This is a genomic window from Candidatus Binatia bacterium, from assembly GCA_036563615.1.
Taxonomy (GTDB): domain Bacteria; phylum Desulfobacterota; class Binatia; order UBA12015; family UBA12015; genus DATCMB01.
This window is the reverse complement of sequence record DATCMB010000004.1, coordinates 285,639-400,981: the sequence shown is the minus strand read 5'-3', so window position 1 is coordinate 400,981 and position 115,343 is coordinate 285,639. Positions and strand designations below refer to the sequence as shown.

Annotated in this window: 93 protein-coding genes and 1 riboswitch (2 of these 94 cut by a window edge); of the genes, 57 read left to right on the top strand and 36 right to left on the bottom strand. The window is 71.7% G+C overall.

Annotated elements, in window-relative coordinates; genetic code table 11:
- The 9 genes from murG to VIS07_01705 all read left to right on the top strand — a co-directional run.
- A protein-coding gene (murG, locus tag VIS07_01745) for an undecaprenyldiphospho-muramoylpentapeptide beta-N-acetylglucosaminyltransferase (GenBank protein HEY8514219.1) crosses the window boundary here: on the top strand, window positions 1-168 show its final stretch. Its footprint begins 1,005 nt before the window's first position; 168 of the gene's 1,173 nt are visible here — the last part of the coding sequence; its start codon lies off the left edge, out of view; it ends in the stop codon at window positions 166-168.
- Window positions 169-190: 22 nt separating this feature from the next.
- A complete protein-coding gene (gene murC / locus VIS07_01740; GenBank protein ID HEY8514218.1) occupies window positions 191-1,594 on the top strand; it encodes a UDP-N-acetylmuramate--L-alanine ligase in 1,404 nt (467 codons plus the stop codon).
- Window positions 1,595-1,628: 34 nt separating this feature from the next.
- Window positions 1,629-2,558 carry a UDP-N-acetylmuramate dehydrogenase gene (gene murB, locus VIS07_01735; protein ID HEY8514217.1) on the top strand — a complete coding sequence of 310 codons (930 nt, stop codon included), beginning with the start codon at window positions 1,629-1,631 and terminating at the stop codon, window positions 2,556-2,558.
- Window positions 2,559-2,580: 22 nt separating this feature from the next.
- Window positions 2,581-3,537: a D-alanine--D-alanine ligase gene (locus VIS07_01730; GenBank protein ID HEY8514216.1), complete on the top strand. Its 957-nt coding sequence runs from the start codon at window positions 2,581-2,583 to the stop codon at window positions 3,535-3,537.
- Entirely contained in the window at window positions 3,534-4,460 is a 927-nt protein-coding gene (locus VIS07_01725) for an FtsQ-type POTRA domain-containing protein (protein ID HEY8514215.1), read from the top strand. Before VIS07_01730 ends, VIS07_01725 begins: the two co-directional genes overlap by 4 nt.
- A 4-nt stretch (window positions 4,461-4,464) precedes the next feature.
- On the top strand, window positions 4,465-5,700 hold the full coding sequence (ftsA, locus tag VIS07_01720) for a cell division protein FtsA (GenBank protein HEY8514214.1): 1,236 nt from the start codon (window positions 4,465-4,467) through the stop codon (window positions 5,698-5,700).
- A gap of 181 nt (window positions 5,701-5,881) precedes the next feature.
- A complete protein-coding gene (gene ftsZ, locus VIS07_01715; GenBank protein HEY8514213.1) occupies window positions 5,882-7,159 on the top strand; it encodes a cell division protein FtsZ in 1,278 nt (425 codons plus the stop codon).
- A gap of 74 nt (window positions 7,160-7,233) precedes the next feature.
- Window positions 7,234-8,940 (top strand): radical SAM protein, encoded by a 1,707-nt coding sequence (locus VIS07_01710; GenBank protein HEY8514212.1) that lies wholly within the window; start codon window positions 7,234-7,236, stop codon window positions 8,938-8,940.
- Window positions 8,941-8,953: 13 nt separating this feature from the next.
- The gene (locus VIS07_01705) at window positions 8,954-9,349 is read left to right on the top strand and encodes a holo-ACP synthase (protein HEY8514211.1); all 396 of its coding nucleotides are present in this window, start codon (window positions 8,954-8,956) and stop codon (window positions 9,347-9,349) included.
- Between the two features lie 3 nt (window positions 9,350-9,352).
- Here VIS07_01705 and VIS07_01700 read toward each other — a convergent pair whose 3' ends face one another.
- Window positions 9,353-9,613, bottom strand: a complete 261-nt coding sequence (locus VIS07_01700; protein HEY8514210.1) for a hypothetical protein — start codon at window positions 9,611-9,613, stop codon at window positions 9,353-9,355.
- Window positions 9,614-9,702: 89 nt separating this feature from the next.
- Here VIS07_01700 and VIS07_01695 point away from each other — a divergent pair, with 89 nt between their 5' ends.
- Window positions 9,703-10,101: a hypothetical protein gene (locus VIS07_01695; protein HEY8514209.1), complete on the top strand. Its 399-nt coding sequence runs from the start codon at window positions 9,703-9,705 to the stop codon at window positions 10,099-10,101.
- 96 nt (window positions 10,102-10,197) lie between these two features.
- On the opposite strand, the gene VIS07_01690 is transcribed toward VIS07_01695, so the two are convergent.
- Window positions 10,198-11,421 (bottom strand): ArsA-related P-loop ATPase, encoded by a 1,224-nt coding sequence (locus VIS07_01690; GenBank protein HEY8514208.1) that lies wholly within the window; start codon window positions 11,419-11,421, stop codon window positions 10,198-10,200.
- Between the two features lie 8 nt (window positions 11,422-11,429).
- Complete coding sequence (locus VIS07_01685; protein ID HEY8514207.1) at window positions 11,430-12,347, bottom strand: ArsA-related P-loop ATPase; 918 nt, start codon at window positions 12,345-12,347, stop codon at window positions 11,430-11,432.
- Window positions 12,348-12,435: 88 nt separating this feature from the next.
- Between VIS07_01685 and VIS07_01680 the strand changes: the two genes are divergently transcribed.
- From VIS07_01680 to VIS07_01660, 5 genes are read left to right on the top strand one after another with little or no spacing between them, the layout of a single operon-like run.
- Window positions 12,436-13,410, top strand: coding sequence for an LLM class flavin-dependent oxidoreductase (locus VIS07_01680; GenBank protein ID HEY8514206.1), 975 nt, complete (start codon window positions 12,436-12,438; stop codon window positions 13,408-13,410).
- A 45-nt stretch (window positions 13,411-13,455) separates the two neighbouring features.
- Window positions 13,456-14,628: an acyl-CoA dehydrogenase family protein gene (locus VIS07_01675; GenBank protein ID HEY8514205.1), complete on the top strand. Its 1,173-nt coding sequence runs from the start codon at window positions 13,456-13,458 to the stop codon at window positions 14,626-14,628.
- 17 nt (window positions 14,629-14,645) lie between these two features.
- Complete coding sequence (locus VIS07_01670) at window positions 14,646-15,743, top strand: acyl-CoA dehydrogenase family protein (protein ID HEY8514204.1); 1,098 nt, start codon at window positions 14,646-14,648, stop codon at window positions 15,741-15,743.
- A 56-nt stretch (window positions 15,744-15,799) separates the two neighbouring features.
- The gene (locus VIS07_01665) at window positions 15,800-16,957 is read left to right on the top strand and encodes a lysophospholipid acyltransferase family protein (protein ID HEY8514203.1); all 1,158 of its coding nucleotides are present in this window, start codon (window positions 15,800-15,802) and stop codon (window positions 16,955-16,957) included.
- Window positions 16,958-16,965: 8 nt separating this feature from the next.
- Window positions 16,966-17,337, top strand: coding sequence for a DUF6694 family lipoprotein (locus tag VIS07_01660; GenBank protein HEY8514202.1), 372 nt, complete (start codon window positions 16,966-16,968; stop codon window positions 17,335-17,337).
- Between the two features lie 84 nt (window positions 17,338-17,421).
- Here VIS07_01660 and VIS07_01655 read toward each other — a convergent pair whose 3' ends face one another.
- The 3 genes from VIS07_01655 to VIS07_01645 form a co-directional block, all read right to left on the bottom strand.
- Complete coding sequence (locus VIS07_01655; GenBank protein ID HEY8514201.1) at window positions 17,422-18,150, bottom strand: DUF4215 domain-containing protein; 729 nt, start codon at window positions 18,148-18,150, stop codon at window positions 17,422-17,424.
- A gap of 163 nt (window positions 18,151-18,313) precedes the next feature.
- Window positions 18,314-20,503, bottom strand: a complete 2,190-nt coding sequence (locus tag VIS07_01650) for a hypothetical protein (GenBank protein ID HEY8514200.1) — start codon at window positions 20,501-20,503, stop codon at window positions 18,314-18,316.
- 247 nt (window positions 20,504-20,750) lie between these two features.
- Window positions 20,751-22,034: a porin gene (locus VIS07_01645; protein HEY8514199.1), complete on the bottom strand. Its 1,284-nt coding sequence runs from the start codon at window positions 22,032-22,034 to the stop codon at window positions 20,751-20,753.
- Between the two features lie 274 nt (window positions 22,035-22,308).
- Here VIS07_01645 and VIS07_01640 point away from each other — a divergent pair, with 274 nt between their 5' ends.
- The 22 genes from VIS07_01640 to VIS07_01535 all read left to right on the top strand — a co-directional run bounded on the left by VIS07_01640 (window position 22,309) and on the right by VIS07_01535 (window position 45,133).
- A complete protein-coding gene (locus tag VIS07_01640; protein ID HEY8514198.1) occupies window positions 22,309-22,995 on the top strand; it encodes an adenosylcobinamide amidohydrolase in 687 nt (228 codons plus the stop codon).
- Window positions 22,995-23,543, top strand: coding sequence for a bifunctional adenosylcobinamide kinase/adenosylcobinamide-phosphate guanylyltransferase (gene cobU, locus VIS07_01635; protein ID HEY8514197.1), 549 nt, complete (start codon window positions 22,995-22,997; stop codon window positions 23,541-23,543). Before VIS07_01640 ends, cobU begins: the two co-directional genes overlap by 1 nt.
- Window positions 23,540-24,601: a nicotinate-nucleotide--dimethylbenzimidazole phosphoribosyltransferase gene (cobT, locus tag VIS07_01630; protein HEY8514196.1), complete on the top strand. Its 1,062-nt coding sequence runs from the start codon at window positions 23,540-23,542 to the stop codon at window positions 24,599-24,601. The genes cobU and cobT overlap by 4 nt, the downstream gene beginning before the upstream one ends.
- 3 nt (window positions 24,602-24,604) lie before the next feature.
- Window positions 24,605-25,549 (top strand): adenosylcobinamide-phosphate synthase CbiB, encoded by a 945-nt coding sequence (gene cbiB, locus VIS07_01625; protein ID HEY8514195.1) that lies wholly within the window; start codon window positions 24,605-24,607, stop codon window positions 25,547-25,549.
- Window positions 25,533-26,648 (top strand): aminotransferase class I/II-fold pyridoxal phosphate-dependent enzyme, encoded by a 1,116-nt coding sequence (locus tag VIS07_01620; GenBank protein HEY8514194.1) that lies wholly within the window; start codon window positions 25,533-25,535, stop codon window positions 26,646-26,648. The genes cbiB and VIS07_01620 overlap by 17 nt, the downstream gene beginning before the upstream one ends.
- Complete coding sequence (gene cobS / locus VIS07_01615; GenBank protein ID HEY8514193.1) at window positions 26,645-27,385, top strand: adenosylcobinamide-GDP ribazoletransferase; 741 nt, start codon at window positions 26,645-26,647, stop codon at window positions 27,383-27,385. The genes VIS07_01620 and cobS overlap by 4 nt, the downstream gene beginning before the upstream one ends.
- Before the next feature lie 28 nt (window positions 27,386-27,413).
- A riboswitch (cobalamin riboswitch) is annotated at window positions 27,414-27,615 on the top strand.
- A gap of 249 nt (window positions 27,616-27,864) precedes the next feature.
- Window positions 27,865-29,988: a TonB-dependent receptor gene (locus VIS07_01610; GenBank protein HEY8514192.1), complete on the top strand. Its 2,124-nt coding sequence runs from the start codon at window positions 27,865-27,867 to the stop codon at window positions 29,986-29,988.
- A 38-nt stretch (window positions 29,989-30,026) separates the two neighbouring features.
- Window positions 30,027-31,538 (top strand): cobyrinate a,c-diamide synthase, encoded by a 1,512-nt coding sequence (locus VIS07_01605; protein ID HEY8514191.1) that lies wholly within the window; start codon window positions 30,027-30,029, stop codon window positions 31,536-31,538.
- Entirely contained in the window at window positions 31,528-32,604 is a 1,077-nt protein-coding gene (locus VIS07_01600; protein ID HEY8514190.1) for a cobalamin-binding protein, read from the top strand. The genes VIS07_01605 and VIS07_01600 overlap by 11 nt, the downstream gene beginning before the upstream one ends.
- Window positions 32,605-32,615: 11 nt before the next feature.
- Window positions 32,616-33,689 (top strand): iron ABC transporter permease, encoded by a 1,074-nt coding sequence (locus VIS07_01595; GenBank protein HEY8514189.1) that lies wholly within the window; start codon window positions 32,616-32,618, stop codon window positions 33,687-33,689.
- Window positions 33,686-34,531, top strand: a complete 846-nt coding sequence (locus tag VIS07_01590; protein ID HEY8514188.1) for an ABC transporter ATP-binding protein — start codon at window positions 33,686-33,688, stop codon at window positions 34,529-34,531. Before VIS07_01595 ends, VIS07_01590 begins: the two co-directional genes overlap by 4 nt.
- A gap of 100 nt (window positions 34,532-34,631) precedes the next feature.
- Window positions 34,632-35,018 (top strand): NADH-quinone oxidoreductase subunit A, encoded by a 387-nt coding sequence (locus tag VIS07_01585; protein HEY8514187.1) that lies wholly within the window; start codon window positions 34,632-34,634, stop codon window positions 35,016-35,018.
- Window positions 35,019-35,072: 54 nt separating this feature from the next.
- Entirely contained in the window at window positions 35,073-35,585 is a 513-nt protein-coding gene (gene nuoB, locus VIS07_01580) for an NADH-quinone oxidoreductase subunit NuoB (GenBank protein ID HEY8514186.1), read from the top strand.
- On the top strand, window positions 35,582-36,094 hold the full coding sequence (locus VIS07_01575; protein ID HEY8514185.1) for an NADH-quinone oxidoreductase subunit C: 513 nt from the start codon (window positions 35,582-35,584) through the stop codon (window positions 36,092-36,094). Before nuoB ends, VIS07_01575 begins: the two co-directional genes overlap by 4 nt.
- Before the next feature lie 2 nt (window positions 36,095-36,096).
- The gene (locus VIS07_01570) at window positions 36,097-37,251 is read left to right on the top strand and encodes an NADH-quinone oxidoreductase subunit D (GenBank protein HEY8514184.1); all 1,155 of its coding nucleotides are present in this window, start codon (window positions 36,097-36,099) and stop codon (window positions 37,249-37,251) included.
- Window positions 37,251-38,435 (top strand): NADH-quinone oxidoreductase subunit NuoH, encoded by a 1,185-nt coding sequence (gene nuoH / locus VIS07_01565; protein ID HEY8514183.1) that lies wholly within the window; start codon window positions 37,251-37,253, stop codon window positions 38,433-38,435. Before VIS07_01570 ends, nuoH begins: the two co-directional genes overlap by 1 nt.
- 7 nt (window positions 38,436-38,442) lie before the next feature.
- Window positions 38,443-39,048 (top strand): NADH-quinone oxidoreductase subunit I, encoded by a 606-nt coding sequence (locus VIS07_01560; GenBank protein HEY8514182.1) that lies wholly within the window; start codon window positions 38,443-38,445, stop codon window positions 39,046-39,048.
- A 39-nt stretch (window positions 39,049-39,087) separates the two neighbouring features.
- Window positions 39,088-39,585, top strand: coding sequence for an NADH-quinone oxidoreductase subunit J (locus VIS07_01555; protein ID HEY8514181.1), 498 nt, complete (start codon window positions 39,088-39,090; stop codon window positions 39,583-39,585).
- The gene (gene nuoK, locus VIS07_01550; protein ID HEY8514180.1) at window positions 39,582-39,893 is read left to right on the top strand and encodes an NADH-quinone oxidoreductase subunit NuoK; all 312 of its coding nucleotides are present in this window, start codon (window positions 39,582-39,584) and stop codon (window positions 39,891-39,893) included. Before VIS07_01555 ends, nuoK begins: the two co-directional genes overlap by 4 nt.
- Before the next feature lie 39 nt (window positions 39,894-39,932).
- Window positions 39,933-42,092, top strand: a complete 2,160-nt coding sequence (gene nuoL, locus VIS07_01545; GenBank protein HEY8514179.1) for an NADH-quinone oxidoreductase subunit L — start codon at window positions 39,933-39,935, stop codon at window positions 42,090-42,092.
- Window positions 42,093-42,105: 13 nt separating this feature from the next.
- Window positions 42,106-43,620, top strand: a complete 1,515-nt coding sequence (locus VIS07_01540) for an NADH-quinone oxidoreductase subunit M (GenBank protein ID HEY8514178.1) — start codon at window positions 42,106-42,108, stop codon at window positions 43,618-43,620.
- A gap of 25 nt (window positions 43,621-43,645) precedes the next feature.
- Window positions 43,646-45,133 (top strand): NADH-quinone oxidoreductase subunit N, encoded by a 1,488-nt coding sequence (locus VIS07_01535; protein HEY8514177.1) that lies wholly within the window; start codon window positions 43,646-43,648, stop codon window positions 45,131-45,133.
- A gap of 52 nt (window positions 45,134-45,185) precedes the next feature.
- Here the strand turns inward: VIS07_01535 and VIS07_01530 are convergent, their stop codons facing one another.
- Window positions 45,186-45,524 carry a hypothetical protein gene (locus tag VIS07_01530; GenBank protein HEY8514176.1) on the bottom strand — a complete coding sequence of 113 codons (339 nt, stop codon included), beginning with the start codon at window positions 45,522-45,524 and terminating at the stop codon, window positions 45,186-45,188.
- A gap of 732 nt (window positions 45,525-46,256) precedes the next feature.
- On the opposite strand from VIS07_01530, the gene rsmI reads away from it, so the two are divergent.
- Window positions 46,257-47,276 carry a 16S rRNA (cytidine(1402)-2'-O)-methyltransferase gene (gene rsmI / locus VIS07_01525; protein ID HEY8514175.1) on the top strand — a complete coding sequence of 340 codons (1,020 nt, stop codon included), beginning with the start codon at window positions 46,257-46,259 and terminating at the stop codon, window positions 47,274-47,276.
- Between the two features lie 306 nt (window positions 47,277-47,582).
- Window positions 47,583-48,260: a hypothetical protein gene (locus tag VIS07_01520; protein HEY8514174.1), complete on the top strand. Its 678-nt coding sequence runs from the start codon at window positions 47,583-47,585 to the stop codon at window positions 48,258-48,260.
- A 75-nt stretch (window positions 48,261-48,335) separates the two neighbouring features.
- Here the strand turns inward: VIS07_01520 and VIS07_01515 are convergent, their stop codons facing one another.
- From VIS07_01515 to VIS07_01475, 9 genes are all read right to left on the bottom strand, one after another.
- Window positions 48,336-51,029 (bottom strand): DUF748 domain-containing protein, encoded by a 2,694-nt coding sequence (locus VIS07_01515; protein ID HEY8514173.1) that lies wholly within the window; start codon window positions 51,027-51,029, stop codon window positions 48,336-48,338.
- A 25-nt stretch (window positions 51,030-51,054) separates the two neighbouring features.
- Window positions 51,055-52,236 (bottom strand): acyl-CoA dehydrogenase family protein, encoded by a 1,182-nt coding sequence (locus VIS07_01510; GenBank protein ID HEY8514172.1) that lies wholly within the window; start codon window positions 52,234-52,236, stop codon window positions 51,055-51,057.
- Between the two features lie 4 nt (window positions 52,237-52,240).
- A complete protein-coding gene (locus VIS07_01505) occupies window positions 52,241-52,573 on the bottom strand; it encodes a dodecin (GenBank protein HEY8514171.1) in 333 nt (110 codons plus the stop codon).
- Window positions 52,574-52,598: 25 nt separating this feature from the next.
- Window positions 52,599-52,847: an acylphosphatase gene (locus VIS07_01500; protein HEY8514170.1), complete on the bottom strand. Its 249-nt coding sequence runs from the start codon at window positions 52,845-52,847 to the stop codon at window positions 52,599-52,601.
- 71 nt (window positions 52,848-52,918) lie between these two features.
- A complete protein-coding gene (locus VIS07_01495) occupies window positions 52,919-53,122 on the bottom strand; it encodes a cold-shock protein (protein ID HEY8514169.1) in 204 nt (67 codons plus the stop codon).
- 126 nt (window positions 53,123-53,248) lie between these two features.
- The gene (locus tag VIS07_01490; GenBank protein HEY8514168.1) at window positions 53,249-54,616 is read right to left on the bottom strand and encodes a trypsin-like peptidase domain-containing protein; all 1,368 of its coding nucleotides are present in this window, start codon (window positions 54,614-54,616) and stop codon (window positions 53,249-53,251) included.
- A 59-nt stretch (window positions 54,617-54,675) separates the two neighbouring features.
- Window positions 54,676-56,622, bottom strand: coding sequence for a biosynthetic arginine decarboxylase (gene speA / locus VIS07_01485; GenBank protein HEY8514167.1), 1,947 nt, complete (start codon window positions 56,620-56,622; stop codon window positions 54,676-54,678).
- Between the two features lie 240 nt (window positions 56,623-56,862).
- Window positions 56,863-58,476 carry an ATP-binding protein gene (locus VIS07_01480; protein ID HEY8514166.1) on the bottom strand — a complete coding sequence of 538 codons (1,614 nt, stop codon included), beginning with the start codon at window positions 58,474-58,476 and terminating at the stop codon, window positions 56,863-56,865.
- Between the two features lie 374 nt (window positions 58,477-58,850).
- A complete protein-coding gene (locus tag VIS07_01475) occupies window positions 58,851-60,521 on the bottom strand; it encodes a methylmalonyl-CoA mutase family protein (GenBank protein ID HEY8514165.1) in 1,671 nt (556 codons plus the stop codon).
- A 371-nt stretch (window positions 60,522-60,892) separates the two neighbouring features.
- Here VIS07_01475 and VIS07_01470 point away from each other — a divergent pair, with 371 nt between their 5' ends.
- The 4 genes from VIS07_01470 (at window position 60,893) to VIS07_01455 (ending at window position 68,193) form a co-directional block, all read left to right on the top strand.
- Window positions 60,893-63,889, top strand: coding sequence for a DUF2339 domain-containing protein (locus VIS07_01470; protein ID HEY8514164.1), 2,997 nt, complete (start codon window positions 60,893-60,895; stop codon window positions 63,887-63,889).
- Entirely contained in the window at window positions 63,886-65,949 is a 2,064-nt protein-coding gene (locus tag VIS07_01465; GenBank protein ID HEY8514163.1) for a hypothetical protein, read from the top strand. Before VIS07_01470 ends, VIS07_01465 begins: the two co-directional genes overlap by 4 nt.
- Window positions 65,950-66,047: 98 nt before the next feature.
- Window positions 66,048-66,446: a response regulator gene (locus VIS07_01460; protein ID HEY8514162.1), complete on the top strand. Its 399-nt coding sequence runs from the start codon at window positions 66,048-66,050 to the stop codon at window positions 66,444-66,446.
- 247 nt (window positions 66,447-66,693) lie between these two features.
- On the top strand, window positions 66,694-68,193 hold the full coding sequence (locus VIS07_01455; GenBank protein HEY8514161.1) for a carboxylesterase/lipase family protein: 1,500 nt from the start codon (window positions 66,694-66,696) through the stop codon (window positions 68,191-68,193).
- Window positions 68,194-68,280: 87 nt separating this feature from the next.
- Here the strand turns inward: VIS07_01455 and VIS07_01450 are convergent, their stop codons facing one another.
- From VIS07_01450 to VIS07_01430, 5 genes are all read right to left on the bottom strand, one after another.
- Window positions 68,281-68,808, bottom strand: a complete 528-nt coding sequence (locus tag VIS07_01450) for a biotin/lipoyl-containing protein (GenBank protein ID HEY8514160.1) — start codon at window positions 68,806-68,808, stop codon at window positions 68,281-68,283.
- Complete coding sequence (accC, locus tag VIS07_01445) at window positions 68,801-70,345, bottom strand: acetyl-CoA carboxylase biotin carboxylase subunit (GenBank protein ID HEY8514159.1); 1,545 nt, start codon at window positions 70,343-70,345, stop codon at window positions 68,801-68,803. Before accC ends, VIS07_01450 begins: the two co-directional genes overlap by 8 nt.
- Window positions 70,346-70,353: 8 nt before the next feature.
- A complete protein-coding gene (locus VIS07_01440) occupies window positions 70,354-71,904 on the bottom strand; it encodes an acyl-CoA carboxylase subunit beta (protein HEY8514158.1) in 1,551 nt (516 codons plus the stop codon).
- Between the two features lie 239 nt (window positions 71,905-72,143).
- Window positions 72,144-75,770 carry a hypothetical protein gene (locus VIS07_01435; GenBank protein HEY8514157.1) on the bottom strand — a complete coding sequence of 1,209 codons (3,627 nt, stop codon included), beginning with the start codon at window positions 75,768-75,770 and terminating at the stop codon, window positions 72,144-72,146.
- 43 nt (window positions 75,771-75,813) lie between these two features.
- Window positions 75,814-76,989, bottom strand: a complete 1,176-nt coding sequence (locus VIS07_01430) for an acyl-CoA dehydrogenase family protein (protein HEY8514156.1) — start codon at window positions 76,987-76,989, stop codon at window positions 75,814-75,816.
- A 94-nt stretch (window positions 76,990-77,083) separates the two neighbouring features.
- Here VIS07_01430 and VIS07_01425 point away from each other — a divergent pair, with 94 nt between their 5' ends.
- The 4 genes from VIS07_01425 (at window position 77,084) to VIS07_01410 (ending at window position 82,492) form a co-directional block, all read left to right on the top strand.
- Window positions 77,084-77,857 (top strand): enoyl-CoA hydratase/isomerase family protein, encoded by a 774-nt coding sequence (locus VIS07_01425; GenBank protein HEY8514155.1) that lies wholly within the window; start codon window positions 77,084-77,086, stop codon window positions 77,855-77,857.
- A gap of 123 nt (window positions 77,858-77,980) precedes the next feature.
- Window positions 77,981-79,210 carry a DNA polymerase IV gene (gene dinB, locus VIS07_01420; protein ID HEY8514154.1) on the top strand — a complete coding sequence of 410 codons (1,230 nt, stop codon included), beginning with the start codon at window positions 77,981-77,983 and terminating at the stop codon, window positions 79,208-79,210.
- Window positions 79,207-80,811 carry a bifunctional glycosyltransferase/class I SAM-dependent methyltransferase gene (locus tag VIS07_01415; protein ID HEY8514153.1) on the top strand — a complete coding sequence of 535 codons (1,605 nt, stop codon included), beginning with the start codon at window positions 79,207-79,209 and terminating at the stop codon, window positions 80,809-80,811. Before dinB ends, VIS07_01415 begins: the two co-directional genes overlap by 4 nt.
- A 31-nt stretch (window positions 80,812-80,842) precedes the next feature.
- Window positions 80,843-82,492, top strand: a complete 1,650-nt coding sequence (locus VIS07_01410) for a glycosyltransferase family 39 protein (GenBank protein ID HEY8514152.1) — start codon at window positions 80,843-80,845, stop codon at window positions 82,490-82,492.
- Window positions 82,493-82,505: 13 nt separating this feature from the next.
- Here VIS07_01410 and VIS07_01405 read toward each other — a convergent pair whose 3' ends face one another.
- Window positions 82,506-83,597 carry a PA0069 family radical SAM protein gene (locus VIS07_01405; GenBank protein ID HEY8514151.1) on the bottom strand — a complete coding sequence of 364 codons (1,092 nt, stop codon included), beginning with the start codon at window positions 83,595-83,597 and terminating at the stop codon, window positions 82,506-82,508.
- Window positions 83,598-83,742: 145 nt separating this feature from the next.
- Between VIS07_01405 and VIS07_01400 the strand changes: the two genes are divergently transcribed.
- The 4 genes from VIS07_01400 (at window position 83,743) to VIS07_01385 (ending at window position 88,760) form a co-directional block, all read left to right on the top strand.
- Window positions 83,743-84,654 (top strand): sulfotransferase, encoded by a 912-nt coding sequence (locus tag VIS07_01400; protein ID HEY8514150.1) that lies wholly within the window; start codon window positions 83,743-83,745, stop codon window positions 84,652-84,654.
- A 190-nt stretch (window positions 84,655-84,844) separates the two neighbouring features.
- Window positions 84,845-86,182, top strand: coding sequence for a hypothetical protein (locus VIS07_01395; GenBank protein ID HEY8514149.1), 1,338 nt, complete (start codon window positions 84,845-84,847; stop codon window positions 86,180-86,182).
- Window positions 86,183-86,273: 91 nt separating this feature from the next.
- Window positions 86,274-87,875, top strand: coding sequence for an argininosuccinate lyase (locus tag VIS07_01390; GenBank protein ID HEY8514148.1), 1,602 nt, complete (start codon window positions 86,274-86,276; stop codon window positions 87,873-87,875).
- Window positions 87,876-87,896: 21 nt separating this feature from the next.
- Window positions 87,897-88,760, top strand: a complete 864-nt coding sequence (locus VIS07_01385; protein ID HEY8514147.1) for a phosphosulfolactate synthase — start codon at window positions 87,897-87,899, stop codon at window positions 88,758-88,760.
- A gap of 70 nt (window positions 88,761-88,830) precedes the next feature.
- On the opposite strand, the gene VIS07_01380 is transcribed toward VIS07_01385, so the two are convergent.
- Window positions 88,831-89,688 carry a protein phosphatase 2C domain-containing protein gene (locus tag VIS07_01380; GenBank protein ID HEY8514146.1) on the bottom strand — a complete coding sequence of 286 codons (858 nt, stop codon included), beginning with the start codon at window positions 89,686-89,688 and terminating at the stop codon, window positions 88,831-88,833.
- 28 nt (window positions 89,689-89,716) lie between these two features.
- On the opposite strand from VIS07_01380, the gene VIS07_01375 reads away from it, so the two are divergent.
- Window positions 89,717-90,097, top strand: a complete 381-nt coding sequence (locus VIS07_01375) for a nitroreductase/quinone reductase family protein (protein ID HEY8514145.1) — start codon at window positions 89,717-89,719, stop codon at window positions 90,095-90,097.
- Between the two features lie 44 nt (window positions 90,098-90,141).
- Here the strand turns inward: VIS07_01375 and pyk are convergent, their stop codons facing one another.
- The 7 genes from pyk to VIS07_01340 all read right to left on the bottom strand — a co-directional run bounded on the left by pyk (window position 90,142) and on the right by VIS07_01340 (window position 98,220).
- A complete protein-coding gene (gene pyk, locus VIS07_01370; GenBank protein ID HEY8514144.1) occupies window positions 90,142-91,596 on the bottom strand; it encodes a pyruvate kinase in 1,455 nt (484 codons plus the stop codon).
- Window positions 91,572-92,357, bottom strand: coding sequence for a methyltransferase domain-containing protein (locus VIS07_01365; protein ID HEY8514143.1), 786 nt, complete (start codon window positions 92,355-92,357; stop codon window positions 91,572-91,574). The genes pyk and VIS07_01365 overlap by 25 nt, the downstream gene beginning before the upstream one ends.
- Before the next feature lie 54 nt (window positions 92,358-92,411).
- Window positions 92,412-94,025: an amidohydrolase gene (locus tag VIS07_01360; GenBank protein HEY8514142.1), complete on the bottom strand. Its 1,614-nt coding sequence runs from the start codon at window positions 94,023-94,025 to the stop codon at window positions 92,412-92,414.
- 4 nt (window positions 94,026-94,029) lie between these two features.
- Window positions 94,030-94,878 carry an SDR family NAD(P)-dependent oxidoreductase gene (locus VIS07_01355; protein ID HEY8514141.1) on the bottom strand — a complete coding sequence of 283 codons (849 nt, stop codon included), beginning with the start codon at window positions 94,876-94,878 and terminating at the stop codon, window positions 94,030-94,032.
- Between the two features lie 34 nt (window positions 94,879-94,912).
- Entirely contained in the window at window positions 94,913-95,953 is a 1,041-nt protein-coding gene (locus VIS07_01350; GenBank protein ID HEY8514140.1) for a sigma-70 family RNA polymerase sigma factor, read from the bottom strand.
- The gene (locus VIS07_01345; protein ID HEY8514139.1) at window positions 95,950-97,269 is read right to left on the bottom strand and encodes an FAD-dependent oxidoreductase; all 1,320 of its coding nucleotides are present in this window, start codon (window positions 97,267-97,269) and stop codon (window positions 95,950-95,952) included. The genes VIS07_01350 and VIS07_01345 overlap by 4 nt, the downstream gene beginning before the upstream one ends.
- Window positions 97,270-97,386: 117 nt before the next feature.
- Window positions 97,387-98,220: an SDR family oxidoreductase gene (locus VIS07_01340; protein HEY8514138.1), complete on the bottom strand. Its 834-nt coding sequence runs from the start codon at window positions 98,218-98,220 to the stop codon at window positions 97,387-97,389.
- A 91-nt stretch (window positions 98,221-98,311) separates the two neighbouring features.
- On the opposite strand from VIS07_01340, the gene VIS07_01335 reads away from it, so the two are divergent.
- Both VIS07_01335 and VIS07_01330 read left to right on the top strand, forming a co-directional pair.
- Window positions 98,312-99,379, top strand: coding sequence for a dienelactone hydrolase family protein (locus tag VIS07_01335; GenBank protein ID HEY8514137.1), 1,068 nt, complete (start codon window positions 98,312-98,314; stop codon window positions 99,377-99,379).
- A gap of 10 nt (window positions 99,380-99,389) precedes the next feature.
- On the top strand, window positions 99,390-100,517 hold the full coding sequence (locus VIS07_01330; protein ID HEY8514136.1) for an LLM class flavin-dependent oxidoreductase: 1,128 nt from the start codon (window positions 99,390-99,392) through the stop codon (window positions 100,515-100,517).
- On the opposite strand, the gene VIS07_01325 is transcribed toward VIS07_01330, so the two are convergent.
- Both VIS07_01325 and VIS07_01320 read right to left on the bottom strand, forming a co-directional pair.
- The gene (locus tag VIS07_01325; protein HEY8514135.1) at window positions 100,498-103,701 is read right to left on the bottom strand and encodes an AAA family ATPase; all 3,204 of its coding nucleotides are present in this window, start codon (window positions 103,699-103,701) and stop codon (window positions 100,498-100,500) included. The two genes, VIS07_01330 and VIS07_01325, sit on opposite strands and share 20 nt — an antisense overlap.
- Window positions 103,702-103,748: 47 nt before the next feature.
- Window positions 103,749-106,973, bottom strand: a complete 3,225-nt coding sequence (locus VIS07_01320; protein HEY8514134.1) for an AAA family ATPase — start codon at window positions 106,971-106,973, stop codon at window positions 103,749-103,751.
- 142 nt (window positions 106,974-107,115) lie between these two features.
- Between VIS07_01320 and VIS07_01315 the strand changes: the two genes are divergently transcribed.
- On the top strand, window positions 107,116-108,750 hold the full coding sequence (locus tag VIS07_01315; GenBank protein HEY8514133.1) for an AMP-binding protein: 1,635 nt from the start codon (window positions 107,116-107,118) through the stop codon (window positions 108,748-108,750).
- Complete coding sequence (locus VIS07_01310; protein ID HEY8514132.1) at window positions 108,747-109,415, top strand: histidine phosphatase family protein; 669 nt, start codon at window positions 108,747-108,749, stop codon at window positions 109,413-109,415. Before VIS07_01315 ends, VIS07_01310 begins: the two co-directional genes overlap by 4 nt.
- Before the next feature lie 8 nt (window positions 109,416-109,423).
- Here the strand turns inward: VIS07_01310 and VIS07_01305 are convergent, their stop codons facing one another.
- Window positions 109,424-110,182: an SDR family NAD(P)-dependent oxidoreductase gene (locus tag VIS07_01305; GenBank protein HEY8514131.1), complete on the bottom strand. Its 759-nt coding sequence runs from the start codon at window positions 110,180-110,182 to the stop codon at window positions 109,424-109,426.
- A 140-nt stretch (window positions 110,183-110,322) separates the two neighbouring features.
- Here VIS07_01305 and VIS07_01300 point away from each other — a divergent pair, with 140 nt between their 5' ends.
- Complete coding sequence (locus VIS07_01300) at window positions 110,323-111,375, top strand: phosphotransferase family protein (GenBank protein HEY8514130.1); 1,053 nt, start codon at window positions 110,323-110,325, stop codon at window positions 111,373-111,375.
- Window positions 111,376-111,480: 105 nt separating this feature from the next.
- Here the strand turns inward: VIS07_01300 and VIS07_01295 are convergent, their stop codons facing one another.
- The 3 genes in view from VIS07_01295 to VIS07_01285 are tightly spaced (at most 55 nt apart) and all read right to left on the bottom strand, a layout consistent with a single transcriptional unit that may run on beyond the window.
- Complete coding sequence (locus tag VIS07_01295) at window positions 111,481-112,614, bottom strand: 3-deoxy-7-phosphoheptulonate synthase (GenBank protein HEY8514129.1); 1,134 nt, start codon at window positions 112,612-112,614, stop codon at window positions 111,481-111,483.
- 55 nt (window positions 112,615-112,669) lie between these two features.
- Window positions 112,670-113,170: a DUF192 domain-containing protein gene (locus tag VIS07_01290; GenBank protein ID HEY8514128.1), complete on the bottom strand. Its 501-nt coding sequence runs from the start codon at window positions 113,168-113,170 to the stop codon at window positions 112,670-112,672.
- Window positions 113,171-113,178: 8 nt separating this feature from the next.
- On the bottom strand, window positions 113,179-115,343 hold the 3' portion of the coding sequence (locus VIS07_01285) for a heterodisulfide reductase-related iron-sulfur binding cluster (protein ID HEY8514127.1). Its footprint extends 190 nt past the window's final position; 2,165 of the gene's 2,355 nt are visible here — the last part of the coding sequence; the start codon falls outside the window, past its right edge; it ends in the stop codon at window positions 113,179-113,181.

The following is a 115,343-nucleotide window of genomic DNA, read 5'->3' as shown; positions in this document are numbered from 1 at the left end:
GCGCTCGCCGATCCCGAAGCTCTCGGCGCGATGCGCGCGCGAGCGCGTGCGCTCGGCCATCCGGATGCGACGAGCCGCGTGGTCGACGAATGCCTCGCGCTCGTCGAGCCGCAGACAGACCAAGAAAATGCGCGTAACCGAGGCCGAGCAGATGCACGGCGGCCCTGAGCCCGCTACAACGGCTCGCCAGATGCGGTCGGGTCACCACATCCACTTCGTCGGCATCGGCGGCATCGGCATGAGCGGCATCGCCGAGGTGCTCTTGACGCTCGGCTACACCGTGAGCGGCTCCGATCTCGCGCCGAGCGACTCGACGCAGCGCCTCGAGAAGCTCGGCGCGCGCATCTCGTACGGCCACGACCCCGAGCACGTGACGCCCGGCACGGACGTCGTGGTGATCTCGTCGGCCGTCAAGTTCTCGAATCCGGAAGTGGTGCGCGCGCGCGACCTCCGCATCCCGGTGATCCCGCGCGCCGAGATGCTCGCCGAGCTGATGCGGATGAAGAGCGGGCTCGCGGTCGCGGGCACGCACGGCAAGACCACGACGACCTCGATCCTCGGCGCGATCCTGTCGGAGGCCGGGCTCGACCCGACGGTGGTGATCGGCGGCAAGGTGCTCTCGCTCGGCACCAACGCGCGCCTCGGGCTCGGCGAGTACATGGTGGTCGAGGCGGACGAGAGCGACGGGACGTTCCTGCTGCTGTCGCCGACGATCGCAGTGGTGACCAACATCGACCCCGAGCACCTCGACCACTACGGCAGCGTCGAGCGCGCGGCGGACGCGTTCCTCGAGTTCGTCAACCGCGTGCCGTTCTACGGGCTCGCCGTGCTGTGCATCGACAGCCCGCGCGTGCGGGCGCTGCTGCCGCGCGTGCGCAAGCGCTTCGTCACCTACGGTCTCTCATCCGACGCCGAGATCAGCGCGCGCGAGCTGGTGGTCGAGGGCTTCTCGACGCGCTTCGTGGTGACGCGCGCCGGGCAGGATCTCGGTGCGGTGCGCATCAACATGCCGGGGCGGCACGTCGCGCAGAACGTGCTCGCGACGATCGCCGCGGCGCTCGAGGTCGGCGTCGACTTCGCGACCTGCGCGCGCGCGCTCGAGCAGTTCAGCGGCATCCACCGCCGCTTCGAGGTGCGCGGCACGGCGGGCGGCGTCACCGTGATCGACGACTACGGGCACCATCCCGAGGAGATCCGCGTCACGCTGCGCGCGGCGCGCGAGGGGCTGGCGCGTCGTCTGGTGGTCGCCTTCCAGCCGCATCGCTTCACGCGCACGCGCGACCTGTTCGACGAGTTTCTCGCCGCCTTCGACGACGCCGACACGCTCTTCCTGATGGACATCTACGCGGCCGGCGAGGACCCGATCGACGGCGTCAGCGGCGCCGCGCTCGCGCAGGCGATGAAGGCGCGCGGCCACGCCGACGTTCGCTTCGTGCCGGCGCGCGAGGAGCTTCCCGAGCGGATCGCCGCCGAGGCGCGTCCGGGCGACGTCGTGCTGATGCTCGGCGCCGGCGACATCGTCAAGCTCGGCGACGACGTGCTCGCGGCGCTCGGCGCGCGCGAGGCGGCGCCGAACGTACGGGTGGTGAAGTGAGCGGCGTGGGAGTCGTCGGAGCGGAGGACGGGCGGTGAGCGCGCTCGCCGAGACCATCGACCTCGACGCGCCGCCGTTCGGACCGGGCTGCGTCGTGCGCCGCAACGAGCCGCTCGCGCGCCACACCTCGATGCGCGTCGGCGGTCCGGCGGATCTGTTCTGCGAGGTCGAGACCGAGGATGCGCTCGCGGAGCTGCTGCGCTGGGCGTCGGCGCGCGACGTGCCGGTGTTCATGCTCGGCGGCGGCACGAACCTGGTGGTCGCCGACGCCGGCGTGCGCGGCCTCACCATCAAGCTCGGCCGCTCGTTCGCGCGCATCGAGTGGGTCGAGGAGCGCGACGTCGCGCGCGTCGTCGCCGGCGCGTCGGCGAACTTCAAGCGGCTCGTCCTCGAGGTCACCGAGCGCGGCTACAGCGGCCTCGAGTTCGGCGAAGGCATCCCGGGCACGGTCGGCGGCGGCGTGCTGATGAACGCGGGCGCCTTCGGCGGCGAGATCGCGAACGTGGTCGAGGCGCTGCGCGGCGTGAGCCGCACGGGCGAGCGTCGCCGGCTGCTGCGCGACGAGCTCGCGTTCGCCTACCGCAGGCTCGATCTGCCGCCGGGCTTCGTCGTGACGGCGCTCGAGATGCGTCTCGTGCGCGACGATCCGCAGGCGATCGCGCAGCGCATCGCGGACGCGAAGAGAAAGCGCGGACGCCGCCAGCCGCTCGGACTGCCCAACGCGGGCTCGATCTTCAAGAACCCGCCGGGCGACTTCGCCGGACGTCTGATCGAGCTCTGCGGGCTCAAGGGCAAGCGCGTGGGCGGCGCGCAGGTGTCGCCGCAGCACGCGAACTTCATCGTCAACACCGGCGGCGCGCGCGCGGCGGACGTCCGCGCGCTGATGGACGAGATCCGCGACGTGGTGGCGCAGCGCTGCGGCGTCCTCCTCGAGCCGGAGGTGCGCCTGGTGGGCGAGTGGTGAGCGCAGCGAGGGTGGGGGAGCGGTGAGCGAGCGCGGAAGGTATCGCGGCAAGCGGGTCGGCGTGCTGTCGGGCGGACTGTCCTCGGAGCGCGAGATCTCCGAGCGCAGCGCGCGCGCGGTCGCCGCGGCGCTGCGCTCGGCGGGCTACGACGTGCGCGAGATCTCGGTCGGCCGCGACATCGCCCGCGTGCTCGCCGAGGAGCGCATCGAGGTCGCATTCAACGCGCTGCACGGACGCTACGGCGAGGACGGCTGCATCCAGGGTCTCCTCGAGGTGATGGGCATCCCGTACACCGGCGCCGGCGTGCTCGGCAGCGCGATCTCGATGGACAAGTGGCTCGCGAAGCAGATCCTGCTCGCCGCCGGCGTGCCGACGCCGGTCGGGACGCTGGTCGGTCCGGGGCGCGAGACGTGCGAGCTGCCGTGTCCGCTGCCGGTGGTGGTCAAGCCGCGCGGCGAAGGATCGAGCAACGGCGTGTCGATCGTGCGCGATCCGGCGGCGCTCGAGGGCGCGATCGCGCTCGCGCACAGCTACGACCCGGACGCGCTCGTCGAGCAGTACATCGCGGGACGCGAGGTCACGGTCGCAGTCCTCGACGGCGAGGCGCTGGCCGCGATGGAGGTCGTGCCGCTCGGCGACGAGCTGCACACCTACGACGTCAAGTATACGCCGGGACGCGAGCGCTTCGTGCTGCCGGCGCCGCTCGGCGAGCACTACGAGCGCGCGCTCGAGATCGCGGCCGCGACCCACCGGGCGCTGCTCGCGGGCCCGTACAGCCGCGTCGACCTGCGGGTGCGCGACGACGGCGCGATGTTCGTCCTCGAGTGCAACACGCTGCCGGGGCTGCACGAGCTCGGCTGGTTCCCGGCGATGGCGCGTCACGCGGGCATCGAGTTCCCGGCGCTGATCGAGCGTCTGCTCGATCTTGCGTCCTTGCACGTTCGCGAGACGCGGCTCGGCCAGGGGGTGGTGGCATGAGGTGGCCGTCGACATGGCGAACGACGTCACGCCGCGCCGCGGCACGGCTGCGCCGCCCGCGGGTTCCCCTCGGCGGATGGCGACGTTGGCCGATACGAAACGTCGTTTTTTTCCTTCTAGCCGGCGGATTCTGCTTTACACTCGGCCCGCTGATGCGCTACTGCATGGAACATCGTTATTTCGCCGTGCGGGCGATCGACATCGAGGGACTCGAACGACTCGATGCGTCAACGGTGCGGTCGTGGTTGGGAATGGTGGAGGGGGGAAGCATCTGGCAGGCCTCGCCTCAGGTGCTCGAGGCCAGGCTTGAAGCGCAGGCGGCGATCGCCGACGCCGAGGTGTGGCGGCTGTGGCCGGATCGCCTGCGGGTCGTCGTTCGCGAGCGTCGGCCGCGCGCGATCCTGCGCACCGACGGCGGGATGTTTTTGCTTGACCAGTCCGGCGTCGTCATCGACGCGGCGGACGGCTTCGCCGGGGAGCTGCCGATCGTGAGCGTCGACGCCGAGCGCTGGCGCGCGGCCTACCCGGAGCGCGCGCAGCCCGAGCTGCCGCTGCCGCGCGAGCTGCGCGAGGCGGTGCGGGTCGCGCACTTGTTCGAGAGCGGGTACGCGGGGATCCGCGTCTCCGAGGTCGCGCTCGAGCCACGGGTGGCGGGCATCGGGCGCGACGAGCGTCCGCAGATCGTCGCGTTCAGCGAGGACGGCCGCCTCGCGATGCACCTCGGCTGGGGCGCCTGGCGCGACAAGCTGTCGTCGCTGCGGCGCGTGCTCGCGCACGCGTCGGCGTCGCTGTCCGGCGTGGTCGGCGCGGAGGCTTCGGAGGAGGTGGCCCTCGGTCGACTCGCGGGCAGCGTCGACGTCAGCGATCCGCGCTCGGTGGTGGCACGCTGGACCTCGACCACTTCACAGCAGGAGATGATCTAGAGCGATGGCGCGCAAGCAGGCGATCCACGTCGGACTCGACATCGGTACGCACAAGACGTCCGTCTTGGTCGCGGCCATGCACGACGACGGCCCGCACGTGATCGGACTCGGCACCGCGCCTTCGCAGGGGCTCAAGCGCGGCGTCGTGGTCAACATCGACTCGACGGTGCACGCGATCCAGCGCGCCGTGCGCGAGGCCGAGATCATGGCCGACTGCGAGATCCACAGCGTCGTGGTGAGCGCGAGCGGCAGCCACATCCGCGGCTTCAACAGCCACGGCATGGTGGCGATCAAGAGCGGCGAGGTGAACGCCCACGACGTCGAGGCGGTGCTCGACGCCGCGCGCGCGGTGGCGCTGCCGATGGATCGGCAGATCCTGCACGTTCTGCCGCAGGAGTACATCATCGACGACCAGGACGGCATCAAGCAGCCGCAGGGCATGTCCGGCGTGCGGCTCGAGGCGCGCGTCCACGTGCTGACCGCGGCGAGCGCCGCGGTGCAGAACGTCATCAAGTGCTGCGAGCGCAGCGGTCTCGAGGTGTCGCAGGTCGTGCTCGCGCCGCTCGCGTCGGCGCAGGCGGTGCTGACCGAGGAGGAGCGCGAGCTCGGCGTCGCGATGATCGACATCGGCGGCGGCACGACCGACCTGGTCGTCTACCAGGGCGGCGCAGTGCGCCACACCGCGGTGCTCGGTCTCGGCGGCAGCCACCTGACCAACGACATCGCGGCCGGGCTGCGCACGCCGCCGCAGGAGGCGGAGAAGCTCAAGCAGCGCTTCGGCTCGGCGCTCGCGAGCACGGTCGCGGACGACGACATGATCGAGGTGCCGAGCGTCGGCGGACGCGGGCCGCGCGTGCTGGCGCGCCAGATCCTCGCCCAGATCATCGAGCCGCGCGTCGAGGAGATCCTGACGCTCGTCTCGCAGGAGGCGGTGCGCGCCGGCGTCGACGGCATGATGGCCTCGGGCGTGGTCCTGACCGGCGGCACGGCGAGCCTCGACGGCATCACCGGTCTCGCGGAGCGCGTGTTCCACGCGCCGGTGCGCATCGGCGCGCCGATCCAGAGCGGCGGCGGTCTCGGCGACATCGTGAGCGGTCCGGCGTACTCGACCGGCGTCGGCTTGCTGCTCGGCGTCGGTGCGCCGGGTCTCGAGGTCGCGCCCGCGCAGAGCAACGGCGCGCAGGGCGCGTTCTCGAAGGTGAAGCAGCGGATGGGAGACTGGCTGCGCGACTTCTTTTGAGCTCGAGCGAATTCTTGCAATACGCTAGGGAGTCGCGCGAAACGAATCGGCGACAGGAAACGGCGACAGCAGACGAGGCGAAAGGCGAGCGAGTGACGAAGCCCATCGAACGAGCGCGGAGCGGCGGCGAGGCGGCCGGGCGCGCACGGCTCGGGGGCAAGAGTCAATTGGAGGTTGGCTGATGATCGAGCTGACGGGTGGGGAGCAGGCGGGCGCGCGGATCAAGGTCGTCGGGGTCGGAGGTGGCGGCGGCAATGCCGTCAACACGATGATCCAGGCGGGCATGCCGGGAGTCGATTTCATCGCTGCCAACACCGACGCTCAGGCGCTGGCCGCGAATCTCGCGACGGTGAAGGTGCAGCTCGGCTCCAGCCTGACCAAGGGGCTCGGCGCGGGCGCCAATCCCGCCGTGGGACGCGAGGCCGCCTGCCAGGACGTCGAGTACCTGCGCGACCTGCTCGCAGGCGCCGACATGGTGTTCGTGACCGCCGGCATGGGCGGCGGCACCGGCACCGGCGGCGCGCCGGTGATCGCGCAGATCGCCAAGGAGCTCGGCGCGCTGACGGTCGGCGTGGTGACCAAGCCCTTCCTCTTCGAGGGCAAGCGCCGCATGCGCCAGGCGGAAGAGGGCATCAAGGAGCTCAAGAAGAGCGTCGACACGCTCATCACCATCCCGAACCAGCGCCTGCTCTCGGTCTCCGGTCGCAACATGCCGATCATGGAGACCTTCAAGAAGGCGGACGACGTGCTGCTGCAGGCGGTGCGCGGCATCTCCGACCTGATCACGGTGCACGGCCTGATCAACCTCGACTTCGCCGACGTCCGCACGATCATGAGCGAGATGGGCATGGCGATGATGGGCGCGGCGCTCGCCGAGGGCGAGAACCGCGCGGTCGAGGCGGCGCAGCGCGCGATCTCGTCGCCGCTGCTCGACGACCTCTCGATCCAGGGCGCGCGCGGCGTGCTGATCAACATCACCGGCGGCCCCGACCTGACGCTGCACGAGGTCAACGAGGCCGCGACGCTGATCCAGGAAGAGGCCGACGACGACGCCAACATCATCTTCGGCGCGGTGATCGACGAGACGATGGGCGACAAGCTGCGCATCACCGTGATCGCGACCGGCTTCGGCGATCGTGAGCCGGAGCGCGCGGCGCAGCCGGCAGCGGAGCCGTTCGTGGCCCGTCCCGCGGCGCCGGCGCAGCCCGAGATGCGCCGCCCGATCTCGCCGACGCCGATCTCGTCGGTGGCGCAGCCGCGCTCGTACCGCGAGCCGGTGCGCGACTCGGGTCCGCGCCGCGTCGTCAAGATGGGCCTGATCGTCGACGACGGCGAGAACCCGGTCTGGCACCGCCGCCGCGGCGACGAGCCGGACGACCCGACCGCCCGCGGCGGCAGCATCGTCGAGGACGAGTCGGAGTACGACGTCCCGACGTTCCTGCGGAAGCAGGCGGATTGATCGAGCCCGGGGGAGCGTAGAGCTCCCCCGGAGCGTTGTTGTCGCCCCGTCGGGCGCCGGCTACCCTTCAGCGGATGCCGCGCGCCCAAGATGACCGCGATCGCGAGCGCCTCGCGAGCGAGGTCCACGTCGGCGCTCGTCCGCCGCGCGCGTCCGACCTCTCGATCTGCCTCGCCTACGCCAACACCTACCCGGTGGGCATGGCGAACCTCGGCTTCCAGGCGATCTACGGCATCCTCGCGCGCGCCGGCGTCGCCGTGGAGCGCGCCTTCCTGCCCGACGAGCCGCCCTACGACCGCGTGCGCTCGCTCGAGAGCGGGCGTCCGCTGTCGTCGTTCGACGTGCTCGCGTTCTCGATCTCGTTCGAGACCGACTACGTCCATCTGCTCGACATGCTGGCCGGCGCGGGGCTGCCGCTGTACCGCGAGCAGCGCTCGGCGCGCGATCCGCTGGTCGTCGTCGGCGGACCGGCGACGTTTCTGAATCCCGAGCCGATCGCCGAGTTCGTCGACCTCTTCCTGATCGGCGAGGGCGAGGAGATGGTGCCCGAGTGGCTCGCGGCGCTGCGCGCGGCCGGTCGCGGCGCGTCCCGCGACGAGTTGCTCGCCGCCTCGGCCGAGGTCGAGGGCGCGTACCTGCCGGGCTCGTGGGGCGGGTTCGCGAGCGACGACCCGCGTCCCGCGCCCCGCGTGCGACGCCGCTACGTCGCGCGCCTCGACGACGCGCCGACGCGCTCGCAGATCCTCTCGCCCGAGGCGGTGTTCGGCGACATGTTCCTGGTCGAGGCGAGCCGCGGCTGCGAGTGGGGCTGCCGCTTCTGCGCGGCGGGCTTCATGTACCGTCCCGTGCGCCACCGCAGCGTGCGCGCGCTGCGCGACGACGTGCTCGCCGATGCGCTCGAGCACCGCAAGACGATCGGCCTCGTCGGCGCCGAGATGGCGAGCCATCCGGGCATCGCGACGCTCTGCCGCGAGATCGCCGAGCGCGGCGGACGCGCGTCGCCGTCGTCGCTCAAGGCCGACATGATCACCCCCGAGCTCGCGGCGGCGCTCGGCAACGGCTCGACCCGCTCGGTGACGATCGCGCCCGAGGCCGGCTCCGAGCGCATGCGGCGCGTGATCAACAAGAATTTGAGCGAGACCGAGATCCTGCGCGCCGCGGAGCTGCTCGCGGGCGGCGGCGTCGCCGGGCTCAAGCTGTACGCGATGATCGGGCTTCCGACCGAGACCGACGACGACGTGCTCGCGATCGCGGAGCTCGCGGCGAAGATCCACGAGCGGCTGCGCTCGCGGCTCGCGCGCGGCGTCGGACGCATCACGCTGTCGATCAACCCGTTCGTGCCGAAGCCGTGGACGCCCCTGCAGTGGGAGCCGATGGCGGACCGCCGCACGCTGAAGGAGCGCACGCGGCTCCTGCGTCGCGCCGTCGAGCGCATCCCGAACGCGACGCTCGACGTCGAGTCGTCGCGCGACGCCTACTGGCAGACGCTGCTGTCGCGCGGCGACCGGCGGGTGGCGTCGCTGCTCGTCGCCGTGCACGAGAACGGGGGCGCCTTCTGGCCGGTCGTGCAGCGCGCGGTGCGCGACGGCGGCCTCGGTGCGTGCCCGTCGCCGGACGTCTTCGTCCACCGGCGCTACGCGCCCGACGAGATCCTGCCCTGGGACTTCATCGACCACGGCGTCGACAAGCGCTACCTGCTCGCCGAGTGGCGCAAGGCGCTGCTCGAGCGGCAGACGCCGCCGTGCGACGTCGCGACCTGCCACAGCTGCAGCGCGTGCTGACGGGTTCTCTCCCATGGTGATCGCCACCGGCGTCGACCTCGCCGAGATCGACCGCATCGAGCGCGCGCTCGCCGCCCGCCACGGCGCGCGTCTGCGCGATCGCGTCTTCACGCCGGGCGAGCAGCGCTACTGCGAGTCGCGCGGCCGCGGCCGCGCGCAGAGCTACGCGGCGCGCTTCGCGGCCAAGGAGGCGGTGATGAAGGCGCTCGGCGTCGGCTGGGGACGGCACGCCGCGTGGCACGAGATCGAGGTCGTGCGCGAGCGTGGCGGGCCGCCGCGCATCGAGCTGTCGGGCTCGGCCGCGGCGACGGCGCGGCGCCTCGGCATCGTCCGGCTGTCGCTGTCGCTGACCCACGCGGCGAACCTCGCGATGGCCTTCGTCGTCGCCGAGGGCGAGGAGCCGCGCTGACGGTCAGGTCGCGGGGGGCTGCTCGCGGCTCTCCTGGCGCTCGTTCGCGACCAGCAGGGCGAGCGCGATGGCGGCGCCGCCGAGAAAGCCCGCCGCGCTCCAGGCGACGCCGCTGCGCCGGTTCTTGGTCGCGAAGATCCAGCACAGCACGGCGTAGGTGACGTGCATGGCGACCGCCGTGACCACCGTGGTGGTGGGGTCGAGGTACGGCGCCACGAAGCGCAGCCCGCTCAGGATGCCGAGGACGTCCGCGAGCTGATCCACCTTGACCGCCTCACGGGGCGAACTGTAGTGCAACGACGGCCTCCGATCGAGCGCAGCGCGACGCGCGCCCGCAGAAAGGACCATCATCGATGGCGGAACGAAAGCAGCCCGAGTCGCTTTGGCAGCGCATTGTCGGCGCCGGTGAGGAGCGGCTCGGCCAGTTCGCCGAGGAGATCCTGCAGAACCCGCACGTCACCGACGCGCTCGCGGCGGCGCTGCGCCGCGCGGCGCGCACGAAGGGGCAGGTGGACAAGAACATGCAGCTGCTGCTGTCGGCGCTGAACCTCCCGACCAAGAACGATCTGACCAAGCTCACGAGCAAGATCGAGGCGCTGCAGGGCAGCCTCGTCAACATCAACATCAAGCTCGATCGGCTTCTGGCCGAGCGCCAGCAGCAGGCGGCGGCGGAGCGTCCGGCGCCGCAGCGCGCCCCGCGCATGCCGCGCGCCCGCAAGCCCGCCGGCGAGGACGACGCCGCGCAGGGCTGAGCGCGCGCTCACGACCTCGCGACGCGCGCCGCTCGGCGCCGGTCGCACCACGACGTTGCTCGCGCCGCCGGCGCCGTCTCGCCCTGCGGCGCCCGCTCACGCCGCCGACGTCGAGCGCGGCCCCGCGACCCCGAGCGCGCGGGCGAGCGCGACGATCCCCTCGAGCGTCGTCGGCGCGGGGGACAGCGCGGGCAGCAGCACCCAGACGCGCTCCTCGTCGCGTGGCGCCGCCTTGCCGCCGGGCAGCGTCGCGAGCCCTTCGCGCAGCCGCTCGATGACCTCCTGCTGCGCCGCGCGCAGCGTGGCGAGGTCGCGCGCGCAGGCGACCAGGTTGCGCGCCAGGTGCGACGGCCAGCGCGCCGTCTTGGGCGGTGTCGCGCCTTCGCTCGTCGGCGGACGCGCGTCGATGCCGTGCGCGCTGCGCGGCGTCGCGACGCCGTCCTGCAGGACGCGGTTCACGATGACGGCGTCGATCGACACGCCCGCGCGGTGCACCTCGGTGGCGAAGTTCAGGATGTCCGTCGTCGCGTGCGGGTCGGGCGCGGCGAGCAGCACGTAGCGCGTGTCGGCCGCGCGCAGCAGGTCGCGGATCGCCTGCGCGCGCTTCTTGAACTCCGGCGACACGACGCTGAAGTCGGTCGCGAGCGTCGAGATGTCGCGCAGCAGCGACAGGCCGGTCATCCGCTCGAGCCCGGCGAGCACCGCGGACAGCAGCGAGCGCGCGAGCCGCGACGACGCGGCGCCGAGGATCCGCACCGGCTCGCCCAGGTACTCGAGCGCGCGCGAGTCGAGCAGCGCGAGGATGCGCTCGGGGGCGTCGAACAGCTCGAGCGCGTGGCTCGCGGGCGGCGTGTCGACGACCACGAGGTCGAAGTCCTCGTCGCGCACGATGTCGAGCAGCTGCTCGAGCGCCATGTACGCGTCCGAGCCGGCGAACGCGCCGGCGACGTTGCGGTAGACCGGGTTCGCGAGCACGCGCTCGGCGAGCGCCGGGCTCGGCGACAGGCGGCGGACGAGGCCGTCGAAGAGACCCTTCGCGTCGAGCAGGATCGCGTCGAGCGTGCCGGTCGCGCCCTCGGGCAGCGGCACGCGGTGCAGCCGTCCCGGGTCGCGCGGCAGCTCGAGCGCGTCCTTGAGGCGTGCGGCGGGATCGACGGTCAGGACCGCGACGCGCTTTCCCGCGAGCGCCGCCGCGACCGCGATCGCGGCCGCGCTGGTGGTCTTGCCGACGCCGCCCGGGCCCAGGCAGACGACGACACGGGATCCGTGCACCAGGTCGGACAGGCCGCGCTCGGCCGTGGCGGTGGTCGCTCGCTCCATCGTCGCCTTCAGTCGAGCGCCGGGGCCGCGGCTTCGGCGATCGGGTCGAGGTCGTCCCAGATCATGCCGCGCGCGAAGACGAACGGCAGCTCGAGCGGTCGCGCGCGCGTCTTCTCGCGCAGCGCCTTGCCGTGCTCGAGCGCCGCGCGGCGACGCTCGATGAAGTAGCGTCCCGCGGCGAGCAGCTCCGGGTCGACGGTGTGGCCGGCGTCGGCGTCGGCGAGCAGCGCTTCCTCGGTGCGCGAGAAGCGGCGCGGAAAGACGGCGTTGAGCAGCGGCCTTCCGACCGGGATCGCGAGGCCGTCACGCAAGGATTCGTAAAGCTCGACCGCCTCGGCGACCGCCCAGTCCTCCGGGATCGCGACCACCAGCGCCCGCGTGAGCTCCGGATCGCCGAGCCAGCGCGAGATCCGCCGCAGCACCTCGCCGAGCGGACCGACGGTCGCGAGCCCGGACAGCGTACGCGGCGTCGCGAGCAGCGGCACCGAGTGCCCGCTCGCCGGCGCGTCGAGCACCACGACGTCCCAGCGGGCGCGGCCACGGAAATCGCGCTCCTCGAGCCACGCGACGATCTGCGCGAGCAGCGCGGCCTCGATGATGCCGGGCACGGCCGCGGCGATGATGCGGAAGGTCTCGCTCGACAGGAGCCGGCGCGACAGCAGCCGCAGCGGCATCAGACGGTGCACGAGCTCCTCGAGCGCGCGGCCCTCGTCGAGCGCGACCGCCGAGAGCCCGTCCGCGATCACGCGCGGCTCGGCGCCGAGCGCGTTCACCCCGAGCACGCTCGCGAGGCGGCCCGGTGTGGCGACCTCGACGAGCAGCGCGCGCCGGCGTGCCGCCACCGCGGCGCGGGCGACCCCGGCCGCGACGGTCGTCTTGCCCACGCCCCCCTTTCCGGTGACGATCACCAGCCGCGGAGCCGCCATCGCCCCCGGGACGTAATCGAGCCCCGCCGGGCGGTCAATCGACCCAGCGTTCTCGACAGGCGCCGGAGAAAGCCGATACAGCGGAGCCATGGTGATGATCGGCATCCGCTACGACCTGCGCGTCCCCCCGTTCAGCACGGCGACGCACGCCGAGCAGTACGCGGCTTGCCTCGACCAGTGCGCGTGGGCCGATCGCAACGGGCTCGACGTCGTCGTGCTCTCCGAGCACCACGGCGTCGACGACGGCTACATGTCGTCGCCGGTGACGCTCGCGGCCGCGATCGGCGGACGCACGCAGCGGATCCCGATCAACATCGCGGCCGTGCTGGTGCCGCTGCACGACCCGATCCGGCTCGCCGAGCAGCTCGCGACCGCGTCGCTCGCGACCGGCGGACGGGTGAGCCTCGTCGCGGGCCTCGGCTACCGCGCCGAGGAGTTCGAGATGGCCGGCGTCGACCGCAAGCGACGCGGCCGGCTTCTCGAGGAGTACGTGGAGGTGATGCGCCGCGCCTGGACCGGCGAGCCGTTCGAATGGCGCGGGCGGATGGTGCGCGTCACGCCGAAGCCGGCGTCGCCGCCGCTCATCATGATCGGCGGCTCGACCGAGAAGGCGGCGCGCCGGGCGGCGCGGCTCGGCTGCGGCTTCTTCCCGTCGATCGGCGATCCGAAGCTCAAGGAGATCTACGAGGAGGAGTGCCGCGCGGTCGGCTTCGCGGGCGGCTTCGTGAGCCTGCCGGGCGGTCCGGGCTTCGTGCACGTCAGCGAGGATCCCGAGCGCGACTGGGCGCGGATCGGCGAGCACGCGCTCTACGACGCGCGCACCTACGCCGCCTGGCAGACGCCCGACCAGCGCTCGCAGGTGCACGTCAGCGGGCAGACGGTCGAGGAGGTGCGCGCGAGCGGCGTCTACCAGATCCTCACGCCCGACCAGTGCGTCGAGCTCGCGCAGCGCCAGGGCCGGATCATCCTGCACCCCTTGATGGGCGGCATCCCGGCGAAGCTCGGCTGGGAGAGCCTCGAGCTCTTCGAGAAGAAGGTCCTGCCGCGTCTGCGGCCCTCCTGACGCGACACGTTTCCCAGCGAGCGTCGTCGTGGCACTTTCCGCCGCATGAACTACGATCTGTCCCCGCGCGAGCGCGCCTGGCGTGACGAGGTGCGCGCCTTCATCGCCGAGCACGTCGACGAGGAGCTCGCGCGCGAGACGCGCGAGCTCGGCAACGAGGGGCGCGGTCCGCGGGCGCGGAAGTTCTTCGAGGCGCTGCGCGAGCGCGGCTGGTGGGGGCTCGCCTGGCCGAAGGAGTACGGCGGGCTCGAGAAGACCGCGGTCGAGCAGTGGATCTTCATCGACGAGATCGAGACCGCGGGCGCGCCGATGCTGCCGCTCACCGCGACCTCGGTCGCGCCGACGATCATGCGCGTCGGCACCGAGGAGCAGAAGCGCGAGTGGCTGCCGCGGATCAACGCCGCGGAGGTCGACTTCGCGCTCGGCTACTCCGAGCCCGAGGCCGGCACCGACCTCGCCTCGCTGCGCACGCACGCCGTGCTCGACGGCGACGAGTGGGTGATCAACGGCCAGAAGATGTGGAACACGATGGCGCACATGGCGACGCACAACTGGCTCGCCGTGCGCACCGAGCCCGACGCGCCCAAGCACAAGGGCATCTCGATGATGATCGTGCCCATGGACGCGCCGGGCGTGAGCGTGCAGCCGATCTGGGTGTGGCCGGGGTTGCGTACCAACGCGCTCTTCCTCGACAACGTCCGCGTGCCGAAGAGCTATCTGATCGGCGAGCGCGGCATGGGCTTCTACTACGCGGCGATGGCGCTCAACTTCGAGCGTCTGTCGATCGGCTCGATCGGCATGGCGCGGCGCCACTTCCGCGCGCTCGTCAGAATCGTCAAGGAGCTTGTGATTGACGGACGTCCGCTGCGCGAGGATCCGTGGGTGCGCGAGCGTCTCGCGCGCTTGCAGGTCGAGATCGACGCCGCGCGCATGCTGGGTCTCGAGACCGCGGTCGCGCTCGACCGCGGCGGCGTGCCGGCCGCCGAGTCGTCGATGGCGAAGATCTGCGTCTCCGAGCTGACGCAGCGGATCGCGGACACGGGCTGCGAGATCCTCGGGCTCAACGGGCAGACGCACCCGCAGGAGCCGAGCGCGCTCGTCGACGGACGCATGCAGTGGCTCTACCGCATCGCGCCGATGCTCGCGTTCGGCGGCGGCACCAACGAGGTGCAGCGCGACATCATCGGCTTCATGGGCTACGGCCTGCCGCGCAAGTAGGACGGGACGGGGCGCGCATGGACTTCGATTTCTCGCCGGAGCAGCAGGAGCTGAAGAACGCGGTCCGTCAGCTCGCGGCGCGCGAGTGCGTGCCCGAGCGCCTGCTCGCCTGGGAGAGCGAGCCGACCGGCGTCGACGAGGCGACGCGACGGAGGATCGCCGAGCTCGGCTGGCTCGGCGTCGGCGTGCCCGAGACGGCAGGCGGGACCGGCGGCTCGCTGGTCGATCTCGCCTGCCTGCTCGAGGAGTGCGCGCGCGGCCTCGTGCCGCGTCCGATCATCGGTGCGATCCGCACGGCAGCGCTGCTCGCCGACCTCGATCCGAATCACCCGCTGCTGCCCGCGCTGGCGCGCGGCGAGCGGACGCTCGCCGTGGCGCTCGACGAGGAGCAGGCGAGGGCGCCGCACGCGTACCGCACCGAGGTCGTCTCGACCGCCGCGGGGGACGTGCTGCGCGGCGCCAAGGCGTACGTCCCGGACGCCGCGGCCGCCGACCTGCACCTGGTCGCCGCGCGCGAGGCGGGCGGGCTGAGCCTCGTGCTCGTCGAGCGGAGCGCTCCTGGCGTGCGGCTCACCCCGCTCCAGACCTTCGGCGGCGACCGTCAAGCGCACGTCGCGTACGACCACGCGCCGATCGTCGGACGCGTCGGAGCGCCGGGCGCGGCGGAGGAGGCGCTGGCGCGCGCCTGGCGACGGCAGGTCGCGCTCGCGCTCGCCGAGATGGTCGGCGGCATGGACGCCGTCCTCGAGATGACGGTCGCCTACGTCAAGGAGCGCGAGCAGTTCGGGCAGAAGATCGCGCTCTTCCAGGCGGTGCGGCACCAGATCGCCGACATGGGCACGGCGTACACCGCGGCGCGCCACCTCGCCTGGCAGGCGATCACCCGCATCGACGCCGGGACGGAGGAGGGCACCGAGCTCGCCTCGGCCTGCGCCTACGTCGGGCAGGCGTTCAAGCGGCTCTGCTGGACGGGGCACCACCTGCACGGCGGCGCGGGCTTCGTCGTCGAGCACAGGCTGCGCTTTCACAGCGAGCGCGCGCAGAGCCTGTGCATCCGCTACACGCCGGAGGCGCCCGCCTTGGCCGAGGTCGCGCGCGCGCTGCTCGACGATTGAATTTCGGCGCGCCCTGCGCTGTCACGCATGGAGCTGTGATAGGTTTGCCGGCGACGATGGTGAATCCGCAGAAGATGGGCCCGGAGAAGAGCGGCAAGGCGGGCGGCGGCGCGAAGGCGGACGGCGCGGGCGCTCCGCAGGCGCGCAACGTCCGGCGGCTGCGGCCGGTGCGGCGCAAGACGCCGCCACGTCCGGCGCCCCCGGGCGGATCGACGGCCGCGGTGCTTCGCCACGACCTCTTCCGCGAGCGCCTGCGCGCGCTCGACGCGCTGGTCGAGCGTGCGCTCGCCGAGAGCGGCGGCGTCGGCGCCGGCGGCAGCCGCATCACCGAGATGGTCGACGCGGCGCTCGACGCGTACGCGCGGCTCGCGCGCGACCTCGAGAAAAGCTCGCCGCTCACCCTGCTCGCGAACGCGCTCGGCGCGGGACGCATCCCGGAGGTCGACGAGTTCGGCTACGACGCCGAGTACGAGCAGAGCGTCGCGCCGCTGTTCCGCGCGCTGTACCGCACGTGGTGGCGGGTCGACGTCGAAGGGCTCGAGAACGTGCCCGGGGAAGGGCGTGTCCTCCTGGTCGCGAACCACGCCGGCGGGCTCTTCGCCTACGACGGGGCGATGCTGAAGATCGCGGTGCAGGACCATCACCCGGCGCACCGCAGCGTCCGTCCGCTGGTCGACGACTTCGTCTACAACCTGCCGTTCGTCGGCGACTTCATGATCCGCTGCGGCGGCGTGCGCGCGTGCCCGGAGAACGCGGAGCGGCTCCTGCGCCGCGACCACGCGGTGGTCGTGTTCCCCGAGGGCACCAAGGGCATCGGCAAGCCGTATTCGCAGCGCTACCGTCTGCAGCGCTTCGGACGCGGCGGCTTCGTGCGCATCGCGCTGCGCACCGGCACGCCGATCGTGCCGGTCGCGATCATCGGGTCGGAGGAGATCCACCCGATCATCGGGCGGTGGGACTGGCTCGCGCGCCAGCTACGCCTGCCGTACTTTCCGCTGACCCCGACCTTCCCGTGGCTCGGGCTGCTCGGGCTGGTGCCGTTGCCGAGCAAGTGGCGCATCGAGTTCGGCCGGCCGCTCGACTTCTCGCAGCAGTACGGACCCGAGGCGGCGCACGACCGACTGCTGGTCAGCCGCCTCACGGAGGAGGTCAGGCAACGCGTGCAACGCCTGGTCGCCGAGGCGCTCGAGCGCCGCGGCCCGGCATTCTTGTAGGAGGAGCGATGAGAGGAAGCTTCGTTCGGGTGTGCGTCGCCGTCGTCGCGCTGACGGCCGCCGCTTGCACCACCAGTCGGGAAGAGCCCCGCCTCGACATGTCGACCCAGGAGTCGGCGAAGCGTTCCATGGAGGAGGTGCGCGCCTCGCTGTCGAAGGAGGATCAGCAGCGCTTCAACCAGGCCGCGGCGGCGCTGGTGGTGAACGCGGTCAAGCCGCCGCAGGGAGAAGCGCCGAAGGATCCGGCGCAGGTCCAAGCGGCGATCAACGCCGCGCTCAACGGCAAGACGGCCGCCGAGGTGATCGCGGCTGGCGAGGCTCTGCAGGCGAAGGGTCAGACCTCGGGTCAGGGCCAGCAGCCGGCCGCCGGCGCGCCCTGACCACGTTCCAACAAAAACGGCGCGCGAGCGGCGCGGCCTCGTGCCGCACCGCTCGCGCGCCGGTCATCTCACGCGTTTCCTGCCTCAGCCCTGCTCGTTGGGCTCCTCGATGTTGCAGCCCTGATCGCAACCGTCACCGTTGATGCGGTTGCCGTCGTCACACTGCTCGTGACGCTGCTTCTTGCCGTCGCCGCAGGTGCTCGGCTTGCAACGGAAGGTGAACAGGTCCTTGTCGATGCGCCCGTCTGACGCCGCACCGCGGATGATGAACCGCTTGCGCCCGGTGCGGAACTTGCCGTTGCGCCCCTGGACCATGGGCACGGTGAGCTCGATCGGGTTGCTGCACAGGTTGGGCGTGTCGTTCACGCCGCCTTCGTAGACGAGCTTCTTGTTCTGCACGATGTACGGGCCGAGCCCGCCGTAGCCGAGCTCGTACTCGAGCGCGTCCTTGTTCGCGACGTCGATCGGGTCGTCGCTCTTGAAGAGCGGCTGCTCGACCTCGAACGTCGACACGTCCGACGGCGTGCAGTTCTTGATGCGCGGGTCGGTGTTGTTGATGCAGATCTGCGTCTCGAATTTGCAGATCCCGTCGTCGATGACCGGATCCGCGTCGCACCGCGGGTCACCCTCGAAGCAGAGGATCCGGTTGCGCACGATCCCACGGTTGTTGCGCGGCGGCTGGGGCGTCACCAGCCACTCGACCAGGCAGTCGAGGCGGCCGTTGTACCCGCCAGGGATGCAGGGGTTGATCGGCGCCTCGTCGGTGCAGGCGTCCGCGGCATGCGCCGGCGAGGCGGCCCCGAAGGCCGCCATCGCCAGCGCCGCGAGAAGAGCCGTCCGAAGTCGGGCGCGACACGCATCGCTCGAGGTGCGGATGGGAGTGTTCACGAGGTCGCTCCTTCCTTGTGCTGCGGGAAGGCTCGTGCCGAGCACGAGCAGTCGGTTCCAGTTGCGATGGCGCGACATCAAGCCCGCCTCACTTGCACGTCAGCTTGGTGAACTTCTTGTCGAAGATGCAGCGGTGCTCGTTGAGGATCGACTCGCCGCACTGGCCCGTCTGGGCGAACGGCGCATCGATCACCACGCTCACCTTGAGCGGGATCTCCTCCGGGAACACCGGGTAGAAGCCGGTCTTGCCCTTGATGCTGAACTTGAGCTCGCCGGGCTTCTTCTTGTTCTCCTTGATGCTGACGGAGTTGATGCCGTTGATCAGCGGCACGATCTTGCCGCCGTTGGTGTAGGTCCAGGCGGTACCACCGGCCTTGACCTTCCAGCCGACGCGCAGCGCCGCGTTGTACTCGCCGCCCGGGATCGTGACGTCGAGCACCTCGTTGCCGTCCGGATCCTCGAAGCGGAAGCGGATGCCCTTCGCGACCGGATCGATCGCCGGGCTGGTCGGCGCCGTGATGACGCCGGTCAACCGCAGCGTGTCGTCCGACTCCGGCGTGTGGATCTTCTTGAGCGCGATCAACGGCTTCACGATCTCGACCGGCCCGATGTTGGTGCACGGGTCGCAGACGTTGCCCACGCCGTCGTTGTCGTCGTCCGCGAAGGTCGGGTCTGCGGTCTCGGGGCAGTTGTCCGCGATGTCGCAGAGCCCGTCGCCGTCGGTGTCCGGCTTGCCCGCATCGTTCGGGCAGTCGACGTTGACGCCGTCGCAGAACTCCTGGACGTCGCAGACGCCGTTCTCGTCGCGGCACAGCGTGCCCTCGGGAAGCACCTCGTCCGCCGGGCAGGCCGCGCTGTCGCCGGTGCAGAACTCGGCGACGTCACAGATGCCGGCCGCGGCGCGGCAGACCTCGGTCGCCGGCTTGAAGCCGTCCTCCGGGCAGTGGTCGTTCTCGCCGTCGCAGAACTCGGCGACGTCGCAGACGTCCGCCACCGCGCGGCACAGCGCCGTGCTCTTGGCGTCCGCCGGGCAGTCGTTGCTGGAGCCGTCGCAGAATTCGGCGGGGTCACACACGCCCTTCGACGCGCGGCATTCGGCCGTGCTCTTCGCGTCGCTCGGGCACGCCGCGCTGCTGCCGGTGCAGAACTCGGCCACGTCGCAGACGCCCGCCGCCGCACGGCAGAGCTCGGTCGAGGGCTTGAAGCCGTCGTTCGGGCAGGTCTTGCTGCTGCCGTTGCAGAACTCGGCGACGTCGCAGATGCCCGCGGCGGCGCGGCACATCGTGCCCGCGCTGGCGACGGCGTCGGCCGGGCAGGTCGCGCTCGAGCCGGTGCAGGTCTCGGCGACGTCGCAGACGCCGCTCGCCGCACGGCAGATCTGGCCCGCCGCGCGGAACTGGCACGTCGAGGTGCAGCAGGAGCCCGAGGTGCCGTTCGCGGCACCCTGGTCGCACTGCTCGCCGACGCTCGTGTCGACGGTGCCGTTGCCGCACAGGTTGACCAGCGTGACGGTGACGAAGTGGCCGTCGTTGGCCTGGACGCGGCTGCCGGCGCCGGGGTAGTCGCCGGCCGTCTCGCCGCCGTAGTCGATCGCCAGGCCGCCGCGCACGGCGCACTCGTCACCGCCGTTCGCGTTCAGGATGCCGGTCGAGTCGCTGGTGCAGCTCGACGTCCAGGTGAAGCGCAGCGTGTGGTTGACCGGGGAGCCATTGCTGACGCCCGTGATCACCGCCGAGCCCGACTGGTCGAACGGCACGTTGGCGTTGTTGCCGCCGTTCGAAAGGCTGCCGGGATCGGCGAGGTTGAGGGTGCCCGACGTGAGCGTGCCGCCGCTGAACGAGCCGGTGACGCCGCTGATGTCGGCGCTGGCGTTGCCGCCGCCGTCGTCGACGCGCGTCAGCGCGCCACGGCGAACGGTGTTGACGTTGAGCCGGTAGGCGCCGGGCGCCGTGACCCTGAACGTCACCTGGTAGTCCGTGTTGAGCGTCTCGGTCCGGTCGCCCGCGGTCGCACCGTTGTCGACGCCGACCACCCAGGCGTAGCGCGTCGTGAACGAGGTCGCGCTCGAGCTCTGGACCGCGGTCGTCGACTTGCGCTGGTAGCTCTGGGTCACGCCGTCCGACAGTGTGTCGTCCGTGTTGCCGGCGTTCTTCGTGATCGCCAGGTTGCTGATCGACTGCGCGGCGGACTCACCGGCGCCAAGGGCGAGGACCAGCGTCGCGAGCAGCAAGGCGCGGATCCAGGTCGAGCTGTGCAGGGATCGGAGACAGTGGGGCACGGCTACCTCCAAGGTTCGGGTGTGGTCACGATGGCGCGAGGCCGGTTGCGCTCCTGTACTTGACGAACCGCGTTTGGTGCAGCGAGTAGTCACGCGATTCGGGGCGCACTCCTACGCGACAGGCATGGCGGAAGTCAATGAATCTTCCGCAGGTGAAACGAAAAAAGGCCACGTAGCGAACGCTACGTGGCCTTTTTTTGGGCTACGACGTCACGCCGTGGCGTGGCGCCGTTTCACTCTTTGAAACTTAGAAGTAGTAGCCCACCTCGACTGCGACCGAGTCGTCGCCGGCGAGGAAGCGATTCTTGCCCTTGAGGAACACCGGCTCGTCCGACTCGTCGTGGCGGTACTCGACGCGGGTGTAGATGTACTCGGAGAGCATCGCCTTGAAGTCGAGCGTGATCTCCCAGAGCTCCTGCTGCACGCCGGTGCGCGAGCCCTGCGCGTCCTCGAACCACTCGCCGCGCAGCGCGGTGCTGAAGCGGTCGGTGATCTGGTAGGTCAGGATGCCCGCGGCGCCCACCCAGGTGGAGTGCCGACCCGGGTTCACGACGCTCGCCTCGTCCTCGCTGCCCCAGTCGAAGTTGAGGATGAAGCCGAGATCGTCGGTCAGCTTGAAGTTGCCGACGACGTCGACCACGCCGCGCTTGTTGCGGTTACAGCCGGACTGGAACGCACCCGGCTCGGGGAAGCAGGTCTGCTCGGGGCCGTAGATGCCGTTGACGTACAGCGCGACCCGATCGTTCGGCGAGATCGCGATCTGACCGGTGATGCTCGGGCTCGAGTTGTTGTCCTCGACGTTGTCCCAGCCGATCACGCCACCGACCGTGACGCTCACCATGTCGGTGATCGGGTAGGTCGCGAGACCGCCGACGTGCGTGAACGGAATCGCGAGGCCGAACAGGTACGAGCGCGACCAGTTCGGGTTGAGCCACGGCTCGATCACCTCGGCGCCGAGCAGCGTGACGAACTTACCGCCCTTGAGGGTGAGGCCGTTGCCGATCGGGACGTTGTAGACGAGGTAGGCCTGCTGGAGCTCGACCTCCTTGAACTCCCACTCCGCGTCCGGAACGACGCCGCTGCCGTTCCAGTCGGACTTGATGCGCCGCGCGATGCGGCCCGCGTCGAGCTGGACGAGGCCGCCGAACTCGTTCAGGTCGGGCGCATCGTTGTACGCCAGGGTCAGCTGCCACAGGCCGACGAAGTAGCGGCTGTGCCAGTTGTCCATCGAGCGCAGCGGGATCTTGAAGTCGGCCGGCTCGTTGAACGACCACTGGAACGCGGTCGACAAGCCGGAGCTGATCCGAATCCCGTGCTTGTCGAACCAGCCCTTCACGCCGTCCACCGTCTCATCGAAGTACTGCAGCGGCGGAATCGGCTCGATCGTCGGCTCCTTCGTCTCGGCCGCGGCGACGTAAGGCTCCGACTCTCCCGTCCGGTCGATGAGAGTCTGTGCTCCAGCGGCGCTCGCCCAGGCGATGGCGACGACACCACCGAGGACGGGAAGCATCCTTCCCCATCGGGTCGACATATCGTCCTCCTCTCTCCCTCCCCGCCAGGGTGCGCATATGGTGTGCGCGCACCGCTGGGATTGGTCGACACAATTGACTCAGGAATTAACAGCGTTGCCTGCAAATGCAACAGATCTGGCCAGCGTTTCGCTAATGACGCAATGCGGTAGAAGCCCGGCTTGGCCAAATTTTCGCCACACGCCCGCGAGGCGGGCAGCCGGTTGGATTCTCACTTCGGGCAACGCGGCCCCTCGCGCTGCGGCGCGGCTGCGCGCGGATGCTAAGGACGCCGCGGTGAGCGAATTCCACGTCGCACGGCGCGGCCGCTTCCTGATCGTCGATCTCGGCGGGCCGCATCGTCTCGCCTCCTGGGCGATCGTCGGTGGCGGCCTCGTCGAGGGCCGCACGGTGGCGTGGTGCCAGGTCGACGACGACGAGCTCGCACCACCGGTCGATCCGCGCAGCTTCCTCGAAGCTCGGCTGCGCGAGGCCGACGTCCCAACTGCGGTGGGCCTGATGACCGGGACGTCGCTCGACCACTACGTCGAGGTGACGAAGGCGTGTGGCTCTTCGACCGTGCGCTGCCTGGTGACGGTCGGGCTCGAGAACGCGCTGCGCGCGGGCGACCTCCCGGACGAGCGCGCGCACCCCGGAACGATCAACCTTCTCTGTCGACTGCCGAAACCGGTGAGCGACGAGGCGCTGCTCGAGGCGCTCGCGCTCGCGTCGGAGGCGCGCACGCTCGCGGTGCTCGAGGCGGGCATTCGCAGCCGGCGCAGCGGTCGTCCGGCAACCGGCACCGGCACCGACTGCATCGTTGTCGCAGCACCGCTCGGCCCGGTGACCGAGGTCTACGCAGGCAAGCACACCGAGCTCGGACATCTGATCGGTGCGGCGGTCGCGGAGGCGGTCGAGCGGGGCGTGCGCGGCTGGCTCGCGCGTCACGGCGCGCACCCGCGTGCGGCGGCGGTGGTGCCCTGATGCGCGGTCACCTCGTCCTGATCGGCGGCGGCGCCCGCTCCGGCAAGAGCGCGTTCGCGCTCGTCCGCGCGAGAGAGCTCGGTGCGCGTCGGGTGTTCGTCGCGACCGCGCAGGCGCTCGACGCCGAGATGCGCGAGCGCGTCGCCGCGCACCGCGCCGAGCGCGGCGACGACTTCCGCACCGTCGAGGAGCCGCTCGAGCTCGCCGCCACGCTGCGTGGGCTCGAGGACTCCGCGGACGTCGTCCTGATCGATTGCTTGACGCTGTGGCTCGCGAATCTGCTGCTGCGCGGCGATTCCGAAGATGCGATCGCCGCGCGGGTCGACGAGCTCGCGGCGACGCTCGCGAGCGCGTCGTTCGCGAGCGTCGTGGTCACGAACGAGGTGGGGATGGGGATCGTGCCGGAGAACGAGCTCGCGCGCGCCTTCCGTGACGTCACCGGACGGGCGCACCAGCGCCTTGCGCGCGACGCCGACGAGATCCACTTCGCGGCGCTCGGCGTCCTCCTGCGCCTGCGCCCGACGCCGATCGAGGTACGGACGCCGTGACGACGCTGCTCGACGCTGCCCGCGACCGCATCCGTCCACCCGACGACGCCGTCGCCGCGCGCGTGCAGCGCGCGCTCGACGACAAGACCAAGCCGCGCGGCAGCCTCGGACGTCTCGAGGAGCTCGCGCGCCGCTACGCCGCGATGCGCGCCACCGACGCGCCGCCGCCCGCGGCGAAGGCGATCGTGGTGATGGCCGCCGATCACGGCGTCGCCGCGGAAGGCGTGAGCGCCTACCCGCAGGAGGTGACGCGGCAGATGCTGCGCAACTTCGCGCAGGGCGGGGCGGCGATCAACGTGCTCGCGCGGCAAGCGGACGCGCGCGTCGTCGTGGTCGACATGGGCGTCGCGGGCGAGCCCGAGCCGCTGCCCGGGGTGCGCATGCACAGGATCGCTCCCGGCACTGCGAGCTTCGCCTCGGGCCCGGCGATGTCCGTCGAGCAGGCGCGCGCCGCGCTCGACGTCGGCGTCGCGCTCGCGCAGGAGCTCGCGCGCGACGGCGTGACGCTGCTCGGCATCGGCGAGATGGGCATCGCGAACAGCACCTCGGCGGCCGCGCTCGCCGCGGTGCTGACCGGCGCGCCGGTCGAGAGCGTCACCGGGCGCGGCACCGGCGTCGACGACGCCGGCTGGCGGCGCAAGGTCGAGGTCGTGCGCCGCGCCATCGACGGCAATCGTCCGGATCCGGCGGATCCGCTCGACGTCCTCGCCAAGCTCGGCGGCTTCGAGATCGCCGGGCTCGCGGGCGTCGTCGTCGGCGCGGCGGCCGAGCGCGTTCCGGTCGTGATCGACGGCCTGATCTCGAGCGCGGGGGCGCTGGTCGCGACGCGTCTCGCGCCGGGTGCGCGCGACTACTTGATCGCGTCGCATCGCTCGGTCGAGCCCGGGCACGGGCCGCTCCTCGACGCGCTCGGCCTCGCGCCGCTCCTCGATCTCGGCCTGCGCCTCGGCGAGGGCACCGGGGCGGCGCTGGCGATGAGCCTGGTCGACGCCGCGCTGCGCGTGCTGCACGAGATGGCGAGCTTCTCCGCCGCCGGCGTGTCGGACGCGGGAGTATAAAGGATGCCGCTCGACGCCGTGCCCTCGGGCGCAGCGCTCGCCCTCGCCCTGGTCTGGGACGCGGCGCTCGGCGAGCCGCCGGCGCGTCTGCACCCGGTGGTCTGGATGGGGCGCGCGGTGGCGGCGGCCGAGCGTCTCGCGCCGTCGGGTCGGTCGGGGCTCGAGCTCGCCTACGGCGCCGCGCTGGCGGCGCTGGTGCCGGGTGCGTTCACGCTCGGCGCGGCGCTGCTGCTCGGCGCGCTCGCGGGCGCGCCGCTCGTGCGGCTGGTCGTCGAGGCCTGGCTGCTCAAGAGCACGTTCGCCCTGCGCGCGCTCGGCGACGCGGCGCAGACGGTGCGTCGCGACCTCGCGAGCGGCGATCTGGATGCGGCGCGCCGTGACTTGATGAACCTCTGCTCGCGCGACGCGAACGCGCTCGACGAACCCCTCGTCGCCGCCGCGGCCGTCGAGTCGGTCGCCGAGAACGCGTCGGACAGCTTCGTCGCGCCGCTCCTCGCGTACGCGGTGCTCGGTCTGCCGGGCGCGGTGTTCTACCGCGCGGTCAACACGCTCGACGCGATGGTCGGCTACCACGGCCGCTACGAGCACCTCGGCAAGGCGTCGGCGCGCTTCGACGACCTGCTGAACCTGATCCCCGCGCGCCTCACCGCGGCGCTGCTCGTAGCAGCCGCGTGGCTCACGCGGCGCGACGCGCGCGCCGCCGCGCGCATCGCGCTGCGCGACGCGCGCGGCACGGAGAGCCCGAACGCGGGCTGGCCGATGTCCGCGATGGCGGGCGCGCTCGGCGTCGCGCTCGAGAAGGTCGGACACTACCGGCTCGGCGACGCGCGTGCGCCGCTGCGCGCGGAGACGATCGACGCCGCGTGGCGCTTGACGCTCGTGGCTTCGGTGCTCGCCGCGCTGCTCGCCTTCGCGGGGCTTGGGATTCGTCGTGCCGTCGCGGGCTGAGATCCTGCGGCGTCCGCCGGCGCGCCGCGTGCACGGCGGCGTCGTCGAGGACGAGCTGCGCGCGCTCGGCGTCGATCCGGATGCGCTGCTCGACGTCAGCACGAGCGTCAATCCCTACGGACCGAGCGAGGCGGTCGCGCGCGCGGTGCGCGAAGCGGCGATCGATCGTTACCCGGAGCCGACCGCGGCGCCGGCGCGAGCGGCGCTCGCCGCGAGCCTCGCGATCTCGCTCGAGCGCATCGTGCTCGGCAACGGCGCGACCGATCTGCTGTGGACGCTCGCGCGCCTGCTGCTCGCACCCGGCGAGACGGTGCTCGTGTGCGAGCCATCGTTCTCGGAGCTGCGCGTCGCGGCCGAGACTCTTGGCGCGCGCGTCGTCGCCTGGCGTGCGCGGGCGGAGGACGGCTTCGCGCTCGACGTCGACGCGGTCGTCCGCAACGCGCGCGACGCCGGCGCCGTGGCGGTCGCCGTGTGCGCGCCGGCGAGCCCGAGCGGGGCCGCGACGCCGGTTGCCGAGCTCGAGCGGCTCGCGGTCGCGCTCGCGGACCTCGTGCTGATCGTCGACCAGTCGTTCCTCGCGCTGAGCGAGCGTCATCTCGAGCTGACCGCGCCGCTGCCGCCGAACGTCGTCTGCGTTCGTAGCTTGACGAAGGAGCACGCGATCCCCGGCGTGCGCCTCGGCTACGTGGTCGCGGAGCCGCCGCTCGCCGAGCGCATCGAGGCGTCGCGCGCGGCGTGGACGGTCGGCAGCGCGGCGCAGGCGGCCGCGATCGCGGTGGCGGGCGAGGGCGCATTCGTCGCGGCCTGCCGCGAGCGTCTGCTCGCCGAGCGCGCCGCGCTCGCGCAGGCGATTGCCGCGCACGGCTACCGCACGATTCCCTCGACGACGCCGTACTTCCTGATCGAGGTCGGATGTGCGGCGCGCTTCCGGGCGCGTCTCGCCGCGGAGCACGGCGTTCTGGTGCGCGACTGCGCGTCGTTCGGCTTGCCGTCCTTCGTGCGCGTCGCGGCGCGCGGCGGGGAGGACGCGCGTCGCATCGTCGACGGCTTCGCCGCGCTCGCGGAGGAAGCGACGCGCGGGGCGAGTGAGCGCAGATGAGCACGTTCGTGCGTCGGCTCGCGCTCGCGCTGAGCTTCCTCACCCGCCTGCCGCTCGCGCGGATCGCGGGCGACGAGGTCGACGTCGGCCGCGCGGTCGCGTTCTTTCCGCTGGTCGGAGTGGTCCTCGGGACGATCGTCGCGGGCGTTGCGTGGCTGCTCGCGGATCGTCTGCCGGCGTCCGTGCTCGCGGTGCTGCTGGTCGCGCTGATCGCGGCGCTCACGGGCGGGCTGCACCTCGACGGTCTCGCCGACACCTTCGATGCGCTCGGCGCCTCGGGCGACGCGGAGCGCCGCCTCGCGGTGCTGCGCGACAGCCGGATCGGCGCGCACGGCGCGAGCGCGCTGCTGCTGCTCGTGCTCGCGAAGGTTGCGGCGCTCGAGGCGCACGTCGCGAGCGGCGGCCTCGCGCCGCTCGTCGTCTTTCCCGCCCTCGCGCGCGCCGTCGTGCCGCTCGAGCTGGTGTCGTTTTCCTACGCGCGGCCGAGCGGGCTCGGCAGCGCGTTTCGCGCGCACGCGAAGACCTCGGACGTCGCGCTCGCGCTCGCGACCGCGGCTGCGGCGCTGCTCTTCCTCGGCTTTCGCGGAGTGCTCGCCGGCGTCGCGACGGTGCTGCTGGCGCTGCTCTTCGCGCGTCTCGCGGCGCGGCGCTTCGGCGGCCTCACCGGCGACGTGTACGGCGCGTCGATCGAGCTCGCCGAAGCGCTCTTCCTGGTTTTGACGCTGCGCGCACCTTGACACCGCACGCAGCCGGACAGTAAGAGAGCCGCGTTCGCGCCGGTCAGGTCCCGAACGGGTGAAAAGGGAAGGGGGTGAGAATCCCCCGCTGCCCCGCAACTGTGAGGGAGGACTCGCGCCACACGAGGCCACTGCCGAGAACGTCCGTGCAAGCGGGCGGGACGGTGGGAAGGCGTGGCGACGAGGACGATCCCCGAGCCAGGAGACCTGCCTGATCGGATTTCCGTGCGGACCCTTTCGGAGGTGGAGGGGCGCATGCCGACCAGGAAACCGACACCGGAGAAGCGCAGCGCGGCTGCGGCGGACGCCGCACGCCTGGCGCGCACGTCTTGCGGCCGTCGTGTCTCTTTCGCTCGGCGGCGGCTTCACGTGCCGCCGGCTTGGCTGGCCGCTCCGCCGATCGGGGTCGCACCCGGCTCTCGGAGCTTCGCGGCGCGCTTCGCGCGAGGTCGACGCGACCGCGGAGGAGGAGATGGCAAGTGCAGGTGTCGATTCTGGTCGGGAGACGCTCGGCGGCGACGCGTCCGCGCGTCGCGCTGAGCGCGCTGCTGCTCGTCGCCGTGCTCGGCGCGGCGGCGCCGGCGGCACGCGCGGCGGAGGACGAGGCGGCCTCGTCGGGTGATGCGTCGGCGCTGGGCGAAACGGCTGCGTCGGGTGACGTGCCGATGCTCCTCGCGCAGGCCGACGGCAGCCGTCCGTGGACCGCGCGCCTCGATCCCGTGGTGGTCACCGCGACGCGCACCGACGAGCCCTTGTCGGACGTGCCGCAGACGGTCACCGTGATCACGCGCGAGGACATCGAGGAGAGCAAGGTCGAGACGGTCGGTGACCTGCTGCGCGCGGTGGCCGGCGTCGAGGTGCTGCAGTCCGGCGGGCGCGGGACGAACACCTCGGTCTCGATCCGCGGCAGCGAGTCCGACGAGGTGCTGGTGCTGATCGACGGCGTGCAGGTGAACAGCGTCACGCTCGGCGCGTTCGACTTCGCCAACTTGACGCCGGAGGGCTTCGATCGGGTCGAGGTGCTGCGCGGCGGCGGCGGCAGCCTGTATGGCTCGGAGGCGGTCGGCGGCGTCATCAACATGATCACGCGACGCGGCCACACGCCGGCGTCGGGCGCGATCTCGCTCGCCGGCGGCAACGGCTCGACCGATCGCGAGACCGGAACCTTCTCCGCGGCGACCGACCTCTTCCGGATCGCGGGCTCGGCGACGCACATCTACACCGGCGGCTTCGGCGAGCCGGTGCCGATCGACGAGAGCGGCACCGCGAAGGACAACAACGACGACTACGAGGCGACGACCTTCTCGCTGCGCGCCGACTGGACGCCGACCGACACGTCCGCGCTGTACGCGATCCTGCACTACGTCGGCAGCGACGTCGGTCTGCAGAACGCGAGCAACTTCCTCGGCGTGCTCGATCCGAACGCGCGCCTGCGCGACGACTTCTACTTCGCGAAGCTCGGCTGGGAGGACGCGCCGATCGACGGTCTGACGTATCGTCTGTCGGGCGCCTACGTGCGCGACGACCAGCGCTTCGACGACCCGCCCGACCCGGGCAACAGCGCCGACACGCGCTCGACCATCCCGTCCGAGCTCGTTCAGGGCGACGCGCAGGCGAACTATGCGTGGCGCTGGTCGATCTCGACGCTCGGCTTCCAGTACACGCGCAAGAGCGCCCACGTGCGCTCGTTCTCGAGCTTCTCCGATCCGCCCGAGACGACCTTCGACGTCTCGCGCAACGACTACGGCGTCTACGGTCAGGAGCAGATCCGGCTGTTCGACGATCGGCTGATCGTGCTCGGCAGCGTGCGCTACGACCACGACCAACAGTTCGGCGACGTCGTGAGCCCGACCGGCGCGATCGCGATGCGGCTGCCGTTCGAGCCGTGGCCGCCATACTTGACGGACGTGCGTCTGCGCGCGAGCTACGCCGAGGGCTTCCGCGCGCCGACGTTCAACGAGCTGTTCTTCCCGGGCTTCGGCAATCCGGACCTCGATCCGGAGCGCAGCGCCGAGTGGAACGTCGGCATCGATCTGCAGTGGTTCGACGGCCGCGTCCTGCTGTCGAGCACGTACTTCGACCGCCGCGTCACCGACGACATCGTGACCGTGCTCGTCGACCCCGAGACCTTCGAGTTCGCGCCGGTGAACCTCGGGCGCGTCGATGCGCAGGGCGTCGAGGCGATCCTCCAGGCCGACCTCGGCTACGGCTTCGCGTTCGGCGGCGCGTACACCTACCTGGGCCTGAGCTCGGCGGGCGGCGCCGGCAGCGTCACGCGACGTCCGAACAACCAGATGAGCGCCTTCGTGCGCTACAACACGCCGCGCGTCTTCGCGGACGACGACGCGTTCCAGGTGCGGGTCGACGTCTTTTACGTCGGCGACCGTCCGGACTTCGATCCCGTCACTGGCGACGTCGTGACCAACCCCGCCTACACGCGCGTCGACCTCGCCACCGCGTACCTGCTGCCGTGGCGCCTGCGCGACGTGACGTTCTCGCTCTGGGGGCAGGTGTCGAACCTCTTCGACCGCAAGTACGAGGAGGTGCTGGGCTTCCCGTCGCTGCCGATCAACGCGCTCGCCGGCATACGCGCGGCGTTCTGAGGATGGGGCGCACGTCGGACGATTCTGCAACGTCAAGCATGGGTGAAACGGTCGCATCCGGCGTCGTCGTCGCCGCGCCGCAGAGCGGCGTCGGCAAGACCACGGTCACGCTCGGCCTGATCGCGGCGCTGCGCGCGCGCGGCCTGCGCGTGCAGCCGTTCAAGGTCGGCCCGGACTTCATCGACCCGAGCCACCTGACGCGCGCCGCCGGACGTCGCGCGCGCAACCTCGACGTCTGGCTCACCTCGCCGCAATACGTGACGCGGCTCGTCGCCGAGACGACGCGCGACGCGGACTTCGCTGTCGTCGAGGGCATGATGGGGCTGTTCGACGGCGTCGACGGCGCGAGCGATCACGGCAGCACGGCGGAGATCGCGTCGCTGCTCGGCTGGCCGGTGCTGCTGGTGGTCGACGCGAGCGCCGCGGCGCGCAGCGTCGCGGCGCTGGTGCGCGGCTTCCGGACGTTCTCCGAGAGCGTCGACGTGGCGGCCGTGGTCTTCGACCGGATCGGCGGCGACGCACACCTGGCGATGCTCCGCGACGCGTGCGCGGCGGAGGGCGTCGTCGTCCTCGGCGGGCTGCCGGCGAATCCGGCGCTCGACATTCCCGAGCGTCACCTCGGGCTGCACCTTGCGGGCGAGGCGAGCGGGCCGCGCGACTACGAGGCGTTCGGGCGCGCGGTGCGCGAGCACCTCGACGTCGACGCGCTGCTGCGGCTGGTGCGCGAGCGCGGCGCGGGGACACGCGTGGCGCGTGCGGACGGCGCGGACGCGGCGGCGTGGTCCGCGCGCACGCCTGCGTCGGAAGCGTCGGCAACGGAGACGCCGGCGCCGTCCGAGGGCGCACCACCGGCGGGGACGTCCGCATCCTCGCGGGCGTCTGCGCCGCCGCGCTGCCGCATCGCCGTCGCCCGCGACGAGGCGTTCTGCTTCTACTACGAGGACAACCTCGAGCTCCTGCGCGCGGCCGGCGCGGAGCTCGTCGAGTTTAGCCCGCTCGCCTCGCCGCGCCTGCCGACCGACGTCGACGGTCTCTACTTGGGCGGCGGCTATCCCGAGCTGCACGCGCGCACGCTGGCCTCGGCGCGCGGCCTGCGCGACGAGATCCGGCGCTTTGCCGCGCGTGGCGGCATGATCTACGCCGAGTGCGGCGGCTTCATGGTCCTGCAGCGCGCGATCCGACTGCTCGACGGCAGCGAGGAGGAGATGGTGGGCGTCTTTCCGGGCGTCGCGGAGATGCGCCCAGGGCTCGTCGCGCTCGGCTACCGCGAGACCCGCATGACGCTCGACGATCGTTGCTTGACGGTGCGCGGCCAGGAGTTCCGCCACTCGCGGCTCGTCGACTGGCCGCAGCCGGCCGTGGTCGACGGCGAGGAGGTACGCTTGCTCTCCGAGCCGGCCGCGGGCGAGGCGCCGAGCGGCGCCGAGGGCATGGCCTGGCGCAACGTCGTCGCGGGCTACCAGCACCTGCACTTCGGCAGCGCACCGGCGCTCGCCGAGATCCTGGTCGCGCGCGCGGCCGCCGCGCGGGGACGACGCGATGCGGGCTGACACGAGCGCACGCGCGCGGCGGGCGCGCGGTACGCGCTGCGCGACCACGGCGCGCGCGGCGACGGTGCCCCCGGCGGTGGTGTCGGCGATGCGCGTCGCGCGCGCCGTGCTGCTCGCGGTCGTCATGATGCTGACGTTGTCTCTCCTCGCGGTCGCGCAGCCGGCCGTCGCAGCGGGGGCCGCCGACGCCGATTCGAAAACCGTGCCCGGCGCCGACGCGTCCCCCGAGCCGCCGCCGGGTGGAGTCCAGCGCATCGTGTCGCTGGTGCCGTCGGTGACGGAGACCGTCTTCGCGCTCGACCGCGGCGACCGCTTGGTCGGTATCTCGACGTTCTGCGACTACCCGCCCGACGAGGTGCGCGGCATCCCGCGCGCCGGCAGCTACTTGACGCCGAGCGTGGAGACGATCGTCGCGCTGCGTCCGGACGTCGTGATCGGCGTGCCGACGCCGGGCAACCAGACGGCGGTCGAGCAGCTGCGCTCGCTCGGCGTCCCGGTGGTGATCGTCGGCGAGCTCACGCTCGACGACACATGGCAGGCGATCCGCACGATCGGGCGCTGGGTCGGCAACGAGGAGGGCGCGAACGCGCTCGTCGAGCGCATCCAGGCGCAGATCGCGGAGGTGCGGGAGCGCGCGTCGCGCGTGCAGCCGCGCAAGGTGCTGTTCGTCGTCGGCCACGACCCGCTGGTCGTGGCGGGGAAGGGGCTGTTCATCGACGAGCTGATCGGCATCGCAGGCGGGATCAACGTCGGCGCGCAGAGCCCGGGCACGTGGCCGCGGATCTCGCTCGAGACCGTGGTCGCGGCGGCGCCGGAGGTCATCATCGACGGCGCGATGGGCTCCGAGGCGGGCGCGAGCCTCGAAGCCTACTGGCGGCCCTACACGTCGGTGCCCGCGGTGCGCGACGGACGGCTGCGCGCGCAGTCGTCGGATGCGCTGCTGCGCCCGGGACCGCGCGTCGGGCTCGGGGCGCAGCAGCTCTTCGATCTCATTCACGCGGACGACGCCCCCAGCGGCGCGCGCACGCCCGCCGCCGCCGACGCGACGCCGGGGCCAGCGGCGTGAGCGGAGCGCCGATGCTTCGTGGCGACGACCGGCAAGCGCTCGCGCCGCGCGTCACCGGGCAACGGCTCGCGGTACTGCACGCCGTCGGACTCGTGGGATTGCTCGTCGTCATGCTCGGCGCGGCGCTGGTCGGCCCGGTGCGCGTCGATCCGATCGCCGCGTGGCTCGCGCCGCCCGACGATCCGGCGCGCGTCATCCTGTTCGGCGCGCGCGTGCCGCGGATCGTGCTCGCGGCGCTGGTCGGCGGCGCGCTCGGTCTCGCCGGTGCGGCGCTGCAGGCGCTGCTCTCGAACCCGCTCGCGTGTCCGCACGTGCTCGGCATCTCGGGCGGCGCTGCGCTGCTCGGCATCGTCGCGATGATCGCGACGACGATTCCGGGCGCCGCGGCGCTCGGGCTCGCGGGCGAGGTGTCTCTGCTCGTGGTGCCGGCGGCGGCGTTCTTCGGCGCGCTCGCGACCGCCGTGCTGGTGCAGAGCGTCGCGCGCACGAGCGGGCGGGTGACGCCGCACACGCTGCTCCTGACCGGCGTCGTGTTCAACGCCTTCGCCGCGGCGGTCATCACCTTCATCAACACGCTCGCCGACTTCTACCGCGCGCACGGCATCCTCGCGTGGGTCGTCGGCACGGTCACGGTGCGCGGCGCGGCGTGGACGCTCGCCGCCGCGGTGACGCTGCTCGTCGGGCTCGTGCTGCTGTCGGCGAGCGCGCGCGACCTGAACGCGCTCGGTCTCGGCGAGGAGGGCGCGACGAGCCTCGGGGTCGACGTCGCGCGCGCGCGACGCGCGGTCTACCTCGCGGTCGCGCTGCTCGTCGCCGGCGCGGTGCCGGTGTCGGGGATGATCGGCTTCGTCGGACTCATCGTGCCGCACGTCGTTCGCTTGCTCGTCGGCGCCGACCAGCGTCTCGTGCTGCCGGCCGCGATGTGGATGGGCGGCGCGTTCCTGGTGGTCGCCGACACCGCGGCGCGCAGCGTGCTCGGCTCGACCGAGCTGCCGGTCGGCGTGGTCACCGCGCTCTGCGGCGGGCCGTTCTTCCTCTTATTGTTGCGCCGCCAGGCGAGCGACGAGGCGGGCGCGCTGCGATGAGCGCGGTCGCGTTCCCTCGCTCGCTCGTGCTCGAGGCGCGCCGCGTCGGCGTTCGCTACTCCGGACGCGAGGCGCTCAGCGCCGTCGACGCGCGCGTCACGCCGGGCGAGGTGCTCGGCATCATCGGTCCGAACGGCTCGGGGAAGTCGACGCTCGTGCGCGTGCTCGCCGGGGTGCGCGCGCCGGACGACGGCGACGTCCTGCTCGGTGGCAGGCCCATCGCCGAGGTGCCGCGGCGCGAGCGTGCGCGCCTCATCGCGCTCGTGCCGCAGGAGACGCACCTCGCGTTTCCCATCCGGGTGCGCGAGCTCGTGCTGCTCGGTCGCTCGCCGCACACCGGACCCTTCGGCTGGGAGCGCGCCGAGGACCTGCGCGCGGCGCACGACGCGATGCAGCGTGCAGGCGTGCTCGAGCTCGCGGACCGACCGCTCGACCGCCTCTCCGGCGGTGAGCGTCAGCGTGCGGTGCTCGCACGTGCTCTCGCACAGCAGCCGCGCATCCTGCTGCTCGACGAGCCGACCGCGTTCCTCGATCTGCGCCACGCGGTGCTGCTGCTCGACCTGGTGCGCGACCTCTGCCGCGGCGAGGGGCTTGCGGTCGCGGTAGTGCTGCACGATCTCAACCTCGCCGCGATGTACTGCGATCGCTTGGTGCTGCTCAGCCGCGGTCGCGTGCACGCCGCGGGAGATCCAGCTACGGTGTTGAATTATCGCGACCTCTGCGACGTGTACGGCACGGAGCTTTACGTCGCGCCGAACGACGTCACCGGGCAGCTCGTCGTGCTGCCGCTCTCGCGCGAGTATCGCGAGCGCGTTGCTTCTCTTGTGAATAAGCAACGCTAAACGATTGCAATCGTGCAATCGTTTCGGGGCCATTCAATTGACTGCACGGGAGGGCGGTTGGTAGTCATCCCTCGGGCGCAGCTCTGACGACGGAGCGGAAGTGGAATTTCAGTTCGCCAACGTCCTGGTCTTCCTGCTTCTCGGTGCGATCACCGCGGGGCTGATGTTGGGCCTCGGGTGGCTGCTCCGCCCCGCCAACCCGGACGCGCGCAAGCTCACGACCTACGAGTGCGGTGAGCCGCCGTCGGGCAGCGCCTGGATCAACTTCAACATCCGCTTCTACCTGATCGCCCTGGTCTTCGTGATCTTCGACGTAGAGGTCGCGTTCGTCTACCCCGTCGTCACGGCGTTCAAGCAGTACGTGCTCGACGGCCGCGGACTGCTGGTCTTGACGGAGCTGCTGGTCTTCATCGGCATCTTGTTCGTTGGCCTGATCTACGTGTGGGCCAAGCAGGATCTCGACTGGCTGAAGAAGGTGGCGCGCTAGAGCTGAAGCCGCGCGAAACGAGAGGACTCAACCGAGAGGACTCAAAGGAAGCTCATGTCGCTGATCAACAGCGTTCCCGAGACCGTGGTCACGGCGAAGCTGGACGAGGTGCTGAACTGGACGCGCAAATCGTCCGTTTGGTACATGCTCTTCGGCCTCGCCTGCTGCGCGATCGAGATGATGCAGACGGGCGGGCCGCGGGCGGACCTCGATCGCTTCGGCGCGGTGCCGCGGGCGACGCCGCGCGTGTCCGACCTGATCATCGTGTCGGGCACGCTGACGCTCAAGATGGCGCTGCGCACCAAGCTTCTCTACGAGCAGATGCCCGATCCGAAGTACGTGATTTCGATGGGCAGCTGCGCGAACTGCGGCGGGCTCTTCCAGCTCGCCTACTCGGTGTGCGACGGGGTCGACAAGGTGATCCCGGTCGACGTGTACGTGCCGGGTTGCCCGCCGCGGCCCGAGGCGCTCACCGAGGGGCTGCTCAAGCTTCAGGAGAAGATCCAGCAGGAGCGCTGGCTCGTGCGGAAACCCGCCGAGCCCGACGCCGACGTCGCCAGCGCGTGAGCCGCTCAACCATGGACGCCGCGGACATCCACCGTCGGCTGCGCGAGCGGCTCGGCAACCTGGTGTCCGCCGAGCTCAAGGTCGCGAGCTGGAGCCTGTGCGACGTGAAGCCGCAGTCGGTCGCCGAGGTGTGCCGCTTCCTGCGTGACGAGCCGGAGCTCGCGTTCGACTGCCTGTCGAACCTGAGCGCCGTCGACCGCAAGGGCGAGGACACGATCGAGGTCTACTACCACCTGTTCTCGTACAAGCACCGGCACCGCATCGCGCTGCGCGCCGCCACCCCGCGTCCCGATCCGGTCTTGCCGACCGTGTCGCACATCTGGCCGATCGCGAACTGGCTCGAGCGCGAGGCGTTCGACCTGCTCGGCGTGCGCTTCGCCGGTCATCCCGATCTCCGCCGCCTGCTGATGCCCGAGGACTGGGTCGGACATCCGCTGCGCAAGGACTTCGTCGAGCCCGAGGAGTACCACGGCATCTCGACCCGGCGAGAGAGCCTTCTCAAGCTATGAGCATGAACGCCATCGACATCGACGTCGAGCGCGAGACACCCGCCGGACTCGAGACCGAGGAGATGACCCTCAACATGGGTCCGCAGCACCCGTCGACGCACGGCGTGCTGCGCTTCGTCGTCAAGGCGGACGGCGAGGTGATGCGCCGGGCGATCCCGGACATCGGCTACCTGCACCGCTCGATCGAGAAGATCGCCGAGAAGGTCGGCTACCACGGCTTCATGCCGTACACCGACCGCGTCGACTACGTGTCGGCGATGCAGTGCAACCAGGGCTGGGCGATGGCGTGCGAGGCGCTCGCCGGCATCCAGGTGCCGCGGCGCGGCGAGTACTGTCGCGTGATCGCCGCGGAGCTCGGTCGCATCGCGAGCCACCTGCTGTCGGTCGGCGCGACCGGCATGGACATCGGCGCGATGACGCCGTTCACGCACGCGCTGCGCGAGCGCGAGCGGATCAACGATCTGCTCGAGGAGCTCTGCGGCGCGCGCCTGACCTTCAACTACATGCGCATCGGCGGCTGCGCGTGGGACCTGCCGCCCGGCTTCGCGCGGCGCGTGCTCACCTTCCTCGATCGCTTCGAGCCGCTGATCGACGAGTACAACGAGCTCATCTCGTTCAACAAGATCTACGTCGAGCGGCTCGCGAACGTCGCGGTCATCCCGCCGGAGATGGCGATCGCGTACAACCTCGTCGGTCCGAACCTGCGCGGCTCGGGCATCAAGTACGACGTGCGCAAGGACGACCCGTACTCGGTCTATCCCGAGTTCGAGTTCGACGTCCCGGTCGGCACCGGCGAGCGCGGCACGCTCGGCGACTCGTACGACCGCTACATGGTGCGCATCCGGGAGATGAAGGAGAGCTGCCGCATCGTGCGGCAAGCGATCGAGGGCATCCCCGAGGGGCCGGTGATCGCCAAGGTGCCGCGCACCTTCAAGCCTCCGCCCGGTGAAGCGTACGTGCGCGTCGAGGGCTCGCGCGGCGACATGGGCTGGTTCGTCGTCAGCGACGGAACCGCGTTCCCGTACCGCGTTCACATCCGCACCGGCTCGTTCGCCGCGATGGCGATCATCGAGGAGCTCAGCAAGGGCCTGATGATCGCCGACCTGGTCGCGGTCATCGCGAGCCTCGACATCGTTGCTCCCGAGGTCGACCGCTGATGCAGCAATTCGCCGACCGCCTGCTCGCCGAAGGCATCCTCGCCGGGCTTCCGACCTCCGTCGGCTACGTGCTCGTGATCGCCTTCTTCGCCTTCGTGGTGCTGAACTTCATCATGCTCATCGCGGGGGTGACGAGCTGGCTCGAGCGGCGCGTGTGGGCGCGCATCCAGTCGCGGGTCGGGCCGAACCGGGTCGGGCCGCAGGGCGTCATCCAGTGGCTCGCCGACGGCGTCAAGAACGTCCTCAAGGAGGACATCGTGCCGGCGGCGGCCGACAAGCCGCTGTTCAAGGCCGCGCCGTACCTCGCGATGATCGGCTTCTTCGGCGCCTGGGCCTGCATCCCGTTCGGTGACGGGCTGATCATCGCCGACCTCAACGTCGGCGTGCTCTACATCACCGCCGTCACCGGGCTCGTCGTGGTCGGCATCCTGATGGCCGGCTGGTCGTCCAACAACAAGTGGGCGCTGCTCGGTGGTATCCGCTCGGCGGCGCAGATCGTGAGCTACGAGATCCCGGCGGCGATCGCGATCAACACCGTGATCCTGCTGACCGGCACGCTCAGCATGCAGGGCATCATCCGTCAGCAGGGCTGGGCGCCGTGGGACTGGTTCCTGTTCGACAACCCGTTCACGTTCATCGCGTTTCCGATCTTCTTCATCGCGCTGCTCGCCGAAGGGAACCGCACGCCGTTCGACCTGCCCGAGGCGGAGTCCGAGCTCGTCGCCGGCGCCTTCACCGAGTACAGCGGGCTGCGCAGCCTGCTCTTCTTCCTGGTCGAGTGGGGCAACCTGTACGTCATCGGCGCCCTGTGCACGACGCTCTTCCTCGGCGGCTGGCAGGTGCCGGCGTTCACCGACAACGCGGTCGTCCTCGGGCTGGCGCAGTTCGCCGTCTTCTTCTTGAAATCCTACTTCCTCGTGTTCGTCGCGATGTGGATCCGCGCGACGCTGCCGCGCGTGCGCGTCGACCAGCTCATGACCGTGTGCTGGAAGTACCTGGTGCCGATCTCGTTCGTGAACCTGGTCGGCGCGATGCTGTGGGTGGTCGCGTTCCCGAACGGCCTCGTGCCGGTGCGGATCGCGATGTTCCTGTTCGGCGTCGCGCTCGTCCTGTACTTCTTCTCGCGGGTGGCGTTCCATCTCCGGCGCGCGCGTCCCGAGCTGAGGTTGAACCCGATCTCCTGAGGAGACGATGGGACTTTCCTCCTACATCGCGAACATCCGCGAGACCCTCGGGACGATCTTCGAGGGAATGGCGATCACGGCGTCGCACCTGGTGCGCAAGCCGTACACCGTGCAGTACCCCGACCGGGTCGACGTGCGCGTGCAGGACACGCTGCCGTTCCGCTACCGCGGGCTGCTCGACGTCGACCTCGAGATCTGCACGGGCTGCCTCGCGTGCGAGCGCGCGTGTCCGATCGACTGCATCGTGATCGAGGCCGAGAAGGACAAGCAGACCAAGGAGATGATCCTCAGGCGCTTCGACATCGACTTGGCGAAGTGCATGTACTGCGGCCTCTGCTCGGAGCCGTGCCCGACCGGCGCGATCCACCACACGCCGGAGTTCGAGGGCGCGGACTACTCGCTCGAGAGCCTGGTGCGCCGCTTCGTGAAGGCTCCGGTGGTCGCCTACAAGCCGCCGAAGGGACCGGAGACCAACCCCGAGGTGGCGCCGATCCTGGCGCGCGGATTGAGGTACCTGGACGAATTTGCTAGCCCCGGCGACGCCAAAACCGCAGCGTCCGCGAGGCCGGCGACGTCCGCCGGGTCCGCAGCGTCCGCAACGGTCGAAGGATGAAGCCTCTCGCCCGTACGACTCGCCCGGTGAAGCGCTGACGTGATCTACGCGGCTCTCTTCTACGCGATCGCCGGTCTCACCGTTCTCTCGGCCATCGGCGTCGCGTTCACGCGCAACGTCTTCTATTCGGCGATGTGCTTGATGGGGACGCTGCTCGGTGCGTCGGGGTTGTTCGTCTTCCTCGCCGCCGACTTCGTCGCCGTCGTGCAGCTGCTCGTGTACGTCGGCGGCATCCTCGTGCTGACGCTCTTCGCCATCATGCTGACGCACCAGATCTCGGAAGTGCAGGTATCGAACCGCTCGGTGGGACGACTGCCGGCGTTCGCGCTGGTGGTGCTGGTCGGCATCGGGATGGGCGTCGCGCTGTTCCGCGCGCCCTGGCACACCAAGCCGCTTCCCGAGGCGACGCCGACGACCTACCACATCGGCGACGCCTTCCTGAACCAGTGGCTGCTGCCGTTCGAGCTCGCCTCGGTCGTGCTCTTGACGGCGCTGGTCGGCGCGATCGTGCTGTCGCGCAAGGAGCTCCGCGGGTGACCGAGATCGGGCTGCATCACTACCTCGTCGTCAGTCTGATCGTGTTCCTCGCCGGCGTCTTCACCGTTTTGACGCGGCGCAACGCGATCGGCGTGCTGATGGGGATCGAGCTGATCCTGAACTCCGCGAACATCAACTACATCGCCTTCTCGCGCTTCGGTGGCGGCGGCTACGACGGGCAGGTGTTCTCGGTCTTCGTCATCATGCTCGCCGCGGCGGAGGCGGCGATCGGCCTCGCCATCGTGCTCGGCATCTATCGGCAGTTCGAAACCATCGACGTGGAGGCAACCGACACGTTGCGCGGTTGACGCGCGACGTGGCGACCCAGCGAGGGAAGCACTGACGCCGTGTCGGATCCGATCGAAGTCTCGTACCTTCGCTGGATCGTCCTCGCGCCGCTGATCGGCGCCGCGATCAACGGGCTGTTCGGCGCCAGGCTGCAGAAGGCCTTCGGCAAGACGCTGATCGCCGCGATCGCGTGCGTGCCGGTGGTGATCAGCTTCGTCCTGGCGGTCACCGCGTTCCGCCAGCTCCTCGCGCTCGAGCCGACGCAGCGCTTCCTGCTCGACTCGGTGTCGAAGTGGATCCACATCGGGCAGCTCCGGCTCGACATCGCGTTCTGGGTCGATCCGCTGTCCGCCGTCATGATCCTCGTCGTCACCGGGATCGGCGGGCTGATCCACTTCTACTCCGTCGGCTACATGGACGAGGAGCCCAGCTTCTGGCGCTTCTTCGCCTACCTGAACCTCTTCATGGCGGCGATGCTGACGCTCGTGCTCGGCGACAGCTTGCTCGTGCTGTTCGTCGGCTGGGAGGGCGTCGGGCTCTGCTCCTACGCGCTGATCGGCTTCTGGTACAAGGAGTGGGCGAACGCGAGCGCGGGCTCGAAGGCGTTCATCGTCAACCGCGTCGGCGACTTCGGCTTCGTCGTCGGCATGTTCGCGCTGTTCTGGGCGCTCGACGGCGCGGGGCAGGGCACGCTGGTCTTCCGTGAGATCGCCGAGCGCGTCCACCTGCTCGACGGTCAAACCATCTGGGGCATCGCGGTTCCGACGTTCGTCACGCTGATGCTGTTCGTCGGCGCGACCGGCAAGTCGGCGCAGATCCCGCTCTATGTCTGGCTGCCCGACGCGATGGCCGGTCCGACGCCAGTCTCCGCGCTGATCCACGCCGCGACCATGGTGACCGCGGGCGTGTACATGATCGCGCGCCTGTCGTTCCTGTTCTCGATGGCGCCGGCGACGCTCGCCGTGATCGCGACGATCGGCATCGCCACCGCGTTCTTCGCCGCGACCATCGGCACCACGCAGTACGACATCAAGCGCGTGCTCGCGTACTCGACGGTGTCGCAGCTCGGCTTCATGGTGGTCGCGATGGGTGTGGGCGCGTACGCGGCCGGCATCTTCCACCTCTTCACGCACGCGTTCTTCAAGGCCTGCCTGTTCCTCGGCTCGGGCAGCGTGATCCACGCGCTGCACCACGAGCAGGACATGCGGCGCATGGGCGGGCTGCGGAAGTACATGCCGATCACCTTCTGGACGTTCTTGATCTCGACGCTCGCGATCGCCGGCATGCCGCCGTTCGCCGGCTTCTTCTCGAAGGACGAGATCCTCTGGAAGGCGTGGTCGAGCCCGTACGGCGCGGGCTGGATCTGGGCGCTCGGCACGCTGACCGCCGGGCTCACCGCGTTCTACATGTTCCGCCAGGTCTTCATGGTGTTCTTCGGCGAGTACCGCGGAGGGCACGGCGGACACCACGACGACGCGCACGGCTCGCACGACGCACACCACGGCGGGGCGCACGAGCCGCACGAGTCGCCGGCGATCATGACCATTCCGTTGATCGTCCTCGCGCTCGGCGCGGTCGTGGTCGGCTTCCTCAACGTGCCGAGCGCGCTCGGCGGCCACCACGTCTTCGAGAACTGGCTCGCGCCGGTGCTCGAGCCGGCGAAGGTGGCGGCTGCGCACGGCGCGACGGCCGGCGCGCACGGCGTCGTCAAGGAGCTCGAGCACGCCGTCGCCGACACGCTGCACCACGTCGAGCACGACCCGTTCGAGTACGTCCTGATGACGATCTCGGTGCTGGTCGCGATGGGCGGCATCCTGCTCGCCTGGCTGATGTACATGCGCAAGGCGATCTCGCCCGAGTTCTTCACCCAGGCGTGGGCGGGCGTGCCGTACAGGATCGTCTTCAACAAGTACTACGTCGACGAGATCTACGAGGCGACGGTCGTGCGCGGAACGATGCTGCTGTCGCGCGCGCTCGCGGCCTTCGACCGCGTCGTGATCGACGGGCTGGTCAACGCGACCGCGACGGTGACGCGTCTCGCGTCCGCCGCGGACGGGGCGTTCGACCGCTACGTCGTCGACGGGATCGTCAACCTGGTCGGCTCGGTCACCATGTGGATGGGCAACCGCGTGCGCCGCATCCAGACCGGGCACGTCTACTCGTATCTCTACGCGATCGTGATCGGCGTCGTCGTGATCATGTTCGCGCGGCTACTGTGAGGTGGGCTCAGGCATGCCGACCAACGTCTTGACGTGGATGATCTTCCTGCCCGTGCTCGGCGCGGCGGTCGTGCTGTGCCTGCCGAGGAACGCGCACACCTTGATCAAGAGCGTCGCGGCGGCGTTCACCGTCCCGCCGCTCGCGATGGCGATCTGGCTGTTCCAGAACTTCGACCGCACGACGAACGAGATCCAGTTCGTCACCAAGGTGCCGTGGATCCCGTCGTTCAACATCCAGTACTTCGTCGGCGTCGACGGCGTGTCGATCACCATGGTGCTGCTCACGGCGCTGCTGTGCTTCCTGTGCATCTTCGCGTCGTGGGGCATCGACCGAGCGGTGAAGGCGTATTTTTCGCTTTTCCTGATCCTCGACGCCGCGATGATGGGCGTCTTCTGCGCGCTCGACTTCTTCCTGTTCTTCGTCTTCTGGGAGGTCATGCTCCTGCCGATGTACTTCCTCATCGGCATCTGGGGCGGTCCGCGGCGTGAGTACGCGGCGATCAAGTTCTTCCTCTACACGATGGTCGGCAGCGTCCTGATGCTGGTCGCGATGCTGGCCCTGTACTTCTACAGCGAGCCGCACACCTTCGACATGCTCGAGCTCGCGTCGCGCTCGTCGACCTACTCGACGAGCTTCCAGCGGCTCGCCTGGATCGCGCTGTTCATCGGCTTCGCGATCAAGATCCCGGCGTTCCCGTTCCACACCTGGCTGCCGGACGCCCACGTCGAGGCGCCGACCGCGATCTCGGTGATCCTGGCGGGCGTGCTGCTGAAGATGGGCACCTACGGCATCCTGCGCATCAACTACCCGATGCTGCCGCAGGCGACGCTCGACTTCGCCTTCTGGTGCCTGATCGCGCTCGGCGCCTGGAACATCGTCTACGGCGCGCTGTGCGCGATGGCGCAGACCGACTTCAAGAAGCTGATCGCGTACTCGTCGATCAGCCACATGGGCTACGTCATGTTCGGCATGGCGACGCTCACCGCGGAGGGGATCAACGGCGCCGTCCTGCAGATGTTCAACCACGGCACGGTGACCGCGATGCTCTTCCTCCTGGTCGGCGTGATCTACGACCGGGCGCACCACCGCGAGATCAACGGCTTCGGCGGCATCGCCGGGATCATGCCGTTCTACACCGGCTGGACGGCGCTCGCGTTCTTCGCGGCGATGGGCCTGCCGGGGCTTTCGGCGTTCATCTCCGAGGTGCTGGTCCTGCTCGGCGGCTGGCGCCACTACCCGGCGATCACGATCATCGCTGCGAGCGCCGTCGTGCTGACGGCGGGCTACATGCTGTGGACGCTGCAGCGCATCTACCTCGGCAAGCCGAACGAGAAGTACGTCGGGCTGCCCGACATCAACGCGCGCGAGGTGTTCACGCTGGTGCCGCTCGGCATCCTGGTCATCGTGCTCGGCGTCTACCCGCACCCGGTGCTCGACCTGATCAACACCTCGCTCGTGCACCTGAACGCGGTCGTCCAGGGCAAGGCGCAGGTCGCGCTCGCGACCGCGTCCGGCGCGCTGCCCTGAGCGCGGAGTCGCTGCGAGCCACGCCATGGACGGATCGGCGCTGAGCAACGTCGCGAGCCTCGCCTACAGCCTGCCCGAGCTGGTGCTCGGCGGCTCGGTGGTCGTGCTGTTCCTGCTCGACCTCGTCGTCAAGCGCAAAGAGCTGCTCGGCGACCTGGCGCTGCTGACGCTCGCCGTCGTGGTCGTGCTGTCGACGCGGCTTCTCTGGACCGACAGCGCCGCGCTCTACAACGGCGCGGTCGTGCTCGACGGCTTCGCGCTCTACTTCAAGCTGCTGATCGCGCTCGCCGCGTTCGGCACCGTGTGGATGTCGCTCGGCTCGCGCGAGATCCAGCGCAACAACGCCGGCGAGTACTGGGCGATCCTGCTCGCGAGCGCGCTGGGCATGATGTTCATGGCGTCGTCGACGAACCTGCTGATGGCGTACCTCGCCCTCGAGTTCGTCAGCCTGACGTCCTACGTGCTGTCCGGCTTCATGCGCCACAGCCGGCGCGCCGGCGAGGCGTCGCTCAAGTACCTGATCTACGGCGGCGTCGCGTCGGGCACGATGATCTACGGCATGAGCTGGGTGTACGGGCTCGCCGGCAGCCTCGACTTCCGCGCGATCAACGCGGCGCTCGCGTCGGGCGACGGCGTGTCGCTGCCGCTGTTCGTCGCGCTGCTGCTGACGCTCGCCGGGCTGGGCTACAAGATCGCCGCGTTCCCGTTCCACATGTGGGCGCCCGACGTCTACCAGGGCGCGCCGATCCCGGTGACGGCGTTCCTCGCGGTCGGCTCGAAGGCGGCCGGCCTCGCGCTGATGATCCGCTTCTTCTTCACCGCGATGGCGTCGTCCGCGGGGGCCGGGATGTACCAGCTCGTGGGCGGCGTCGACTGGAGCCAGCTCATGCTGGTGCTGTCGATCGTCACGATGACGTTCGGCAACCTCGCGGCGCTGAACCAGCAGAACGTCAAGCGCATGCTCGCGTACTCGAGCATCGCGCACGCGGGCTACATGCTGATGGGCTTCGCCGTGCTGACCGACGACGGGCTCACCGCGATGCTGTTCTACGTCGGCGTCTACTACCTGATGAATCTCGGCGCGTTCCTGGTCGTGATGATCGTCGCGAACGCGACGGGGCGCGAGGACGTCGCCGGCTACCGCGGGCTCGCGTGGCGCGGCGGCGCGATTCCGGCGGTGGCGATGGCGATCTTCCTGTTCTCCCTCACAGGTCTGCCGCCGCTCGCCGGCTTCGTCGGCAAGTTCTATCTGTTCGCCGCCGTGGTCGAGAAGCAGCTCTACCTGCTCGCGGTGATCGGCGTGCTGAACAGCGTCGTGTCGCTGGTCTACTACGCGCGCATCGTGCGCACGATGTTCCTCGACCAGCCCGTGGGGGGCGAGGGCGCCGTGCTGCTCGACTGGCACAACGGGCTGCTGCTCGGGCTGCTCACCGCAGGCACCCTCGTGCTCGGCGTCGCCTGGGGCCCGCTGATCGACTTCGCGGGACGCTCGACGCACTTCCTCGCGTACTGAGCGCGCGCCGCGCCGTCGTCCGACGCGCCGCGCTCGACGCGCGCTGCGCGGCCTACCAGTCCTCGCTGCCCGCGAGGTAGAGCGACGCGATCCAGTCCGCCATCGCGAGCTGCGCCGCGTGGCTCGCCGGCATGCTGCGACGCTGCATGAGCGCGACCGTCAGACGGTGCAGCTGGTCCATCTCGGCCGGCGTCGGCAGCGCGACCTCGCGCTGGTGGAAGACGTCGTCGAGCAGCGCCGCGACGCGGCCGTAGCGCCGGTACGCGCGCGGCGCCGCGGACGCCGAACGTCCGCGGCGCTGAACGCCGACGGCGGCGTCGTGCGCGCTGCTGCTGCAGCCGAGCTCCGCTCTGCGTGCAGGACGCCCGCGTGCGAATCGTCGAACCGCCACGCGCGCGCCGCGCGCCGGCTGGAACCAGTATTGGAATCGCACGCGCGCGACGGTGTCGGATCCGATTCTGATCTACGGCGCGAACGGCTACTCGGCGGGGCTATGATGTTGGTCGGCGTGAGGTCGCGGTGCACGATGGCGAGCGCGTGCGCGGAGCTCAGCGCGTCGAGCACCTGCGCCATGAGGTGCGTGGTCTCGCGCAGCGACAGCCGTCCCTCGTTCGCGAGCAGGTCCTTCAGCGTGACGCCCGGCACGTGCTCGAAGACCGCGTACAGCGTGCCGTTCGCGGTCTCGCCCGAGTCGATCAGGCGCACGACGTTCGGGTGCGCGAGCCGCGCGCCGACGCGAAGCTCGCGCTTGAAGCGCTCGACCGCCGACTTGCTCTCGCGCGCCCGCGGGCGGGCGTTGGGCCGCAACGCCTTGACGGCGACGTCGCGACCCGTGGAGCGCTGACGCGCGCGGTAGACGCGTCCGAAGCTGCCTTCGCCGAGCACGCCCGGGACCTCGTAGGCGGCGGCGAAGCCGCGGTCCTCGTTCAGCTCTGGTTCGCTCGCTTCCCTTCTCGAAGCTCGGGGGAAGGCGAACGTACGCCCATCGATCCCGCGCGGGCAAGCGTCAGGAACAACGATCGCTCGCCAAAAAGACGATCGTCCGACCAGGCGGAGGTCCGGCTGGTCTCCGCCGGGAGACCGCGGCGTCGCCGAGGCGAGCCGTCGTTGCTAGCGTGCGCTCATGCCGACGTCCGACGCTCCCGCTCGCGGCACGCTGTACGTGGTCGCCACCCCGATCGGCAACCTCGACGACATCACGCTGCGCGCGCTGCGCGTGCTCGGCGAGGTCGACCTGATCGCCGCCGAGGACACCCGACGCACGCGCGTCCTGCTCGAGCACCACGGGATCCGCGGTCGCCTCGTCGCCTACCACGACCACGTCGAGTCCGAGCGCGCCGGCGAGCTCGTGCAGCGCTTGCTGCGCGGCGAGAGCGTCGCGCTGGTCAGCGACGCCGGGACGCCGCTGATCGCCGACCCGGGCTACCGTCTGCTGCGGGCCGCCGCCGACGCCGGCGTGCCGATCGTGCCGGTCCCCGGGCCGTGCGCGCCGATCGCGCTGCTGTCGTGCGCCGCGCTGCCGACCGACCGCTTCACCTTCGTCGGCTTCCTGCCGTCGCGGCGCTCGGCGCGCCGCCGCGTGCTGCTCGAGCTCGCGGGACGCCGCGAGACGCTGGTCTTCCTCGAGTCGCCGCGTCGCCTCGGCGCGGCGCTCGCCGACCTGTGCGACATCCTCGGCGCCGAGCGTCCCGCGGTGCTCGGGCGCGAGCTCACCAAGCGCTTCGAGGAGGTCCGTCGCGGCACGCTCGGCGAGCTCGCGGCGCGGCTCGCGACGAGCCCCGGCGCGGAAACGGCCGCGGACGAAGAGAGCAACGACGACGAGACGGAAGTCGACGAGACCGACGCCGACGCGTCGGACGCGGACGTCAAGCCAAACGCGGAGGTCGAGCCCGAGGCCGAGCCGAGCTCGCCCGGGCGCATCCGCGGCGAGATCGTCCTCGCGGTCGGCGGCGCGGCGGGCGACGGCGACGAGCCCGCGCGCTCGAGCGCAGCCACGCGCCCGGCCGATCTCGACGCGTTCCTGCGCGCGCGGCTCGCGAGCGGCGACTCGGTGGCGGCCGCGGCACGTGCAGCCGTGCAAGAGCTCGGCGTGCAGCGTCGCGAGGCATACCGGCGCGCATCCGACGTACGTCGCTCGCTGTAAATTCCACAGGACTCCTCGCCGTTCTGCCAAGCGCGCCTGCAAGTTTTCCACGCGGCGCTGCCGGCACTTCTCCGCCCCTAAGAAAACGCCCGTAGGCCCCGCAGGCGACGCGGTGCTCGCCGCGGCGGCTGGCATGGAACTGGAACGCTGCCAGCAGCGGTTCGGCGAGGACCGCCTAACGGAGGGGGAATTGGCGTCGCGACACGCGGCAGAGTTGCGGGCGCGAGCGCCGCCGAGAGGGCTGGGAGAAGTGCGCCCACCCGGCGACGCGCAATCTTTTCAAAGCAGCAAAAGGGGAGGTGTCGAATGAAGTGTTCCGTCGGAACGGCAGTGTGGGGGTTCGCCTCACTCTGTATTTTCGCGGTCGTGGGCGTCACGCCGGCGGCCGCGCAGACCTTCGACCACTTGACGTGCCTGAACGTGAGCCGCGACCTGCGCGACGCGGCCATGCCGCCGCCGCTGACTCTGGACGCGGAGCAGCTCGAGATCCTCGACAGCCAGGGCTGCAAGCCGGTGGGTGGTGGTCAGATCGCGCGCGCCGACCGGATCTGCGTCCCCACGAGCAAGCTGCCGAGCAACCCCCCCGGGGGCATCGTGCTCTCGGGGCAGGACTTCCTCTGCTACCGCGTGCGGTGTGAGCCGAACGGTGGCGGCCAGGTGGACATCCAGATCACCGACCAGTTCGGCAGCGGCACGATCCGGGTGAATCAGACCCCGGTGATGAAGGAGCTCTGCGTGCCGGCGTTCAAGGTGGGTGTGCCGACCCCGACTCCGACCGGCGAGCCCACCCCGACTCCGACCGCCGAACCCACTCCGACCCCGACGGTGGTGGTCCCGACTCCGACGCCAACCGGGGAGCCGACGCCGACCCCGACCGGCGAGCCTACCCCGACCCCGACCGCAGAGCCGACTCCGACCCCGACGCCGCCGTACGGTTCGGCCAGCCAGGCGTTCGTACTCGAGGTTCCGAGCCTCCTGTACTGACGGCCTCGCTCATCGTTACGGAACGGTGACCAACCGGTGCGGGAGGGGGACGTGGTCCCTCTCCCGCACTTTTCCTCAGCGCGACTGCACCTCGACGTACACGCCGGGCGCCGGATCGAGCTTGCCGTCCGCGGGCATGCTCCACGGCGCGACCAGCAGCCGGCTCGCGAGGATCGCGTGCCCCGCGGCGCCGCGCTCGAACGCGCTGCGCACCGTCTCGACGCGCGCCGCGGCGAGCGCCGCGAGCCCGTCGTCACCCACCGCCGCGCGATCGCTTTCGGCGATCTGCGACTTCAGGATCACGTCGAGCTCGGCGTGCGAGGCGAGGATGCGCGCGACCTGCTCGACGCGCGCGCGGCCCGCGGCGTCGAGCGTCGCGCTGCCGGGCGCGAACGGCACAGGGTCGATCGCCAGCGCGTGCGGCGGTCCGTCGGTGCCGAACAGCATGCCGAGCCAGCGCAGCGGTGAGGACAGCGCGCCGAGCACGGCGCGTCCGATCGCCTGGGTGACGAACGAGCCGAGCTCGTACTCGCCGGTCGCCGTGTCGACCTCGACCGGAATCGTCATCTCGATCGTGCCGCCGACGTCCTTGAGCAGCGACAGCGCGACGGTCAGCGGCACGCCGGTCTGCTGCTGGATGACGTCGAGCCCGGTCTGGCGCAGAGCGACGCCGTCGAGCGCGATCGCGGTGGTGGCGGCGAGGCGGCCGCGGGCGAGCGTCGCCTCGATCTCGAGGTCGAGCGTGCCGGCCTGCGCCTCGTAGCCGAGCACCGGCGCGAGGTACGGGTTCAGCGTCGGCAGCGAGAGGCCCTCGACCGCGAGCTCGCCGCGCCAGCTCTCGTCGCCCGTGCGGCGCGCGGACGCGCGCAGCGGGTGCAGCTCGTCCTGGCGCGCGGTCAGCGACAGGCTGTCGAGGGCGTGCGGCTCGAGCGCGAGGCCGCGTGCGGTCGCGTCGGTCGACGCGAGCCCCGTCCAGTAGGGCGGCGTCGTCGTGGCGTCGACGAAGTCGAAGCGGCCCTGGCTGACGGTGAGGCTCGCGATGCGCAGCGGGCGTGCGGACGCCGTGGACTCCGAGGCGTTCGCTCCCGACCGCGGCGCGCGCGTCCTGCTCGGTGCGTCGGGTGCGCTCGCTTCGTCCGCTCCCCGCGTCGCGCCGGACGCCGCCTCGTGTCCGGACGCACCGCCGAGGACGTCGAGCGGGAACGTCCCCTGCGCCGTGCGCTGCACCATCGCGTACGGGTAGGACAGCGCGAGCGACGCGATCTCGATCGCGCCGTCCGGTCCGGGCGCGACCGTCAAGGTCGTCTCGAGCCGGTCGACCGCGAGCACCTGATCGGGGCGCTCCGCCGTCGGCGGGGCGGTGTGCACCTGGTGCGCTTCGAGCGCGATCGCGAAGCGCGGCCGCGCCGGGTCGCCGGCGATCTCCACGCGTCCGCGCGCGGTGCCGCGCGAGACGCGCAGCGGCGTGTCGAGCAGCGCCGACAGATCGGCGAGCGGCACCGACGACAGCTCGGCGACGACGTCGACCGTCGGCGGGTCGATGCCGAGCTTGCCCGTGACGTCGATCCGCCCGTCCTCCGCGACGCCGACCGTCAAGCGCAGATCACCGCGCTTGCCGCTCGCGATGCCGCGCCAGGTGAAGCTCTCGATCGTGAGCGGCAGACGGGCGTCGTCGCGCTTCACGACGATCTCGCCGTCGCGCGCGGTGAAGCGACCGCCGGTCACCTTCCAGCCGGGCTCGCGCGCGGCGTCGTCAGCGCCGCCGTCGGGCGCGAGCTCGACGCCGGACTCGACGAGCCCCGGGACGAGCCCCGGGTAGACGAGCCCGTCCGCGGTGAGCGCGGCGACGATGCGCGGTGCCGTGAGCTCGATCGCGCCGAGGTCGACCTCGCCGGCCGTGAGGTTGGCGACGAGGCCCTGCACGGAGAGCCGGCGCGCGGCGAGCGACGTCTCCGCGGCGCCGCTCAGGCGCAGCTCGTTCAGCGTCACGTCGGCCGCGAGCCGCTCCTCGCCGCGCTCAGGATCGAGCAGGTAGCTCGCGCGCCCGTCGACGGTGGCGGAGAGCGACTCGAGGCCGGGCGGCAGGCGGAGCTGGTCGCGGCCGAGCGGCGAGCCCTTCAGCTCGGCCTCCGCCTCGACGCGCCAGCCGGCGGGCGTCTCGTCGATGCGTGCGCCCGCGGTGAGCGGCACGCCGTCGAGCGCGCCGCGGAGCTCGCCCTGGAACGCCGCGCCCGCCGCCGAGGTCGGCACCTCGCGCGCGACGAGCTCGTCGAGGTGGAGCGCGACCGGCGTACGGCGCAGCCGCTCCGGCAGGCTCGCCTCGAGGTCGACGTCGGTGAGCACGACCTCCTCGACCACCACCGTCGGGCCGCCGGAGCGTCCGCCGGGCTCGGGGAAGGGCAGGCCGCGCAGGACGGGCAGGCCCTTCTCGTCCTGATCGATCACGCCGCGCAGGCCGTCGATCTCGACGCGCTCGAGCTCGATCTCGCCGCGCACGAGCCGCTCGACGTCGGGACGCGCGCTGATGCGGCGAACGGTCAGCGGCTCGCCCTCGCCGAAGGCGACGTCGCGCAGGCTCACGCGGCGCGCGAAGGGATCGACCTCGATCCAGCCGATGTCGACCGGCGTGCGCAGCGCTTCGCTCGCCGCACGCTCGACGCGCGGCAGCACGAGCTGCGGCGCGAGCGCCGCCAGCGCGACGAGCGCGAGCAGCAGAAGGAGCGGCAGGCGGAGCCTGCGCAGCAAGCTCTTGCGCGCCGGGCTCGCCATGCTCGCCTGCGGATGTCGACGCCCGCTACTGGCCGCGCGGCAGACCGAGCACCTGCATCGCGATGATACCCTTCATGATCTCGCTCGTTCCGGACGCGATGCTCGCGGCGCGGCTCTGCAGGAAGCTGCGCTGCAGCCACTGGCTCGGATCGACGCGCCCCGCGCGCGGCTCGGGCGTGTCGTAGAGCAGGCCCTGCGGGCCGATGATCTGCATGCCGAGCTGCGGGATCGCCTGCGTGACCTCGGTCCAGTGCAGCTTGATGATCGACGCCTCCGGTCCGGGCGCGCCCATGCGCAGCAGCTTGTCGAGCGTCCGCTGGCAGGTCATGCGGAAGATCTCGGTCGCGAGGTGGATCTGCGCGAGCTCCTGGCGCAGCACCGGATCCGTGCCGGCGCCGTGCTCGCGAGCGAGCGCGAGCAGCTGGTCGCGCGCCTGCTGCAGCTGGATGCGCATCTCGACGACGTAGAGGATGCCGCGCTCGTTCTGCAGCGCCGCCACCGCGACCGGCCAGCCGCCGTGCAGCTCGCCGAGCAGGTTCTCGCGCGGCACGCGCACGTTCTCGAAGAAGATCTCGTTGAACTCGGCCTCGCCGGTGATCTGGCGCAGCGGCCGCACCGTGATGCCGGGGCTGCGCATGTCGACGAGCAGGCAGGAGACGCCTTTCGCGCGCTTCTCCTCCGGGTTGGTGCGACAGAGCAGCATGCACCAGTCGGCGTGGTGCGCGAGCGTCGTCCACACCTTCTGGCCGTTGACCACGAAGTGGTCGCCGTCGAGCGTTGCGCTGGTGCGCAGCGAGGCGAGGTCGGAGCCGGCGCTCGGCTCCGAGAAGCCGCAGCACCACAGGTCGTCCGCCGACAGGATGCGCGGCGCGAAGCGCTTCTTCTGCTCCTCGGTGCCGAACGCGATGAGCGGCGGACCGACGATGCCGACGCCGAGGCTGTTGATCGCCGCCGGCGCCTGCGCGCGGGTCATCTCCTCGGTGTAGACGATCTGCTGCGGGATCGTCGCCTCGCGGCCGCCGTACTCGCGCGGCCACGTGATGCCGACCCAGCGGCCCTTGGCGAGCGTCCGTTGCCAGTCGCGCAGCACCGAGATGCGCTCGGGCTCGGGGAGCCGGGCGAGCGCTTCGGGCTTGAGCTCGGGACGGAGGTGCTCGGCGAGAAAGGTTCGCAGCTCTTCGCGGAATTCGTCGAGGGCTTCGGCCATGATGCTACTTCTTCCTGCCCTTGTTCTTCTTGTCACGCTTGCCGGCGCGCTTTTCTTCCTTGCGGCGCTCGGCGCGCTCGGTGCTCGTCGGGTTGGCGGTGGGCTCGTCGAGCGAGGCGAGGAGGTCGCGCTCGAGCAGCCGGAAGCCGACCTTGAGCTGGACCTGGAACTGCGGGTCGCGGTTGTTGCGCACGAGCCCGCGGATCGCCGTGACCTCGAACCAGTCGAGGTTGCGCAGCGTCCGCGAGGCCTTCGCGAGCGCGTTGCGGACGGCTTGCTGGATCGAGTCGTCGGAGACCCCGACGATCTCCACCATCTTGTAGGTCTTGTCGGGCATGTCGGCCCCTCCTTCGGGCGGCGTGTCAGAGGACCTTGAAGTCCTGGACGTCGCCCCGCACGGGCTCACGTTGCACCGTGATCCCGGTTACGCGCGCGCCGGGTGGTCCGGTGCGGCACCACGCGACGAGCTGCTCGATGGCGTCGGGGTCGCCCTCGGCGACCACCTCGACGGAGCCGTCCGCGAGATTGCGCGCCCAGCCTCGCAGCCCGAGCCGTCGCGCCTGATCGCGCGTCGAGCCGCGATACCAGACTCCCTGCACGCGCCCGCGCACGGAGATCCGGACCCGGATCTCCGTCGCCGAGCTCGGCGGGCGCCCGCCTGAAGGAGGGTCGTCCGTGCCCGTCACTTCACCTTGATGACGTTCGCCGCCTGCGGACCCTTCTCGCTCTGCGCGATGTCGAACTGGACTTCCTGCCCTTCGACCAACGTCTTGTACCCGTCGCCCTGGATCGCCGAGTAATGAACGAAGACCTCCGGACCGCCTTCTTGGACGATGAATCCGTAACCCTTGGCGTTGTTGAACCACTTGACGCGACCGACTGGCATACCACGCTCCCTGGCTGAATGGTGCGAAGAGTCCCTGGATTGGAGGGGGAGCTTCGCGCTTTGCTGAAAACCGCGCTCGTGTAGCAGAAACGCCCGGTCCCGGGGAAGCGCGACGCGCGGTGTCGTCTACTCGAGCGGGAGGGTCAGGCGGTACTGCGCGCGGCCGCGCTGCACCGCGATCTGCGCTTCGCTCTCGTTGCGCAGCCTCGACACCGCACGCCGGTAGGCGGCTGCCGAGTCGGTTGCGGTGTCGCCGAGCGCGATCAGCAGGTCGCCCGGGCGGATGCCGGCGCGATCCGCGTGGCTGTTGCGGCGCACCGACTTGATCGCCACCGCGTCGTCGCGGCCGCGCTCGGCGACGCGGATGCCGAGGCGGCGCCAGCCGAGGTCGTCGATGCGCTCGTCGGTCATCTCGCCGGCGGCGAGCGTCACCCGTCGCTTGGTGCCCGAGCGCAGGACGTCGAGGCGGATCGTCGAGCCGATCGTGGCTTCCGCGGCGCGCTCGTCGAACTCGGCGCGGTCGCCGACCTCGTGGCCGTCGACCGCGAGGATGACGTCGCCGGGCTCGATGCCGGCGCGCTCGGCCGGGCTGCCGTCCTCGACCTCGCGCACGACGACGCCGTAGCGCTCCTCCTCGACGCCGAGCGCGCTCGCGAGCTCGGGCGTGAGATCCTGCACCTGCAGACCGAGGTACGAGCGCCGCACCTCGCCGTAGCGGATCAGGTCGTTGACGACGCGGCTCGCGCGCTTCGCCGGGATCGCGAAGCCGATGTTCTGCGCGCCGCCGTAGATCGCGGTGTTGATGCCGATCAGCTCGCCCTTGATGTTGAGCAGCGGTCCGCCGGAGTTGCCCGGGTTGATCGACGCATCGGTCTGGATGAAGTCGAGGAAGACGCGCCCGCCGCTCTTGAGCGATCGCCGCACGGCGCTGACGACGCCGGTCGTCACGGTGTGCGAGAAGCCGAACGGGTTGCCGATCGCGATCACCGTCTCGCCGATCATCAGGTCGTCCGAGTCGCCGAACTCGAGGTGGGGCAGGGAGCCGCCCGGGATCTTGAGCACGGCGAGATCCGCGTCCGGGTCGACGCCGACGACGCGCGCGTCGAGCTCGCGCTCGTCGGCGAGCACGACCTTGATCTTCTGCCCGCGCGCGATCACGTGCGCGTTGGTGACGACGTAGCCCTCGGGGCGGACGATCACGCCCGAGCCGAGGCTCGTGCGCGTGTAGCGCCGGCGGCGCGGCCGCATCTCGAAGAAGTCGTTGAAGAACTGGTCGAAGAACGGGTCGCGCTGGACGACCACCGCCTGCTCGGCCGAGATGTTGACCACCGCCGGGCGCACGCGCTCGACCGCGCGCACGACCGGCGTGCGGCGCTCGTCGTCGGCGTGCGCCGCACCCGGCGCGACCAAGGCTGCGAGCAGGACGAGCGTCGCGAGCAGGAGGCCAGAGAAGCTACGCAGCAGCACGCAGGCGCCGGTCGACGGCCGGTTCATCGCGGCGGGCGCAGAGCCTTCTCGGATGGGGCGCGAGACGGCGCGAAGCACGCCGCCCTTCACCCGCCTGCGGCGCGGCTCCGGCGCGCCATGATCTGCTGATCGGCGTCCTCGACCTCGAGGTAGGTGTACCCCGACAGCCCCTGCTCGTAGCGGCGGCGCAGGCGCGCCGACTCCTCGACGGTGATGCGCTTGTCGCGCAGCGCCGCCTCGATCGCGCGCCGCGTGCGCTCGACCAGCTCGGCCTTCGAGTACTGCACGTAGCCGAGCACCTCCTCGACGGAGTCGCCCTCCACCAGGTGCTCGATCTCGATGCGGTCGTTCTCGCCGAGGCGGACGTGCACCGCGTCGGTGTCGCCGAACAGGTTGTGCAGGTCGCCGAGGATCTCCTGGTAGGCGCCGACCAGGAAGATGCCGATGTAGTACGGCTCGCCGTCGAACGGATGCAGCTCGAGGACGTGCTTGACGTCGCGGCGGTCGATGAAGAGGTCGAGCTTGCCGTCGGAGTCGCAGGTCAGGTCGGCGAACACGCCGCGCCGGGTCGGCCTCTGGTCGAGCCGGTGGATCGGCATGGTCGGGAACAGTTGCTTGACGGCCCAGTGGTCGGGCGCCGACTGGAAGACCGAGAAGTTCCCGTAGTAGGTGTCCGCCATCGCGCGCTCGAGGCCCTCGAGCTCCTCGGGCACGTAGTCCATCTCGCGCACGACCCGCAGGATCTTCTCGCAGCACGCCCAGAACAGACGCTCGCAGCGGCCGCGCGTCCGCAGATCGAGGTAGCCGAGGTTGAACAGCGTCAGCGCCTCTTCCTTCGCGGCGACCGCGTCGTGGTAGGCCTCGATCACGTTCTTGCGGCTGATCGACTGGTAGGCGTCGAACAGGTCGTGCACGACCTTGTGGTCTTCCTCGGCGGGCGCCTCGGGAGCCTTCTTCGGCAGCACCTCGTTGACGCCGAGCACGTTGAAGATCAGCACCGAGTGGTGCGCCACCATCGCACGCCCGGTCTCGGTGACGATGTCGGGGTGCGGGACGCCCTTCTCGTCGCACGCCTCGCTCACCGTCGCGATGATGTCGCGCGCGTACTCGGTGTTGGTGTAGTTCATCGACGACTGGAAGTTCGTCTGCGAGCCGTCGTAGTCGACGCCCAGACCGCCACCGACGTCGAGGTACTTGAGCCCGGCGCCGAGCTCGACGAGGCCGACGTAGAACTGCGTCGCCTCCTTCACCGCCTCGCGGATCGCGCGGATGTTGGTGATCTGCGAGCCGACGTGGAAGTGCATCAGCTCGAGGCAGTCGAGCATGTTCTCCGAGCGCAGCCGCCCGACGGTCTCGATCAGCTCGTCGGCGGTGAGGCCGAACTTGCTGCGGTCGCCGCCGGACTCGACCCAACGGCCCGCACCCTTCGCGGACAGCTTCGCGCGCACGCCGAGGTGCGGACGGATGCCGAGCTCGCGCGAGACCTGGATCACGAGGTCGAGCTCGTGGAAGCGGTCCATCACGATGATCGGCGTGCGGCCGAGCTTCTGCGCGAGCAGCGCGATCTCGATGTACTCGCGGTCCTTGTAGCCGTTGCAGATGATCAAGGACTCCGGGTTGTCCATGATCGGCATGACCGCGAGCAGCTCCGGCTTGCTGCCCGCCTCGAGGCCGACGTCGAACGCGCGCCCGAAGTCGATCACCTCCTCGACGACGTGGCGCTGCTGGTTGACCTTGATCGGGTAGACCGCGCGGTGACGGCCCTTGTACTGGTGCTCGCTGATCGCGCTCGCGAAGCACTCGCAGAGGTTGCGGATGCGCGCCGCGAGGATGTCCGAGAAGCGGATCAGCAGCGGGACGTGCAGCCCTCGCCCGCGCAGGTAGGTGACGAGGTCGAGCAGGTCGATTCCCGGGCCGCCGTTGCCCCGAGGCCGGATCTCGACGTGGCCCCGCTCGTTGACCGTGACGAAGCCCGCACCCCAGGCGTGGACGTCGTACAGCTCGATCGCATCCTGGATGGTCCAGCCTCTCACAGCGTCGATCTATAACGACGCTGGTCGGGAGGTGCTACCGGCCTGCGGCCGATTTTGCGGGCTCGGCGGCGGCGTCCTGCGCAACGGGCGGCGGCTCGCCTTCCCGCTCCTGCAGCAGCGCCGCGCCGCCGGTCACGCCCAGGCGCACCAGATCGGGCTTGACGCCAAACGCCGGTCGCGAAGTCGTCGAGTGTGTGGCCGCGCGGGGCGGGCGTCGCGCCTGGCCGCTCGCCGCCACGTTCAGTGCGTGAGCGACGTGCTGGTCGAGGCGGACACGATCTGCAGGGGCACGCGAAAGCGGAACGTGCTGCCCACGCCGGGCTCGCTCTCGACCTCGACGGTGCCGTTCATCAGCGCGAGGAGCTGCCGGACGATCGCGAGGCCGAGCCCGGCGCCGCCGTAGGCGCGCGTGTCCGAGCCGTCGACCTGCGTGAAGGGCTCGAAGATCGACTCGAGCTTGTCGGCCGGGATCCCGATCCCGGTGTCGCGCACGACGCCGAGCAGCTCGAAGCGATGCTCGTCGCACGTGCCTGCCTCGAGGCGCACCTCCACCGCGCCGCGCTCGGTGAACTTGAGCGCGTTCGCCGTCAAGTTCAACAAGATCTGGCGCAGCCGGCGCGGGTCGCCGTGCACACGCGCCGGCACGTCGTCGTCGCAGTGCAGGCGCAGCTCGATCCCCCGGCGCGCCGCCGTGAAGGAGAGCGCGCTCTCGAGGTCGCGCATCAGGTCGCGCGGGTCGAAATCGATCTTCTCGAGCTGCAGCTGCCCGAACTCCATCCGCGAGGTGTCGAGGATGTCGTCGAGCAGCAGGAGCAGCGTCTCCGCGCTGGCGCGCGCGCGCATGATGAACTCGCGCTGCTCGGCCGGGTCCCCGGCGTCGAGCGCGAGCTCCGTCATGCCGAAGACGCCGTTCAACGGCGTCCGGATCTCGTGGCTCATCGTCGCGAGGAAGTTGCTCTTCGCTTGCGACGCGGCCTCCGCGGCCTGCTTCGCGCGCTTGAGCTCGGCGGACACCTTCCGCCGCTCGGTGACGTCGCGCGCGATCGCGACGTTGAGCTCGCGTCCGTCGAACGACGCGAGGTTGAGCGAGACCTCGACCGGGATGAGGCGTCCGTCACGGGTGCGGTGAAACGTCTGCACGACGAGCGCCCGCTGCTCGCTCAGGTTCTGCCAGTGCGCTTGCCAGATCTCGTCGCTCAAGACCGGGTTGATGTCGTGGACGCGCATGCGGAGCATCTCCTCGCGCGTGTAGCCGAGCAGCCGGCAGGCCGCCTCGTTCACGTACGAGAAGCGTCCGTCCGGCGCGATCAGGTAGATCGCGTCGGTCGCACGGTCGATGGTGAAGCGGGCGAGCTTGAGGTCCGTCTCCGCGCGCAGCCGCGCCGCGCTGATCGCGACGGACACCACCGCCGCGCCCCCGACGTTGATCCCCCAGTGCGCCAGCTCGGCGTTCGAGAACCCGTCCGCGAGGACGAGCCAGCCGAGGACGCCGAACGCCGCGCCGCACAGCGCGGTGCGCACCGACGGCGCCACCACACCGGCGGCGACGACGACGATCAGGACGACGACCGACTGCTTGGGGTCGCCGGTGAGGGCCAGGAACGAGAGGGCGCCCGCCTCGGCCACGACGATGCTGAGCAGCACGAGGAGCTCGACCCAGCGAGCGGGCACGTAGGAGATGGCGAACGCGAGCACGCCGAGGAACGTCCCCACCACGGCGAATACGGCGGCAAATGCGAGGTGCGGCTCGGCGAGCGGCGCCGTCACGTAGACCAGCGCGAGCACGAAATAGATCGCCGCCGCTCCCACGTAGACCACGCGTACGACGGGCAGAGTTGGTTCGGAGAGCGCCATTCGATCTTGCCTGCGACGGCGACGAGACCGGGCTCTCGCGGGGCGCCGCTCGCGCTACTGCTGAAGCATCGGCGGTTCGTGCGCCAGCCTTGATCGGAGACGGGACGGGGCGGGGCCGCAGCGCGCGGGTCGCAGCCCGCGCTGCTCGCGCCTCTGGGCCAGCGCGGAAAGGCCCCGCGCACCGACCGCCGAGCGCCTGCCGGGACGGTTCCCCGCGCCCGCACGGCGGCGTCGCCGGGCTGGCGCAGGTCGACCCAGGCGCTCCTTCGAAAGTTGGATCGAAATTTGGCCGCGAGCGCGGCCGACGGTGGCGTCTCGCCGGGCGACGCCGCCGCACACGCGGCGGCGCCGTCCGCACCGGCGAACGTCGCAGGTCAGAGCAGCGCGCCGGGGCGGTACTCGCCGAACACCCGGCGCATCGCGTCCGAGATCTCGCCGAGCGTCGCGTAGGCGCGCACGGCGTCGAGGATCGGCGGCATCAGGTTGCTGCCGTCGCGGGCCGCACGCTCGACGCGCTCGAGCGCGTCCGCGACCGGCTGCGCCGCGCGCTCGGCGCGGACCTTCGCGACCTTCTGCTTCTGCCGCTCCTCGAGCTCGGGCTTGATCTGCAGGATCTCGGGCACCGGCTCGCGCTCGAGCGTGAACGAGTTCACGCCGACGATGATGCGCTCCTTGCGCTCGATCTCCTGCTGGTAGCGGTAGGCCGCGTTCTGGATCTCGCGCTGCATGAAGCCTTGCTCGATCGCCGCGACCGCGCCGCCCATCTCGTCGATGCGCTCGATGTACTCGAACGCGCGGCGCTCGAGCTCGTCGGTGAGCGTCTCGACGAAGTAGCTGCCCGCGAGCGGATCGATCGTGTCGGCGACGCCGCTCTCGTACGCGATGAGCTGCTGCGTGCGCAGCGCAAGCCGCGCCGAATCCTCGGTCGGCAGCGCGAGCGCCTCGTCCTTGCCGTTGGTGTGCAGCGACTGCGTGCCGCCGAGCACCGCGGCGAGCGCCTGCAGCGTGACGCGCACGACGTTGTTGTCGATCTGCTGCGCGGTGAGCGTGCTGCCCGCGGTCTGCGCGTGGCAGCGCAGCGTCAGCGAGCGCGGATCCTTGGCGCCGAAGCGCTCGCGCATGATCTTGCACCAGATGCGGCGCGCGGCGCGGAACTTCGCGATCTCCTCGAAGAACTCGTTGTGGACGTTCCAGAAGAACGAGAGACGCGGGCCGAAGTCGTCGACGTTGAGCCCCGCGTCGAGCGCCGCCTGCACGTAGGCGATGCCGTTCGCGATCGTGAAGGCGATCTCCTGCGCCGCCGTCGAGCCCGCCTCACGGATGTGGTAGCCGCTGATCGAGATCGTGTTCCACGACGGCACTTCCTTCGCGCAGAACGCGAAGATGTCGGTGATGATCCGCAGCGACTCGCGCGGCGGGTAGATGTAGGTGCCGCGCGCGACGTACTCCTTGAGGATGTCGTTCTGGATCGTGCCGCCGACCTTGGTCCACGGCACGCCCTGCTTCTCGGCGACGGCGAGGTAGAGCGCGAGCAGGATCGACGCCGTCGCGTTGATGGTCATCGACGTCGTGACCTTGTCGAGCGGGATCTGGTCGAGCAGGGTCTCCATGTCGGCGAGCGAGTCGATCGCGACGCCGACGCGCCCGACCTCGCCGCGCGCCAGCATGTGGTCCGAGTCGCGGCCCATCTGGGTCGGCAGGTCGAAGGCGACCGAGAGACCGGTCTGGCCCTGCTCGAGCAGGTAGCGGTAGCGCTTGTTCGACTCCTCCGCCGTGCCGAAGCCCGCGTACTGGCGCATGGTCCAGAAGCGGCCGCGGTACATCGTCGGCTGCACGCCGCGCGTGAACGGCGGCTGGCCGGGGAAGCCGAGCTCCTCGAGGTAGTTCGACTCGGCGCGGTCGGCGGGGGTGTACAGGCGCTTGATCGGGATGCCCGAGGTGGTCGCGAACTCGGAGCGCCGCTCCGGCGACTTGGCGGTCACCTTGGCGACCGGGCCGGATTCGAACTGCTCGTGTGCGCGGCGGATGGCGTCGATGTCGTCCATGGCCGCACACTAGCGAAAGCCTCCCCCGGAATGCGAGTTGCGCCCGCTGGCATTCCGCACGCCCGGCTGCCATGAGGCACGCGGGACGGGCTCGGGGTGGCGGACTTCATGGCGAACGACGGCCGGCGCGCGGCCGCGTCGGCGGGGCAGGGCGCAAGCATCAACTCCGCCTGCGAAGCGGCCGATGATCCGGCTCGAGGACGAGCCTCCTCCCGGAGTCCGAGCTGAGCATCCTCGCCCTAGCCGCACTCGTTCTGGCGCTGGTCGCGCTCTCGCGCACCGGCGCGGGGAGCGATCTCGTCCAGCGCGTCAAGCGTCTCGAGGCGGAGGTCGAGCGTCTGCGTGCGGCGCTGCGCGCGGCAGGGGTGGAGGTGCTCGAGGCGGGTGCCGAGGCCGCGGCCGAGGTCGATGCGGGCGATGCGGCGGAGGTCGGCGCGGACGCGGAAGCCGGCGAGCCCTTCGAGGGTGTCGGGACCGCCGAGGCCCCGGGGGCGGGTGTCGGCGAGAGTGCGGCGCGCGACGAGGCGGCGCACGAGGACGCCGCCGACGCGGGGGCTGCGGCTCTCCAGCCGCCGCGCGACGAGGCGCACGACGAGACGCGCGACGCCGCCGCGTCCGGTGCTGCGCCGCTCAGGCGTCCGCCCGAGCCGTTGCCGCAGCCGCTGATCCCGCCCAGGCCGCGCGTCGAGTGGGAGCGCTGGCTCGGCGTGCGCGGCGCGGCCGTGCTCGGTGGCGCTGCGCTCGCGCTCGCCGGTCTCTTCTTCTTCCGCTACTCGATCGAGCACGGCTTGATCCCGCCGTGGCTGCGCGTCGTGCTCGGCGTCGTGCTCGGCGTCGGCGCGGTGGGCGCCGCCGAGTCGACCTTGCGCGCGCGCTACGCGGGCACCGCGAACGCGCTCGCGGGCGGCGGGCTGGTCGTGCTGTACGCGGCCTTCTGGGCGTCCGGCATGCTCTACGAGCTGGTCTCGCCGGGCGTCGTGTTCGCCGCGATGGCGCTCGTGACGGCGACGGCGTGCCTGCTCTCGTGGCGACACGAGTCGCTGGTGATCGCGGTGATCGGGCTCGTCGGCGGGTTCTTGACGCCGGCCTTCGCGTCGACCGGCGAGGACCGTCCGTTCGGGCTCTTCGGCTATCTCTTGCTGCTCGACGTCGGCGTGCTGCTGCTCGCGCGGCGCTCGCGCTGGCCGCTGCTCGCGCTGCTCGCGATCGCCGGCACGACGCTCTACCAGGTCTTCTGGATCGCCGGCAGCATGGGTGCCGCGCGCACGCTGCTCGGGCTCGCGATCCTCGCGGTCTTCGCGCTGCTGTTCGTCGCGCTCGTGCCGCGCGAGGCGGACGGCGCGGACGCCCGTGCGGCGCGCGGCTGGCGGCTCGCGCAGTACGGCGCGGTGCTGCTGCCGCTCGCGACCGCGCTCTACTTCGCCGCCGAAGCGGAGCTCGCGACCGGCATCCTGCCGCTCGGCGGGCTGCTCTTCGTGCTCGGCGTGGCCGCGGTCTGGCTCGCGGTGCGCCACGGCGAGGGGCTGCTCGCGCTCGGCGCGGGGGCGGCGACGCTCGGCGTCGTCTTCGTCTGGCTCGCGCAGAATCCGCTGCTCGGCGGCACGCCGTGGCGCGCGGCGGTGGTGCTGGTGGCGCTCGCCGCGGCGTACCAGCTCGGGCTCGAGCTCGCGCGCCGCGAACGCTTGGGGGAGGGCGACGCGCCGGCGGACGAAAGCCAGGCGGCCGCGGGCCCGGCGGGCGAGGGCGCGTGGGTGTCGCGGGCGGTCGCCAACGCGGCGGCGCTGGTCGGGCTCGGCTGGCTCGTGCTGCTGATCGCGATCGCCGCCGACGAGCGCGTCTCGCTGTGGCCGCTGCTCGCGGCGGCGCTCGGCGTCGCGCTGCTGCTCGTCCGTCAAGCAACGTTTCCCGGGCGGGGCGGGGTCCAGGTCGCGGCTGCGGTCGGCGTCGCTCTTCTGCTCGTCGCGCACCGGCTCGGGCACCGCGGCGATCCCGACGTGCCGAGCGCGGCCTCCGGCGTCGTCCTGCCGGCGATGCTCGCCGTGGCGGCGGCGTGGCAGGGGCTCGCGCTCGCGCAGCCGCGGCTCGGGTCGCGGCGCTTCGCGGAGCACGGCGCCGCGGCGTTGGCGCTCGTCCTTCTGCTCGGGGTCACGGTCGATCCCTCGCAGTCGATTCTCGTCGGGCTGCTCGTGCCGCTCGCGCTCGGCTTCCTCGTCCTGCTCGCGGCGACGCGCCTCGGCGGCTGTCGCTGGCTCGTGGTCGCGGTCGCCGCGACCGGGCTCGCACAGACGACGCGGTCGGGGCAGGGGCTTTCGGAGACGTCGTCGGCGCTCGGGCCGTTCGCGCTGGTCTTCTTGTCGTTCGTGCTGTTCGGCGTCTGGCCGCTCGCGGCGGCGCAGCGCCTGCGCGACGACCGCTGGGCGTGGCGCGCGGCCGCGCTCTCCGGTGTCGTGTTCTTCGTGCCGCTCTACGTGCTGTTCGGAGCGCTGCAGGAGCGCCTCGGGGACTGGCTGCCGATCGCGCTGCTGCCGCTCGCGCTCGCCGCGGTCACGGTGGCCGTCGCCGCGCGCGCCCGGAACCTCTGGCCGAGTGAGAGCGACGTGCGCACGAGCGCGCTCGCCTGGCTGTGCGGCGTCGCGCTCGGCTTCGTGACGGTCGCGATCCCGATGCAGGTCGAGAAGTCGTGGATCACGATCGGCTGGGCGCTCGAGGGCGCGGCGCTGCTCGTGCTGTGGCAGCGCCTCGACCATCCGGGCCTCAAGTACACGGCGCTTGCCCTGCTCGCCGCCGTGACCGTGCGCCTCGTCGCCAACCCCGCGGTGCTCGACTACTACCCGCGCTCCGGCTGGCCGATCGTCAACTGGCTCGCGTGGACCTACCTCGTGCCGGCGGCGGCGCTGGTCTTCGCCGCGCGCACGCTGCACCCGCTCGAGCTGCCGCGGCTGCGCGACTGGGAGCGGCGCTGGTACCCGCGCGAGCAGCCGCTCGCTACGTCCGCGCTCGGGCTCGCGGCGCTGCTCGTCGTCTTCGTCTGGATCAACCTCGCGATCGCCGACTGGTTCTCGGGCACCGGCGAGCTGCGGCTGCTCGCCGCGGAGACGCCGGCCGAGAACCTCGTCGTCTCGATCGCCTGGACGCTCTACGCGATCGTCCTGCTGGTGCTCGGCGTGCGCCTCGCGAGCGGTGCCTTGCGCTGGGCGAGCCTGGTTCTGCTGATGCTGACGATCGGCAAGATCTTCCTCTACGACCTGAGCGAGCTGCGCGACCTCTACCGCGTCGCCGCGTTGCTCGGGCTCGCGCTGTCGCTCATCGTGGTGTCGCTCGTGTACCAGCGCTTCGTCTTCCGCCGCTCGAGCGAGGGCGAGCCGTGAACGGCGCGCCGCGGGTCGTGACGCGAGCGGTGCTCGCGCTCGCGATGCTCGCGACGCTCTTCGCGCCGTCACGCGCCGCGGCGCAGGATCTCGCGACGCTCTTCCCGTTCGAGGCCGACGTGCAGCCGAGCGCACCCGGCCTCGCGCGTCTCGTCCTGCCGCCCGAGGTGCTCGATCGCTGCGCGCCGGATCTGTCGGACGTGCGTCTCTTCGACGCGGGCGGCAACGAGGTGCCCTACCTCGTCGACCCCGGGCTGCCGAGCGGCAGCGAGCGCGTCGAGCGCGTCGTCGCCGACGCGGTGGTGACCGACCTCGAGCGCGAGCAGATTCCGCGCGAGAACGCGAAGACGCTCACCCGCGAGCGTTACCGCGTGCGTCTGCCCGAGCGCGCGGCGCCGAGCGGCAGCTGGACGCTGATCGCGACCTCGGCGCAGCCGCGCTGGGTGCGCTCGGTCGAGGTCGAGGGCGTGGCGCGCGACGGCACGACGGTGCCGCTCGTGCCGCGCGCGAGCCTCGTCCGCCTCGGACAGCGGCTGGTCGACCGCGACCGCATCGCGCTGCCGCCGTTCGACGGCGAGGAGATCGTGGTCACGATCACCGGCGACAAAGGCTTCTTCCTCGAGCCCGAGCTGCGCTTCGAGGCCGATCGCACGCTCGCCGCGAGCAACGCGAGCTCGCGTCCGCTCGCGATCCTGTCGCAGCGAAGCGAGGACGGTCGCACGGTGCTCGAGGTCGAGCGGCCGCCGGGTCTGGTCGCGGGACGACTGCACATCGAGAGCGCGACGCCGGCGTTCGATCGCAAGGTCGCGGTCTACGACGTCGCGGTCGACGGCGGTGCGACGCCGCTCGGCAGCGGTCGCATCCGGCGCGCGCCGACCGCTGCCGACGCCGCACTCGGCGAGCGGCTCGACGTCGAGATCGCGCCCGCGCGCCGCGCGCGCCTGCGCATCGAGATCGACGACGGCGACAGTCCGCCGCTCGCCGAGCTGCGCGTCGCGGCGCTGACCAGCGCGCCCGCGCTGCTGTTCGCGCTGCCCGGCGCGGCCGCGGGCGAGGCGGCGGGCGTGCTCCGCTTCGGCGGCGGCCGCGCCCACGCGCCGCGCTACGACCTCGCGAACCTGCTGCGCGATGCGCTCGCCGAGGGTGGTGCTGCGCTCGCGGATCCCGAGCGCATCCCGGCAGCGCACCTCGGTCCCGTGCGTCCGAACCCGCGCTACGACCCGGCGCCGGCGCTCGCGCCGCTGATGCACGCCGGCGCCGAGCTCGACCCCGACGACTGGCGCTGGCACCGCGTGGTGACGATCCCGCCGTCGCCCGAGGGGCTCGCGCTCGTGCGCCTCGCGCCCGAGGACCTGGCGCACGCCGAGCCGTCGCGCGCCGACCTGCGCCTCGTCGACGCGGAGAAGCGGCAGTGGCCGTTCCTCGTCGCGCCGACCTCCGAGCGCGCGCAGGTCGCGCTGGTCGCGACCGGACCCGTGCGCGAGGCCGGACGCTCGCGCTGGCGTCTCACGCTGCCCGCCGCGCCCTTGACGCTGGATGGGCTCGTCGTGCACACCGCGCGTCCCGCGCTCGGACGGCGCTACCGCGTGCTCACCACGGTGGACGGCGAGGAGCGCGAGCTGGGCACGGGGCTCCTCGCGCAGGACCTGCGTCGACCGCGCCCCGCGACGATCTCGTTCGCGCCGGCGCGCGTCGAGGAGCTCACGCTCGAGGTCGAGGACGGCGACGACGCGCCGCTCGCGCTCACCGCCGTCGAGACCTCGGTGGCGTTGCCGACGCTGCTGGTCGCGGCGCCGCCCGGCGAGTACACGCTGCTCGCCGGTAACCCCGACGCGACGGCGCCGCGCTACGAGATCGAGCGCGTCCGCCACGTGGTGGAGGGTCTGCGCGGCGTGCGGGCAACCCTCGGCGACGGCGGCGAGAACGCGTCCTGGCGCGGCACACCGGGCGGCACGGCGCTACGGCGCGAGCGCCTGCAGCGCGCGGCCGTGTGGGCGGCGATCGTCCTCGCGGTGCTGGTCCTGGGCGGGCTGACGCTGCGCGCCGCCCGCGCCCGGTAAAGGGCGCAGGCGATTCTACAGGCGACAGGCCCGCTCCACGAGCGTGTCACGCCGTCGCGGGCGAAAGCGGGTTGGCAGACTTCTTGGAACCAGCAGTCGTGGGCCCACCGAACGTCATGCACGGCCATCCCGACAATCCCGTCCTCATCATCGACGACAGCGAAGAGGTGCTCGAGATCTTCTCCTTGCTGCTCGAGGCGGAGGGCTACCCGACCCTGTGCGCGCGCGACGGCCACACGGCCCTCGAGCTGCTGCAGCACGGGGTGCGGCCGTTCGTCATCCTGCTCGACTGGACGATGCCCGACATGGACGGCGCCGAGCTGCGTCGCCATCTCAGGGAGGACCCGAGCACGGCGACCATCCCGGTCGTGGTCGTGACCGCGTCGCCGCCGGCGAGCTGGGAGGACGACGCGCCCGCGCCGCTGCTGATCAAGCCGGTCGACGCGGACGAGCTGCTGCACGCGGTGGAGGAGCACGAGCCCGGCGAGCGCCGCTAGCGCGCCACGCGTGCTGCGATCGCGTGCACGCATGCGACGCTGCGCGTCCTCATCTGTTCTCTCAGAGCGCCCGCTCCCGTGAGCGTTCCGCGTCGAGCATGGCGTGAGGTCGGCGGGCGCCCCGCAGGCGCGCCCGCTGGCGATCCGCGCGCGTCGCAGGCATGGTCGTTCGTGCCGCGGCGCGCGACGCACGCAGGGACGCGCGGCCACACGGAGGCGCGGAGTGCCGCGGCACGGAGGAGCATTGATGAGCGAGATCGTCGAAACGACCCACGGTCGCGTGCGCGGCATCGCGCGCGACGGCCACGTCGCGTACCTCGGGCTGCGCTACGCGCAGCCGCCGATCGGTGCGCGCCGCTTCGCCGCACCGGTCGCGCCCGAGCCGTGGGACGGCGTGCAGGACGCGCACGCCTTCGGCCTCTCGTGTCCGCAGCCGCCGAGCGTGCTGCCCGGGATGGAGGCGGGCCCGCAAGGCGAGGACTGCCTGTTCCTGAACGTCTACGCGTCGCGCGGCGGCGGCTCGCGCAAGCCGGTGCTCGTGTGGCTGCACGGCGGCGGCTTCAGCGCCGGCTCGGGCGCGCAGGCGATCTACGACGGCGGCGCGCTCGCCGCGCGCGGCGACGCCGTCGTCGTCACCGTCAATTACAGACTCGGCCCGCTCGGCTTCCTGCACCTGCCGGCGCTCGGCGCCGACGTCCCCGGCGCGGTCGACAATCCCGGCGTCCTCGACCAGCTCGCGGCGCTCGCCTGGGTGCGCGACAACGCCGCCGCGTTCGGCGGCGATCCGGGGAACGTGACGATCTTCGGCGAGTCCGCGGGCGGCATGTCGGTGACGACGCTGCTCGCGTGTCCCGCGTCGCGCGGCATCGTGCGGCGCGCGATCGCGCAGAGCGGCGCCGCGCAGGCGACGCTCGACCGCGAAGGCGCTGCGCGCACGGCGCACGCAGTCCTCGAGGAGCTGGGGCTTTCCGTGAGCGAAGCGGCGCGGCTGCGCGACGTGCCGGTCGAGCAGCTCGTGCAGGCCGGACAGCGCGTGAGCCTGCGCTTGACGGGCGAGCTGTTCCTCGCCTTCGCGCCGCTCGTCGACGGCGACGTGCTACCCGCGCATCCGCTCGACGCGATCCGCGCCGGCGCGGCGCGCGACGTCGCCCTGATGACCGGCACGACCGCCGACGAGTGGCGACTGTTCACCTTCGCGTCGCCGCAGCACCGGCAGATGGACGAGGCGGCGCTCGTCAAGCGCATCGAGCGGCGGCTCGCACGCCTCGGCCGCGGCGACGACACCATGGCTCTGATCGACCTCTACCGGCGTGCGCGCGAGGGCGCGCCGCCCTGGCACATCTTCGACGCGATCGAGACCGATCGCATGTTCCGCATCCCGGCGATCCAGCTCGCCGAGGCGCAGCGCGCGCTGCAGCCCGCGACCTTCATGTACGTCTTCGCCTGGCCGTCGCCTGCGGCGGGCGGTCTGCTCGGCGCCTGCCACGCGATCGAGCTGCCGTTCGTCTTCGGCACGCTCGGGGCGCCGCACATGGAGCGCTTCTCGGGGGGCGGTCCCGTCGCCGAGCGGCTCTCGCAGCAGGTGATGGACGCCTGGCTCGCGTTCGCGCGCGACGGCGTGCCGGCGGCGAGCGGTGTCGGCCCGTGGCCGGCCTACGACCTCGAGCGCCGCGCGACGATGATCCTCGACGCCGAGTCGCGCGTGATCGACGATCCTGCGCGCGACGAGCGCGAGGCGTGGGCGTGAGCGGCAGGCTCGCGCCCACGCGTGCGTACGAGCGACGCTCGAGGCGCAGGCGCGACGGTGTGAAGGAAGATCCGAGCGACGACGACGCTACTCGAGCGTCACCATCAGCTCGCCGGTCTCGACCGCCTGACCGGCCGCGACGTGGATCTCCTTGACGGTGCCCTTGCGCGGCGACTTGACGTCGTTCTCCATCTTCATCGCCTCGAGGACGAGCAGCGGCTGATCGCGCTCGACCTGGTCGCCGACGGAGACGAGGATCGTCACCACCTTGCCCGGCATGACCGCCTTGACCTCGCGGCTGCCGGAGCCGCCCGACGCGCCGCCGGCGCGGTAGCGACGGCGGTCGACGAGCTGGACCTGCAGCTCGCTCAGCCCGTCGTAGACCACGCTGCCGTCCTTGCGGCGCAGCACCGTGATCTCGTGCACGCGGTCGTCGACGATCACCGAGTAGGTGTTCGGGCCGACGCGCTCCGCGGCGAGCTCGATCGTGCGCTCGCCGACGTTCACCTTAACGCGTCCGTCGTCGGTGGTGGTGAGCTCGACCGACAGCGGCTGCTCGAGGTCCGGCAGCTCGGCGACGTACGACGAGGGCGGCAGCTTGAATTGCTCAGCCATGCGTCGCCTCCCGCCGCGCCACCGTCACCCAGCGATCGGCCGCGCCCCGGCCGCTCGCGGAGCCACCGCCGACGCCTGCCGCCGTCGCGCCGACCGCTGCCTCGGTCTCGGCGAGCGCCGCCGCGGCGAGCAGCAGCGCGCGCTGCTCCTCGTCGAGCTGGGCGCGCGCCTCCTCGGGCTTCCACTCGCGATCGATGAAGCCGGTGTCGAAGTCGCCGGCGAGGAACGCCGGGTGCTCGAGCACCCAGCGATGGAAGGCGAGGTTCGTCGTCAGGCCGCGCACCTGGTACTCGGCGAGCGCGCGCTTCATGCGGGCGATCGCGGTCGCGCGGTCCGGACCCCAGGCGATGAGCTTCGAGATCATCGGGTCGTAGAAGCGCGACACCGTGGCGCCCTCGTAGACGCCACCGTCGTCGCGGATGCCGGGGCCGTTCGGCACGCGCAGCAGCTCGATCTTGCCCGGCGAAGGCAGGAAGTTGTTGAACGGATCCTCGGCGTAGACGCGGCACTCGATGGCGTGCCCGTGCTGCCGGATGTCGTCCTGCTTCCACGGCAGCGGGAAGCCGGCCGCGATCTCGATCTGCGCACGCACGAGGTCGATGCGCGTCACCTCCTCGGTGATCGGGTGCTCGACCTGGATGCGCGTGTTCATCTCGAGGAAGTAGAAGTTCTGCTTCGGGTCGACGAGGAACTCGACCGTTCCCGCGCCGACGTAGCCGACCGCCTCCGCCGCGCGCACCGCGATCGCGCCCATCTTCTGGCGCACGTCGTCGCGCAGCACGGGGGAGGGCGACTCCTCGACCACCTTCTGGTTGCGCCGCTGCAGGGTGCACTCGCGCTCGAAGACGTGCACGGTGTTGCCGTGCATGTCCGCCATCACCTGCACCTCGATGTGACGCGGACGCTCGACGAACTTCTCGACGTAGAGCCGGTCGTCGCCGAACGCCGAGCGCGCCTCGCTGCGCACGCTGCGCACCGCCGCGAGCAGATCCTCCTCGCGGTGCACGAGGCGCATGCCCTTGCCGCCGCCGCCGGCCGACGCCTTGAGCATCACCGGCAGGCCGATCTCCTTCGCGACGCGCACGACCTCGGCGTCGTCCGCGATCACGTCCGGCGAGCCGGGGACGCACGGCACCTTCGCGCGCTCCATCGCCTGACGCGCGGCGACTTTGTCGCCCATCGCGGCGATCGCGGACGCGGGCGGACCGATGAAGACGATGCCAGCCTCCTCGAGCATCGCCGAGAACTCGGTGTTCTCGGCGAGGAAGCCGTAGCCGGGGTGCACCGCCTCGGCGCCGGTCTTCTTCGCGGCCTCGAGGATCTTCTCCTTGACGAGGTAGCTCTCGAGCGCCGGCGCGCCGCCGATGTGCACGGCGTAGTCGGCGAGCCGCACGTGCAGCGCGGTGCGGTCGGCGTCGGAGTACACCGCGACCGTCTCGATGCCGAGGTCGCGACAGGCGCGGATCACGCGGACCGCGATCTCGCCGCGGTTCGCGATCAGCACGCGCTTGAACATCCGGGGCTCGCGCTGTCGCATGGCGGCGCTCACAGCGGGATGTTCCCGTGCTTCTTCGGCGGGTTCTTGTCGCGCTTGGTGCGCAGCACCTTGAGGCTGCGAATCAGCACCGGGCGCGTGTCCTCGGGCTTGATGACCTCGTCGATGTAGCCGAGCTCCGCCGCCTTGTACGGGTTGGCGAACTTGTCGCGATAGTCGGCGACCAGGCGCGCCTTCTCGGCGACCGGATCCTTCGCCTTCGCGAGCTCGTTGCGGAAGATGATGTTGACCGCGCCTTCCGGGCCCATCACCGCGATCTCCGCGGTCGGGTAGGCGAAGTTGAAGTCACCGCGGATGTGCTTCGACGACATGACGACGTACGCGCCGCCGTAGCCCTTGCGGGTGATGATGGTGATCTTCGGCACCGTCGCCTCGCAGAAGGCGTAGAGCAGCTTCGCGCCGTGGCGGATGATGCCGCGGTACTCCTGGTCGGTGCCCGGGAGGAAGCCCGGCACGTCGACGAACGTGATGATCGGGATGTTGAAGCAGTCGCAGAAGCGGACGAAGCGCGCCGCCTTCACCGACGACGCGATGTCGAGCACGCCCGCGAGCACGTCCGGCTGGTTGGCGACGATGCCGACCGGCATGCCGCCGAGGCGCGCGAAGCCGACGATGATGTTGCGCGCGAAGTCGCGGTGCACCTCGAAGAAGTAGCCGTCGTCGACCACGCCCTCGATCAGCCGGTGCATGTCGTACGGCTTGTTCGGGCTGTCGGGGATGAGATCGGCGAGCCAGGCCTCGCGCCGGTCGGCCGGATCCGCGGTCGGCTTGATCGGCGGATCGTCGAGGTTGTTCGACGGCAGGAACGACAGCAGCTCGCGCATCATCGCGAGGCACTCGCGGTCGTTCGCCGCGGCGAAGTGCGCGACACCCGAGCGCTCGTTGTGCACCGCCGCGCCGCCGAGCTCCTCGAGCGTGACCTCCTCGTGCGTGGTCGCCTTGATGACGTCCGGTCCAGTGATCGCCATGTAGCTGGTGTTCTGGACCATGAAGATGAAGTCCGTCATCACCGGCGAGTACACCGCACCGCCCGCGCACGGGCCCATGATCGCCGAGATCTGCGGGATCACGCCCGACGACATGACGTTGCGCAGGAAGATGTCGGCGTAGCCCGCGAGGCTGACGACGCCCTCCTGGATGCGCGCCCCGGCACCGTCGTTGATGCCGATCATCGGGCAGCCGTTCTTCATCGCCAGGTCCATCACCTTGCAGATCTTCTCGGCGTACGCGCCGGAGAGGCTGCCGCCGAAGACGGTGAAGTCCTGCGAGAAGACGAACACGGTGCGGCCGTCGATCGTGCCGTAGCCCGTGACCACGCCGTCGCCCAGGATGCGCTGCTTGTCGGCCCCGAAGTCGTTGCAGCGGTGGACCTTGAAGCGGTCCATCTCGACGAAGCTGCCCGGGTCGAGGAGCTGCTCGCAGCGCTCGCGCGCGGTGAGGCGACCTCCCTCGTGCTGCTTGGCGATCCGCTTCTCACCGCCGCCCAGCAGGGCTTCACGGTTGCGCCGTTCGAGTTCTGCGAGCTGCTCTTGTTTGGTCATCGGAAAAGCGTGTTCGCCCGCATCGCGCGGCGAGTTAGGCGAGCCGTGACGGAAGCTTGCGGCTCCGCACGGGCGCAAATTCCAGTCGAGCCGGAGACTCTTATTGCGCGCCGAGACGACCCGCAAGTCTGTGGATCGCCGCGCGGGCATGAAGCGCGCGACGGCGCTCGCCGTCCGCAGCGAGGCGCCCGCGCCTGCGCGCGGACGCCTCGCCGTCGAGGACTCTGCTTACAGTCGGCTCACGGCACCGGCGGGCACTCCGCCGGCGGCGCCGAGTTCGGCGTGCCGACGAACTTCGCGGTGGTGTCGTACTTCGCGGCCGGCGACCTGGACGGAGCGACCGCGCAGAACTCGACGCCGGTGCCCAGGCGCAGGCGCACCGCCAGCGAGCCCTGCGGCGCATTCGCCAGCGAGTACAGCCCGTCGCCCTTGCCGGTGATCGCGAGCCGTCCGTTGGCGAGCACGACCGAGGTGATCGGACCGCTCGCGCGCTTCGGATCGCGGTAGCGGAACGTCGGACGCGCGAACGTGCCGCCCGCGAGCCACTTGCTCGCCGGGAGCTGCAGGACGACCTTCTGGCCGCCGTTCGGGTTGTAGACGGTCAGCGTCGCGCCGCCGCCGGTCGAGCCGAGCAGCGTCGGATCGCCCTTGCTGAAGAACGACGGCACCGTGACGCCGCTCGGCGAGCCCTTGTGCGGCGCCGAGCGCAGGCGGAAGTTGCGCGCGTTGAGGGTGATCGGCGGCTTCGGGTCGTCGCCCAGCACGAGCGCGCTCGCGCGGATCGGCGCCACCGGGACGGAGGGCGTGCCGCCAGGCGTCGGCGTCGGCGTCGGACCGCCCGGCGTCGGCGTCGGGCCGCCGGGCGTCGGCGTCGGACCGCCGGTGGGCGTCGGGCCGGGCGTCGAGGTGGCGGTCGGCGTCGGCGTCGCGGTCACGGTCGGCGTCGGCGTCGCGGTCGCCGTCGACGTCGGGGTCGGGGTTGGCGTCGGACTCGGCGTGGGCGTCGGCGTCGGCGAGCCGTCCGGGATGCTGCCGGGGTCGGCCGGGTTGCTGCCGGCGTCGAGCTCGTCGCCGTCGAAGTAGCCGTCCTCGTCGCGGTCGATGCCGATGCGCAGACCCGAGCCCGGCGGGACGCAGGTGTAGGTCAGCTCCTGACCCGGCGTCGCGGCCATCGAGCGCAGCGTCGCATCAGAAATCAGCGGCTCCGCCGCCTTGTCGCTGCGGAATTGACCGTTGCTCGTCCGCACCCAGCCGCGCGGCTGGCCGCCGACGTTGCCCTTCACGACGACGTCGCACTCGGTGACCGCGCCGCCCAGGATCTTCGAGGTGAAGGGGGCCGCGGCGCGCTGCAGCAGCAGGTCGATGCGCGGGCCGACGACGGCGGCGTTGGTCGACGTCAGCGTGATCTGCTGGCCGACGATCGGCGCCAGGTCGGTGTCGAACGCGAGCATGAACTGCTCCATCTGCCGACGCCTGACGTTGCCGTTGTCCGGTCCGTCGAAGCCGACGCCGTTCTGGTTATTGAACACCGTCGCCTGGAAGAAGCGAAAGATGGTGTCGATCGAGCCGTCGTGCAGGAAGCCGAAGCCGCGGATCTGGTCACCCTTGTGACCGTTGTCGCCACCGTTCAGGAAGTCGACCCGCATCATCCCGAACATGCCGACCTTCGTGTACAGGTTCCGCAGGTGCGCGACCTTGATGATCTGCATCTCGTTCTCGAAGCTCGCGTCACCGTTGGTGCCGAAGAAGCCCTGCGCCGGGTCGAGCGTGTGGCAGCCGTTGCAGTTGAAGCCGAAGCCGTCGATGTTGAGGCCGTCGGAGCGCCGGTTGCCGAAGTAGAAGTTGCGCCCCGCCTGCTGATCTGCCGTCAGCGAGTTGTTGAGCGCGCGGATCGGGTTCGGCGGTAGCGTGATCGACAGCGCGAAGTCGGTGAACTCGTGCATGTCGGCTTCCGGGATCAGCTCCTCGCGTCCGAGCAGCCCCTCGAAGGCGACGATGAAGTTGTCGAACGACAGCGCCTCGTCGGTGCCAATGCCGAAGAAGCCGTTCGCGCGGTCGCCGCGCCAGTGCATCGGTCCGCTGTTGGCGAGCCCGCGCAGCGTCTGCGTCGTCATGGGGCCCTTCATCGGGTGGAACTCGTCGATGTCGGCGTCGCCGTTGAGCGCGTCCCCGACGGTCAGCTGACCGAGGAGCGCGAGCTTGATCTCCATCGGGTTCGACGTCACCGGGTCGTCCGGGTTGCCGAGGTCCCAGGCGAGGTGGTCGAGGTCGCCGAAGACGTGGCAGCTCGAGCACGAGGCCTCGCCGTTGCTCGAGCTGAAGGCCGCGTCGTAGAGCAGCGGACGGCCCGAGACGATCGCCGGCGGCTCGGGGTTGAAGACCGGCACGTGCGCGATCTCCTCGTTCGAAGTCGTGTCGACCACCGAGATCGAGTTGTCGAAGCGCGTGAAGACGTAGAGCCGCTGGCGCGCCTCGTCGAGCACGAGCCCCGACGGTCCGCCGCCGGTGACCACGATGTGGCTCGCCGGGTCGGGGACGAAGGTGTTGGCGTCGAGCTCGGCGGTCGAGAACACGCCGACCTTGCTCGAGCCGAAGGCCGCGACGTAGAGCGTCTCGCCGTCGGAGCTCACCGCCATTCCGAGCGGCGTGGCGAGGCTCTTCTCGATCGTGCCCGGCGGGCTCGGCACGACGTCGTAGTCGATGTGCTTGTTGAGGTGGCGCGGCAGCACGTTGGTGCCGTCGATCACCGTGATGCGCGCCTCGTGCAGGTGTCCGCGGACGGTCGTCGAGTTGTTGCCCGGACCCTCGAAGCGCACCTCGTTCCGCGCCTCGGTGTTGCTGACGTAGATCTTGTCCGGGTCGGTCGGGCTCACGACCATGTTGAACAGGATCGTGCCGACGCTCGACCAGCTCTGGACCTCCTCAGGGATCGGCGCGTTGGCGTCGATCGCGAACACGTCGAGGTCGGGCAGGTTGAAGCGCACCGCGTTGTTCCAGTTGCGGCCGAGCTCGTCCTGCCACTGGCCGACGTCCGGGTTGTACTTGACGATGAGCCCGGTCTCGGGACCGCGGCTGCCCTGGAAGTTGAAGTTCGGGGCGGGGAGGCCACCGGGGACCTGCGTGCCGTGGATCGTGCACGGGCCCGCCGACGCGCCGCCGTCGCACACGCCGCCCTCGGAGATCACCGTCGTGCGGTTGCCCGAGAAGTACACCGCCGCGTAGACGCGGCTGCCGTCGGGGCTCGCGGCGAGCGCGCGCGGCGTGTCGCCGAACAGCGTGACGACGTTGAGCGGCGTGCCGCCGAGCGACGAGCCGAGGTTCAGCGCGTCGAACACCCAGACGTCCGCGCGGCCCTGACCCGGCGTGATCAGGTCGACCGCGTGGTTGATGCTGGTGTTCTGTCCGCGGTGCGCGGTGGTGATGAACGCGCGGTTGCCGCCAGGACCCGCGAACACGATGTCGCGCGGCTCGTCACCGACGAGCAGCGTGCGCACGACGCGCGGCGGATTCGAGCCGACGTCGACGATGCTCACCGAGTCCGACAGGTGATTGACGACCCAGACCTCGGAGTCGTTGCGCGCCGCGACGGCGACCGGCTCGAGCCCGACCGGCACGGACGCCGTGTGGGTCAGCGCGCCACCCGCGCCGATCGAGAAGATCTCGAGGCGATTGTCCGGCGTGTTGACCGCGAACAGACGCGAGCCGTCGGGCGACATCGCGAGCGGACGCACCTGTCCGGACTCGAAGTTGATGAAGGACGGCTGCGCGTGCGCCGCGCGCGTCGCGCCGAGCGCGCAGAGCGCCGCAGCGAGCACGGCGGCGAACACGGCAAGAGTGCGGGTTCGGGTGCGGTGGCTGGTGGTCATGTCGGTCCTCGGTGGTGGTGGTGTGAGGTCGGTCGTCCGGGCGCTAGCGCGGCAGGCCCAGAAGCTGGTGTGCGATGACGGTGCGCTGGATCTCCGACGTGCCGCCCATGATCGTGTCGGCGCGGGAGAAGAGGTAGAAGCGCAGCCAGCGGCCTTCCCACTCGGCGCGCTCGTCGTCCATGCCGAGCAGGGCGCTCGGTCCGAGCAGATCCATCGCGAGCTCGCGGACGCGCTGCGAGAGCTCGCTGCCGAAGAGCTTCTCGAGCGAGGTCTTGGGGCCGATCGGCTCGCCGCGCGACTCGGCCGTCAAGCTGCGACAGCCGAGCAGGCGCATGATCTCGAGATCGATGTGCGCGCGCGCGATGCGCTGGCGCACGACCGGGTCGCTCGCGAGGCCGCGACGGCGCGCGAGCGCCAGGAGCTGGTTCAGGTCCTCGGTCATGTAGCCGTGGAACATGAACGCCCACATCGGCCCGCGCTCGTGCGCGAGGATGCCCATCGCGATCTTCCAGCCGTCGCCGGGCTGGCCGACGATGTTCTCGCGCGGCACGCGCACGCCGTCGAAGAAGACCTCGTTGAACTCCGCCTCGCCGGTGATCTGGCGCAGCGGACGCACCTCGATGCCCGGCTGCTTCATGTCGACGAGCAGCGCGGAGATGCCGGCGTGCTTCTTCACGTCGGGGTCGGTGCGCGCGAGCAGGAAGCACCAGTCGGCGACCTCGGCGACGCTCGTCCACACCTTCTGCCCGGTGACGACCCAGTGGTCGCCGTCGAGCACCGCGCGCGTGCGCAGGCCGCCCAGGTCGGAGCCCGCGCCGGGCTCGGAGAAACCCTGGCACCAGAGCTCCTCGCCCGTGCGGATCTTTTCGAGGAAGCGCTTCTTCTGCGCCTCGCTGCCGTGCGCGATCAGCGCCGGCCCGACGAGGTCGATGCCGACGTGGCCGAGGATGCGCGGCGCGCGCGCCCGGATGAGCTCGGTCTGCAGGATGATGCGCTCGCCGAGCGTCGCGTCGCGGCCGCCCCACTCGACGGGCCAGTCGAGCGCGACGTAGCGGCCCTCGGCGAGCCGCGCCTGCCAGCGTCGCGCGAGCGCGCGGCGCTCGTCGGTCCACGGCTCCTTCGGGTGGACGCTGCGCCACTCGGCGGGCAGGTTCTCGTCGAGCCAGGCGCGGAGCTCGTCCCGGAAGCGCCGCTCGTTGTCCGACAGGTCGAAGTCCATCTGGGTGTCGCGTGAGCCGCGCCGTCGTACTGCGTCCGCGCTGGGCAGCGCAAGCGCGTTGACCGTCGGGCGAGGGCTCTGATAGCGCCGCGCCATGGCGGAGAAAGTCGATCTCGACTCGCGGCACCTGATCGCCGAGAAGGACCGCGGCGTCCTCACGGTGCGCATCGACCGCCCCGAGCGGCGCAACGCCCTGACCATCGAGATGTACCACGGCATCAAGAAGGCGTGCGTCATCGCGGAGCGCGATCCCGAGATCGACCTCCTCGTGGTCACCGGCACCGGCGACTACTTCTGCGTCGGCGGCGAGATGGGCGGCCAGCACGAGGGCGACGGACGGCTCGACCGCTTCACCGACGGACCCGACCTCACGCCGTTCGTCCAGATCGAGCGCTGCCCGAAGCTCGTCCTGATGCGCATCAACGGCATGTGCCAGGGCGGCGGTCTGGTGATGACGCTCATGAGCGATCTGTCGATCGTCTCCGACCGCGCGCGCTTTCGCGTCCCCGAGCTGCTGCGCGGCGTCGCCGACTGCTACCTCGGCGCGCGGCTCGCGCCGCGCATCGGCGTCGCGCGCGCCAAGTACCTGCTGTTCACCGCGCAGTACTTCGGCGCGCAGGAGGCGTACGACATGGGCCTCGTGTCGCGCGTCGTGCCGCACGACCGGCTCGACGACGCGGTCGCCGAGACCATCGAGCAGGTGCGGCTGACCGGCCCCGCCGCGCGCCGGGCGCTGAAGCGCGACATCAACCGCAACCTGCCGCCGCTCGACCTCGGCATGTTCCAGGACTCGCTGGTCGGCGCGGAGTGCCGCGAGGGCTTCGCGGCGTTCGTCGAGAAGCGTCCGCCGCGCTGGCCGCGGATCTGAGCCGGAGCCGGGCGGGCAACGGAAGCGCGCTGCGGACGCCTCGCGCCCGGTCGCGCGAGGGCGCTTCGCGAGCGGCTGGCGAGGGCGCGGCCGTCGCCGTACAACGCGGAGCGTGACGCGCGCGTGATCCTGCACGCCGACATGGACGCCTTCTACGCTGCGATCGAGCAGCGCGACCGGCCCGAGCTGCGCGGGCTGCCGCTCGTGGTCGGCGGACGGCCGCCGCGCGGCGTGGTCGCGGCCGCGTCCTACGAGGCGCGCCGCTTCGGCATCCACTCGGCGATGCCGTCGGTCGAGGCGCTGCGCCGCTGCAAGGACCTCGTCTTCCTGCCCGGCGACATGGCGAAGTACGCGCGCGAGTCGAAGCGGATCTTCGAGATCTTCGCGCGCTACTCGCCGGACATCGAGCCGCTGTCGCTCGACGAGGCGTTCATCGACGTCACGACCTGCCTGCGCGCGCTGCGCGCCGAGCCGCTCGAGATCGGCCGGCGGCTCAAGGCCGAGGTCTTCGCCGAGACCGGACTGCGCGTCTCGGTCGGCATCGGGCCCGTCAAGATGGTCGCCAAGATCGCGAGCGACCTCTCGAAGCCCGACGGCCTGCTCGAGGTCCGGCCGGAGGGGGTGCGGGCGTTCCTCGCGCCGCTGCCGATCTCGCGTCTTTGGGGCGTAGGGCCGGTCACCGAGAAGGCGCTCGCCGAGATCGGCCTGCGCACGATCGGCGACCTCGCGGACCTCGACGTGACGCAGCTCGCCGAGCGCGCCGCGCGCAGCCGGCGCTGCTCGCCGGCGCAGCTCGAGCGCCTCTGGCGGCTCGCGCGCGGCGAGGATGCGCGCTCCGTCGAGCCCGACCGCGAGGCCCGCTCGTACGGCGAGGAGAACACGTTCCAGCACGACGTCGCGGACCTGCGCGTCCTCGGCGACGCCATCGGGCAGCACGCCGAAGCGGTCGCGCGTAGGCTTCGGCGGGACGGCGTCGTCGGTAACGTCGTGCGCCTCAAGGTGAAGTCGACGGAGAAGCTGGGCCAGCCCGGCAAGTACCGGCTCTACACGCGCCAGACGACGCTCGCCGCGCCGACCGACGACGGCGCGGTGATCGCGCGCACGGCGCGCGAGCTGCTCGCGCGCGGCGACCTGCCGCTGCCCGTCCGCCTGGTGGGCGTCGCGGTCGCGGGAATCGAGCTTGCGGCGACCTCGCGTGCTACACAGATCTCGATGTTTGGCGCGACGCGCGCGCGCGAGCTCAACCGGGCTCTCGACGCGATCACGGAACGGTTCGGCGTCGGCGCCGTGCGCCGTGGGGTCGGGGACGCGAGCAAGGCCTCGCCGACCCTCGGCGTGAAGCGGGGCGAATGAGCGCCCTGTCGCTCGTCGTCCCGGCCTACGACGAGGCCGCCCGCCTGCCGGCGACCCTCGCGACGCTCCAGCGCACGCTGCCGAGCATCGCGTCGCCGGCGGAGGTGATCGTCGTCGACGACGGCAGCCGCGACGACACCGCGGCGATCGCCGAGCGGGCGTCCGGCGACGAGCTGCCGGTGCGCGTCGTGCGGCTCGGCCGCAACCGCGGCAAGGGCGTCGCGGTCGCGGCGGGTGTGGCGGCCGCGCGCCATCCGCTGATCGCGTTCACCGACGCCGACTCGCCGTACGACCTCGACTCGCTGCGTCCGATGCTCGCGGCGCTCGAGTCCGGACGCTGCGACGTCGCGATCGGCTCGCGGGACCTGCCGACCTCGGAGGTGAACCGCGGCTACGGCACGCTGCGCTGGATCTCGGGGCAGTCGTTCTCGTTCCTCACCTGGCTCGCGATCCGCCTGCCGTTCCGCGACTCGCAGTGCGGCCTGAAGGCGTTCCGCGCCGACGTCGCGCGCAAGCTGTTCGCGATGCGCACGATCGACGGCTTCGGCTTCGACTTCGAGCTGCTCGCGGCGGCGCTCGCGAACGGGCTCACCGTCGAGCGCTTCCCGGTGCGTCTCACGCACAACGACGACTCGCGGATCGACCTCGTGCGCGACAGCTCGCGCATGTTCCGCGATCTGCTGCGCGTGCGGCGCAACCTGAGGCGCGACGCGTACCGCTTCCCGACGCTCGAGTCCGAGCCGACGTCGTGTCCGCTGTGCCACGCCGACGAGTTCGTGCCGCGCGTCGCGCACGCGGGCTTCCGCATGGTCGAGTGCTCGGCGTGCGGGCTCTGGTACCTGAACCCGATGCCGACGCGCGCCGCGCTCGCGGCGCTCTACGACGACGGCTACTTCGCGAGCGAGAACGCCTGCGACGGCGGCTACGCCGACTACGCGGCGATGGCGGAGGACCACCGCGACACCTTCCGGCGGCGGCTCGCGCTCGTCGAGCGGCACGTCGGCGCGGGACGCCTGCTCGACGTCGGCGCGGGCTACGGCTACCTCGCCGACGCCGCGCAGGGCCGCTTCGCCGAGCGCTGGGTGGTCGAGATCAGCGAGGCGGCGGCGCGTCAAGTATCGTCTGCGCACCGCGTGGTGGTCGGCTCGATCGAGTCCGTCGACCTGCCGCAGCGCTACTTCGACGTCGTGAGCCTGCAGGACTGCCTCGAGCACCTGCCCGAGCCGCACGCGGCGCTCGCCAAGATCCGTCGGCTGCTGCGCCCGGGCGGCGCGCTGTTCGCGGTGACGCCGAACGTGCGGAGCTGGCTCGCGCGTCTGCAGCGCGACGACTGGGTGTCGCTCAAGTTCCCCGAGCACGTGATCCTGTACTCGCGCGAGACGCTGCGTCGCGCGCTCGAGAAGCACGGCTTCCGCATCGAGACGATGACGCCCGCCGGGCAGTACGCGCGGCTCGACTTCCTCGCGTCGCGCGTCGCGCGCGGACACCCGCGGCTCGCGTCCGCGCTCGAGCGTCTCGCGCGCAGCGCCGGCGGCAGCGAGCGGCGCGTGTACGTGCCCTCGGGATCGATCGCCGTGGTCGCGACCGCAGACGGGTCGTAAAGGAGGCGCGAAGACGACGTCCGTAGCGGCGGTGGGCGAGGACGTCACGCGCGACGCGCGAAGCCGCCGCTGCATCGGGATCGTGCGCTGGGCGCTCGTCGCCGGCTTCGCCGGCGCGGCGCTGCACCGCATCTCGCGTCCCGGGCCGCTCTACGACGAGATCCTGTTCGTCAACGCGGCGCTCGGCGGCATCGACGGAAGCTTCGTGCACTCCACGGTGCTCGGCGTGCCCTTCATGCTGATGTCCTACGTCGGGGCGCTGAAGGCGTGGCTGCACGCTCCGGTGTTCGCGCTCTTCGGGGTCTCGATCGAGACGCTGCGCGCGCCGTCGATCCTGATCGTCTGCGCGACGCTGCTCATCCTGTCGCGGCTCGGCGAGCGCCTGTTCGGCTGGCGCGCGGGTCTGCTCTTGACGCTCGTCCTGGTCACCGATCCGCTCTCCTTGACGACGGCGCGGGTCGACTACGGCCCGGTCGTGCTCGCGGGGTTGTTCAAGGCGGCGTCGGTGGCGCTGCTCTTCGCCTGGCTCGAGCGTCCGTCGGCCGGGGGCGTCGCGGCGCTCGTCGCCGTGCTCGCGCTCGGCGTCTTCGACAAGCTCAACTTCGTCTGGTTCGTGCTCGCGCTCGGCGGCGCGGCGCTGCTCGTCGAGCGGCGCCGCTTCGTCGCGGCGCTGCGCGCGTCGAGGCCCGCCGTGTGGCTGCCGATCGCGGTGGGCGCGGGCGCGTTGCTCTACGTCGGCGGCTTCGTCGTCCTGCCGCTGCTTCTCGGGCCGGGACCGGGCGGCGACTTTCCGAGCACGACGCTCGCCGAGCGCGCGCTCGCCCTGCCGACGCTCGTGCGCACGACGCTCGACGGCAGCGCGTGGTGGCGCATCGCGTTTCGCACGCCGGCTCCCGCGCGTCCGGAGTGGGCGACGCTCGAGGTCTCGGGGCTGGTGGTGGTCGCGTCGTGCGCCGTGCTCTCGTCCGGTGTGCGCGGGATCCGAGACGCGGAGGTGCGGCGACTCGCGCGCCTCGCGGCGTTCTTCGCGGTGCTGTGCGCGCTCCTGCTCGTGCAGCTCGCCGCGACGCCGCAGGCGAACGGGCCGCACCACGCCGCGATGCTGCACCCGTGGCCCGCGTTCGCGCTGCTCGCGACCGGCGCGACGCTGGTCGCGGCGATGCCGTCGCGCGCGCGGCGCCGGGTGGGCGCCGGCGCGAGCCTGCTCGTGCTCGTCGTCGTCGCGGGGCAGGTGCGCTTCGACGCCGCTTACCTCGCGCAGCTCCGCGACCGCGGCGCGATCCAGTCCTGGGCGAGCACCGCGATCTACGGCCTGTCGCGCGACCTCGAGCGCCTCGCCCCCGACCTCGTCGTGTCCGCCGACTGGGGGCTGCACAACCAGCTCTTCGCGCTCGCGCCGCCGGCGTCGCGCCGACGCCATCGGAACCTCTACGCGCTGCTCCAGGACGGCGCCGACCTCGAGCAGGCGACCGCCGAGCTCGCCGCGGCGCTGCAGAGCGGGAAGCGCGTCGCGGTCGTCCTGCACCCCGAGGACGAGACCATGATGCGGCGGGCGCGCGAGCGCGTGCTGGCGTTCGCCGCCCGGCGGCCGCCCGGCTCGTTCGCGCGCTGGCCGGTCACGGACGCCTCGGGCCACACGGTGTACGAGGTGCTCTTCCTCGAGCCGTCGGCCGCGCCGTGAGCGGCGCGCGTCGCTAGAGCAGCGCGAGCTGCTCGCCGCGCTGCGCGGGTCTGCGAAAGGCGGCGGTGCTGAGCGGCGGCAGCGGCTTCGCGAGCCCCGCCTTGCGCGCGCTCGCCTCGAACAGCGCCGCGATCTGCCGCGCGTACTCGCCCTCGCCGCGCATGCGCTTGCCGAAGGTCGAGTCCGAGAGACGCCCGGCGCGGGTCTCGCGGATCCGGTGCAGGACCTTCTCGCGCCGCTCGGGGTAGTGCTTCGCGAGCCAGTGCGTGAAGAGCTCGTCGAGCGGCGAGGCGAGGCGCAGCAGCACCCACGACGCGTTCTGCGCGCCGGCCGCGGCGGCGGCCTCGAGGATGCGCGGGATCTCCATGTCGTTCAGCCCCGGGATGATCGGCGCCACCATGACGCCGACCGGCACGCCGGCCGCGGCGAGGCGCTCGATCGCCTCGAGGCGGCGCTCCGGGGTCGCGGCGCGCGGCTCCATGCGGCGCGCGAGCTCCGCGTCGAGCGTCGTCACCGAGATCCGCACGTGCACCGCCTGGTGCTCGGCGAGGCCCGCGAGCAGGTCGACGTCGCGCGCGACCAGCGCCGACTTGGTGATGACGCCGACCGGGTTGCGGAACTCGTGCAGCACCTCGAGGAGCCCGCGCGTCAAGCGCAGACGGCGCTCGATCGGCTGGTAGCAGTCGGTGTTGCCCGAGAGCGCGATCACGTCGGGCTGCCAGCGCGGCGCGGCGAGCGCGCGGCGCAGGAGCTGCGGCGCGTCCAGCTTGATCAGCAGGCGACGCTCGAAGTCGAGCCCGGCGCTCCAGCCGAGGTACTCGTGGCTCGGACGCGCGTAGCAGTAGATGCAGCCGTGCTCGCAGCCGCGGTACGGGTTGACGCTCCAGCGGAAGCCGACGTCCGGGCTCGAGTTCTCGGCGAGGATCGAGCGCGAGGCGTCGCGGTAGTAGCGCGTCGGCTCGGGCGGACGCTCGGCGTCATCCGGATCCGGCTCGAGGTCCGGGTCGGGCTCGAAGCGCAGCTCGTAGAAGCGGTTCGGCGGGCTCTGGTCGGTGCCGCGGCCCGGTAGCTCGGGAGTCGACATCTTCGCCAAATCTTCGCCCATGTGCGGCGTTCGAGGCAAGACCCGCGACGAATCGCGGCGGGGACTGCAGAGCCGCGCGCGGGTGGTCGATGTAGGAGGCGCGATCGGGTAAAGGCTCGCCGCGGCGGGTGATCACCGCCGCGGCCGAGGACAAAGGATGTCGAGCTTGAAGAGACAGGCGCTGCAGGCGACCCAGCGGGGTCTCTCGCGCGTGAAGGGCAAGATCGACCGGCTGCTGACCGGCGACACGGAGCTCCGCCCGCCGTACGTCGGACGCCTCGCCGAGGCGTACGAGCGCGGCTGGCAGGGCTGCCCGGCGGTGTTCGTGCTGTCGACCGGGCGCGTCGGCAGCCAGACGCTCACGGCGCTGCTCGCGCTGTCGCCGGGCGTGGTGTCGGAGCACGAGCCCTTCCCGCGCTTGGTCAAGGCATCGATCGACGCGTACCTCGAGGGCGGCGACCTCGCGTCGAGCGAAAAGTGGCGCGAGGTGGTGTACGCGGCGCGCGACGACCTCGTCTGCGAGGCCAACCGGCGCGGCAAGATCTACGTCGAGACCAACAATCGTCTGACGTACCTCGCCCCCGTGCTCGCGGCCTGCTTCCCGGCGAGCAAGTTCATCCACCTGCACCGCCATCCCTACGAGGTGGTGCGCTCGGCGATGCGCCGCGGCTACTACGAGAGCCACAACTGGGACTTCGCGCGCGTGCGGCCGCGTCCGCACGAGCCGCTCGCCGCCGAGTGGGAGAAGCTGCCGCGGCTCGAGAAGTGCGGCTGGTTCTGGGCGCGCATCAACGAGGAGGCGCGCGCCTTCATGGCGACGCTTCCGCCCGAGCGCGCGCTCGATCTGCGCGCCGACCTGCTGTTCGCGGGCGACGAGGCGACGCTGCGCCGCATCTTCGCGTTCGTCGGCGTCGACTTTCCGGCGAGCGAGCTCGTCGAGGAGGTCCTCGGGCGCAAGCTCAACGCCGCGCAGCGTGGCAGCTTCCCGATGCCGTCGGAGTGGAGCGAGGAGGACCGCCGCGCGGTGCGGCGCCAGGTCGAGAAGGTCGCGCGCGAGCTCGGCTACGACCTCGAATGACCCGCGGATGACCCGCCGCCGCGAGGCCAAGGCATCCGCATGGGCGTCGCGCACGCGGCGCGATGCGCGACCCGACTTGCCTTCGACGCGCGCGCGACCGATCATGTGAGGCCCCGATGCCGAAGGCCCCGCAGATGCACCGCGCGCGGCGCTCGCTTCGATCCCCACGACCAGATCCCGCGGAGACCGCATGAATCTTCCCCGCTACGACCGGCCGCCTGCGGTCGTGCTCGGGCTCGGCCAGAACGGGCTCGGCACGGTACGCGCGCTCGGCCGGCTCGGCATCCCCGTGATCGGGGTCGACAACGACCTCGAGCAGCCGGGAGCCAAGACCCGCTACTGCGTGAAGTTCTACGTCAAGGACTTCGTGAAGGGCGGGCCGCCGCTCCTCGAAGGCCTGCTCGACCTCGGGCGCAAGCTCGAGGCGATGGGGCAAAAGGGCGTGCTCCTGCCGAGCGGCGACCTGAACGTCCAGCTCGTCTCGGAGGAGCGCGAGAAGCTCGAGCCGTACTTCTACATGTCGCTGCCGTCGAAGGAGGTGCTGCGGCTCTTCCTCGACAAGAAGTCGTTCTACAAGCTCGCGATGGAGCGCGGCTTCCCGCTGCCGCGCACCTGGTTCACCGACGGCGCGCACGACATCGACGCGATCGCGCGCGAGATCGAGTACCCCTGCCTGATCAAGCCGTTCCAGCCCAACGCGACCTGGCGCCAGACCTTCGACACGCGGCTCTTCCTCGCCGACTCGGCGGACATGCTGAAGCAGCTCTACGAGCTGATCTACCCGGTGCACCAGGATCTCATCATCCAGGAGTACATGCCGGGCGACGACAGCCAGGTGATGTGGGGCGTCACCTACCTCGACGCCAACCACCAGCCGCTCGCGGTGTGGACCGGGCGCAAGCTGCGCATGTACCCGCGCGGCTTCGGCACGGCGACGCTCGCCGAGAGCATGCGCGAGCCGTGGATCGCGGAGAACGTGGTCAAGATCCTGTCCTCGATCCAGCACCGCGGCTACGGCGTGATCGAGTTCAAGCGCGACCGTCGTGACGGCAAGCTCAAGATCACCGAAGCGACGGGCGGCCGCACGTGGTTCCCCCACAGCCTGGTGACGCGCTCGGGCATCAACCTGCCGCACATCTGGTACCGCGACGTCCTCGGCCTGCCGGTCGAGCGCCAGACCGAGTTCGAGGAAGGGATCAAGTGGATCCACGAGGAGCGCGACCTGAAGACGGTCCAGCTCTACTTCCTCCCCGAGAAGCGGCTCACGACCTGGAGCTGGCTCGCGTCGTACCGCGGCAAGCGGACGTACGCGTACGCCGCCTGGGACGATCCGAAGCCGCTTCTGACCTCGCTCGGGCGCATCCTCGAGGCGGGCGTCAATCGCGTCAAGCGCAGGTTGCGCGCCAAGGAGAAGACGGAGACCGAGCGTGCGCGCGTGCGCAGCAACCGTCCGAAGCACCTCCAGGAGCTGCTGCTCGCCGCGGACCCGACGGTCGGCCACGGCCTGCGGCGCGTGACCGTCGACTAGGCGCGCCGTGGCGAAGGCGAGAGCCAGGCGGGGCAGGGCGACGCAGGCGGCGCGAGCGGCCGCGCGCGCCGTGCCGCGGACGCGTCCGCGCGTGCGCGCCGCTGCCGAGCAGGCGAAGGTCCGGGACGCGAAGCCACGCGCGACGAAGCAGCCCGCCGCGCACGCGCGTGGCGAGGGCGAGGGCGCGCGGCTGCGTGAGGGCCCGGCTCCCGAGCTCATGCGCGCGTCGTTCGCGCTCGAGCTCGCCGACGCGCCGATCCTCTATCGGGGCCTGAGCTTCGCCGACATGGCGCACGTGCTCGTGCTGCGCGACGCGGGCGTCATTCCGAAGGCCGACGCCCGCCGTCTCCTCGACCTGCTGCTCGAGCTGCACGAGCTGCCGCTCGAGCGCTTCCCGCTCGACCCGGCGCTCGAGGACGTGTCGACCAACCGCGAGGCGTGGGTGCGCAAGCGCGACGCCGAGGCCGCCGGCTGGCTCGGCGCCGGACGTCCGCGGCGCGAGCCGGCGACCATCGCCTACCGGATCGCGGTGCGCGAGCGCCTGCTGCGTCTTGCGGCGGCGACGATCGCGCTCGGGCGCGCGCTGGTCGCGCAGGCGAAGCGCCACGTCGGGACCATCGCGCCCGACTACACCTACCTGCAGCCCGCGACGCCGACGAGCCTCGCGCACTACCTGCTGTCGTTCGCCTACCCGCTGCTGCGCGACCTCGACCGCCTGCGCGCCGCCTTCGCCCGCACCAACCAGTGCCCGGGCGGCATCGGCAACATCAACGGCTCGCGCCTGCCGATGGACCGCCGCCGTCTCGCCGAGCTGCTCGGCTTCGACGGCCCCGTCGTGCACACGCGCGACGCCATGTGGCAGGTCGATCAGCCGGTCGAGCTGATGGCGCAGGTGACGATGCTCTTGCTGCACGCCGACCGCCTCGCCGAGGACCTGCAGATCTGGAACACCGCGGAGTTCTCGCTCGTCGAGCTCGCCGATCGGCACGCGCGCATCAGCATGATCATGCCGCAGAAGAAAAACCCTTACTCGCTGGCGTTCGTTCGCGGTATGACGGGAAGCGCGCTCGGCCGGCTGGCCTCGATGGCGGCGGTCGGCAAGACGCCTTCGGCTCAGATGGACAACCGGATCTTCCCGCTCGGCGAGGTACCGCGGACGCTCGAGAAGGCGGCCGAGACCGTCGAGCTCATGGCCGCCGTGGTCGACGCGGTCGGCTTCGACGTCGAGCGGATGCGCGCGAGCGCCGGACGCGGCTTCACGCATGCGATGGACCTCGCCGAGGCGATCACCCGGGAAGCGGGCGTGCCCTACCGTCCCGCGCACCGCGTGGTCGGGCTCGCCGTCCGCACCGCGCTCGAGCGCGATCCCGACGCCCGGACGATCCCGCCCGACGTGCTCGAGGAAGCGGCGCAGAAGGTCCTCGGCCGCGCGCTCCGCCTGCCGCGGCGCGTGCTCGCCACGGTCGAGGATCCGGCCGCGGTGGTCGCGACGCGCACCTGTCTCGGCGGCGCCGCCGAGGCGCCGGTGCGCGCGATGATCCGCGACTGCACGACGCAGCTCGACGCCGCCGAGAGGTGGCGTCGCAGCGTCGCGGCGCGCATCTCGCGTGCGGAGGAACGGCTGCTCGCGCGGGCGCGCGCGTCGCGCAGCGGCGTGCGCAAGGTGTCCGGTGCGCGCAGGGCGCAGCCCTAGAGAAGAAGCAGGAGAAGGACGATGCTTGACCTCCTCAATCTCCCCCCGCGCAGCGCCAAGCCGCGTGACGTCGGCGTGAGCCACGTCATCGACAAGGGCCTCGGTCTCCGGCAGGTCGAGGACCTGCTCGCGACCTGCTCGGACTACATCGACATCGTCAAGCTCGGCTGGGGCACCGGCTACGTGACCCAGAACATCCGCGAGAAGATCGAGATGTACCGCGCGGCCGGCATCCCGGTGTGCTTCGGCGGTACGCTGCTCGAGGTCGCGATCCTGCAGGGCCGCTTCGACGCCTACCGCGACATGGTGCGCAGCTTCGGCGTGACGCACGTCGAGATCTCGAACGGCGTCATCGACCTGACGATGAAGGAGAAGGCGAAGTACATTCGCCAGCTCGCGAAGGAGTTCACCGTGCTCTCCGAGGTCGGCAGCAAGGACTCGGAGAAGATCATCCCGCCCTTCCGCTGGGTCGAGCTCATCCAGTCGGACCTCGACGCCGGCGCCTGGAAGGTGATCTGCGAGGCGCGCGAGAGCGGCACGGTCGGGCTCTACTTCGGCTCGGGCGAGGTGCGCGCCGGTCTGATCGACGAGATCATCGCCAAGGTCGATCCGGCGGACCTGATCTTCGAGGCCCCGCAGCGCGCGCAGCAGTGTTTCATGGTGCGCAAGCTCGGACCCGAAGTGAACCTCGGCAACATCGCCACCACCGACGTGATCGGCCTCGAGACGCTGCGCCTCGGCCTGCGCGCCGACACCATGGCGGTGTTCCACGACGTCGAGACCTGGAACCGCAAGCGCGGCGCCGAGCTCGACGCCGAGATGCCGCACCCCGAGCGGCGCTCGCGCGCGGCGGCGAAGCGTCGCCACCTGACGAAGATCGGCTGACGCGCACCCGGCGCGCTCCGGCCGTACGCCCTCGGCGCACGCGCAGCGTCCGCACGCGCGTCGCGCGCGCTCAGTCTTCCACCGCGCGCAGCACGACCGCGCTCGCGTTGTCGCTGCCGCCGGCGGCGAGCGCGAGCCGGATCAATTCCTCGCCGGCTTCCGCGGGCGAGCGCATGTCGCGCAGGATCTGCGCGATCCGCTCCGGCGGGACGAGCCCGGTGATGCCGTCGCTCGCGAGCAGGAAGACGTCGCCCGGGCGGACCGCGTCGGAGCCGACGGAGACCGGCACCGAGCGCTCGACGCCGAGCGCGAGGACGAGCTGGTTGGTGTGCGGCAGGTCGAGCGGCACCGGGCCGCCCGCGCGGTAGGGCTCGCCGAAGCGCGTGTGGTCGGCGGTGAGCAGCTCGAGCTTGCCGTCGCGCAGGCGGTAGAGCCGGCTGTCGCCGACGTGCGCCCACGCCACCCGCCGCGCCGACGGTGACGCGACGAGCGCGATCACGGTGGTGCCCATGGCGCGCGTCGCGGGTCCGCCGCCTTCGTGGCCGAGGTCGAAGATGCGCCGATTCGCGTTCTGCACCGCGGCCTCGAGGCGCGCGACGTCGCGCTCGCCGCCGTCCTCGTCGCTCTCCTCGGCCTTGGTTTCGGCCTTCTCCGTCCAGCTGCGCTTCAGGCGGGAGAGCCAGGCGAGCGGACCGGACGACGCCGCCGGGAGCTGCGGCAGCGTGCGGCCGGGCAGGGTGTCGTCGTCGCCGGCGTAGGCCTCGTGCAGGGTCTCGACGGCGATGCGGCTCGCGACCTCGCCGTCGGCGTGACCGCCCATGCCGTCCGCGACGACGTACAGACCGATCTCGGGATAGCAGCCGACGTGGTCCTGATTGGTCTCGCGGACCAGCCCGATGTCGGTCTTCGACCAGCTCTCGAACCGCATTGGCGCCGGGAGTATAGGGCCTGTTTCGATGAGCACGTCAAACGACGTCCAGAACGCCCTTGCGCGCATCGCGCGCGAGAAGACCGTGCGCCTGGTGACGCGCGGTCGCAAGACGGGTCAACCGCGCGAGGTGACGATCTGGTTCGTCGTCGACGACGGCGCGATCGGCATCGGCACGCTCGACGCGACGCGCAACTGGGTGCGCAACGCCCGCGCCGCGGGCGAGGTCGAGCTCGTGTTCCGCGACGCCCGGCTGCGCGGGCGCTTTCGCGAGGTCACGTCGGATCCCGCCGCGCACGAGCGCATCCGCCGCGGCATGGCGGCGAAGTACTGGCCGGCGCGAATCGCGTCGTGGTTCGGCATCGGGCAGCGCGCGACCTTCCGGATCGACGAGCTGACGCTCGTGTGAGGTCCGCTGCGCGTCCGCCGCGGCGGCTGCGTGCGCGGGGGACGCTAGAGCACCTCGATGCGCACCGTGTTGGTGCTCGCGTGCTCGCCGAACGGCAGACCCGCGGTGAGTACCACCTGCGCGCCCGCCGGTAGCCCGAGCCGCTCGCGCAGCAGGCTCTTGATGCGGGCGACCGCGCCGTCGAAGTCGTTGCCGAAGTCGCCGATCGCGAGCGGCCGCACCGACCACACGAGGTTGAGCCGCCGGCAGATCCGATCGCTGGTCGTCACCGCGATGAGCGGCTGGCGCGGGCGCCAGCGGGCGAGGGCGCGCGCCGAGAGCCCGCTCTGCGTCAAGCTCACGATTGCGTCGGCGCGGCAAGCTTCCGCGGCGAGCGCGGCGCCGCGCGCGGCGGCATCCGGGATCGCGAGCGTGTCGAGCGGCAGGTGCGTCGGGTCGGGCGGCGCGGGCGCGTAGCGCTCCGCTTCGAGGATGATGCGGCGCATGGTGCGCACGACCTCGGTCGGGTAGCGCCCCATCGCGGTCTCGGCCGACAGCATGACGGCGTCGGTGCCGTCGAGGACGGCGTTCGCGACGTCGGTCGCTTCGGCGCGCGTCGGCAGCGGGCTCGCGACCATCGACTCGAGCATCTGCGTCGCGGTGATCACCGGCGTGCCGACGCGGCGGCAAAGCGCGATGATCTTCTTCTGCAGCAGCGGCACGCTCTCGATCGGGCACTCGACGCCGAGGTCGCCGCGCGCCACCATGACGGCGTCGGCGACCCGCACGATCTCCTCGAGGCGCTCGACCGCTTGCCGCTTCTCGATCTTGGCGACCACCAGGGCGTCGCCGCCGCGCGCGCGGATGCCCTCGCGCAGCTCGACGACGTCGCTCGGCGCGCGCACGAACGACAGCCCGACGTAGTCGACGCCCGCGTCGAGCACGACGTCGAGGTCGCGCCAGTCCTTGTCGGTGAGCGACGGCAGCGACGTGCCCGCGTCGGGCAGCGTGAGCCCCTTGCGGTCGCTCAGCGTCCCGCCCGCCTCGACGCGCGTGCGCACGTCGTGGCCGCGCACCTCGAGCACGCGCAGCCGCAGGAGGCCGTCGTTCAGGAACACCGTCATGCCCGGCGCGACGTCGCCCGGCAGGCCGGCGTAGTTGACGGACACGCGCGTCGCGTCGCCGAGCACGTCATCGGTGGTCAGCGTCAGCTCGTGTCCCGGCTCGAGCTCGACCGCGCCGCCGACGACCGCGCCGACGCGCAGCTTCGGCCCCGCGAGGTCGGCGAGGATCGCGAGCGGGCTGCCGGCGCGCGCGGCGCGCTCGCGCAGCAGCGCGATCGTCGCGCGCAGCGCGTCGCCGGTCGCGTGCGCGCAGTTGACGCGCGCGACGTCGAGACCGGCCTCGAGCAGCGCGTCGATCGCCGCGGGCGAGCGCGTCGCCGGTCCGATCGTGGCGACGATCTTGACGCGAGGTCGCGCGGCGCCGCTCGCCGTCACGCCTTCGCCCGGCGCGCCCACAGCAGCAGGCGCTTGAAGGGGTAGAAGAACGGTCGCGTGTCGGGCAGCCGCGGCAGCAGCCGCTCGCGGTAGCGCTCGAGGAAGAGCGGAAACAGCCCCTGCGGCAGCGCTTGCTCGTAGGCCGTCAGCGTCGTGCCGCGCACCCACTCGACCACCTCGTCGCGCGACGCGAGGTGGTGTCCGTAGACCTGCAGGCGCACGTGCTGGCGCGCGAAGCCGCAGCGGTCGAGCAGGGTGGCGTACGCCTCGGGCGCGAGCACGCTTGCGAGACGCAGCGGACGCCCCTCGAGCGCGGACGCGAACGGCTCCTCCGCGGCGAGCTGCGCGGCGACGACGTGCGAGGCGTGGTCGAAGTTCGCCGGCACCTGGATCGCGAGCTGTCCGCCCGGAGCGAGCGCGGCCGCAAGCCGCGGGATCAGCTCCTCGTGCTCGCCGACCCAGTGCAGCGCCGCGTTGGAGAACACGAGGTCCCACTCGGCGTCCGCGGTGAAGGTCGCGATGTCGCCGGGCGCGAAGCGCAGCCCGGGGCGCACGAACTGCGTGCTGCGCTCGAGCATGCGCGCCGAGCGATCGATGCCGAGCGTCTCGCGCGCGCCGAGCGACGCGTGCAGCTCGGCGGTGAGCTCGCCCGTGCCGCAGCCGAGGTCGACGACGCGCATCGCGGGCTCCGGCTCGATCAGCGCGCGCAGGTCGTCGAACGGCTGGCGCCGCTCGGCGGCGAAGCGCTCGTACTGCGCCGGGTTCCACGGATCGTGCGCCATCACGCGCGATCCTTGCCGCATCGCCGGGCCGGCGCAACGGGGCGGCGCGAACGCTCAGCGTGCGGTGGTTGCCGAGGCGTCGTCCTCGTCGCGCGCCGACCACGCGCAGCGACCCGCGACCCAGGTCTCGGCGACGCGTGGCGGATGCTCGGCGTCGAGCTCGCCCTCGAGCACGACCAGGTCGGCGCGCAGCCCGGGCGCGATGCGGCCGCGCTCGTACTCCTGGCCGCCGGCGTACGCCGCGCCGGCGGTGTACGCGCGCAGCCACTCCTCGTAGGGCAGCGCCTGCTCGGGGCCGACGATCTGGCCCGTGCCGCAGCGGCGCGTCGTGCCGCGCGCCGAGGTGAGGAGCGGCTCGTGGAACGCGCACGGGTCGTCCGACGACGCCGCGAGGCGCACGCCGGCGCGGGCGAGGTCCGCGAACGGCAGCCAGGTCTCGCGGTCGAAGCGGACGTCGACCACCGCTCGCCCGACGTGATCGACGAAGCCCGGCTGCACGACGCCGACGAGCCCCAGCGCGGCGAGCTCGGCCATCTGCTCGGGCGACGCGAGCATCGCGTGCTCGACGCGCAGCCGCAGGTCGGCGTCGCGCGACACGCGGCGCACGGCGCGAAAGGCGTCGAGCGCGAGCTCGAGCCCGAGGTTGCCGATCGCGTGCACCGCGACCCCGAAGCCGCGCGCCGCGATGCGCTCGGCGTCCTCGCGCAGGCCGGGAAACGAGATGCCGAGCGCGAGCGGCGCGCCGCCGACCTGCACGTCGATCGCGGGCGCGGCGCCGCCGTCGGCGAACAGCTTGACGGGGCCGACGCGCAGCCACGCGTCGCCCTCGCCGGTCGGCGGACCGTCGAGGCGCGACGGATCGAGCCGCGACAGGAGCGCCGCGGCGTGCGGCATCGCGAGCACCGAGAGCGGCAGCCGACGTTCGCGCGCGAGCCTGCGGTAGATCTCTTCCGCTTCCGGCGAGCAGGCGGCGTCGTGCACGCAGGTGATGCCGTCGCGCAGCAGCGCCTTGGCGCGCGCGACGAAGAGATCGGCCCAGCGCGCCGGGTCGCGGTAGGCGGCGATCGAGCGCGCGTGCGCGTCGCTCCACGCGCGCTCGACGAGCAGGCCCGTCGGCTCGCCGTCGGCGCGGCGCGGGATCTCGCCGCCCGGCGGGTCCGGCGTCGTGCGGCCGATGCCGAGCGCGTCGAGCCCGCGCGAGCACACGACCGCCTGGTGCAGCGTGAAGTGCACGACGATCACCGGGCGCGTGAAGCCGAGCGCGTCGAGGTCGCTGCGGTCGAGCGTGAGGCCGTTCGCCTCGTTCCAGCCGAAGCCGCGGATCCACTCGGCGTCGGGCTCGCGCGCCGCCTGCTCGGCGAGCGCCGCGCGCAGCTCCTCGAGCGTGCCGACGCCGCTCAGATCCGCCCACAGCGGGTGCAGCGCCGCGATCGACAGGTGGTTGTGCGCGTCGATGAAGCCCGGCACGAGGATGCGCCCGCCGAGGTCGCGCACCTCGGCGTCGGGATGGGCGCGCGCGAGGTCGTCGTCGCCGACCGCGACGATGCTCTCGCCCTCGATCGCCACCGCGCGTGCCGTCGGGCGCGCGTCGTCCATCGTCAGCACGCGCGCGTTGGTCAAGAGAAAACGACGGCGCGTCCCGCCGCTCCCGATGGTTCTCCCCGTCATGGCCTCACTCGTCGACCTCGCCGAGCCTCTTGCCGCGACGCGCGCGCTCGCGCGCCCGCTCGATGAGCTCGCGCGGCACCGGATCCATCCGCGCCATGCCCGCGCGCAGCACGGACGGCGCGACCAGACGCAGCAGCCGCGCCGTGACCAGCTGCGGGCTGCGCCGCGGCACCGTGACCTCGTAGAGACGCTTCTCGATCGCCTCGAAGATCGCGTCGGCGACGATCTCGGGCGGGTGCTTCTTGCCGTCGTAGGCCGGCGGCTCGTCCTCCTTCTCCCAGATCTCGGTGTCGATCGGTCCCGGGTTGACCAGCGCGACGTGGATGCCCGAGCCGGCGAGATCGCTCCAGAGGCCTTCGCTGAACGCGTTCAGCGCCGCCTTCGACGCGGCGTAGAGCGCTTCGCGCGGCGGCGCGACCTTGGCCGCGAACGACGACACGTTGACGATCGTGCCGCCGTCGCGCGCGAGCATGTAGGGGATCGCGGCGAACGTCGTCCACACGCAGGAAAGGAAATTGACGCGCAGGACGAGCTCGGCCTCGTCCGCCGCGGTGTGCAGGACGTGCTTGTGCTTCGAGATCGCCGCGTTGTTGACCAGCACGTCGATGCGACCCGTGCGCCGCACGGTCTCGTCGATCACGTGCTCGGCGAACGCGCGCTCGCCGAGGTCGCCCTGCAGGTGGAAGGAGTCCGGCGAGTCGGCGCGGCACTCTTCGGTCAGCGACGCGAGCAGGTCGCCGCGGCGCGCGACGCCGACCACCACGGCGCCTCGGCGCGCGAACGCGCGCGCCGTCACCCGACCGATCCCGGACGAGGCCCCGGTGACGACCACCACCTTGCCCGCGTAGTCCATGGCGGTCGCACCGTGGCCCGGCCCGGCCGGGTGGTCAAGCTGGCGGCGTCGCGTCTCGCGCGCTGCTCGCCTCGGATCCGGCGTCGCCGAAGCGGATCGCGGTGAGCTTCGTCGAGGCGAGCACCGAGAAGATGCGGTCGATGCGGCCCTCGGCGTCGATCGTGAAGCAGGTGACCTGCCGCGGCGCGAGGCGCGGCGCGTCCTCGCTGTACTCGCTGACCAGCGCGGGCAGCCCGTTGATCACCGTCGCGCGCGAGGTGAGGACGCCCGGACGCTTGCGCAGGATGCTGACGAAGAACCGGAGCACGCGGTCGCGGCCGATCACCGGCTGGCGCGCTGCGAGGTACTCGCCGCCGCCGTCGGTGAGCGCGACCACGGACGGCGCGAGAACCCGCTCCGCCGCTTCGGTGTCGCCGGTGGTGAGCGCGGCCAGCAAGCGCGTGACGGCGTCGCGCGTCTTCTCCTGCACCTCGCGCGTCGGCCGGCAGCGCTGGCGGTCGTAGCTCTCCATCGCGCGGCGTGCGCGGTGGTGCGTGGTCTTGACGTCGGCCTCGGAGACGCCGAGCGCGTCCGCCGTCTCCGCGACCGTGTAGTCGAAGACGTCGCGCAGCAGCAGGACGGCGCGCTGCTTGGGCGTCAGCGCCTCGAGCGCGAGCAGGAACGCCATCGAGACGCTCTCGAGCATGTCGTAGCGTCCCTCGGTGGTGGTGCCCGACGCGAGCTCGGGCTCGAAGGAGGCGATCGCCTGCTCGTCGATCTCGAGCGGCGAAGGCAGCCACGGTCCGACGTAGCCGCGCCGCTTGCGCCGGCGCAGCAGATCCTTGCCGAGGTTCAGCGCGACCCGCGTGAGCCACGGGCGCCACGGCTCGTCGGTGCGCTCCGGCGGGTGCTCGAGCGCGCGGACGAACGTCGCCTGCACGACGTCGTCCGCGTCCGCGGCGCTGCCGGTGAGGCGGTAGCAGAGGCCCCACAGGAAGCGCTGGTGCTCGCGGAACTGCGTCGCGAGCGCGTCGCGCTCGGCGTCGCTGACCGCGCGGCGCGCGGACGCGCCGGAAGCTGCGCCCTCGCGGCTCACGCAGCCACCGCGAGCGCCGGCACGGCGCGCACGCAGTGCTCGGCCGCGCGCCGTGCGCTCGACAGGCTCGCGTCCGCGAGCATGCCCTCGCGACCAACCCAGTCGCCCGCGACGTAGAGGCCAGGAACACCCGGCACGTCAGGGCCCGGCCGACCGGCGAGCCCACGGTGCGCGGCGCGCACCACCGCGTTCGACACCACGACGTGCGGCAGGAAGCGCCGGTGCACGACGTGCGCGCGCCAGCCCGGCTGCACGAGGTCCATGAGCTGCTCGAGCTCGCGCTGGTCGCGCGTCGCGTCGGCGGGCTCGTCGGGGTCGAGGTACTTGGCGACGTGCACGAGCGCGCCGCCCTGCGGCGCGAGGCGCGCGACCGCGGAGTGCACCGACAGGTAGAGCGGCCGATCGATGCCGAGCGCGAAGGTCGAGCGCGGCTCGGGCAGGCGCGCGAGCGCGAGGTCGAGGCACGCCGCCTCGATCGGCACCGCGTCCGCGGCCCAGCGCGCGACCGTCGCGCGCGCAGTGCCGTCGAGCAGCGCCGCCGCGTCGCCCGGCGCGAGCGCCAGGATCACCGCCGCGCACGCGATCGAGCGCCCGTCCGCGACGCGCACCACGTGCGTCGCGCCCGCGACCGACGCGGTCTCGACCGCGTCGACCCGCGCGCCGCTCTCGATCTCGACGCCGCTAGCGAGCGCCACCTTGCGCAGCTCGTCGACCATCTGCTGCCAGCCGCCGTGCAGGTAGAGCACGTTACCGGAGAGCGCGAGCTGTAGCTGCTCGAGCGACGCGCCGGCGCTCTGCAGCCGGGGCGCGTTGCCGTAGCTCGTGAGGCGGAACATCGCGGCGATCAGCTCGCGCACCTCGGGGCGCTGCGCGAGGCGCTCGAGCCCCTCGGCGACCGTCAAGCCCTGCAGCGGCTCGGGGTCGATCGACTGCACGCGCCCGAGAAGGCGCGCGAGCTCGATCTTGCCGGCGAGGCCGAAGAGCCCCGTCGTCAGCAGCGAGAAGAAGCCGCCGGGCAGCGCGTGCTTCGCGCCGCCGCGCACCGCCCAGGCGCCGGAGCCGAGCGGCACCGAGCCCTCGGGGCCGATGCCGAGCAGCTCGAGCGTCCGCATGCCGCCGCCCTTCCGGTAGAGCGCGTGCGGCCCGATGTTGAACGCGTAGCCGTCCTTGGTCTGCGTGGTCGCGCGGCCGCCGAGCTCGCCGGCCTTCTCGAGCAGGCGGACGCGGCGACCGAGCCGCGCGGTGAGCGCCGCCGCGGCGAGCCCCGCGAGCCCGCCACCGACCACCACCACGTCCGTCGAATCGTGATCTCGCATGACGTCCTCCGTCGACGCCGGTTGCCCGCGAGCGGCGACCGTGTCGCGTCGTTTTCGCGTCGTTCTGCTCGCACCACGTTCGAGCGGCTGCGGAGGTTACGGACGGGTGACGATTCTTCAGTCGAAGCGGACCTGGGCGTGCTCCTCGTAGAAGGTCGGGCCGTGGATGTCGCGGCCGGAGAAGACCATCGGGTCGCGCGCGGTCGCGAGCATGGCGCAGACGCGGCCGGGGTTCTCGACCGGCAGACCCTTCGAGGCGTCGAAGCCGAAGTCGCCGAGCTCGATCGCCATGCGCTCGGTCGCGACGAAGCCCGGCATGAGGCCGATCACCGCGATGTTGTCCTTGCGCAGCTCCTTCGCGAGCCCTGCGACGCTGCGGTTGAAGGCGGCCTTGGTGATCGAGTAGCCGAGCCCCCAGCCGCCCTGGCCGATCGGCGCCGAGGTCTCGCGATCGCCCGCCGACGAGGTGACGTTGATCACCACGCCGCCGCCCTGACGGCGCATGATCGGCAGGCAGAGCTTGATGAGCTGCAGCGGCGCGAACACGTTGCAGACGAACATCTGCTCGATGAGCTCGAGCGGCGTGTCCTCGAACGGGTCCATGTGACCCGGGCCGATGTAGCGGCCGTTGTTGACCAGCACGTCGATGCGGCCGAAGCGCTCCATCGTGCGCTCGATCGCGGCGGGCCAGTCTTCGCGCACCGACAGGTCGAGCTTCACCGGCAGCGCGTCGACGCCGAGCGCGCGAACCTCGGCTGCGGTCTCCTCGAGGCTCCCGGGCAGCGGCTTGGTCGCCTTCTTCTTGAGGGTCGACGAGTACTCGTGGAACTCGCCGGGGCGGACGGTGCGCGCGGCGACGGCGACGTCGAAGCCGCGGCGCGCGAGCTCGATCGCGCAGGCGCGGCCGATGCCGCGGCTCGCGCCGGTGACCAGGGCGACCTTTCTGCTCATGCGTCCTCTCTAGGCCGATCCGCGGACGCGCGGAAGCGCCTCGCTGCCGGGTGCTTGCTTCCAGCCGCGGACCGCGCTTGAGTCCGCGGCCATGGCCTACGATCCCTTCACGCGGGGCCCCAGGCCGGTCGGCGTGCGCACGCTCGACGCGCTCGACGCATCACGCGGACGGCGGCTGCCGATCGAGCTCTGGTATCCGGCGCACCAGCGCCACGCCGGTCGGGACACGGCGCCCGGCACGCGCGACACCTACGAGCTGATGCCCGGCCTGCCGCCGGTGCACCAGGACGCGGTGCGCGACGCCGAGGCAGAGCCGGGCGAGTATCCGCTGGTCGCGTTCTCGCACGGCTTCGGCGGCCATCGGCGTCAATCAACTTTTCTCTGCACGCACCTCGCGAGCCACGGCTACGTCGTCGCGGCGGTGGACCACACCGGCAACACCGCGCTCGACGTGCTGCAGGCGGCGCTCGCGGCGCAGAGCGCGGGCACGCAGCGCGACGCGCTCGAGGGCGTGCACGAGTTCGTCGCCGCGCGCCCGCTCGACGTCGACTTCGCGATCGCGGAGTCGCTGCGCGCGTGCCGCGACCTGGCGCTCGACGTCGACGACGCGCGCCTCGGCGTCACCGGACACAGCTTCGGCGGCTGGACCGCGCTCACCGTGACGGCGCGCAACCCGCGCGTCGCCTCCGTGCTCGCGCTGGCGCCCGGGGGCGGCGCCGGCTCGCTCGGCGGCGAGATCCTCGGGCCGACGCTCGAGCTCGACTGGGGACGCGAGGTGCCGGCGCTGTTCCTGGTCGCGGACCGCGACTCGCTGCTGCCGCTCTCCAGCATGCGCGACATCCTGAAGCGCACCTCGGGACCGAAGCGCATGGTCGTCCTCGAGAACGCCGACCATCTGCACTTCTGCGACCGCATCGAGGAGGTGCACGAGATGTTCCGCATGATGCCGCCGCCGGGCGAGTTCGCGCGCCTCGCGGCGGAGATCGCGCCGATCAGCGAGCTGTGCGCGCCGGAGCAGGCCTACGCGTTCGTCCGCGGGCTCGGGCTCGCGCAGTTCGACGCGACGCTCAAGCGCGAGCCGGCTGCGCAAGCGCTGCTCGAGCGCGAGCTCGAGGGCGCGCTCGCTTCTCGCGGCATCCGCGCGCGGGCGCTCGAGTGAGCGCGCGGCGATGAAGTTCGATCTGCTCTACGAGCTGCAGACGCCGAAGCCGCACGACGAGCGCAGCGAGTACCGCTGCTACCACGAGGCCATCGAGCAGATCGAGCTCGCCGACCGCCTCGGCTTCGACACCGTGTGGTTCGTCGAGCACCACTTCCTGACCGAGTTCGCGCACAGCTCGGCGCCGGAGGTCTTCCTCGGCGCGCTCTCGCAGCGCACGAAGCGCATCCGCCTCGGCCACGGCGTGACGCTCCTGCCGCACAAGTTCAACCACCCGATCCGCGTCGCGGAGCGGGTCGCGGCGCTCGACATCCTGTCGGGCGGCCGCGTCGAGTTCGGCACCGGACGCTCGAGCCAGTACGAGCAGGCGGGCTTCGAGATCGAGACCGAGCGCTCGCGCGCGATGTGGCAGGAAGCGCTCGAAATGATCCCGCGGATGTGGACGGAGGAGGTCTTCGAGCACCGCGGCGAGTTCGTCAGCGTGCCGCCACGCAGCATCATCCCGAAGCCGATCCAGAAGCCGCACCCGCCGATCTGGATGGCGGCGACGAGCCCCGAGGGCTGGGAGATCGCGGGACGCAACGGCATCGGCATCCTCGGGCTCACGATCTTCGTCCGCATCCCGCAGCTCGCCGAGCGCGTGCGCGCGTACCGCAAGGCGCTCGAGCAGGCGAAGCCGGTCGGCAAGTTCGTCAATGCCAAGGTCGGCGCGTTCACGATCGTGCACGTCGCCGAGAGCAAGGAGCAGGCGGTCGCGAACGGCGGTCCCGACGCGGCGATCAACTACCTGCTGTACGCCTTCCGCGTGCTCGGCGGCTTCGCGGACCCGCAGGGGCGCGGCATGCAGCGCGAGTATGCCGAGCTCGAGATCAAGAGCACGCCCTACCGCGACCTGATCGCCAAGGAGTACCCGATCATCGTCAAGATGCAGAAGGGCGAGTGCACCTTCGAGGACCTCGACCAGGAGGACATGGTCATCGTCGGCGACGTCGACCACGTGATCCGCAAGGTCGAGCGCTACCGCGACGCCGGGCTCGACCACTTCATCGCGCTGATGCAGGCGGACCGCATCCCGCACGACAAGGTGATGCGCTCGATCGAGCTCTTCGCGAAGGAGGTCATCCCGCACTTCCGGTGAGCGCGCGCAGGCCGCCCGCGGCGAAGCGGACGGCGTAGCCGTGCGCGCCCATCGCCTCCCAGAGGCGCAAGGCGTCGCGCTCGAGCGCGGCCGCCTGCTCCTCGTCGCCCGTGCGTCGCGCGACGACGGCGAGCGCCGCGCGCAGGTGCGGCTCGCGCGAGCGCAGCGAGCAGGAGAGGGCGAGAGCGAGCCCGGACTCCAGCACGGCCCGCGCTTCCGCGTCGGTGTCCGGCGCCCCGACCTCGAGCAGCACTCTTCCGAGCGTGAGCGCGGCGTCGACCTGGCCGAGCTTCGCCGGGCCCGAGCGCGCCAGCACGACCGCCTCGCGCGCCTGCGCCAGCGCTGCGTCGATCTCGCCGAGGCCGAGGAACGCTTCGGCGAGCATCATCGGGCAGTTCATGTCGACGTAGCCGGCGCGCGGCTCGCCGGCGACGCACTCCGCCGCGGCTCGCGCGAGGTCGCGCGCCTCGGCCCAGCGGCGCTCGCACAGGCGCGTCAAGCACATGCTCGTGAGCGCGCGCGCCTGCGTGCCCGGCAGCCCGAGCAGGCGCGCGATCTCGAGTCCCTCCTCGACCAGATGCACCCGCCTCGGCGAGGTGTCGCCCGCGAAGCGCACGACCATCGCGTTCGCCGCGAGCGCCCAGACGAGCGTCAGGCGATCGCCGTTCTCGCGCAGCGCCGCGAGCAGGGCGTCGAGCTGCTCGGTGCCGCGCGCGAGCTCGCCGCAATCGAGGTTGGTCGCGACGCGCACGAGCTCGAGCTGATGCCACGTCGTGCTCTCGGGTGAGCCCGGCGCGAGCCGCGGCCTGTCGGCGCGGTCGAGGATGCGCGACGTGATGTCCGCCGCCCGTCCGAGCTCGCCCGCCGTCCGGTACGCGAGCGCGAGGCGCGCGGCGAACAGCACCGCGAGACGCTCGTCGCCGATCTTCATCGCGAGCTCGAACGCGTCGCGGTTGAAGGCGATCGCGCCGGCGACGTCGCCCACCGCGCCGAGGATCAGGCCCTGCGCGCTGATCAGCAGCGCCGTCATGCGCGTGTCCTCGAGCTGCGCGGCTAGCCGGCGTCCTTCGACCAGCAGCGCGATCGCCTCGTCGCGCTGGAGGTTGCCGTACGGCCCGAGGCGCAGCATCGCCTCGCACGCGGCGAGGCGCAGCGAGGCGGCGTCGCGATCGGCGTCGTCCTCGGTGAGGGCGTACACGCGCCGCCAGTGCTCGAGCGACGTCGCGAGGTCGCGGCGCGCCGCGGCGTGCGCGGCTTCGCGATGCCAGCGCGCCGCCGCGCGACGCTCGCCCGCGCGCTCGTAGTGCCAGGCGATGGCGGACGGCTGTCCGCTGACGCCCGGCGGGCGCAGGCGCTCGGCCTCGCGCGCGACGGCGCCGTGGATCAGCGCGCGTCGCTCGCGGAGCAGCGAGCGGTAGACCGTCTCCTGCAGCAGCGGATGGTGGAAGCGGTACGTCGCCGCCTCGTACGCGGCGCGCAGAAAGCCGCCCTCCTCGAGGCTCGCGAGCGTCGCCGCGAGCTGCTCCGGGTCGAGCCCGCTCACGGCGCGCAGCAGCGGCACCGACACCTCGGGTCCGATCACCGCCGCGGTCTGCAGCAGGGCCTTGTCGCCTTCCGGAAGCTGGTCGACGCGCGCCGCGAGCACGGCCTGCAGCGTGGGCGGGACGGGGAGGTCGAGCACGCCGCGCGGCGCCGAGTACGCGCCGCGGCGGCCGCTGAGCCGTCCCTGCTCGGCGAGCGCGCGCACGATCTCCTCGACGAAGTACGGGTTGCCGCCGGCGCGCTCGGCGACGCGGCGGGCGAGCGCGCCGAGCGAGGCGTCGTCGCCGAGCAAGCGCTCGGCGAGCTCGATCGCGGCCGCCGGTGCGAGCGGCGCGATCGGCAGCTCGCGGAACTCCGGCCGCGACATCCACGGCCGGCGCAGCCCGGGCCGGTAGGTGGCGACGAGCATGGTCGGCGTGCGCGCCGGCTCCTCGAGGAACGCGGTCAAGATCGCTTCCGACGCGGCGTCCATCCACTGCGCGTCGTCGATCACGACGAGCGACGGCGCCGGTCCGCCCGCCTCGACGATCCTGCGCGCGGTCTGCGTCAAGTCGCGCACCGGGCCGCGCCCGTCGGAGCCATCGAGGGCCGTGCCCTTGGCGAGGCCCAGCACCTCGAGCAGCGACGGCAGCGCCGAGCCGAGCGCGGGATCGAGCGCGCGCAGCCGCAGCTCGAGGCGCTCGCGGCTCGCTTCCGGCGGCTCGTCGTCGACGACGCCGAGGCGGCTGCGGAAGAACGGCTGCGCGGCATGGAAGGGGATCGAGCGTCCGTGCTCGAAGCACTGCACGCGGTGCAGGCGCGCGCCGCGGACGCCGAGCCGCGCGATCAGCTCGTCGCACAGCCTGCTCTTGCCGACGCCCGGCTCCCCGACCAGCCCGATCACCGTCAGCGATTCCGGGCGCGTCGCGTGGAACGCACGCTCGAGCTCCGCGAGCTCGCGCTCGCGTCCGACGAACGGGCTCAGCCGGTCGCGGAGCACCTCGAGGCGCGAGCGATTCTCGGTCTCGCGCAGCAGCTCGTAGACGCGCACGCCGCTCGACGTGCCGCGGATCGGCAGCGTCCCGACCTCGCGCAGCTCGAAGAAGCCGGCGACGAGCGCCGCGGTGCTCTCCGTCAAGTAAATCTTGCCCGGCGCCGCGAGCTCCTCGAGCCGCGCCGCGAGCGCGGCGACGTGACCCTGCGAGGTGAAGTCGAGATCGCGATCCGCGCCGACGCGGCCGAACACCACCTCGCCGGAGTTGATGCCCATGCGCACCGAGAAGTCCGCGCCCGCCGTCGTGGCGAAGGAGCGGCCGAACTCGGCGAGCTCGCGCGTGAGCTGCAGCGCCGCGTGGCACGCCTGACGCGCGTGGCTCTCGTGCGCGAGCGGGGCGCCGAACAGGAGCTTGATCCCGCCGCCGGTGAGCCGGTCGACGGTGCCGCCGAAGCGGCGCGCGGTCGCCGAGACGATCGAGAAGAAGCGGTCGACCAGGGCGAGCCAGCGCTCGGCGTCGATCGGCGTCGCGAGGCCGAGCGAGCCGAAGGCGTCGACGAACAGCACCGTGATCGGCTTGCGCTCGGCGCTCTCGCGCGGCTCGACCGTCGCGCCGGCCTGGTCGCGCACCTGCGCGCCGCAGGCGTGGCAGTAGATGGACGCGGGCATGAGCTGTGCCGCGCAGCGCGCGCAGCGGACGACGTCGCGCATGTCCGCTACCGCCCGCTCGCCGGTGCGCCGTCTCGGTGCGCGGTGTTCGCTTCGTCGACGCGCAGGCGCGCCGCGAGCCGGAGGTGGCCGAGCGCGCGCATCGCGCGCATCTGGCGCAGCGCGCGACGTTGGTACGTCCGCGCCCGCGTCTCGTCGCCGCGGTGACGCGCGTGGTACGCGAGCGCGAGCCAGAGGTGCGGCTCGCGCGAGCGCGCGCGCGTCCGGTGGACGAGCGCGAGGCCGCGCACGAGCCGGCGGCGCACCTCGTCGAGGTCGGCCGGGTCGCGCATCACGACCAGGATGCGGCCGAGGCAGAGCTCGGCGTCGAGCTCTCCGAGCCGCGAGCCGTGCTCGATCGCGTACGCGAGCGCTTCGTGGGCCGCGGCTCGGGCGGCGGTGTGCTCGCCGAGCGCGAGCTGCGCCTGCGCGACGAGCAAGGGTGGGTTCAGGTCGACGTAGAACGCGTGCGGCGCGCCGCGCAGGATCCGCCCCGCCTCCTGCGCGTGCGCCTGGGCCTCGGCGGCGCGCCCCTGGAAGAGGCGCGTCACGCTGACGCTCGCCGCGGCGCGCGCGAGCAGGCTCGGCACCGCGAGGCGTCGCGCGAGCGCGTAGCCCTCCTCGACGCTCGCGACGAGGTGCGGCTCGACCATCCCGGTGAAGCGGATCGCGGTGCTCGCGAGGCTCAGCGCCCAGCCGAGCACCATGCCCGCGTCCTGGCCGCGCAGCGTCGCGACCACGCGCTCGAGCTCGGACGCCGCGAGCTCGAGCCGACCGAGGTCGAACAGCGTGCCGATGCGTGCGAGCTCGAGTTGGTGCAGCGCCATCCAGCCCGGCGTGGGGGCGCGGCAGCCGTCGCGGTGCGCGGCGAGCGTCGCCTCCGCGGTCGTGAGCGCCGCTCTCAGGTCGCCGGACATGCGGTAGCCCAGCGTCAAGCGCGCGCCACACAGCAGCGCGAGCTCGTCGTCCTGGCTGCGCGTCGCGAGCGCGAGCGCGCGCGCGTTGTGCTCGATCGAGCCCGCGATGTCGCCGGTCGCGCCGAGGAAGGTGGCTTCGGCGCTGAGCAGCAGCGCGGTGGCTCGGGTCTCGCCCATGCTCATCGCGAGCGACTGTCCCTCGCGCAGGAAGGGGCGCGCCTGCTCCGCGGTGACGCCTTGGTGCACGCCGAGGCGCACGATCGCCTCGCACGCCGCGAGACGGTGGCGGCGCGCCTCGTCGCCGTCGTCGCCCGCGGTGCAGCCGAAGACGCGCCGCCAGTGCTCGAGGCTCTGCACGGGATCCCAGGGCTCCGTGTGGCTCGCGGCGCTGCGGTGCCAGAGGGCGGCTTCGCGCAGCTCGCCCGCGGCCTCGTAGTGCAGCGCGAGCTGCGCGGCGCAGGTCTCGGGCGCGGCGCCGTGGCGGCTCAGCAGCGCGCGCGCGACGCGGCGGTGCAGCTCGGCGCGCCGCTCCTGCAGCAGCGAGCGGTAGGCGGTCTCGCGCAGCAACGGGTGGCGGAAGCCGTAGACCGCCTCGGCGGACGGCGTCTCGGGTGGCGCATCGAAGAAGTCGGACGCGTCGAGCGTCTCGAGGATCTCGGCGACACGGCTCGCGTCGAGCCCGGTGACGTCGGCGAGCAGCGCCGCGTCGAGCTCGCGGCCGATCACGGACGCCGCTTGCAGCACGGTCTTCTCGACGTCCGAGAGCTGGTCGATGCGCGCGGCGAGCACCGCCTGCAGGCTGTCGGGCACGCGGACGTCCGAGACCGGCTTGCGCGGGCGGTACGCGCCGCGCTCGCCCTCGAGCGCCTCCGACTCGACGAGCGCGTGCACCATCTCCTCGACGAAGAACGGGTTGCCGCCGGCGCGGTCGACGATGCGGTCCGCGAGCCCGCCGAGCGAGGCATCGCTGCCGAGGAGCGAGCGGACGAGCTCGAGCGTCGCGCGACGGTCGAGCGGCTGCAGCACGATCTCGCTGAACGACGGATCGTCCATCCAGCGTCGGCGGAAGCCGCGCCGGTAGCTGACGACCACGACCACCGCCTGGCGCGGCGGCTCCTCGACGAGGTGCTCGAAGACCGCGGCCGATGCGGCGTCCATCCACTGCGCGTCGTCGATCAGCAGCACCGAAGGACGGAGCGGGTCGTGCGCTTCGATCAGCGTCCGGCAGATGCGCGCGAGATCGTTCGCCGCCGAGCCCGTGTTGCGTCGCTCGGGCGGCGCGACGCCGAGCGCGGCGAGCAGGACGGGCAGCGCTTCCTCGAGGGTCGGATCGAGCGCGAGGAGGCGGCGCGTGACGCGCTCGCGGACGAGTTCCGGGTCGTCGTCGGTCGCGATGCCGAGCTCGGAGCGGATGAACGGCAGCGCTGCGTGGAACGGGATCCAGGCGCCGTGCTCGACGCAGCGCGTGTGGTGCACGGAGAGACCGTGCGAGCGCTGCCGCTCCGCGAACTCGTCGCCGAGCCGGCTCTTGCCGACGCCGGGCTCGCCGGTGATGCCGATCACGCGCGGACCGCTCGCGTGCGCGGAGCGCAGCGCCTCCTCGAGCTTCGCCATGTCGCGCGCCCGTCCGACGAAGCGCGACAGGCCGCGCTCGCGCGCGGCGTCGAGCCGCGAGCGGTGCTCGCGCGCGCGGATCAGCTCGTAGATGCGCACCGAAGCGCTCGCGTTGCGCACCGGGCGCGCGCCGACGTCGCGCAGCTCGAAGAAGTCGGCGACCAGGCTCGCCGTGCGCGCCGTCAAGTATATCTGCCCGGGGCCCGCGAGCTGCTGCATGCGCGCCGCGAGCGCGGCGGTGTGTCCCTGCGAGGTGAACACGGTGTCGGAATCGCCGCCCACGGGGCCGAACACCACCTCACCCGAGTTGAGCCCCATGCGCACGGAGAACTCGACCCCGGCGCTCTTGCGGAACTCCTGCGCGAAGTCGGCGAGCTCGCGCGCGATGTGCAGAGCGGCGTGACACGCCTGGCGCGCGTGGCTCTCGAGCGCCGTCGGCGCGCCGAACAGCACCTTGATGCCGCCGCCGGTCAGGCGGTCGACGGTGCCGCCGTAGCGGCGGACGGCCGCCGACACGATGGCGAAGAAGCGCTCGACGACGTCGTGCCAGGTCTCGTTGTCGAGCCGGTCGCCGAGCGCGATCGAGCCGAACGCGTCGACGAACAGCACCGTGATCGGCTTGCGCTCGCCGTGCGCGAGGCGCGTCTCCTGACGGGTCAGGGGCTTGCCGCACGCATGGCAGAACAGCGAATCGGGCAGCAACTCGACGGCACAGCCGTCACACGTGCGGCAAGACATCGAACGCACCACGCGAGGCGTGCAAGGTGCGAAATCGTACGAGCGTGGCACGCCGAAGGCAAACGCGAGTTGCACGCCAAGCGGCCATTTTGCGACACCTTCTTGCGTGAATCGCCCGGCGCCGACGGCCCTTTCCCCCGAGCGCATCGCGCTGCACGAGCGTCGCGGCGAGTGGCCGCGCTGCAGCTTGACGGCCGCGCTCGAGCGGCGGGTGCGCGCGACGCCCGAGCGGGTGCTGTACGTCGCAGGGGCGGAGCGGGTCGACGCGCGCGACCTCGGCCGGCGCGTGTCGCGGCTCGCCCGCGGGCTGCGCGCGCTCGGCGTCGGCGCGGGCGACGTCGTCTCCTGGCAGCTCCCGACCTGGATCGAGGGCGTGGTCCTGACCTTCGCGCTCGACCGGCTGGGCGCGGTCTCGAATCCGATCCTGCCGATCTACCGCGAGCGCGAGGTGAGCTTCGTCGTGCGTCAGGCGAAAAGTCGGGTGCTGGTCGTGCCGGGCGAGGTGCGCGGCTACGACCACCGCGAGCTCGCGCGTGCGGTTGCCGCCCATGCGCCGGACCTCGAGCACGTGCTGGTCGCGCGCGCCGAGCCGGCGGACGGCCAGCGCTCGTTCGACGCTCTGTCCGCGCACGGCGAGGACACGGAGCCACCGACGCCGCCCGGACCGCACGACGTGCGCGCGCTGTTCTACACCTCGGGCACGACGTCGGACCCGAAGGGCGTCCTGCACACGCCGTCGACGCTCGGCGCGTTCCAGGAGATCCAGTTCGCGGGCGGCGGCAGCGACCCCGACGCGGTCGGCATCGTGTGGTTCCCGCTCACCCACATCGGCGGGATCTGCGCCTTCGGCTCGAGCCCGGTGCTGCACGGGACGCGCGCCGTGCTGCTCGAGCAGTTCGATCCGGCGCTGGCGCTCGAGCTCATCGAGCGCGAGGGCGTGACCAGCGCCGGCGGTCCGACGCCGATCCTGCAGGCGCTGCTCGCGACGCCGGGCTTCTCGCGCGAGCGCGTGCGCAGCGTGCGCGTCGCCGCGCTCGGCGCGACCGACGTGCCGCCCGAGCTCGTGCGCGAGCTCGGCGAGCGCCTCGATGCCTTCGTGTACCGCTCGTACGGCATGACCGAGTGCCCGATGGCGACCGCGAGCCGTCCCGACGATCCCGAGGACGCGGCGATCGGCACCGACGGACGCCCGACGCCGGGCGTGACGGTGCGGGTCGTCGACGACGCCGGGCGCGTGCTGCCGCCGGGCAGCGAAGGGGAGGTCGAGCTCTTCGGGCCGCAGCTCTGCGTCGGCTACCTCGACCCGGAGCTCACGCGCGCGGCGTTCACGAGCGACGGCTTTCTGCGCTCGGGCGACCTCGCGGTGGTCGACGAGCGCGGCTTCGTGCGCATCACCGGACGCAAGAAGGACGTCATCATCCGCAAGGGCGAGAACCTGAGCGCGAAGGCGATCGAGGACGAGCTGCACGAGCATCCGGCGATCGCCGAGACGGCGGTGATCGGCGTGCCCGACCACGAGCGCGGCGAGCGCGTGTGCGCCTGCGTCGTGGTGCGCGCCGGCGCGCAGCCGCCGTCGCTCGACGAGGTGCGCGCGTTCATGCGCGAGCGCGGCGTCATGGCGCAGAAGATCCCCGAGCAGCTCGAGGTGGTCGACGCGTTGCCGCGCACGGCGACCGGTAAGGTGAAGAAGCACGAGCTGCGCGCACGGTTCGCGCCGGCTCAGGCAGGGAGGACTTCGTGAAGCGGGAGGTCGAGCTCGAGGTGTGGACGCGGAACGCGGCGTCGGGTCGGCTGATCCTCGTGCGCCACGGCGAGAGCGAGGGCAATCAGGCGCGACGCTTCTCGCCGAATCCCGACATTGGCTTGACGCCGGTCGGCATCGAGCAGGCGTGCGAGACCGGACGGCTGATCGCACGCCACTTCCGCCCGAGCCGCATCGTCGCGAGCTCGTACCGCCGCGCGCGTCTCACGGCCGAGATCATCGCGCGCGAGGTCGGGCACGCGGGCGAGATCCTGATCGAGCACGACCTGCGCGAGCGCGCGATCGGCGAGCTCGCGGGGCAGCCGTACAGCGCGATGCGCGAGCACCCGGAGTACTCGGTCGAGCGCTTCTGGGAGTGGCGTCCGGCGGGCGGCGAGTCGCTGGTCGACGTGCGCGAGCGCGCGGCACCCGTGCTGGTCCGCCTCGCGGAGAGCTTCCCCGGCGAGGACATCGTGGTCGTGAGCCACGGCGGCGTGATGCTCGCGCTGTGCGCGTTCGTCGAGGGCGGCTGGGTGCGGCCGCGCGTCGCGCGCAACTGCGAGGTGCTGGTGGTGACGTACGCGCCGGGCGAGCCGTGGAAGCTGAGCGAGCTCGCCGCCCACGTCGAGTCGTGCGCCGGCGACGGCGCGGCGGAGACCGGCTGAACGCCTCGCTACGCGATCGCGCCGCCGTCGATCGGGTAGGTCGCGCCGGTGATGTAGGACGCGCGGTCCGAGAGCAGGAACGCGATCAGGTGCGCGACCTCCTCGGGCTGCGCGAGCGTGTGCGCCGGGTTCTGCATGCGCTCGATCAGCGTGTCGTCGAGCCCGGAGACCGCGAAGCCCGCGAGCATCGGCGTGGCGACGCCGCCCGGGCAGACGGCGTTCACGCGCAGCTTGCGCTTCGCGAACTCGTTGGCGAGCGAGCGCGTCAGCAGCGCGACGCCGCCCTTCGATGCGCCGTAGGCGCAGGAGTACGCCTGGCCCTTGAGCCCCGCGATCGACGACAGGTTGACGATCGCGCCGCCGCCCTCGGCGGCGAGCAGGTGGGGCAGGGCGGCGTGGCACATCAGGAACGTGCCCGTCAGGTTGATCGCGATGACGCGGTTCCACTCCGCGAGCGTCATGTCCTCGAAGCGGACGAAGCCGCCGACGCCCGCCGCGTTGACGAGCCCGTGCAGCGCGCCGAAGCGCTGCACCGTGCCGTCGATCGCGCTCGCGACGGACGCCGGGTCGGCGACGTCGAGACGCAGCGCGAGCGCGTCGCCTCCCGCGCGCTCGATCTCCGCTGCGGTGGCGCGCACGGCATCCTCCTGGACGTCGAGGCAGGCGACGCGCGCGCCCTCCCGTCCGAGCTCGATCGCCGTCGCGCGGCCGATGCCGGAAGCCGCGCCGGTGACCGCGATCACCCGCCCTGCGAGATTCAGGTCCATGCTCTCTCCTGCCCGTGTTGGTATGTGGCGCCGCTCGGGCGCGTGTCGCGAGCGGTCTGGTTAGCGACTTGCGCGGCGCAGGGAAAGCGCGGCGCGCTCGCGTTGACCCACGCGTCGCCGCGTTGGTAACCACCTCGGCGATGATCGATTCCGCGGGAGAGATTCGCCCGGACGAGCGCTTCGACGAGGAGCGTCTGCGCGCCTGGTTTCGCGACAACGCGCCCGAGCTCGCGGGGCCGTTCGAGGTCCAGCAGTTCCGCGGCGGGCACGCGAACCTGACCTATCTCTTGCGCTACCCCGACCGCGAGCTCGTGCTGCGTCGTCCGCCGCTCGGACCGGTCGCGCCGCGCTCGCACGACATGGCGCGCGAGTTCCGCGCGCTGAAGGCGCTCTCTCCGCTCTATCCGCTCGCGCCGCGTCCGGTGCTGCTGTGCGAGGACACCTCGGTGATCGGCGCCGTCTTCTTCATCATGGAGCGGCGGCGCGGCGTCGTCGTGCGCGCGACGTGGCCCGAGGACCTGCCGGACTCGCCCGAGCTGCGTCGGCGCATGAGCGAGGAGCTGATCGACGCGCTCGCCGACCTCCACCTGATCGACACCACGCGTCCCGAGATCGCCGCGCTCGGCAAGCCCGAGGGCTTCGTGCAGCGTCAGGTGAGCGGCTGGTACGACCGCTGGCAGCGCGCCAAGACGCGCGACATGCCGGTGATGGACGAGCTCTGCACGTGGCTCGCGGAGCGCATCCCGAAGCCCGTCGCGACCAGCGTCCTGCACAACGACTGGAAGCTCGACAACGCGATGTTCGACGCCGACGACCCGTCGCGCCTGGTCGCGGTCTTCGACTGGGACATGACGACGCTCGGCGACCCGCTCGTCGACCTCGGCACGCTGCTCGGCTACTGGGCCGAGGCGAGCGACACGAGCCCGCGCGGCACCGGCGGCAACGTCACCTCGCTACCGGGCTTCTTGACCCGCGACGAGCTCGCGGAGCGCTACGCGCGCCGCACCGGCTTCGACGTCTCGCAGGCGCCGTTCTACGAGACCTTCGGGCTCTTCAAGACCGCGGTCGTGCTCGAGCAGATCTACGTGCGCTACGTCCGCGGGCAGACGAAGGACGAGCGCTTCGCGGCGCTCGGCGACTTCGTGCCGAAGCTTGCCGACCTCGCGCAGGCGTCGGCGCGCCGGCTGGGCTGAGCGTCGGGCGCGGGCGTCCAGCGAGAGGCGAGGGCGGCGAGGCCCACCGCGGCGTGCGGCGAGGCGCTGCGCTCGACGCCGCGAGCGCGCCTTCTGCCCCGTCCGTCAGGCGGACGCCGCGGTCGGCAGCGTCGGGCGCTCGGCGAGCGCGCGACGTCGCTCGTAGGCCTCGCGCACGATGCGCACGTCCTCGAGGTAGGCATCGAGCTCCTCGAGGGTGAGCGCCTGCGGTCCGTCGCACAGCGCCTTGGCCGGGTTCGGGTGGAAGTCGACCAGCACCATGTTGGCGCCGGCGATCACGCCCTGCGCGGTCGCGTGGTGGATGTCGGTGAGCCCGTCGGGCGCGAGCTCCTTGCGGCCCACCGAGTGCGACGGGTCGACGCACACCGGCAGGCGCGTCAAGCGCTTCACGACCGGCACGTGCGCGAAGTCGACGAAGTTGCGGTGCGGGTCGCCGAGGTTGGTCTTCATGCCGCGCAGGCAGAGGACGATCTTGTTGTTGCCCTCGCTCGCGACGTACTCGCAGGCGTTGAGCGACTCCTCGAGCGTGATTCCCATGCCGCGCTTGAACAGCACCGGGAAGCGCTGCTGCTGACCGACGTACTTCAGCAGCTCGAAGTTCTGCGCGTTGCGTGTGCCGATCTGCAGCATGACGCCGGTCGGGCTGCCGGCAGCGTCGAGCGCAGAATTGATCTCGTCGATCTGCGACTCGTGCGTGATCTCCATCGCGATCACGCGGATCCCGTACTTGCCGGCGAGCTCGAAGACCCACGGCAGGCACGCCTTGCCGAGCCCCTGGAAGTCGTACGGGCTCGTGCGCGGCTTGAACGCGCCCATGCGCGTCGTGGTCAGGCCGACGCGGTTCAGCGCGCGGAACATCAGCTCGACGTGCTCGCGCGTGTCGACGGCGCACAGCCCGGCGAGGACGTGCAGGCTGTCCTGGTCGAAGGTCAGTCCCTGGTACTGGAAGCCGATCGCCTCCACCTGGCCCTTGTGGCGACCGATGATGCGGTACTTCTCCGACACGCGAACGACGCGCTCGACGCAGTCGAGCTCCTCGAAGGGCTCGGTTGGCACGGCCACGGTCGAGCCGATCAGGTAGATCTCGATCAACGACCGGGTCGCGCCCTCGACGACGTGAAGCCGCGCGCTCACGCCCTCGTAGCGCGCCGCGATGTCGAGGACCTGCTGGACCTCGGGCGAATCCTTCGGCGTGTCGGGCTTGAGGATGACGATCACGTCGTCGGACCCTAGCAACCGCGGGTCCACGCGCAACAGCCGCGTCCGGCGCGGCTCACGTCACCGGTCTCGTGGCGAGCGTCCCGAGCTCGACCGCGTCGCCCACGGCGATGCCGTTCGCGGCGCAGAAGCCGCCCGGGACCTCGAGCACGAAGCGCACGGGCGCGCCGCTCGGCAGCGACTTCTCGGAGAACGGCGTCGTGTTCTCGTAGAGGCGGACGATGCGGTGCGACTCGTCGATGAACAGGATGTCGAGCGGGATGCGCGTGTTGCGCATCCAGAAGCTCTGGTGCCCGGGCTCGGGGAAGATGAACAGCATGCCGCGGCCCGGATCGAGGCGGTCGCGGTACATGAGGCCGAGCGTGCGCGCCTCGGGCGTGGTCGCGAGCTCGACCGTGACCGGGATCTCGGCCCCGGACTTTGTCTTGACGACGACGGTGTCGGCTGCGCTCGAGCTGCGGCAGCTCGCGAGCAGCAGCAGGAACCAGACGAGCGCCGCGAGCGCTCGCGCGGCGACACCGTGCTCCGCGCGAGGGCTGCGCGACCAGAACTGCACGTCGCGCCTCAGGACGCGATCGAGTCGGCGACGATCTCGACGACGTCCTTGACCTCGACCTGCTCCTCGAGGCCCTTCGCCTTGGTCGCGTCGCCGATCATCGTCGTGCAGAAGGGGCAGGCGACCGCGATCGTGTCGGGCTTCGCCTCCATGAGCTGCTCGAAGCGCGTCACGTTGATGCGCGGCGTGCCGTGCTCCTCCTCTTTCCAGAACTGACCGCCGCCCGCGCCGCAGCAGAACGTCCGCCGACGCGAGTTCGGCACGTCCTCGCGCTTCATGCCGGGGATCTTGTCGAGGATGCGGCGCGGCGCCTCGTGCACGTTGTTGTGGCGCGCGAGGTAGCACGGGTCGTGGATCGTGAGGCGCTTGTCGAGGAAGTTCTTCTCGAGCTTGAGCCGTCCCGACTCGAGCAGGCTCTCGATGAACTGCATCGTGTGCTGCACCTCGAACTTGCCGCCGAGGTCGGGGTACTCGTTCTTGATCGTGTTGAAGCAGTGCGGGCACTGCGTGACGATCTTGTCGAACTTGTAGCGGTTCAGCGTCTCGACGTTCATCTGCGCGAGCGTGAAGTAGAGGTACTCGTTGCCGAGACGCCGCGCGGGCTCACCCGTGCACTGCTCCTCCATGCCGAGGATGCCGAACTTGACGCCCGCCTGCTTCATGATCTTGACGAACGCCTTGCTGGTCTTCTGGTTGCGCTCGTCGAACGAGCCGGCGCAGCCGACCCAGTAGAGGACCTCGACGCGCTCGTCCTCGCCGAGCTCCGCCATGGTCGGGACGTCGAGCCCCTCGGCCCAGGCGGCGCGCTGGTCGGCCGAGATGCCCCACGGGTTCGACTGGTTCTCGGTGCCCTTGAACGACTTCGCGAGGTCGGACGGGAACTCCGAGCGCACGAGCACGGCGTGGCGCCGCATGTCGACGATGCGCTGGATGTGCTCGATCGAGACCGGGCAGCCCTCCTCGCACCAGCCGCAGGTCGTGCAGCCCCAGATCACGGGCTCGGTCGCGACCTCGCGGATCATGTCGGCGTTGGCGAGCCAGGCCGAGTCGTGGCCGTTCGCGGCGTGCACGCCGCCCTCGCTCATCGCCGGATCGCCGCCGGGGCCCGCTTCCTCGCCGAGCAGCGGCCGCGTGCGCGGGACGAGCTCGTCGAGCGCGACGTCGCCGCCATCGCCGCGGTCGAGCGGCTGGTCGAGGTCGAGCTCGTTGGCCGCGTCGGTCGCAGCGCCGTCGGTCGCGCCGGCGTCGGCCGCCGCGAGAGCACGACGGCGATCCGCCGCGAACTTCGCCATCTGCGCCCAGAGGAACGAGGTCTTGGCGAGCAGGTGCTCGCGCTGCTCGATCACCAGGTGCTTCGGGTTGAGCGCCTTGTTGGTATTGACGGTCGGGCAGTTGAGCGTGCAGCGACCGCACTCGAGGCAGGCCGCCATGTCGAGGAGCTGCTTCCAGGAGTACTCCTCGACCTTCTCGACGCCGAAGGTCTCGGCCGTCTCGAAGTCGGTGATCGGGGTCGCCCGGTAGCCGTTCTCGTAGCCCGCGCCGATGCGCTGGAAGAAGATGTTCACCGGCGCGATGAACATGTGCCGGAGCTTGGTGGCGGTCAGCGTGTAGAGGAAGGTGAGGACGATCGCGAGGTGGACGATCCACACCACGCGGTGGAAGCCCTCACCGGTCCCGAGCGCGCGGAAGCCCGCCGCGAAGATCGGACCGATGAACGCGAGCCCCGGCGAGCTCGACGGCTCGGCGACGATGCGCGCGCCCTCGAGCATGAAGCCCGTCATGCCGATCAGCCACAGCATCACCAGCGGGAAGCCGTAGCCGGACTCGTTCTCGAAGCTCGACGCCATCTTGCCCGGCTGGCGCAGCGCGCGCGGCGGCCGGATGAAGCGCCGGTAGAGGAACATCGAGGACGTCACGACGAGGCCGACGCCCGCGAGGTCCATCATGAACTTGTAGAGGGCGTAGAACGCGCCGTAGTAGAAGTTGAGCGGCGTGTCGGCCTCGACCGTGATCAGCGACGTGCCGAGGAACAGCACGACGAACGACACGAACAGCACCTGGTGCGTGACGCCCGACGGCTCACGCACCACGCGCCCCTGACCGATGCCCTCGAGCAGCGCCCGCTGCAGGCGCAGCCCGAGGTGGTCGAAGCGATTGATCGGATCGCGAGGCG

Excerpts from the sequence above, each read along its gene's own strand:
- murC (HEY8514218.1), top strand. The coding sequence starts at position 191 with ATGCGGTCGGGTCACCACATCCACTTCGTCGGCATCGGCGGCATCGGC.
- VIS07_01725 (HEY8514215.1), top strand. The coding sequence starts at position 3,534 with ATGAGGTGGCCGTCGACATGGCGAACGACGTCACGCCGCGCCGCGGCA.
- ftsA (HEY8514214.1), top strand. The coding sequence starts at position 4,465 with ATGGCGCGCAAGCAGGCGATCCACGTCGGACTCGACATCGGTACGCAC.
- ftsZ (HEY8514213.1), top strand. The coding sequence starts at position 5,882 with ATGATCGAGCTGACGGGTGGGGAGCAGGCGGGCGCGCGGATCAAGGTC.
- VIS07_01710 (HEY8514212.1), top strand. The coding sequence starts at position 7,234 with ATGCCGCGCGCCCAAGATGACCGCGATCGCGAGCGCCTCGCGAGCGAG.
- VIS07_01705 (HEY8514211.1), top strand. The coding sequence starts at position 8,954 with ATGGTGATCGCCACCGGCGTCGACCTCGCCGAGATCGACCGCATCGAG.
- VIS07_01695 (HEY8514209.1), top strand. The coding sequence starts at position 9,703 with ATGGCGGAACGAAAGCAGCCCGAGTCGCTTTGGCAGCGCATTGTCGGC.
- VIS07_01690 (HEY8514208.1), bottom strand. The coding sequence starts at position 11,421 with ATGGAGCGAGCGACCACCGCCACGGCCGAGCGCGGCCTGTCCGACCTG.
- VIS07_01685 (HEY8514207.1), bottom strand. The coding sequence starts at position 12,347 with ATGGCGGCTCCGCGGCTGGTGATCGTCACCGGAAAGGGGGGCGTGGGC.
- VIS07_01680 (HEY8514206.1), top strand. The coding sequence starts at position 12,436 with ATGGTGATGATCGGCATCCGCTACGACCTGCGCGTCCCCCCGTTCAGC.
- VIS07_01675 (HEY8514205.1), top strand. The coding sequence starts at position 13,456 with ATGAACTACGATCTGTCCCCGCGCGAGCGCGCCTGGCGTGACGAGGTG.
- VIS07_01670 (HEY8514204.1), top strand. The coding sequence starts at position 14,646 with ATGGACTTCGATTTCTCGCCGGAGCAGCAGGAGCTGAAGAACGCGGTC.
- VIS07_01665 (HEY8514203.1), top strand. The coding sequence starts at position 15,800 with ATGGTGAATCCGCAGAAGATGGGCCCGGAGAAGAGCGGCAAGGCGGGC.
- VIS07_01660 (HEY8514202.1), top strand. The coding sequence starts at position 16,966 with ATGAGAGGAAGCTTCGTTCGGGTGTGCGTCGCCGTCGTCGCGCTGACG.
- VIS07_01655 (HEY8514201.1), bottom strand. The coding sequence starts at position 18,150 with ATGGCGGCCTTCGGGGCCGCCTCGCCGGCGCATGCCGCGGACGCCTGC.
- VIS07_01645 (HEY8514199.1), bottom strand. The coding sequence starts at position 22,034 with ATGTCGACCCGATGGGGAAGGATGCTTCCCGTCCTCGGTGGTGTCGTC.
- cobU (HEY8514197.1), top strand. The coding sequence starts at position 22,995 with ATGCGCGGTCACCTCGTCCTGATCGGCGGCGGCGCCCGCTCCGGCAAG.
- cbiB (HEY8514195.1), top strand. The coding sequence starts at position 24,605 with ATGCCGCTCGACGCCGTGCCCTCGGGCGCAGCGCTCGCCCTCGCCCTG.
- cobS (HEY8514193.1), top strand. The coding sequence starts at position 26,645 with ATGAGCACGTTCGTGCGTCGGCTCGCGCTCGCGCTGAGCTTCCTCACC.
- VIS07_01605 (HEY8514191.1), top strand. The coding sequence starts at position 30,027 with ATGGGTGAAACGGTCGCATCCGGCGTCGTCGTCGCCGCGCCGCAGAGC.
- VIS07_01600 (HEY8514190.1), top strand. The coding sequence starts at position 31,528 with ATGCGGGCTGACACGAGCGCACGCGCGCGGCGGGCGCGCGGTACGCGC.
- VIS07_01595 (HEY8514189.1), top strand. The coding sequence starts at position 32,616 with ATGCTTCGTGGCGACGACCGGCAAGCGCTCGCGCCGCGCGTCACCGGG.
- VIS07_01590 (HEY8514188.1), top strand. The coding sequence starts at position 33,686 with ATGAGCGCGGTCGCGTTCCCTCGCTCGCTCGTGCTCGAGGCGCGCCGC.
- nuoB (HEY8514186.1), top strand. The coding sequence starts at position 35,073 with ATGTCGCTGATCAACAGCGTTCCCGAGACCGTGGTCACGGCGAAGCTG.
- VIS07_01570 (HEY8514184.1), top strand. The coding sequence starts at position 36,097 with ATGAACGCCATCGACATCGACGTCGAGCGCGAGACACCCGCCGGACTC.
- nuoH (HEY8514183.1), top strand. The coding sequence starts at position 37,251 with ATGCAGCAATTCGCCGACCGCCTGCTCGCCGAAGGCATCCTCGCCGGG.
- VIS07_01560 (HEY8514182.1), top strand. The coding sequence starts at position 38,443 with ATGGGACTTTCCTCCTACATCGCGAACATCCGCGAGACCCTCGGGACG.
- VIS07_01540 (HEY8514178.1), top strand. The coding sequence starts at position 42,106 with ATGCCGACCAACGTCTTGACGTGGATGATCTTCCTGCCCGTGCTCGGC.
- VIS07_01535 (HEY8514177.1), top strand. The coding sequence starts at position 43,646 with ATGGACGGATCGGCGCTGAGCAACGTCGCGAGCCTCGCCTACAGCCTG.
- rsmI (HEY8514175.1), top strand. The coding sequence starts at position 46,257 with ATGCCGACGTCCGACGCTCCCGCTCGCGGCACGCTGTACGTGGTCGCC.
- VIS07_01520 (HEY8514174.1), top strand. The coding sequence starts at position 47,583 with ATGAAGTGTTCCGTCGGAACGGCAGTGTGGGGGTTCGCCTCACTCTGT.
- VIS07_01515 (HEY8514173.1), bottom strand. The coding sequence starts at position 51,029 with ATGGCGAGCCCGGCGCGCAAGAGCTTGCTGCGCAGGCTCCGCCTGCCG.
- VIS07_01510 (HEY8514172.1), bottom strand. The coding sequence starts at position 52,236 with ATGGCCGAAGCCCTCGACGAATTCCGCGAAGAGCTGCGAACCTTTCTC.
- VIS07_01505 (HEY8514171.1), bottom strand. The coding sequence starts at position 52,573 with ATGCCCGACAAGACCTACAAGATGGTGGAGATCGTCGGGGTCTCCGAC.
- VIS07_01495 (HEY8514169.1), bottom strand. The coding sequence starts at position 53,122 with ATGCCAGTCGGTCGCGTCAAGTGGTTCAACAACGCCAAGGGTTACGGA.
- VIS07_01490 (HEY8514168.1), bottom strand. The coding sequence starts at position 54,616 with ATGAACCGGCCGTCGACCGGCGCCTGCGTGCTGCTGCGTAGCTTCTCT.
- VIS07_01480 (HEY8514166.1), bottom strand. The coding sequence starts at position 58,476 with ATGGCGCTCTCCGAACCAACTCTGCCCGTCGTACGCGTGGTCTACGTG.
- VIS07_01475 (HEY8514165.1), bottom strand. The coding sequence starts at position 60,521 with ATGGACGACATCGACGCCATCCGCCGCGCACACGAGCAGTTCGAATCC.
- VIS07_01455 (HEY8514161.1), top strand. The coding sequence starts at position 66,694 with ATGAGCGAGATCGTCGAAACGACCCACGGTCGCGTGCGCGGCATCGCG.
- VIS07_01450 (HEY8514160.1), bottom strand. The coding sequence starts at position 68,808 with ATGGCTGAGCAATTCAAGCTGCCGCCCTCGTCGTACGTCGCCGAGCTG.
- accC (HEY8514159.1), bottom strand. The coding sequence starts at position 70,345 with ATGCGACAGCGCGAGCCCCGGATGTTCAAGCGCGTGCTGATCGCGAAC.
- VIS07_01440 (HEY8514158.1), bottom strand. The coding sequence starts at position 71,904 with ATGACCAAACAAGAGCAGCTCGCAGAACTCGAACGGCGCAACCGTGAA.
- VIS07_01435 (HEY8514157.1), bottom strand. The coding sequence starts at position 75,770 with ATGACCACCAGCCACCGCACCCGAACCCGCACTCTTGCCGTGTTCGCC.
- VIS07_01430 (HEY8514156.1), bottom strand. The coding sequence starts at position 76,989 with ATGGACTTCGACCTGTCGGACAACGAGCGGCGCTTCCGGGACGAGCTC.
- VIS07_01425 (HEY8514155.1), top strand. The coding sequence starts at position 77,084 with ATGGCGGAGAAAGTCGATCTCGACTCGCGGCACCTGATCGCCGAGAAG.
- VIS07_01415 (HEY8514153.1), top strand. The coding sequence starts at position 79,207 with ATGAGCGCCCTGTCGCTCGTCGTCCCGGCCTACGACGAGGCCGCCCGC.
- VIS07_01405 (HEY8514151.1), bottom strand. The coding sequence starts at position 83,597 with ATGGGCGAAGATTTGGCGAAGATGTCGACTCCCGAGCTACCGGGCCGC.
- VIS07_01395 (HEY8514149.1), top strand. The coding sequence starts at position 84,845 with ATGAATCTTCCCCGCTACGACCGGCCGCCTGCGGTCGTGCTCGGGCTC.
- VIS07_01385 (HEY8514147.1), top strand. The coding sequence starts at position 87,897 with ATGCTTGACCTCCTCAATCTCCCCCCGCGCAGCGCCAAGCCGCGTGAC.
- VIS07_01380 (HEY8514146.1), bottom strand. The coding sequence starts at position 89,688 with ATGCGGTTCGAGAGCTGGTCGAAGACCGACATCGGGCTGGTCCGCGAG.
- VIS07_01375 (HEY8514145.1), top strand. The coding sequence starts at position 89,717 with ATGAGCACGTCAAACGACGTCCAGAACGCCCTTGCGCGCATCGCGCGC.
- VIS07_01365 (HEY8514143.1), bottom strand. The coding sequence starts at position 92,357 with ATGGCGCACGATCCGTGGAACCCGGCGCAGTACGAGCGCTTCGCCGCC.
- VIS07_01360 (HEY8514142.1), bottom strand. The coding sequence starts at position 94,025 with ATGACGGGGAGAACCATCGGGAGCGGCGGGACGCGCCGTCGTTTTCTC.
- VIS07_01355 (HEY8514141.1), bottom strand. The coding sequence starts at position 94,878 with ATGGACTACGCGGGCAAGGTGGTGGTCGTCACCGGGGCCTCGTCCGGG.
- VIS07_01345 (HEY8514139.1), bottom strand. The coding sequence starts at position 97,269 with ATGCGAGATCACGATTCGACGGACGTGGTGGTGGTCGGTGGCGGGCTC.
- VIS07_01340 (HEY8514138.1), bottom strand. The coding sequence starts at position 98,220 with ATGAGCAGAAAGGTCGCCCTGGTCACCGGCGCGAGCCGCGGCATCGGC.
- VIS07_01335 (HEY8514137.1), top strand. The coding sequence starts at position 98,312 with ATGGCCTACGATCCCTTCACGCGGGGCCCCAGGCCGGTCGGCGTGCGC.
- VIS07_01330 (HEY8514136.1), top strand. The coding sequence starts at position 99,390 with ATGAAGTTCGATCTGCTCTACGAGCTGCAGACGCCGAAGCCGCACGAC.
- VIS07_01325 (HEY8514135.1), bottom strand. The coding sequence starts at position 103,701 with ATGCCCGCGTCCATCTACTGCCACGCCTGCGGCGCGCAGGTGCGCGAC.
- VIS07_01305 (HEY8514131.1), bottom strand. The coding sequence starts at position 110,182 with ATGGACCTGAATCTCGCAGGGCGGGTGATCGCGGTCACCGGCGCGGCT.
- VIS07_01300 (HEY8514130.1), top strand. The coding sequence starts at position 110,323 with ATGATCGATTCCGCGGGAGAGATTCGCCCGGACGAGCGCTTCGACGAG.